Raw genomic sequence first — 90,600 nt, 5'->3', positions numbered from 1 at the left:
AGTAGATGCGGCCTGGAGGGCGCGCCAGGTCGCAACAACTCGCCCCTCGCGGCGGTGCGCGCAGCGCAGCGCCGCCGGGCGCTACTCGGCGACGGGGGACTGGCGCGAGAGCTCGACGTCTTCGACGCGCGCCCGCGGCATGGCGAAGCCGGCCGCGATGGTGAGGATCGCGACGACCGCCACGGCCAGGAACACGGTGCTGGATGCCGCCTGCACGGTCGCGGGATCGTGCTCGCCCGCCGCCGACCCGGCGATGATCGCGTTGGCGATCGCACCGAACACGGCGACGCCGACGGAGCTGCCGATCGAGCGGGCGAACAGATTGGTTCCCGTCACGACGCCGCGCTCCGCCCACGCGACGCTCGACTGGGCCGCGATGAGCGTCGGGGTGGCGATGAGGCCCATCCCGAGGCCCACGATGAAGCAGCTGAGAGCCACGAACGCGACGCTCGGATGGGTCGACGTGAGCACGAGCACCACGGCGCCGACGATCGCGATCGTCGTGCCGAGCAGGGCCGTGTTGCGAAAACCGATGCGGAGGTAGAAGCGGCCCGAGAGGGATGCGGCGATCGGCCAGCCGATGGTCAGTGCCGCCACCGCGAGTCCCGACACGATCGGCGTCACATGGATGGTGCCTTCCAGATACGTCGGCACGTACGACGTCAGTCCGATGAGGATCGCACCGACGCCCAGCGAGATGAGGGTCGTCGTGACGAGGAGCCGCCGCGAGAAGACCCAGAGCGGCAGCACCGGCTCTGTCGCCCGGCGCTCCACCAGGATGAACGCGATGAGCAAGAGCGCTCCTAGCGCGAACGCCCCGATGCTCCAGACGGAGTTCCAGGCCCACGCCTGCCCGCCCTCCAGTACGGCGAGGATGAGCAGGCTCATTCCGAAGGTCAGCAGGATCGCGCCCGCGTAGTCGACCTTGTGCTTGCGCCGCTCGATCGACTCGTGGAACGTGCGGATGAGCATCCACCCGGCCAGGATGCACAGCGGCACGTTCACGAAGAAGATCCACCGCCACGAGGTTAACTGCGAGAAGACTCCGCCGAGGGTCGGCCCGACCACGGACGAGATCGCCCACACGCTGGCCAGGTAGCCCTGCACTTTCGCGCGCTCCGCGACGGTGTAGATGTCGCCGGCGATCGTGACCGCCATCGGCTGCACCGCGCCGGCCCCGAGCCCTTGCACCGCGCGGAACGCGATGAGTGCCGGCATGCTCCAGGCGAATCCGCAGAGCACGGAGCCGACCAGGAACAGGCCGATGCCGATGAGCACGATCGGTTTGCGCCCGATCATGTCGGACAGCTTCGCGTACACGGGAACGGACGCGGCCTGAGCGAGCAGGTACACCGAGAACAGCCAGGGGAACTGCGTGAACCCACCCAGGTCGTCGACGATCGACGGCACGGCTGTGGCGAGGATCGTCGAGTCGATGGCGACGAGTCCGGTGGTCAGCATCAGCGCGATCAGCACGGGCCCGCGCTCAGACCGGAATCCGACGCCTGCAGTGGTGGGGGAAGTCATGGTCTCCTGACGAAAGGGGTCGTTGACGTCTTGCAACTACACAGACGTTGTACATCAACGCGGCAGGGGAGGGTGCATTCCCTTGACTCCGACCGAAAGAGCGATCACAATGTGAAACATGTCTTTCACATCAGCGCAGCCGGAGAATCGGCGACAGGTCACGGATGCGCGGGCGCTGCGAGCCCTCGCGCATCCGCTGCGCCTCGCGCTGCTGAACCATCTGATGGCGTTCGGCGCCCAGACGGCCAGCCAGTGCGCGGCGGTCGTCGGCTCGACCGCGTCGAACTGCAGTTATCACCTCCGGTCGCTCGCTCGCTTCGGTCTCGTCGAGTCGGTCGACCCGGTCGACGGGCGCGAACGCCCCTGGCGCTCGACGGCGACCGGCCTGCAGTTCGGGCAGCCGGACGACCCCGCGCTCGCCATCGGGATCGACTCCGCCGAGCGGATGCTCGTCGAGAAGCAGATCGACGACGAGGCGCGGCTCACCCACCGTGCGATCGCTCAGCGCAACCAGCTGCCGGAACAGTGGCGGGATGCGTCCCTGCTCTCCGGATATTCGCTCCGGCTGACACCGGACGAGCTGCGGAAACTGGGGGAGCGGCTGGATGCGCTCATCCGCCCGTACATCGGCCTCACCCGCACCGACGCCCCCGACGGCAGCGACGTCGTCGCCCTGCACCTGAACGCTTATCTGCATCCCGACGCGGCACCCATGGATGCGGCGCCCACGGATGCGGTGCGCCCATGACCGAGACGACCGCAGCCCCAGCGCCGCACCGGCCGCGCTCGCCGCTTCTGCGCCGAGACTTCGCGCTCGTCTGGGCGAGCAGCCTGATCTCCGACACGGGGGACTGGCTGCTGATGATCGCCCTCCCGCTGTTCGCCTTCGCGGTCACCGGCTCGGCGCTCGGTGCGTCGACGGTGTTTCTCGCGGAGCTCATCCCGATGCTCGTGCTCGGCAGCTTTCTGGGCGTGCTGGTCGACCGCTGGGATCACCGGCGAACGATGATCGTCGCGAACCTGCTGCAGGGAGCCCTGCTGCTGCCGCTGCTCGCGGCCACGGCCGACCGCATGTGGATCGTCTATGCCGTGGCGGCGGTCGAGGCCTGTCTCGGCGCCATCGTCAACCCGGCGAAGCAGGCGCTCGTTCCCCGCCTGGTCGAGCCCGAGCAGTTGGGAACCGGCAACGCGCTGATGGCGGTCAGTGACAACCTGTCGCGCCTGATCGGCTCTCCGCTCGGCGGCCTCGCCTTCGCGACCGTCGGCCTGCCCGGAGTCGTGGCGATCGACGCGGCGAGCTATCTCGTGAGCGCGGCGCTGGTGGCGGCGAGTCGGCCGCGGCCGGGACAGACCCCGCAGGGCTCGGATGCGCATCCGGCAGCCGATCCGCTGCCCCGGCCGCACTTCCTCCGCCAGTGGCTCGACGGCCTGTCGACGATCCGGCGGGTGCGTCCGCTCGGCGCCGTCACGGGCATCACGACGCTTGCGCAGTTCTCACAGGGGATCTTCCTCGTGCTGTTCATCGTCTACGTCGTGCAGAACCTTGGCGCCGCCGACGCCGAGGTCGGTCTGCTGCGCGGCGTGCAGGCCATCGGCGGGGTCGTTGGGGGCCTGTTGACCGGTGTGCTGATCAAGAGGTTCAGCCCGCGCACGCTCGTCGGCTGGGGATACCTCTTATTCGGTGCCATCTCGCTGCTCACGTGGAACCTGTCGGGTGTGACCACCGTCGTCTGGGTCTACGTCGGTCTCTTCATCGCCGTCGGCATCCCCGCGGTCGCGACGATGAGCGGAATGATCACGATCGTGCAGCGGGTGACGCCGCCGGAGGCCCTCGGCCGGGTCTTCGCGAGCGTCACCACCTTCGGTGGCGCGGCCCAGGGTGCGGGGCTGCTCGTTGCGGGGCTGCTCGCCGAGCATCTCGACGTGGTCACCATCCTGAACGGCCAGGCCGGGGTCTACCTCCTGTGCGGTGTCCTCGGCCTGGCACTCCTTGGCGAGCGCGGAGCCTCGGCCAGACGCTGACCCCAGGCGGGGCAGGCCCGACCGTCACGGCCGGATCTTCCTTGCGGCGTCGGGGGCGCATCCCATTCAATGGGGGCATGAGCACCGTCGACCCAACCATCGCCCGCAAGCTCAGGGAGAGCAGACGGCCGTCGACCGCGAGAGTCGTCACGGTGCTGCTTCTGCTCTTGCTCGGCGGGCTCCTTGCCGGATACGGCTGGGGGAGCACCGGCCGTCTCATGGACGAAGCCGTCGTCGCTCCCGACGCGACCGCCATCATCGCCATCCCGATCGGCATGCTGGTGTCGATCGTCTCGTCGATCGCTTGGGCCGCGATCGTCATGAAACGCAGCGACCTCGGGATGATGTACGGCACCGCCGCGACACTCCTGGGTGCCGGTGCCGGCGTGCTGCTCGCCTCCCGGGGCTACGCCGACGCGACACCGGTCGTTGTGATCGGGTCGGGTATTCTCGCGCTCGCCGTCGTGTGCCTGGTGCTCGGCGTCGCGGCCGCCGCGGCCCGCGCCCGCAAGGCTCGCGCCGAAGACGCGGCGATGCGCACCGGCACGCTCGCGACAGGGACCGTCTCCGACAAGGGGTACACGGTGTTCCGCGAGAGCAGTCGCATCCTGACCACCGTCACGTTCACGTTCACCGATGTGCACGGGGTGCAGCGCTGGGTGCAGCGCACGATGACGATCAATGCCGCCGACCCGGTCGAGAACGGGCAGGAGACCCGCCTCTGGTACGACGCCGCGAACCCGGGGAACGACCGGGCTATCGTCGTCGAACTGGCGCACCGCTCGCCACTCCGGGCGCCCTGAGGCGCTGACCACACCCTTTCACGCGAAACTCGCCCCGGATTGCGCGGGATTGCGAGGATGTGCACGTAGGGTGGCCGTGTGTGGCGACTCGACAAGAAAACTGAGGATGACGACATGATGTCGGACATTCCGGACGACGACGCCCTGAACCCCCAGAACACGACGTCTCCGCACGCCCTGAGCCTGGGCGATCCGGGGCTGGTGGCAGGCAACATCGCCGAGCCCGTCTGGCAGCGCTGGCGCGACGAGATCGCGGCGCTCGGCGGTGCATCCCCTCTCCTTCACTTCGAAGACGGTCCGCGCACGCGAATCGAGCTGAGCTCGACTCACCCCGGCGGGCTGCCCCCGTTCATCACGGGCCAGAGCACGTTGCTGTCGAGCCTGATCCGGGATGAGCTCGCGCTGCGTTCCGCCCGGGCGGCGGCGAACGCCATCACCGCCAAGGGCATCGAGCTGCGGTCGGTGCGGGGCATCGAATCGGTGCATCTCGCGATCGGCCTCGCGCAGTGGCGTCACGGCGGCGATGAGTTCACCGCTCCCATCCTTCTCCGCCCGCTCGCCATCCGGCGGTACGGCCGCGACTTCGAGCTGAAGCTCAAGGGTCAGCCTTTCCTGAACCCGGAACTGGCCCGCGCGCTCGCCGAGCAGTTCCAGATCACGCTCGACGCCGACGCCTTCGTGGCGCTCGCGCTCACCAACGGCGTCTTCAAGCCGCAACCGGTGATCGACCGCCTGCGTGGCCTCACCTCCCACCTTCCTTGGTTCAATGTGCAGCCGCGGCTCGTCGTCTCCTCGTTCGCCGACGTCGCCACGGCCATGCGCGCCGAGGCAGAAGACCTCGACACCGTGGTGCTGGATGCGCTGGCCGGCAACCCGTCCGCCCGTCGCACCGTCGAGAGCGCGTTCAATCCGGTCACCTCCCTGCGTCAAGACGAGCGCCCGCCGGCCACGGATAACCTGCTGCTCGACGCCGACGAGGAGCAGGAGAACGTCGTCGCGCAGATCGCCGCGGGAAACTCCGTCGTCGTCAAGACCCTGCCCGGAACCGGCGGCACCCAGACGATCGTCAACGCGATCGGTGCGCTGGTCGGTCAGCACAAGCGGGTTCTCGTCGTGAGCCCGCGCCGGTCGAGTCTCGACGACATCAACCACAGGCTCGGGCAGGTCGGTCTCCCCGGTCTCGCCGTGACCCCGCGCACGCTGCGCCGTGACGTCATCCAGTCGATCGGACGCAACGAGAAGGCCACCCAGCCGCGCGTGACCGACGTCGACGACGCCCTCGTGCGTCTGCGCAAGGTGCTGCTCGACTACCGCGCCGCGCTGACCCGCCGCGATCCGGTGCTGCACGTGTCGGTGCTCGAGGCGCTCGGCGAACTCTCGCGGCTGTCGCTGCTGCCAACGCCACCGTCGACGACCGCGCGACTCGACCGCCAAGCGATCGAGCTGCTCGCCGACGACCGCGCGAACGCAGCGGATTCGCTCATCAAGGCCGCGCGCCTGGGTGAATTCCGTTACGGACCGAACGACTCGCCCTGGTACGGCGCCTCCTTCTCGACGACCGCGGAAGGCAACGCCGCGCACGAGCTCGCGAAGAAGCTCAACCGCGCCGAACTGCCGCGGCTCATCGAGCGCGCCAAGAGCCTCATCGGTCAGACCAGGATGCGTCCCTTCGAGACCATCGCGGAGCTCGGGGTGTACCTCCGCCTGCTGCTCGACGTGCGCGAGACGCTCGACAAGTTCCAGCCAGCCGTCTACGACCGCTCGCTCGCCGAACTCATCGCCGCGACGGCGACCCGGCGCGAGTCCGCCACCATGTCGGGCGCCAACCGTCGCCGGCTTCGCAAGCTCGCCCTCGAATACGTGCGCCCGGGCGTGCATGTCACCGACCTCAACGAGAGCCTGCGGCGCATCCAGCAGCAGCGCATCCTCTGGCAGCGGTTCGCGGCGGCTGGAGTCGTTCCCGAGCTTCCGGTGGGGCTCGCGGATGTGCAGGTCGCCTACCAGCGTGTAGCCGAAGACCTCGCGCGCCTCGACATCCCGCTGCGTCGCACCGGTTCGCAGAACTCGCTCTCGATGCTGCCGATCGACGAGCTGACCCGGCAGATCGCGGGACTGGCCGCCGAATCCGAGGTGCTGGCCAACCTGCAGGAGCGCACGGCTCTGCTCGGTGAACTGCGCGACAGGAAGCTCGACCCCCTGCTCGCCGACCTCTCGCGCCGCCACGTGCCCGAGAGCCAGGTCAGCGCCGAACTGGAACTCGCCTGGTGGCAGTCGGTGCTCGAGACACTTCTCGCCTCCGATCGCGCGCTGCTGAGCGCCAACACGGGCGTGCTCGACCGGCTCGAGGCCGACTTCCGGCTCGTCGACGAAGCCCACGCCTCCGCAACGGGTCAGCAGCTGGCCTGGATGCTCGCCGAGACCTGGAAGATCGGCATCGTCGACTGGCCCGACGAAGCGGCAGCGCTCAAGAAGCTGCTGAAGACCGACCAGCCGACCGCCGCGACGCTGAACGCAGCGGCTCCGCACCTCGCGCGTCCGCTCGCACCGGTCTGGCTCGTCTCCCCGTACGAGGTGCCGAGCATCAGCAGCGACGTCTCGTTCGACGCTGTGTTCCTCGTCGACGCCGGCGCCTCGAGCCTCGCCGAGAACGTGCCGGTCATCCGACGTTCACGGCAGATCGTCGCGTTCGGCGACCCGGTCACGCAGACGCCGTCGCGGTTCGACATCGGTGTACACGAGTACGGCAAGACGGTCGAAGACGTCGACGTCGACGCAGCCCACGCCGACTCGGCCCTCGCGCAGCTCTCGGAGCTCCTGCCGGTCTACACGCTCACCCGCAGCTACCGTGCCGGCGGAGAAGACCTCGCCGACCTCGTCAACCGCCGGTTCTACGGCGGCAAGATCGACTCCCTGCCCTGGGCGGGAACGTACCTGGGTCACGGCAGTCTCACCCTCAACTACGTCACCGGTGGCCAGGGGATGCCCGACACCGACACCGGAGCCGTCGAGAGCACCGACGCCGAGGTGTCGAAGGTGGTCGAGCTCGTGCTGGAGCACGCGTCGAACCGCCCCCGCGAATCCCTCATGGTGATCACGGCGAGCGAGCGTCACGCGGTGCGCGTGAACCAGGCCGTGCTCGCGGCGTTCGCGAAGCGCACCGAGCTGGCCGACTTCATCCTCAAAGACCGCGCCGAGCCGTTCACCGTCGTCACCCTGGAGCAGTCGGTGGCGCAGAGCCGCGACAGGGTCATCTTCTCGATCGGCTACGGACGCACGCCCCACGGCCGTCTGCTCTCCAACTTCGGTTCACTCGCCGAGCCGGGCGGTGAGCGACTTCTCGCCGTCGGCATGACGAGGGCTCGTCGCTCGATGGACATCGTCTCCTGCTTCAAGCCCGACGACATCGACGACACCAGGATGCGCCACGGCATCGCCGCCCTGGCCCAGGTTCTGGGTGAGGCCGACCAGATCACCGCATCCACGCCCCAGTATCTGAGCCACGACACCGAGCCGATGCTGCTCGACCTGGCGAAGCGTCTCGTGCGGCGGGGCCTCGACGTGCAGCTCGGGTATCGCGGAAAGCTCTCGCTCGTCGCGTCGAACGCGGGCCGTGCCGTCGTCGTGGAGACCGATGACGATGTGAACAGCGGCAGCCTCCGTGAGTCGCTCCGGCTGCGTCCGGATGTGCTGCGCCGCCTCGGCTGGCACTACCTGCGCGTGCACAGCTTCGAGCTCTTCGCCGACCCCGACGCCGTTGCGGGGCGCATCGCCACACTCATCGGCGTGACCGACGTCTCGACTGAGACGGCGCCCATCACCATCCCCGTCGTTCCCGCTGCATCCTGACAGCGTCTTCGCGCGGCGGCGGTTACGCTTGACGGGTGACTGAACCACCCGTTCGACGGCACCGGCGCGCGCAGCTGCCGGCGGCGGCAGGAACCGACCCGACGCCTCAGGCGACGGATGCGCCCGCCCGCGCCGCCGAAGACACCGACCGCGCCTGGGGGGACCGCGGCGCGGACACCAACGACGAGCGGCTCAAGCAGGACGTTCCGCCGCACTGGTGACGCGCATCCCGCGCTATCGCGCTGAGTGCCAGACGCGACCCACGGCTACTCGGCGTGCTTGCCGGTGCCGGGCGCGACGTCGGGGAGCTGCGTCGTTGGGGCACCGGATGCCGCAGCGGCGTCGGCCGGCACGCTCTGCTGCGCCTGCAGCAGGTCGCGGATCTCGGTGAGCAGGTCGATGTCGGTGACCGGTGCATCCGGCTGTACGACGCCCTTGTTGCGGAGCTTCTGCGCGTGGTTCTTGGCCAGGTTGATCGGGTAGACGAACACGAAGTAGACGATGACCGCCACGATCAGGAACTGGATGGCCGCTCCGACGACGACGCCGAATTTGATCGTCGCATCGCCGATCGGCACGTTGAGCGCGTTCTCCAGGTCATCCGCGTGGAACAGCGCGCCGATCAACGGGTTGAAGACACTGTTGACGATCGAGTTGACGACAGCGGTGAACGCGGCGCCGATGACGACCGCGACAGCGAGATCGATGACGTTACCGCGGAGGATGAACTCCTTGAAACCTTTGAGCATGGACGTTCCTTTCGATGAGGATCAGGACGAACTGGAGGCGGAGGACGACGACGAGGACGAGGTGGTTGACGGAGTCGATGGGGCAGAACCCGCCGAGCTGCCTGACGTCGAGCCGGAGTCGCCGGAGCCGGAGCCGGAGCCTGAGCCTGAGCCTGAGCCTGAGCCTGAGCTCTTGCCGCCGTCCGACGCGGCCGACTTCCCGCGGGAGTCGGTGCGGTAGAACCCCGAGCCGTTGAACGTCACGCCGACCGCACCGAAGACCTTGCGAAGGCTGCCGCCGCAGGTCGGGCAGACGGTCAGCGCGTCGTCGGTGAACGCCTGGTGGATGTCGAAGGCGGTTCCGCAGTCACGGCACGAATACGAGTATGTGGGCAAGGAGGGCTCCAGAAGGATGGGGGTGTCGGGTGGCGCAGGAGGTCAGGAGAACTGGACGATCCTGGTCGGCGTGACCGCGCCGTCGACGGGTTGATCGTGGCGTTCGCGCGGCACCTCGTCCAGCAGTTCGGAGTCGTAGAGCACGGCGTACACCGGGGGACATTTTTCCATGCTCCCCAGGGTCTTGTCGAAATAGCCGCGCCCCCAGCCCATCCGCATGCCATCGGCGCCGACCGCGGCGGCAGGGATGACGATGAGGTCGACGTCGTTGATCGCGATCGGGCCGAGCAGTTCGCCGACGGCCTCGGGCATCCCGAAGAGTCCCTCGGTCTCCGTCTCGCCATCGCCGGTCGTCCAGTCGAGCAACCCGTCTTCGCGGGAGATCGGGAGCAGAACGCGGAGCCCTTGCTCATGCGCCCAGTTGAGGAACGGCCGGGTGTCCGGCTCGATCGGCGTCGACAGGTAGCAGGCCACCGAGCGGGCGGAGAGATCGGTCGCGAGATCGACGAGGTTGCGGGTCAGCCCCGCCGTCGCCGCGGCGCGTTCCGGGCCGGTGAGGTTCTGCCGTCGCTCGCGGAGTTCGGCGCGGAGCGCACGCTTGCGATGGGCCGCAGTATCCGAATCCATGACGCAATCCTAGGAGATTGCGCGCCAGACCCCCGCTCAATGCCGATAACCTGAACATCATGGCAAAGCGAGTATCGAAGGCAGTCATTCCCGCGGCAGGGCTCGGAACCCGGTTCCTGCCTGCAACCAAGGCGATGCCGAAGGAGATGCTTCCCGTCGTCGACAAGCCCGCGATCCAGTATGTGGTCGAAGAGGCTGTGGATGCGGGGCTCCACGATGTGCTGATGATCACCGGGCGCAACAAGAACGCTCTCGAGAACCACTTCGACCGCGCCACCGAGCTCGAGGCGTCGCTGAAGAAGAAGGGCGACACCGACCGTCTGCAGAAGGTGAACTACTCCACCGACCTCGCCGACATGCACTACGTGCGTCAGGGCGACCCGAAGGGTCTCGGTCACGCCGTTCTGCGCGCGAAGATGCACGTCGGCGACGAGCCGTTCGCTGTGCTGCTCGGTGACGACATCATCGACAGCCGCGACCCCTTGCTCAGCCGGATGCTCGAGGTGCAGGAGGAGAAGAACGCGACGGTGGTCGCCCTCCTCGAGGTCGACCCCGACTCCATCCACCTCTACGGCGCCGCAGCCGTCGAGACCACCGACGAAGACGACGTCGTGCGCATCACCGGGCTCGTCGAGAAGCCCGACCGCGAGCACGCGCCCTCCAACCTCGCCATCATCGGCCGCTACGTTCTGCGCCCCGAGGTGTTCGGTGTGCTCGAGAAGACGGAGCCGGGCAAGGGCGGCGAGATCCAGCTCACCGACGCCCTCCAGACCCTGGCGGCAGACACCGAGATCGCCGGCGGCGTCTACGGCGTCGTCTTCCGCGGGCGCCGGTACGACACCGGCGACCGCCTCGACTACATCAAGGCCATCGTGCAGCTCGCCGTCGACCGCGCCGACCTCGGCCCCGAGCTGCGCCCGTGGTTGCGCGAGTTCGCCGCAGGCCTCGATGACGCTCCCGCCGACTACGACGTCGTCGAAGAGATGACCGCCGCGCCCTCCGACTCGCTCGCCGAGTCGGTCGACTAGCGCCGCCGCGACGAGAGGAAGGTCTGTGGCGATCGTCGTTCCGACTTTGAGCGAGGGCAAGATCGCGCTCCGACCCATCCGGCTCCGGGATGCCCGGGGCCTGGAACGCTCGCTACTCGACAACCGGAGCTGGTTGCGGCAGTGGGAGGCGACGAGCCCGTACGCGCCGATGTCGTTCGACACCCGGTCGAGCATCCGTTCGCTGCTCGCCAATGCCCGCGCCGGCCACGGCCTGCCGTTCATCGTCGAGTACGACGGGGAGCTCGCCGGGCAGTTGAACGTGTCGTCGATCACCTACGGCTCGCTGTCGTCGGCGACGATCGGCTACTGGATTTCCGAGAAGTTCGCGGGCCGCAACATCACGCCGACCGCCGTCGCCCTCGCCACCGACTACTGCTTCTACCAGCTCGGCCTGCACAGGATGGAGATCTGCATCCGTCCGGAGAACCAGCCGAGCCTGCGGGTCGTCGAGAAACTGGGCTTTCGTTACGAGGGCCTTCGCCGGCGGTACATCCACATCAACGGCGACTGGCGCGACCACTTCTGTTTCGGGCTGGTCTCCGAGGAGCTCACCCAGGGAGTGCTGCGGCGCTGGCTCGACGGGCAGGCGCCGACGGACGCGGCCACGGTCACGGCGGAGGATCGTGCCGCGGCCGCCACGGGCATCCCGATCGCCCGAGATCGCTAGAGCTTTCGGAACACACCCGACCGACTGACCGGCCGCCGGCGGTTGCACCCCCTACCGTGGAGACATGAATGGGGACGTGATGGGCGGCGGGGTGGTTGTCGCCATCGCGGCCGCACTCTGGCTGGCCTACCTGATTCCCGTGTGGTCGCGTCGGCGTGAATACATCGCCACCGAGCGCAACGCCGTGCGTCTGCAGCAGACTCTGCGCATCCTCGCCGAGACGAGCGAGATGCCCGAAGAGGTTCGCCTCGAGGCGAGCGCTCGCGCGGTGGCCGAGCAGCAGCGCATCCTGAAGCGCGCCGAGCAGCGCACCATGGCCGAAGCGCGAGCCGCGGCGGCAGCGCGCGCCCGTCGGGAGCACGCCGTCGCCGAAGCGGAACGTCTCGCCGCCGAAGAAGCGGAGCGCACCGCCCTGCAGGCCATCGCCGTGGAGCGGGCCGCCCGCGCGGCTGCGGCCCAGCGCGCGAGCGTTCTGGCCGCTGCGACCGTCGGCCCCGCACTCTCCCCGCAGCGTCGACGCCGCTTGCGTCGTGCTCGCGCTCTCAGCTCGGTCGTCCTCACAGTGGCATTGGTCGGCGTTTTCGGCGGCCTCGCCGCGGTCATCGTCTCCGGGGCGTGGCTGTTGCTTGCCGCGTCGACGGTGGTCGGTGCAGCAGCCATCGGGATGCTCGGCCGCCTCGCGCGCCCGCAGCAGGCCGAGACCGTCGGCCGCGCACAACGGATCGCCCCCGCGGCTCCTGCCCTCTACGACGATGCGCAGCACGAGGTGCGGGTCGAGGCGCGCGCTCCGCGTCAGACCTGGACGCCGCAGCCCCTGCCCAAGCCTCTGCACCTCTCCCGCGGTACGATCGCGGCCAGCGCGATGGCCTCCATCGATGCCGCGACCGAGCTGCGCCGCGCCGCCGCCCGCGCCGAGATCGACCGCAAGGCGGCCGAGTTCGCACCCGATGGCTCGCCCTCTGTGACGCTGGCGCCGCTCGCGCCCATCGCGCCGGTGGCACCCCTGCGGCCGGCCGCTGCCGTTGCTCCGCAGGTGCCGGTCGCACCGGTGGCGACCGCCTCGAACCGCTACGCCGCGATGGGTGTCGTCGACGGTCTGAGCGACGGAGCGATCGACCTGGATGCGGTTCTGCGCCGCCGACGCGCCGCCAGCTGACCCGATTCGGTATCCACCCCGCGCGGGTGATATCGTGGCTGAAGTTCAAGGGGCTATGGCGCAGTTGGTAGCGCGCTTCGTTCGCATCGAAGAGGTCAGGAGTTCGAATCTCCTTAGCTCCACCACTTGGCTGACAAGTCATCATCGAAGAAGGCCACCCCTCGGGGTGGCCTTCTTTGTTTGCGCCCGTGGCGTCGCTCGGTGGCTAAGGGAACGAGTCGATCGCATCTCGAAACTAAAATTACATGTTTTGGCATTAAGAATGTTTTCTTGCGGAAATCCGTTCTCGAAGTCGCGAGGGTAGCGCCGTGATACTCACACATGTCCGAATGCGAACCGAGCACTCGGATCGATGTCGAGTTGCCCGTAAGGGGATGCGCGAGCTGCTCCGGCCTCGAAAGCTGATTCGGCGCACGTCGAAGGGCCGCGACCGATATGGGGGGTTCCACGTCTTCGCGTGCGCCTTGCCCGCCGGCGCTGGACCTCGTACAATCGCATGAGCGATATCAGAACGCGCTGTTCTATTATCGAACATCCGCCTTGACGACAGTCGGGCTGCCGCACGATGAAGTGAGGAGCACACAGTGCAGTTCCACCACCACGGGTATGTGTCAGGGGATCCGCGCATCCAGCCTGCAGCCGGCGTCGGTATCGATCGCCCCGCCGAGCTGCCCGACCTGGTCGATGTGCTCATCGTCGGAAGCGGCCCCGCAGGGATGATCGCGGCCGCCCAGCTGTCCCAGTTTCCGGGCATCACGACCCGCATCGTGGAGCGGCGCGGTGGGCGACTGGCGATCGGCCAGGCCGACGGCATCCAGGCCCGCAGCGTGGAGACGTTCCAAGCTTTCGGGTTCGCCGAGCGCATCATCGCCGAGGCGTACCGCATCACCGAGATGGCCTTCTGGAAGCCGGACCCGAACGATCCCACGAAGATCGCGCGCGCGGCACGCGCGGTCGACGACCCGACGGGCATCAGCGAGTTTCCGCACCTCATCGTGAATCAGGCGCGCGTGCTCGATTACTTCGCCGAAGTCATGGCCGGCTCGCCCACGCGCATGGTTCCCGACTACGGCTACGAGTTCAGCCGCCTGCACGTGGACGAGGCGGGCGAGCATCCGGTGACCGTCACACTCGTGCACACCGCGGGCGAGCGCGCGGGGCAGGAGCGCACCGTGCGCGCGAAGTACGTGCTCGGTGCGGATGGGGCGCGCAGCAAAGTGCGGGACTCCATCGGATGCACGCTGGCCGGAGACCAGGCCAACCACGCCTGGGGTGTCATGGATGTGCTCGTGGTCACCGACTTTCCCGACATCCGCACCAAGTGCGCCATCCAGTCGGGGGCGGGCGGCAACATCCTGCTCATCCCGAGGGAGGGCGGGCACCTGTTCCGCATGTACGTCGACCTCGGCGAGGTCGCGGCCGACGACGCGGGCCGGGTGCGCGAGACCACGATCGAGCAGATCATCGACAAGGCCAACGAGATCATGCATCCGTATCACCTCGATGTTCGCAACGTCGCCTGGCACAGCGTCTACGAGGTGGGCCACAGGCTCACCGACCGGTTCGACGACGTGCCGCTGGATGAGGTGGGAAGCCGCACGCCGCGGGTCTTCATCGCGGGCGACGCCTGCCACACGCACAGCGCGAAGGCCGGCCAGGGGATGAACGTCTCCATGCAAGACGGATTCAACCTCGGCTGGAAGCTCGGGCACGTGCTCGAAGGTCGAAGCCCGGAGAGCCTGCTGAGCACGTACTCAGCCGAGCGGCAGGTGATCGCGAAGAACCTGATCGATTTCGACAAGGAGTGGTCGTCGCTGATGGCCGCGCGACCCGACGAGCTGGCCGACCCCACCGAGCTCGAAGACTTCTACGTGAGAACCGCCGAGTTCCCGGCCGGATTCATGACGCAGTATCCGCCGTCCCTGCTGATCGGGGAGGCCCACGATCAAGCGCTCGCCACAGGGTTCCCGATCGGCAAGCGGTTCAAGTCGGCCGTCGTGACGCGGGTGTGCGACGCCAACCCGATCCACCTCGGTCATCACGCCACGGCGGATGGGCGCTGGCGCATCTACGTGTTCGCCGACGAGGCGCGCGCAGGAGAGGATTCGCCGACGTCGAGGCTCGCCGAGTGGATTGCACGCTCGCCGGAATCGCCTGTCGTCGCCCACACGCCCGAGGGTGCGGATGCGGGCGCCTGGTTCGATGTGAAGGTCATCTACCAGCAGGATCACACCGGGGTGGACATGGGCTCGGTGCACGAGGCGTTCAAACCCCGGGTCGGCCCGTTCGAACTGATCGACTACGAGAAGGTCTACGCCGCCGACCCCGCGGCGGACATCTTCGAGCTGCGGGGAATCGATCGCGCCGGCGCCATCGTCATCGTGCGCCCGGACCAGTACGTCGCGAACGTGCTGCCGCTGACGGCGACGTCGGAGCTGGCGGAGTTCTTCCGCCCGATCATGGGCGCCGTCAGCCCTCAGACAACGAGCAGCACAGCGAGCACCAGCATCAGCACGGCGATGCCACCGTCGAGGATGCGCCAGGCGACCGGTCTCGCGAACACGGGCGCAAGGTAGCGGGCGCCGAAGCCGAGCAGACCGAACCAGAGCGCGCTCGCGATCACCGCACCGGCGCCGAAGACCCAGCGCCCAGGATCCCCATGCGAGGCGGAGAGTGAGCCGAGTAGCAGAACGGTGTCCAGATACACGTGCGGGTTCAGCCAGGTGAGCGCCAGGCAGGTGCCGACGGCGGCAAGCAGGCTGGTCGCCGCCGAGCCCGACGCCGCCCGGAGCTCTTCGGGACGCAGCGCGCGGCGTGCGGCGAACAGCGCATAAAGAACGAGGAACGCGAAGCCGGCCCATCGAACGATCTCGAGGGCTAGCGGCGCGGCCTTGATGACGAGCCCGATGCCGGCGACGCCCGCGGCGATCAGAATCGCGTCGCTCACGATGCAGATCAGCACGATCGGGAGCACGTGCTCGCGGCGCAGACCCTGACGCAGCACGTAGGCGTTCTGGGCGCCGATCGCCACGATGAGGGAGAGGCCTGCGCCCAGCCCGGTGAGCAGGGTGGCGAAAACGGCGGCGGGAGTCACAGCGTCGACTCTAAGGAGAATGGCGTCGACAGTGAAGCTCAATTTTCTGATGGGACATTAGTATCGCTAATGATGGACGCCAGCACGGATCAGCTTCGCACCCTCGCCGCGGTGGTCGACCTGGGGACCTTCGACCGCGCCGCCGACGCGCTCCGCATCACCCCGTCGGCGGTCAGTCAGCGGATGAAGGGGCTCGAACAGCAGGTGGGCCGGGTGCTCGTGCTTCGAACCAAGCCGATCGAGCCGACGGATGCCGGGCGCATCCTGCTGCGGCTCGCCCGCCAGGTCGCCCTGCTCGAGACCGAAGCGCTGGATGCCCTTGGCGCAGGCGAAGGAACAGCACGGCCCGCCATCCCGCTCGTGATCAACGCGGACTCGCTGGCGACCTGGGTGCTTCCCGCTCTCGCCGGCATCCCCGATGTGAGCTTCGAGATCACGCTGGACGACCAGGACCACACGCTCGACCGGCTTCGAGACGGAACCGCGATGGGGGCGATCACCTCCGACCCAGAGCCGGTCGCGGGGTGCGTGGTCAGCCGCCTCGGTTCTATGCGCTACCGGCCCGCAGCGAGCCCGGACTTCGTCGAGCGGTACTTGAACGCCGGCAGCGATCCCGCCCGCCTCGGCCGTGCGCCGATGCTCGTGTTCGATCGCAAAGATGTTCTGCAAGACCGCTACTTGGCGTCGACGGCGGACGGCGCGCATCCGCCGCGCCACTTCGTGCCCGCCTCGACCGAATTCGTGCGCGCCGCCGAACTCGGACTCGGTTGGGGGATGCTGCCCGATCTGCAGGCAGCGCCGCTCATCGCCGACGGGCGGCTCGTCGTTCTCGACGACGAGGGTGCGATCGACGTTCCGTTGTACTGGCAGCAATGGTCGGTGGAGTCAGCGACGCTCGCCCGGGTGGCGGCCGCGCTGGCCGAGGCCGCGCGGACTACCCTGCGCTGACACCGCCGCCCGGGCCGCCGCCGCCGCCCGCGCTCCCGCCGCCGCCGCGAAGCGTGCCGAAGAACGCGTGCATATCGGCCGCGACGAGGTCGGGTGTCTGCTTGGCGGTGAAGTGTCCGCCCGTCGGCAGGTCGTTCCAGAACCGGATGTCGTCATAGGTGCGTTCGGCGTAGTGCCGAGGGAAGCCCCGCTCTCCCCACTGGATGGAGACGCCGACCGGCACGCCGATGCGGGGCATCGAGGGCTCGTCCTTGTCGTCGTAGTAGGCGCGGAACGAGGTGCCGATGGTGCCCGTGAACCAGTAGAGCGAGATGGTGGTGAGCAGGTCATCCGTGCTCCAGTAGTCGGAGATTCTCGACCCGCCGCTCCACTCCCGGAACTTCTCGACCAGCCAGGCCGCGAGCCCGGCGGGCGAGTCGGTCAAGCCGACGGCCAAGGTGTCGGGGCGGGTCGACTGCTGGCTCGAGTATGCGCTGGCGCGCTTCCACTTGCGGTCGAGCCAGGCGACGAACTCCTCTTCCTCCGCCGTCAGGTCGGCCCCGCGCTCGGCGGGAGGGAACGCCGCGTGCGTCGCGAACAGAGCGACCACCGATTCGGGATGCGTTGCCGCGAGGCGATCGCTCACCCAGGTTCCGACATCCTCGCCGTAGGTGGCGTACTTCGCGTAGCCGAGCACCTGGGTCATCAGCGTGTGCCAGCGCTCTGCCACGGCGGGTGAGGTGAACGGATCGGCCATCGGCTCGGAGAATCCGTAGCCGGGCAGCGACGGGATCACGACGTCGAGAGCGTCGTCGGAGGAGCCGCCGAACGCCGCGGGATCGGCCAGGCGCTCGGCCAGCGGCAGCAGCTCGATGAACGAGTACGGCCAGCCGTGGCTCAGGATGATCGCCTCCGGTTCGCCGGAGCCTCGCTCGCCGGAACCCTGCCGGCGCTGCGCCTCGAGCCGCACGAAGTGGACGCGCTCGCCCTTCACCATCGCCGTGAACTGGGGATACCGGTTGAGTCTCTCTTCCGCTGCCCGCCAGTCGAACGTGTCGTGCCACTGTGTCATCAGAGTGCGCAGGTAGGGGATGTCGACCCCGGCATCCCACGGCTCGGCGGGTGTCTGCACCGGATACCGCGTTCGCGCGAGCCGCTGCTTCAGATCGTCGATCTCCGCGTCGGGGATGGCGATGCGGAACGGCGCTGGTTGAGCTTCCATGGCTCGACAGTAGCGCTAGCCGCCGACACGCTCGCTCGCCATCGAGGAACGGCTCTCAGGCGCGGAAGCCGGCGCTGACCAGCGAACGAGACGCCCTGCGCCTCCTTCACCAGCAGCCGGAACGCTCCGTTCGTGCACACGAAACTGACCGTCAGCGTCTGCCTGTCCGCTGGGGTGATCGCGATGGCGATGGTGCCCGAACCGGCGCCGTCCGCGTGCATCACCTCGTGGTAGCCGCGGGGCGACGCGCGGCCGGCGACCCACGACGAGCGCGGTCGAGACGCCTATCGCAGCGGCCGAGAAGACCGCCGAACGCCACTATCGGGCCCGCATGGATCGAGGCTACCGCTGCCAGCGAATGCACGGGAGAGCGCGCGTAGCATCGGACTCGTGAAAAGCTGGAGGACCGCGCTGGTGGCGTTCATCGTCGATGTGGCGTTGGTGCTGGTCTTCGTGCTGATCGGCCGTCGCAGTCACGCTGAGGCGGAGACGTTCGCGGGCGTGCTCGACACCCTCTGGCCGTTCCTTCTCGGGCTGGTGCTCGGGTGGCTGGTGACCCTCGCCTGGCGTCGCCCGCTCGCTGTGGCGTGGCCGGGCATCCCGCTGTGGCTGATGACGGTGGCCGTGGGTATGCTGCTGCGAGAGGCCACGGGTCAGGGCGTTCAGCCGAGCTTCATCATCGTGGCGACGATCGTTCTCGGGGTCTTCCTCGTCGGCTGGCGCCTGCTCGCACTCCCGTTCGCGCGCCGACGCGCGCTGCGCCGAGCGGCGTAGCCGCCCGCGCGCCCGCTCCCGCCCGCGCGCCCGCTCCCGCGCCGCGAGGGGCGAGTCGTTGCGGCCTGAGGCGGGCGCTAGCCCGCAACAACTCGCCCCTCGACGCCCGCCGGCGGGATCAGAGCGAGGGCACGAGCAGGGTTGCGATGGTGAAGATCGCGAGGCCGGCGATCGCGCCGACGACCGTGCCGTTGATGCGGATGAACTGGAGGTCGCGGCCGACCTGCAACTCGATCTTCTCGGTGGTCTCGCGGGCGTCCCAGCCGGTGACCGTGTCGCTGATGACGCTGGCGATGTCGTGCCGGTACGTCGTCACCAGGTGGGCTGCCGCATCCCGGAGCCACGTGTTGACCCTGGCGCCGAGGGCGGGATCGGCCGCGAGGCGTTCGCCCGCGTCGGCGATGGCGGCTTCGGCCCGGCGGCGCAGTTCGCTGTTCGGGTCGCTGAGGGCATCGATCGCGGCCGTCCGCGCCGCCACCCACACGGTGCCGGCGAGCTCTCGCACGCGCGGGTCGTCGAACGCCCGGCCCTTGGCGGTCTCGAGTTTCGCGATGGTGGCCTCGTCGTGCTGGAGGCGGTCGGCGAGCTCGGCGAGGTAGCCGTCGAGCGCCGCACGCAGGCGGTGGTCGGGATTCGCGCGCACGTCGGCCACGAACTTGCGCACCTCGGTAGCGGCGCGGTCGTCGACGATGCGGTCGACGAACGACGGCACCCAGGAGGGCAGTCGGCCGGAGACGAGGGCGCCGAACGCATCCGGATTGGCCTCCAGCCACTCGCCGAGACGGTCGAGGGCGAGGTCGACGGCCTCGTGATGTCCACCGGATTCGAGCACCCGGGCGGCGAGGCGACCGAGCGGGGGCGCCCACTCCGGCTCGATGAGGTGGCGGCGGGCGATGGCCTCGATCGCGTCGCGCATCTCGTCGTCGTCGAGAAGGGAGGCGAGCCCGCGCACCGCGGTCGAGGCTTCGGCCACCACGCGACGCGCGTTCTGCGGCTGGGCGACCCAGCCGCCGACCGCCCGGGCGACGTCGATCGACCCGAGTTTGGTCGACACGACCTCGTCGGAGAGGAAGTTGGTCTCCACGAACTCGCCGAGGCTCTGACCGATCTCGTCTTTGCGGTTCGGGATGATCGCGGTGTGCGGGATGCGCAGCCCCAGCGGGTACCGGAACAACGCCGTCACGGCGAACCAGTCGGCGAGGGCACCGACCATTCCGCCCTCGCTGGCCGCTCGAACGTAGCCGAGCCACGGGTAGGCGCCCTGCAGGGCGAACGACACGCTGAACACCGCCGCCATGAACACGAGCAGACACACTGCGAGCGTTTTCATGCGGCGCAGCCCGCTGCGACGTTCCTGGTCGGCGGGGGAGAGGATGCGGCCGGGCGCGGTCACTGGACGATGTGCAGTTCGCGACTGGTGTTGTTGAGACGGTGGGCGCCGTCGTCGGCCGCGACCACGATGTCTTCGATCCGCACCCCGAACCGGCCGGGAAGGTAGATTCCCGGCTCGATCGAGAAGCACATCCCGGCCTCGATGGGCCTCTGCTCGCCCTCGACCATGTAGGGCGGTTCGTGCGTGGTCATGCCGATGCCGTGGCCGACCCGGTGGATGAAGAACTCGCCGTAGCCGGCATCCTCGATGACAGCTCTGGCGGCCCGGTCGATCTCCTGACAGGCGACGCCGACAGCCACGGCCTCGAACGCGGCCTGCTGTGCGCGCTTGACGACCTCGAACACCTCGTGCTCCTCGTCGGTCGGTTCTCCGACGTGCACGGTTCTGGTGGTGTCGGAGCCGTAGCCGTCCACGATGCCGCCGAAGTCGAGCACCACCATGTCGCCCTGCTCGATGGTGCGCCCGCCCGCCTCGTGGTGCGGGTCGGCGCCGTTCGGCCCGCTGCCGACGATGGTGAAATCGACCTGCGAGTGGCCGTGCTCCCTGAGCAGCCGGGCGAGGTCTGCGGCGACCTCGTTCTCGGTGCGACCGGCGAACCGGACCCCGAGGATGTCTTCGAACGTCGCGTCGGCGGCCGCACCCGCCGCAGACAGACGGTCGATCTCGTCGTCGCTCTTGACCGCCCGCAGCAGGGGGAGGGCGTGGGAGATCGACTCGAACCGGGCATCCGGCAGTTTCGCCTGCAGTGCTAGAAGGTGCATGGCCCAGGTGGCGTCCGAGACGGCGTAGCGCCCGTGCGGCTTCAGCAGCGCGGCGGTCGGCACGTACTCGTCGGTGCCGTCTGACCAGTCGACGAACCGGATGGCGCCGGCGGCACGGGTGTCCACGGCACTGTCATGCTCGAGGGCCGGCACGATCATCGCCGGCTCGCCGTCTGCCGGAACGACGAGCAGGGTGATCCGTTCGGTCGTGGCCACCGGCAGATAGTCGGCGAAGTACGCGAGGTCGGCGCCGGGTGCGATCAGCAGTCCGTCGAACCCCGCTGCGCGAGCGTCCTCGGCGCCGCGCCTCAGCCGCTCGGCGAAATGCTCGGAAGTGATCGGTCGCATCCCTGCTCCTCTAGTCTTCTGGCGCGCCGAGCCAGGCGTTCGCCACGGTGGAGTGCGCCGACTCGTCGTCGGACGGGTGGAAGATGCCCGCGAGCACGTCGCGATAGAGCCGGCCGAGCTCGCTGCCGGAGAAATATGTCGAGCCGCCGGAGACGCGGATGGCCTGGTCGACGACCTGACGCGCCGTCTCGGTGGCCCGCACCTTCAGCCCGACCAGTTTCGGAAACCACTGCGCCCCGTGATCGGCGAGCGAGTCGACGTCGTGCGCGAGCGAGTCGAGCTGAGGCAGCAAGGCGTCTTGCGCGATCGCGGCGTCGGCGACCCGCCAGCGGATGTCGGGGTCGCTGGCATAGCTGCGACCGTCGTTCTTGAGGCTCTTACGCCGGTGGGCGGCAGCCACAGCGAGGTCGAGTGCGCGCGCGCCGATGCCTGTGTAGACCGCGGCGAGCAGGATCTCGAAGGTGGCGAAGATCGCGAAAACGAGCGGATCGGCGTTGGGGCCGGGGTCGAGGCGGCGCACGACTCGGTCGGCGGGAGCGAGGGCGCCGTCGAGCACCGTCGTGTTGCTCTGGCTGGCGCGCATCCCGATGGTGTCCCAGTCTTCGCGGATCTCGAAACCGCAGCCCTCGCGGGAGACGAACCCGTAGACGATCTTCGGGGCGTCGGCGCTCGCGGTGTCGAGCCCCATCGTTCCGAGCCTCGTCCAGCCCGGCGAGAGCGAGGTGAAGATCTTGGTGCCGACGTAGCGGTACGAACCGTCGGGTTCGGGATGCGCCTCGGTCGTCGAGCCGAACAGCACGAGGTCGTTTCCGGGCTCGCTCAGACCGAACGCGAAGACCTCTCCCGCTCCGGCCTCCCGCAGCAGGAAGTCGAGGCTGTCGTCGCCGCGGTCGCGCAGAACCTTGGCGACACCCGTCCATACCAGGTGCATGTTCACCGCCAGAGCGGTCGCGGGGGCGGCGCCGGCGAGGCGCACTTGCTCGCGCGCGACCTGTTTCAGGGTGAGGCCGCGACCGCCATACTCCGTCGGCACGAGGGCCTTCAGATAGCCGACCTGCGTCAGCTCCTCGAAATCCTCGAGGAAGAAGGAGTTGGCGGCGTCGTAACCGGCGGCCCGGGAACGGATGCGTTCCAGCAGGCCGTCGGTCAGGAGCGGAAGGTGCTCGGTCACGCGTCTCAGCCTAGGGGAGGCGCATGCCGAGCGGCAGGGTCACTGCGCGGTGTATCCGCCGTCGACGAGGTGGTAGCTGCCCGTGATGAAGGAGGCCGCGTCGGAGGCCAGGAACGCGACCAGCGCGGCGACCTCTTCCGGCTCGCCCAAACGGCCGAGCGCGTGCTTGCCTTCGAGGAAGGCGAGCGCATCCGATGTCATGTTCGCCTCGACCAGCGGGGTGCGGATGAAGCCGGGGCCGACCGCGGTCACGCGCACGTTCCGGTCGGCGTATTCGAGGGCCGCGTTCTGGGTGAGGCCGAGAAGGCCGTGCTTCGCGGTGACGTACGCCGACGAGTTGGCGAAACCGACGCTGCCGAGGATCGACGCCATGTTGACGATCGAACCGCCGCCGTTGGCCGCCATCGCGGCGAGCTGCGGCTGCAGCGAATAGAACACGGCGTTGAGGTTGACCTCGATCACCTTGCGCCAGCTGTCGAGCGAGTAGTCGCCCACCTTGGCCGCTTCGCCGCCGATCCCCGCGTTGTTCACGGCGATCTTGAGCGGGGCCAGCTTGTTCGCAGCCTCGACGCTCGCCACCGCGAACGCCGGATCGGTCACGTCGCCCGCCAGGCTCGCGGCCGTTCCGCCGGCCGCCTGGATCTCCTTCGCGACGCTCTCCGCGTGCTCGGCGTTCAGGTCGGTCACGAGCACGGAGGCTCCGCTCGCTGCGAGCGTCAGTGCCACGGCGCGCCCGATCCCTGAGCCGCCTCCTGTCACGATCGCTGAGCGGTCGGCCACATCGTACTGAGCCATGTTCTTCTCCTTCATCTCGTGTTCGTCATCTTGTCGTCATTTATCCGACACATGTCGGATAACTCATTGTACGATCGTTTCATGGATGCCCGCCAGCAGAAGACGAAAGCTCGACTGAGTGAGACGATCCTCGCGCTCGCGACCGCCGGTCCCGTCGCCGAGGTGACGGTCTCCCGGCTCGCCGCCGAGGCCGGCGTCCACCGTTCCACCGTCTACGCGCACGCGGAGTCGCCGGCCGACCTGCTGGGTCAGGTGCTGCGCGGGGAGCTCGACGTGCTTCGCGCCGAGTACCTGCTGGATGTGCCGGCCGAGGATGCGGGAGCCGCCATCTCCGGCGTCACCCGTGCCGTGCTCCACCACGTCGACGCCCACGACGCGATCTACCGCCGGGGCCTCGGCGAGCAGAGCGGGTCGGCCAGTCTTCACGCCATGCTGAGCCGGCACTTCGAGGGCTCCATCGATCTCCTCCTCGACCAGCACAGTGTGGCCGTGCCGGCGACGAGCGAGGCGGAGCGACGAACGATCGCGCGTTACCTCGCCGACGGGATCATCGGCGCGATCGAGGTGTGGCTGGCGGGGGACCGCCCCCGGGATGTGGATGCGCTGCTCGCCCTGCTGGCGCGCGTCGCCCCCTCGTGGTGGCCCTCCACATCCCGCTGACGCGCTGCCGCGCTGCCTGCCGAGGGGCGACTCGTTGCGACCGGATTCGCCGTCCAGGTCGCAGGATCTCACCCCTCGGCGGGCGGCGGGAGCTTCCCCGGCGCGTTCTTGCGCCGATTGGCCCAGCGGACGATCAGCCAGGCCACGCCGCCCAGCACCGCGAGCACGACCAACCACGGCAGCAGCACGCCGATCACGACGAGGAATCCGCTGCCGGCCGCGACCAGCGCATCCCATCCCGTTCCCAGACCGCTCAGAAAGCTCGCCGGCGCCGGCGCCGCGACCGTCCCCTTCGCGTGGAGTTCGAGCGTGATCGTCGACAGGCTCACCTGATCGTCGAGGGCCGCCTTCTGCGCCTTCAGGCTGTCGAGCTGCGCCTGCCGGTCGGAGAGCGTCGACTCGATCGAGATCAGATCGGCGGTGGTCGTGGCACGGCTCATCAGGTCGAGCAGCCGGTCGACGGAGGTCTGGAGCGCGGTGATGCGCGCGTCCACATCCTTGACCTGACTGGTCACATCGTCGGCCTTGAGCGAGAGGGAGTTGAGACCGCCGAGCTTCTTGAGTGACGCAAGAGTCTGAGTCAGTGCGGCCGAAGGGATGCGGAGAATCAGCGTCGCGCCGGGCTTCTCCGTTTCTGTGCCCGGCTGTTCGGTGCTGCTGTCGACCCTGCCGCCGGCCGTGGTGACGGTTCGGGTCGCCGACTCGGCCGCGGCGATCGGATCGGCGACGGACAGGGAAAGGGTACCGGTGGTCACCACATCCCTCGACCCCGACAGCAGCTCGTTCGCGGCCGCGTCGGCCGGCTTGGCGGCGCCGCCGTTCGCGTCCTGCGCGGTGCCCTTGTCCGGTGCGGGCACACCGACGGAACCGCTCGAGCTCCCTCCGCTGCTCGTGCATCCTGCCAGCAGAATCATTGTTGCGAGAACGACGACGGCCCCGCCCAGCGTGCGCTTCATGGCAACACCATAGGGTTCGCATCAGGCTCGGCGGGTCACGGTCGGGCGACGATCGGGTCACGATCCGATCTCACGACAAGGTCAGGGGGCCACGCCATAATGGGCGCATGGCCGGGCTGACGGATGTGCTTCGAAGGCTCTTCCGCCCGCGCGCGCCCCTGCTCCACATCGCGGGTGACGTGGGAGAAGGGCCGGTCGTGGTGCTGGTGCACGGCATCGCGTCGTCGTCCCTGACGTTCAAGAACCTCGTGCCCATGCTCGAAGGCGAGCATCGGGTGATCTCCATCGACATCCTCGGGTTCGGTCGATCGCCTGCGCCGGAGGGCGCCGAATACACGATGGAGGAGCACGTCGCCGCGCTGCGGGCAACGCTCCGCTCACTGCGCTTGCGCGGCCCGTTCACCCTGGTCGGGCATTCGCTCGGCAGCCTCATCGTCGCGCGCTTCGCCGCCGACAATCCGAGCGCCCTGCGCAAACTGGTTCTGGTGGGGCCGCCGATCTACGGAATGCCCGACGAGATCGGCGATCGGCGGGTGCGCAGCCGGGTCAGCGCCTACCTGCGCGCCTACGAGTTTCTGCGCAACAACAAGGACTTCACGATCCGCAACGCTGCTGTGCTGGCCCGGCTGCTCCCGATCAAAGGCGTGTTCGAGATCACCGAGAAGAACTGGGACCCGTTCGTGAAGTCGCTGGAGAACTGTATCGAGCGGCAGACGGCGGTCAGCGACCTGGCGCGCGTCAGGGTCCCCGTCGAGATCGTCTACGGATCGCTCGACGCCTTCATCGCGCCCGGCAGTTTCGCGGTGGTGGGTGCGATGCGCCACGTGACGATGCACCGTGTGGAGGCGAACGACCACATCATCCGCAAACGGCTGGGACGGGTGGTCGCGGCGGCCATCGGGTAGGGTGCTCGAACACTTGATCCAGCGTTTGAGCGGGTGCCAGTCGGTCTGACGTCGAGAGGCGAACGCGCGGCTACGCTGAAGATCATGCAGACTCGCACCCTTGGAAGGACCGGCCGCGAGGTGTCGGTCATCGGTCTCGGAACCTGGCAGCTCGGAGCGGACTGGGGTGACGTCAGCGAAGCGGATGCGCTGTCCGTGCTGCACGCTGCGGCGTCGGCCGGCGTGACGTTCTTCGACACGGCCGACGTCTATGGCGACGGTCGCAGCGAGCAGCTCATCGGGCGGTACCTGGCCGAGCATCCGGATGCCGGCATCACCGTCGCCACGAAGATGGGACGTCGCGAGGCGCAGGATCCGTCGAACTTCACGCTCGCCAAGTTTCGCGAGTGGACCGACAGGTCGCGTCGCAACCTCGGCGTCGACCGGCTCGACCTCGTGCAGCTCCACTGCCCGCCGACACCGGTGTTCTCGACGGACGCGGTGTATGACGCTCTCGACACCCTCGTCGCCGACGGTGCCATCGCCGCCTACGGCGTGAGCGTGGAGACGACGGCCGAGGCGCTCGCCGCGATCGCGCGGCCGGGAACGGCGACCGTGCAGATCATCCTCAACGCGTTCCGGCTTAAGCCTCTCGATGAGGTGCTGCCCGCGGCGCGCGAGGCGGGGGTGGGGATCATCGCCCGCGTGCCCCTCGCATCCGGCCTGCTCAGCGGAAAGTACACGGCCGACACCACGTTCGCGGCCGACGATCACCGCAACTACAATCGCCACGGCGAAGCCTTCGACGTCGGAGAGACGTTCTCCGGTGTCGACTTCGCCGAAGGCGTTGCGGCCGCCCGCGAGTTCGCCGAGCTGGTTCCTCAGCGCGAAGACGAACTCACTCCGGCGCAGGCGGCCATCGCGTGGGTGGCGCAGCTCGACGGCGTGAGCACCGTCATCCCCGGCGCCCGCTCAGTCGAGCAGGCACGCTCGAACGCGGCCGCCGGTTCGGTCGATACGCTCGGCCCTGCCTTCCTCGCCGGCGTGCAAGCCATCTACGACCGCCACTTCCGCGCCGCCATCCACGACCGCTGGTAGCCGTCCGGCCGCCAACCGCGCGCCAACCGGGCGCCGAAGGGCGAGTCGTTGCGGGCTACGGATGCTCCGGGGTCGCAACCACTCGCCCCTCGCGGCCGTGGCCGTGAGCGCGAGCGCGAGTGGCGTCACGGGAAGCGGACCGGGCTGGTGATGGCGCGTCTGACGCGGGCGACGAGACGGCCCTCCGAGTCGGGATGGAGGTCGTCGGCGGTGACCCTGAGCATTCGCCAGCCGAGATCTTCGACCCGTTCGCGCCGGGCTATGTCGCGGCGGAAGACGTTGAGGTCGACCCGATGCACATCCCCCTCGTACTCGATCGCAAGGCGCCTGCCCGGGTAGGCGAGGTCGACGCGCGCGAGGAACGCGCCGGCGGGGGAGCGGATCTCGTGGTTGAGCTCCGGTTCGGGGAGGCCGCGCGCGACCAGCAGCAGACGAAGCCGCGTCTCCTGAGGCGACTCAGACCCGACCCGCACGTGACGGATGGCGTCGGCAGCGCGAGCGGCCCCTCTCCGGCCCGCCCTCATCGCCGTCTCCAGGATCAGCTCGTCGAGGGTGCACAGCGGCGAACCCCCGCCGACCAGATAGTCTCCGGCCGCGACGAGATCGCCGGGCGGAATCATCGCTGCGAGGTCTCCCCACGTCTGAGCGGGCGGGGTGATCGGGATGCCGTCGGCCAGCACCGGGCGCCAGTCCGAGGTCTTGTGGCCGACGAATCCACGAGCGGAGGGAGCCCTGGTCGGCGACGGAACCGTCACATGCAGATGGCCCAGGTCTTCGAAGGGCTGCGGGCGGGACCCCGAGCAGCGTCGCCGCCGTCGTGTGGCTGAAGGCATGCGGGCCACGCCGGTGCAGCGCGAATGCGCGGCAGCGGGAGGCCAGATCGGTGCGTGCCTCGGGCAGGCGGACGCCGCGGACCGGGCGCGCCAGGTCGCGACCGCGCAGGCGGCTCGCCGACATCCCGAGCGCTTTCGCCTCGGCGACGCTGAACGGGCGCTCTCCCAGCTCGTCCGGAACGTTGCTCAGTTGGGATCGCATCCCGCCACCCTGCCAAATTCTCGGGATGGCCGCAGAAGTTGTCCACAGGCCGACCGCGCGAGGGGCGAGATCTTGCGGGCTGGAGGGCGCTCGAGGTCGCCCCAAGGCGCCCCTCGCGCCCAAGACGGGGGCGCGCGGAGGCGCGCGCGGGCGCGCGGTCAGGAGGGTTGGACGGGGACCGGCTCGGTGTCGGGGATGGGGCTGGCGTCGCGACCGCGGAGGTCGGGGTGGATGCGCCAGGCGAGGGCGGGCACGATGAAGCCGACGAGGGCGAAAACGCCGGCGGCGTAGAACGCGCCGACCGGCCCGGAGCCGTCGATCAGGAAGCCGGCGAGGGCGGAGCCGAGCGCCGCGCCGATGAGCTGACCGGTGCCGACCCAGCCATAGGCCTCTGCCGTGTCGCTGAACTTGACGCTCGCCGAGACGATTGCGAACAGCACGGCGAGGGCGGGCGCGATGCCGAGCCCGGCGATGATGAGCGTGAGCGAGAGCCCCCACCACGACGACAGCATGAACGTGGAGATGGCGACGCCGACGAAGACGATGAGCATGCGTCGGGCGGTGGCCCAAGGTCCGATCGGCACGTGCCCGAACGCGAGACCGCCGACCAGCGAACCGAGCGACCAGATGGCCAGCACGATGCCCGCGAACGGCGAACCTTCGCCGAAGTTCGCGACCACGCCGGCCTCGATCGCCGCGCACGAGCCGATGAGGAGAAAGCCGACGACCGTCGCGAGCAGCACGGGAGGCCTCGCGAGCACCACGCCGAAGCGACGCTTGCTGCGGGGGATGCGCACCCGGCCGACCTCGGGCGAGGCGATGAACCAGAACCCCCCGAGCAGCATGATGGCCACCGACATGAGGATGCCCTCGACGGTTCCGATCTGGGTGGAGACGAAGGTGATCGCGACCGGTCCGGCGATCCAGATGATCTCCTGGGCCGACGCGTCGAGGGAGAAGAGCGGGGTGAGCTGCCGGGAGTTGACCATCTTGGGATAGATGGTGCGCACCGCCGGCTGGATGGGCGGCATGCTCAGCCCGGCGAAGAACGCGACGCCCATGGTGAGCGGGATGGGCATGACGAACACGCCGATCGCGGCAACCGCGACCGAGCAGAGTGCGAGCGTCGTCCACAGCACGAGGCGCATCCCGAGCACGCCCATCAGACGGCTTGTCATCGGGCCGGCGATGGCCTGGCCGATGCTCATGGCGCCGAGCACGAGCCCCGCGGCGCCGTAGGAGTGGTGGATGTGCTCGATGTGCAGCAGGAACGCGAGCGAGAGCATCCCGAACGGGAAGCGGGCTGTGAGCTGGGCGGCGATGATCCTCGCCACGCCTGGCGTCTTGAGAAGACTCGAATATGTGCTCACAGGAAGTGAAGTCTATCGGGTGCGGGTCGACCCGAAAGGGGCTCGAGAGCCTGTGGAAAAGTGGACAACTTATGCACACCTGTGGATGACACGCCCACAAGATATGGGGTTCGGAAAATGTCGGCACCCCGCTATATAGTGGTCACACGCCGAAAAGCAGCGAGGGCCATAACCCCCACTTTTCGGCCGTGACATGGGGTTTAAGCGCGGGCCGGGTAGTTGTCGGCACACAGGCATCGCCGCTCACGGGAGCGGCACATTGAGAGGGAGAGAAAGTGGCAATCACTGTTGTCAAGCGGAACGGCGAGCGGGAGCCGTACGACGCCAACAAGATCAACCTGGCGATCGAGCACGCGGCCGAAGGCCTCGACGAGAACATCACCTGGGTCACCCAGATCGCGAGCGAGCTCGAGCTGACGCTGTTCGACGGCATCACCACGCAGCAGCTCGACGAGGCGGTCATCCAGGTCGCCCTCCAGAACGTCAAAGACGACCCGGCGTTCGACACCGTCGCCGCACGCCTGCTCCTCAAGACGATCTACAAGCGCGTGCTCGGCGATTACGCCACGGCCGACGAGCTCGCCTCGCTGCACACCAGCCACTTCCGCGCCTACGTCGAGCGCGGTGTCGGCGAGACCCTGCTCGACTCCCGCTTCACCCAGGTCTTCGACCTCGACCGCCTTGCCGCGCACCTCGACCCGACCCGGGATGAGCTGCTCAAGTACATCGGCGTCGTCACGCTGAACAACCGCTACGGCATCAAGGCCCGCAACGGCGAGACGCTCGAGGTTCCCCAGTACTTCTGGATGCGCATCGCGATGGGCCTGTCGCTCAACGAGGCAGACCCCACCAGCCACGCGCTCGCTTTCTACGACAAGATGTCGAAGCTCGAGTACCTCGCCGCCGGGTCGACGCTGGTCAACGCCGGCACCGCATACCCGCAGCTCTCCAACTGCTTCGTCATGGAGATGCAAGACGACATCGAGCACATCGCGAAGAGCGTGCGCGACGTCATGTGGCTGACGAAGGGCACCGGCGGCATCGGCCTCGCCGTCACGAAGCTCCGCGCCCAGGGCTCGCCCATCCGTTCGAACAACACCACCTCGACCGGTCCGATCCCGTTCATGCACACGATCGACTCCGTTCTTCGTGCGGTGAGCCGCGGAGGCAAGAAGTTCGGCGCGCTCTGCTTCTACATGGAGAACTGGCACATGGACTTCCCGGAGTTCCTCGACCTTCGCCAGAACTCCGGCGACCCCTACCGCCGCACCCGCACCGCGAACACCGCCGTCTGGATCAGCGACGAGTTCATGAAGCGCGTGCAGAACGATCAGGACTGGTACCTCTTCGACCCGCTGGAGGTCGCGGACCTCAACGAGCTCTACGGCAAGGCGTTCTCCGAGCGCTACGCGTTCTACGTCGCCGAGGCCGAGGCCGGCCGCATCAAGATGTTCAAGAAGATCGCGGCGCGCTCGCAGTTCAAGGACATCCTGATGAGCCTCCAGACCACCAGCCACCCGTGGTTGACCTGGAAGGACACCATCAACAACCGTGCCCTGAACAACAACACCGGCACGATCCACCTGTCGAACCTCTGCACCGAGATCACTCTCCCGCAAGACCGCGAGAACGTCTCGGTCTGCAACCTGGCCTCGATCAACCTGTCGCGTCACATCGTCGACGGCAAGATGGACTGGGCCCGCATCGAGCAGAGCGCCCGTCTCGCGGTGCGCCAGCTCGACAACCTCATCGACATCACGGTGTCGAGCGTCGACGAGGCAGACTTCTCCAACCAGCAGAACCGCGCGATCGGCCTGGGCGTCATGGGCTTCACCGACATCGTCGAGAAGCTCGGCATCAGCTACGAGAGCGAAGCGGCGTACGACCTGATCGACGAGATCATGGAGCACGTCTCGTACGCGGCCATCGACGAGAGCGCCGACCTGGCGCAGGAGCGCGGCGCATACAAGAACTTCGAGGGCTCGCGCTGGTCGCAGGGTCTCGTACCGTTCGACTCGATCGCCCTCACCGAGCAAGACAGGGGGGTCGAGATCAAGGTCAACCGCACCACCCGTCTCGACTGGGATGCGCTTCGGGCCAAGGTCAAGGGCGGCATGCGCAACGCCACCCTCATGGCCATCGCGCCGACCGCATCCATCGGCCTGGTCGCCGGCACCACCCCCGGATTCGACCCGCAGTTCTCGCAGATCTTCAGCCGGTCGACCTCCTCGGGCAAGTTCCTCGAGGTCAACCGCAACCTGGTCTCGGCTCTGCAGGAGCGCGGCATCTGGGAGTCGACCCGCGAGTCGATCCTGCGTTCGCAGGGCGACATCCAGAACATCGCCGAGATCCCCGACGAGATCAAGGCGACGTACAAGACCAGCTTCCAGCTGTCGCCCTACGCCTTCCTCGAGGTGGCGGCTCGCGCCCAGAAGTGGATCGACCAGGCCATCAGCCGCAACATGTACCTCGAGACTCGGGACATCGGCGACATGATGGACATCTACTTCGCAGCTTGGGAGCGTGGCGTCAAGACCACCTACTACCTGCACATGAAGCCGCGTCACCAGGCCGAGCAGTCGACGGTCAAGGTCAACAAGGCAGAAGAGATCGGGTCGGCTCGCAAGGGCTTCGCGACGGTCGGCGCAGGAACCCCGGCCCCGGCTGCGTCCGCAGCCTCCGGCGATAACGAGGCCCCGGCGGCCCCCGCCCCGGCTCGCCGTGGCTTCGGCTTCGGAGGAGTTTCGAACGGTGGTGAGAAGTAATGAACACAAAGATCGAGGAGTACTACGTGCCCGTCGACCCGATGGACGACCTGCAGTGCGAGTCGTGCCAGTAAGCAATCCGAGGAGAAAGTAACACCATGGGAATCCTGGGAACGGGAATCGAAGAAGGCCTGCTGCTGAAGCCGGTCAAGTACCAGTGGGCGATGGACCTGTACGACCAGGCCGTAGCGAACACCTGGTTCCCCAACGAGATCCAGCTGGGCGAAGACATCGCCGACTTCAAGCGGATGACGGATGAGGAACGCCACGCCATCACCTTCCTGATGAGCTACTTCAACCCGAACGAGCTTCTGGTGAACAAGGCGCTCGCGTTCGGCGTGTACCCCTACCTGCAGGCTGCGGAGGCACACCTCTACCTCGCCAAGCAGATGTGGGAGGAGGCCAACCACTGCATGTCGTTCGAGTACGTGCTCGAGACGTTCCCGATCGACAGGGAGCAGGCGTATGCCTCGCACGTCGAGGTTCCGTCGATGGCCCGCAAGGAGGAGTTCGAGGTCAACTTCATCAAGCGGATGACGGAGCAGACCCTCGACATCACCACCACCGAGGGCAAGCAGGACTTCATCCGCAACCTGGTCGCCTACAACGTGATCCTCGAAGGCATCTGGTTCTACTCGGGCTTCATGGTCGCCCTGTCGTTCCGTCAGCGAAACCTGTTGCGCAACTTCGGATCGCTGATCGACTGGGTCGTGCGCGACGAGTCGCTGCACCTCAAGTTCGGCATCAACCTGATCTTGACGGTGCTCGAAGAGAACCCCGACCTGCAGACGGAGGAGTTCGCGAACGAGATTCGCCAGATGATCCTGGATGCCGTGGAGATGGAGGAGCAGTACAACCGCGACCTGCTCCCTGGTGGCATCCTGGGCCTCAACGCCAACTACATCAACCAGTACGTCAAGTACCTGGCCGACCGCCGGCTCGAGGAGCTCGGGTTCGAGGCCGAATACAAGGTCGCCAACCCGGCCAAGTGGATGGCGACGGCGAACGACACACTCGAGCTCGTGAACTTCTTCGAGTCCACGAACACCTCGTACGAGTCGAACGCGAAGGCGTCCACGGGTCACTGACCTGCGGCGGTGCGCGGCGTTTGGGTTCCGCTGGATCGGTCTGTGAGGATGGTCGGATGATCGTGCATCCTCTGATCGACTCCGGTGAACTCAGCGCCGCGCTCTCCTCCGCCCGGCCGCCGCGTGTGCTGGATGTGCGCTGGAAACTGGGCGGACCGCCCGGGTGGGGCGAATACGAGCGCGGGCACATTCCTTCGGCCGTATATGTCGATCTCGACACCGAGCTCGCCGGTCACGGCCAGCCCATCGACGGGCGTCATCCGCTCCCGGCGATCGACGACTTTCGCGCCGCCGCGCGACGGTGGGGCATCAACGACAGCGACGCGGTTGTGGTGTATGACGATGTGTCGGGGATGTCCGCCGCCCGCGCCTGGTGGCTGTTGCGTCACGCCGGCGTTGCCGACGTCCGTGTGCTCGACGGTGGGCTGACCAGCTGGGTGAAGAGCCGCGGCTCCCTCGAATCGGGCGCGAACATCCCCGAGCCCGGAAACGTCGAGGTTGCGTTCGGCGCGCTGCCGACGCTGGACGCCGACGAGGCCGCCGAGCTCGCGCACACCGGAGTCCTGTTGGATGCGCGCGCCGGCGAACGTTTTCGCGGCGAGGTCGAGCCTGTGGACCCGCGGGCGGGCCACATCCCGGGAGCCGTCAGCGTACCGACCGCCGACAATCTTGACGCCGAGGGCAGGATGCTGCCGGCGTCAGCGCTTGCCGAACGTTTCGCCGCCCTCGGCGTGAGCAGCGACACCGCGGTCGGCGTGTACTGCGGCTCGGGGGTGACCGCAGCCCACGAGGCGCTCGCCCTCGAGGTCGCGGGGCTGCGGGCGGCCCTGTACCCCGGCTCCTGGTCGGCGTGGAGCAACGATCCGGCGAGACCCGCGGCGACGGGCGCCTGACCGCCCCGCGTAACAGTCGGCAACAGCGGGGCGAAGCCCAGGTGGGGCGATTATCGTCTTCGCATGACCACTGTTCTGCGCGAGGCTTCCGGGGAGGCGCGACCGACCGACGAGGTGCGTCCGGCGGAAGCGTTGCGGCCGGCCGAGGCGCTGACCGCGTCGGCGGGCGACGTCGTGGACTCCGTCGCGGGACTCATCGGGAACACTCCGGTCGTCGAACTCCATTCACTCACACGCGGCCTCGAATCGCGGGTGCTGGTGAAGCTCGAAGGGCGCAACCCGGGCGGTTCGTCGAAGGACCGCATCGCGCTGAACATGATCCGCACGGCGGAGGCGTCAGGCGCGTTGGCCCCCGGTGGCACGATCGTGGAGGCCACGAGCGGCAACACGGGAATCGGGCTGGCGTTGATCGGCCGGCTCACGGGGCATCCGGTGGTGATCGTGCACAGCTCCGACATCTCGGTCGAGAAGCGCACGGTGCTCGCCGCCTACGGAGCGCGGCTGGTCGTCGCCGACTGGGAGGCCGGCCCCGACGATGCCGCCAACCCGCGGGCCGTCGCCGATCGCATCGCGGCCGAGACGGCCGGGTCGTGGCGATCGTCGCAGTTCGCCAACGCGGCCAACCCTGCCGCTCATTACCAGGGCACGGGCCCGGAGATCTGGCGGCAGACGGCGGGCCAGGTCACGCACTTCGTCGCCTCGATCGGCACCGGCGGCACGGTCAGCGGAACAGGCCGCTTTCTGAAAGACGTGAGCGACGGCCGCGTGCGTGTCATCGGCGCCAACCCCGTCGGGTCGACCTACGACGGGGGACCGGCAGGAAGCATCCTGGTCGACGGCGTCGGTTCCGCTTGGCCGCGTGAGTACTGGCCCGAGACGTTCGACAGCGCCGTCGTCGACGAGGTGCGGACGGTCGCCGACCAGGTGGTCTACGACACCGTGCGCAGGCTCGCCGCCGAGGAGGCGCTGCTGCTCGGGCCGTCCTCCGGGCTGGCGATCGCCGTCGCCCTGCGTACCGCGAAACAGGCCCCGGCCGGCTCGGTCGTGGTCGTCGTGGCCCCGGACGGCGGCATCAACTATCTCACCAAGGCGTTCGATCCGGCTTGGCTGGCTGCTGCGGGCGTCACGGCTGCCGAGTAGCGTCAGCAGCACAGGCACCTACAGGCACAGCAGCAGAAAGCACACATGACTCTTCTCCACTTCGGCTGGTTTCTCGGCGCAGGTTTCGGCGTGCAGGGCTGGGGCGACTCCAGCTACGGCATCGGCTACGACTGGAAGCAGCCGCAGGTGTATCAGGATGCGGCCCGCCTGTTCGAGGCGAGTGGTCTCGACCTCTTCATCATCGAAGACGGGGTCGCCGTTCCCGACACGTACGGCGGCTCAGCCGAGGTGAACCTCGCCGCCGCCCGGTTCGTTCCGAAGCACGACCCGCTGCCGCTCGTTCCTTACCTGCTGGGCGCCACGAGCAACCTCGGCATCGTGCCGACCCTGAGCGCGAGCTTCTACGAGCCGTTCACCGCCGCACGGTTGCTGACGACGCTGCAGCATTTCGCTCACGGGCGGCTCGGCTTCAACGTGGTCACCAGTGGGTCCGATCTGGCCGCACAGAATTACGGCCTCGACAAGCAGGTCGACCACGACCTCCGCTACGACCGCGCCGACGAGTGGGTCGACGTCGTTCGCAAGCTCTGGCGCAGCTGGGATCAGGATGCGGTGCTCGAAGACACCGAGCGCGGCGTGTACGCCGATTTCACCAAGGTGCGCACGATCGATCACGATGGCCGCTTCTTCAAGGTGCGCGGACCGTTGAACACGGTTCCCGCCGCCGACGAGCCCGTGATGGTGCAGGCCGGCGCCTCGGGCCGGGGCCGCGACTTCGCGGGCAAGAACTCCGATGTGATCCTCGCCCTCGCTTCCACCCCCGAGCGGATGCGCGAGTACCGCGACTCGATCCGCGAGGTCGCCGCATCCCACGGCCGCAACCCCGACGACATCAAGGTGCTGTTCGTGGTCAACCCGGTCGTCACCGCGAACGCCGAGGAGACCGCGAGCGTGAAGGCCGCGCGCGCCGAACTCACCCAGGCCGCCATCGACGAGCAGTTGCAGTCGATCTCGTACCTGTCGGGCGTCGACTTCAAGACGTTCGACCTCGACGCGCCGCTTCCCGAGCTCACCACCAACAGCAACCAGGGAACGCTCGACAATTTCGTGAAGTCCGCGCCCGCAGGGTCGACGCTTCGCGAGATCCTCCAGGTGCGCGCACGCAAAGACGGTCTGGCCGTCGTCGGCACGCCCGACGAGATCGCCGACCATCTCGGCGAACTCGGTGCGGCCGTCGGAGGCGACGGCTTTCTGTTCACCGGTCAGGTGCACCCCGCCCACGTGCACCGCACGCTCGACGCGCTGGTGCCCGCGCTGCGCCGTCGCGGTCTCATCCGCACCGGCTTCGGTGGCGCGGGGCTACGGCAGAACCTCCTGGAATTCTGATGCCGAGCGACGGCCCCGAGGCCGCGACCGCTGCCGAGGTCGTGCTGTCGGCCGCGGCGCCGACCGTCGCCGACCTCGTCGCGATCGCCGACGGCGCTCAGGTCAGCGTCGGCGCTGACGCCGCACAGGCGGTCGCCGCATCCCGGGCTGTGATCGAGGCGGCCATCGCCGACGGGCGACCCGTCTACGGGTTGAACCGGCGTCTCGGGGCGGCGCGGGATGCGGCCGTCGAGCCGCACGACATCATCGGGTTCCAGCGGCGCACCATCGCCAATCATCGCGGCGGAATCGGCGAAGCCCTGCCCGTGCGGCAGGCGCGCGCGGTGATCGCCGCCCGGCTCATCGGGTTCACCCGCGGCGGCTCCGGCGTGCGCCTCGCACTGGTCGCCGCCTATGCCGACCTGCTGAACGCCGCCGTGCACCCGGTGATCCCGGCGCGCGGGTCCGTCGGCGCTGCAGACCTGACGCACCTGGCCGAGGTCGCCGCTGTCGTGACCGGGGGAGGGCGCGCGTTCGACGCATCCGGAACCCTCGTCGACGGCGCGAGCGCGCTGTCCGCGGCCGGACTGGAGCCCGTGGCGCTCGCTCCGCACGAGGGCCTCGCCGTGCTCAGTTCCAATGCGTACAGCGTCGGCATCGGCGCGCTCGCGGTCGCAGGTGCGCGCGCTGTGGCGGAGGCGGCCGACCGGGCCGTCGCGCTGTCGCTGGAGGCGATCGCCGCCTCCGGGCCGGCGGGCAATCTCGGCGCCTTCACCCGAACGGTGGCGGATGCGCGGGGCGGGGCCGGCCAGCGGGAATCGGCCGCGACCATCCGGGACGCTCTCCGGGGAAGCGCCCTCGAGCACGCCGACCGCGTGGTGACCGTTCAAGACCCACTCGCCTTTCGCACCGCACCCCAGCTGAACGGCGCGCTCCGCGAATCCGTGGACCGGGCCGTCGCCGAGTTGAACCTCGAGCTCGCCGGGCGCGCCGACAACCCCGTCGTCGATGCGGAGTCGGGTGAGATCGTCTCGGGCGGCAACTTCCAGGCGCTCCCGCTCGCGCTCGCGTTCGAAGGTTTGCGTCTCGTGCTCGCTCACGTGGCCTCTGCGTCGGAGCGGCGGACAGCGACCCACTCGGCGACCCTCGCTGCCGCGCGGGCGGCGGGCGAGACGCGCGTGCCCGGGCTCCTGCTCTACTCCGCGGCAGACGCCGTCGCCGAGCTGCGGCAGCTGGCGGCCCCCGCGACGCTCGGCATCACCACCCTGTCGGGCGTGGAAGACCACGCGAGCCTCGCGCCGGTGGCGCTCCGGCTGCTCGAGCGATCGCTAGCTCTCACCGAGGAGGTTCTCGCGATCGAGGCGCTGCACGCGTCGGACGCGCTCCGTGTCGCGGGAACCGTTCCCACCGGCGCGGGAACCGGCCCGCTCGCGCTGGCGCTGGACGTCCTCATCGCGCGCGGCTCCGCCGCTGCCGACCTCGTGCCCGCCGCCGCATCCCTGCTCACCACACCCTGACCCCATCCCCAGCCCCACTCCCACCCCACCCAGACAGCCCCCACCCCCACAGACAGCGCGAGTATTCGTGCCAAAAGTCGGGCTGGAGGCGCCCGAACTGCGCTTTTGGCACGAACAGTCGGCCGGTTCTGGGGCAGAGGGGGACGGGGGGAGGGGGCAGGGAGGGGCTAGAGGGATTTGCGGAAGGCCAGGTAGCCGACGGCCTCCCAGTCGCCGTCGAGATCGAACTCGGGCGTGTAGCCGAGGGAACGGTACAGGGCGACGGCCTCGGGCTGGCGCGCACCCGTCGTGAGCACCACCGTCGTGATCCCGCGGCGTCGCGCCTCGTCCTCCAGTTCGGCCATCACTCGGCGTGCGAGGCCGCGGCGGCGGAAGGCGGAGTGCGTCCACACCCGTTTGACCTCGACGGTGCCCGGTCCCTCCTGCTTGAACGCCCCGCCGGCGACGGGTGCGCCGTCGGCGAGCAGCAGGATGAACGTGCCGCCCCGCTCGGCGCTGAACACTTCGGCGGGGTAGCGGGAGAGTTCGGCCGACGACGGGATGCCGTCGTTCAGTCCGTAGCGCTCGTCGTACTCCCGCGAGAGCTCCTCGACGAGGGGAGCCGCGAGAGGGTCGGTCGGGCTGGTCACGATTACCACAGTGGAGGCCGCGAAGTCGGCGGACGAATCGGTCACGAATCGACGATAACAACGTGCGGCCGTCGTCGGTGCCATCGCTTTCACACTTGGTCATGAACGACGGATTTCGTGCAACGAATCGCGAAATCTGCCGGAAATCTCTGCGAAAAGTGGCGTTGCGCGCGGGAATTAGTGTCAATGTACCGCGTAGTGCCTGAGGTATGCTCCATTCACTGCGTTCCTGCATCCCCTGCACCCGGAAGAAGGACAACCAAGAATATGCGCATCCGAAAACTGGCCCCCGCGGCCGCCTTCGTCGCCATCGCAGCGCTCGCGCTGACCGGCTGCGTCGACAACTCCACGCCCTCCAGTGGTGGCTCAGCGTCGAGCTCCAGCGATGTGAAGAAGGACGACAGCCTCGCCTCGCAGCTGCCGGAGAAACTGAAGTCGTCGGGCACGCTCACCGTCGGCATGGACAACACCTACCCGCCGAACGAGTACAAGGACGACAACGGAAAGCCCGTCGGCTGGGAGGTCGACCTGACCAACGCGATCGGCGCGAAGCTCGGCCTCAAGGTCAACTACGCCATCGCGAAGTTCGACAACATCATCCCGAGCGTCGTCGGCGGCAAAGACGACATCGGCATGTCTTCGTTCACCGACACGACCGAGCGCGAGCAGCAGGTCGACTTCGTGAACTACTACACGGCCGGCATCTCGTGGGCCTCGGCCAAAGGCAAGACCGTCGATCCCGACAGCGCTTGCGGTCTGAAGGTGGCCGTGCAGTCGACGACGTACGAGGACACGGAAGAGGTGCCCGCCAAGTCGAAGGCTTGCACCGACGCGGGCAAGCCTGCCATCCAGGTGCTGCGCTACGACGCCCAGGATGACGCGACCAACGCCGTCATCCTCGGCAAGGCGGATGCGCTCAGCGCCGACTCGCCCGTCACCCTGTACGCGATCTCGAAGTCCGAGGGCAAGCTGCAGGCGGCCGGCAAGGCGTTCGAGGTCGCCCCGTACGGCATCCCGATCGCGAAGGACTCGAAGCTCGTTCCCGTCATCCAGAAGACGGTTCAGGCTCTGATCGACGACGGCACCTACGGCAAGATCCTCGACAAGTGGGGTGTCGCCGACGGCGCCGTCAAGACGGCAGACGTCAACGCCGCTTCGAAGGGCTGAGTTCGATGACCCTGGGCAACCAGGACCGGCCGGCGACGGGCTCCCCGTCGCCGGCCGGCACTCCGACGTCTGAGCCCATCAAGGCGATCAAGCTGCGGCACCCGTGGCGCATCGCGATCGCCGTGGTGCTCGTACTGCTGCTCATCTGGTTCTTGATCGACGCGTCGCAGCGCGACGCTTACGGCTGGCCCAATGTCGGCAAGTACATCTTCGACCGACGCATCAGTGCTGCTGCGCTCGTCACCCTGCAACTGACGATCTACTCGATGATCATCGGCGTGGTGCTCGGGCTCGTCCTGGCCGTGATGCGCCTGTCGCCGAACCCCGTCGTCAAGTCGGTCGCGTGGCTCTACCTCTGGATCTTCCGGGGCACTCCTGTGTATGTGCAGCTGGTGTTCTGGGGCCTCTTCTCGCTGATCTACCCCAAGATCTTCCTCGGCGTGCCGTGGACCGACTGGGGTGTGAACTTCGATCTCGGCTTCATGCAGAACGCGTTCATCATCGCGATCATCGGTCTGGCGCTCAACGAGGCCGCGTACATGGCTGAGATCGTGCGTGCCGGTCTGCTGTCGGTGGATGCGGGCCAGGAGGAGGCCGCGACGGCCCTCGGCATGTCGTGGGGCCAGACCATGGTGCGCATCGTGATCCCGCAGTCGATGCGCGTCATCATCCCGCCGACCGGTAACGAAGTCATCTCGATGCTGAAGACGACGTCGCTGGTCGCGGCTATCCCGCTGACGACCGACCTCTACGGCGTCGCGCGTGACATCTCGGCGTCGACGTTCACGCCCATCCCGCTGCTCATCGTGGCGTCGATCTGGTACCTGCTGTTCACCTCGATCCTGATGGTGGGGCAGTACTTCTTGGAGAAGCGGTTCTCGCGCGGCGTCTCGGCCAGACGGCCCGACCGCGGCGAACCCGCTCTCGCGACGGGCGCGCTGCCCGCTGCGGGAGCGCCGGATGGAAACGACCTGGGAGGCAAGGGATGAGCGACACGACCTTGAACGGCCGCGGAGCCGCCGCATCCACCGCGACCCCGATGGTGCTCGCCGACGGCGTCTCGAAGAGTTTCGGCTCCAACGAGGTGCTGAAGAGCATCTCCCTGTCGGTGAAGTCCGGCGAGGTGCTGTGCATCGTCGGCCCGAGCGGTTCGGGCAAGTCCACCTTCCTGCGGTGCATCAACCACCTGGAGCGAGTGGATGCCGGCCGGCTCTCCGTCGACGGCCAGCTGGTGGGCTACCGGCAGCACGGCGACAAGCTGTACGAGCTGAAGCCCAAGGAGGCGTCGAAGCAGCGTCGTGAGATCGGCATGGTCTTCCAGCGGTTCAACCTGTTTCCGCACATGACCGCGCTCGAGAACGTGATGGAGGCGCCGATCCGGGTGAAGGGCATCCCGAAGTCGCAGGCTGTTGCTCGGGCGCAGGAGCTTCTCGCCCGCGTCGGACTGGGCACGAAGGGCGACCACTACCCGGCGCACCTTTCGGGTGGTCAGCAGCAGCGCGTCGCGATCGCGCGTGCGCTCGCGATGGATCCGAAGCTCATGCTGTTCGATGAGCCGACGTCGGCCCTCGACCCCGAGCTGGTCGGCGAGGTGCTCGACGTCATGAAGGAGCTGGCCGCATCCGGCATGACCATGATCGTGGTCACCCACGAGATGGGTTTCGCGCGCGAGGTCGCCGACGAGTTGGTGTTCATGGACGGCGGTGTGGTCGTGGAGTCCGGCGACCCGCGTGAAGTGCTCGCCAACCCGCAGCATCAGCGCACGCAGGCGTTCCTCTCCAAGGTGCTCTAACCCGCATCGAAGGGTCCCGACACGCCGTCGACCGAGTGCGTCAGACGGCGAGTCGGGACCCTTCGACGCGTCAGCCGGAGATCACCTTGCGGATGCGCTGAAGCGACACCGTCTCGGCCGTGCCGAGCCCCTGGGCGAACAGGCTCACGCGGAACTCTTCGAGCATCCACCGGGCGTGCACGATGTTCTCCGGAGCGCCGGGCGCCACGGGGATGCGGCCGCCCGCGTCGGTGTACAGGGCGACGGCCGTCTCCACCTGGGTCTGCCAGGCGCGGTCGCGCCCCGGGTTCACCGGCAGGGCCGCGATGCGCTGTGTGATGCCGTTCAGGTAGCGCGGCAGGTGTCCCAGACGATCGAGACCGGTCGCCGAGACGAAACCCGGATAGACGATCCCCGCCAGCTGCGACTTCGCGTCGTTGAGTGCGGCGAGGAACACCAGGCTCGTCGCTCCGCCGATCGCCTTCTCGGCCGCTCGGGCGGCTGTGAGGATGCGCGTGACGAGCGCGATGGTCTCGAACATGGAGTCCATCACGATGCCGGAGACGCGGTCGCGCACGGCCTCGAACTCAGCCCGCATGAACACCAGGCCGTCGGGCTTCATCCGGTAGAGAACGTTGTCGATCACCGCGAGCAGGGCGTCATCGAACAGCGCCTTGGTGTTCGGGTATGGGCTCGCGGCGAGCGTGAGCTTCTCGTTCGAGGTGAGGTGCTGCTGCACGTACGCGACCGGCGACGGTATCGACGCGAGCAGCAGCCGGCGCACGCCACCGGGCAGTGCCGCAGCCTGGTCGGCCGGGGTGCTCATGAGCCGGATGCTGACGCTCGCCCCATCATCGACGAGCGCCGGGTAGGCCCTGATGACGTTCTTCGACCCGTTCGGTCCCTTCTGCTCCGTGTCGACGAAGCGGGGCAGCTCGTCGAAGTCCCAGGTGGCGATGCCGGAGCGCTCGAGGGCGTTCGGAGTTCTCGCCTCGGCGACGCGGGCCACCGAATCGCGCGCCCGCGTGCGCAGGCGGTCCTGCAGTTCGCCGAGGTCTTTGCCCGACGCCACCGGGCGCCCGCGCTCGCCGATGACCTGGAACGTCGGGCGCAGGTGCGACGGGATGCGGTCGACGCCGAAGTCCTCGGCCGTCACCCGCGAGCCGGTGAGGCGGCTGATGGTGGCGGCGAGCGTTTCGGCGAGGGATGCGGCGGGCCGCTCGCCCAGGTGCGACCGCATCCCCGCGGTGTCGCTCAATTCGCCGAGAAGCCGTCGTGCCCAGTCGCCCGCCGGCACCACGAGACGGCGGATCGCCTTGGGCAGCGATTTGATCATCGCCGTCACGAGCTCCTGCCGGAGCCCCGGCACCTGCCAGTCGAATCCGTCGGCCACCAAACCCGCGAGCAGGGGCAACGGCACCTGAACGGTGACGCCGTCGTCGTCTTCTCCCGGCTCGAACCGGTAGCGCAACGTCAGCTGCTGATCGCCCTGGCGCCAGACCGCCGGAAAGGCATCGTCGTCGACCGGTGTCGAGTCGTCGGCGAGCAGCGCCTCCTGAGTCATCGTGAGCAGGTCGGGCGTCTCGGTCTTCGCTTTGCGCCACCAGCCCTCGAACGAGCGGGTCGAGACGACGTCGGCCGGGATGCGGCGGTCGTAGAAGTCGAAGACGGCCTCGTCGTCGTTCAGGATGTCGCGGCGGCGCGTGCGTTCCTCGAGCTCTTGCAGTTGCGCGCGCAGTCGCTTGTTGGCGCGATCGAACGCCTGCTGCGACTCCCATTCGCCCTCGACCAGCGCGTGGCGGATGAACAGCTCACGGGCCAGCTCGGGGTCGATCCGCGAATACTGCACGCGGCGGCGGGGGATGATCGGCACGCCGTAGAGGGTGGCGCGCTCGTACGCGACGACGGCGCCCTGACTCTTCTCCCAGTGCGGTTCGCTGTAGCTGCGCTTCACCAGGTCGCCGGCGATCGGCTCGGCCCACGCCGGATCGATGGACGCGTTCATCCTGGCGAACAGGCGACTGGTCTCGACCAGCTCCGCGCTCATCAGGGCGTTGGGCTGCTTCTTGGCGAGGGTCGACCCCGGGAAGATCACGAAGCGCGTCTGACGGGCACCCAGGTATTCGGCGTTGCGGCCCGCGCGTGCGGAGGCGCTTCCCGCTCCGCGGCCCGACCCGGCCTTGTTGCCTGAGGCGGTCGCATCCTTCAGCCCGATGTGGGAGAGCAGGCCGGCGAGCAGCGACTTGTGGATGCCGTCCGGGTTGACCGACGGTTCCCCGATCGTCAGCCCGAGGGGTTTCGCGAGTTGCCGCAGCTGACGGTAGACGTCCTGCCACTCCCGCACCCGCAGAAAGTTCAGGAACTCGGCTTTGCACAGGCGGCGGAACGCGCTGGAGGAGAGCTCCCTCTGCTTCTCCTCCAGATGGTTCCACAGGTTCAGGAGGGTGAGGAAGTCGCTGGTCGGGTCGGCGAACCGGGCGTGCATCTCGTCGGCCGTGCCGCGCCGCTCGACGGGTCGCTCACGAGGGTCTTGGATGGTGAGGCCTGCGACGATCGCCATCACCTCGCGGGAGACGCCGTGGCGCTTCGACTCCACGACCATCCGTGCGAACCGGGGATCGATGGGCAGCTGGGCGAGGTTGCGACCGACTTTGGTCAGCGCCGACTCCCCGTCTTTCGTGCGCACGACCGCGTTCAACTCCGAGAGCAGATCAAGGCCGTCTTTGATACCGCGGGAGTCGGGCGGCGTGAGGAACGGGAACGCCGCGATGTCGCCGAGCCCGAGCGAGATCATCTGCAGGATCACCGCGGCCAGGTTCGTGCGCAGGATCTCCGGCTCGGTGAACTCGGGGCGTCGCTCGAAATCCTCCTGCGAGTAGAGCCGGATGGCGATGCCGTCACTCGTGCGCCCCGAGCGGCCGGAGCGTTGGTTGGCGCTCGCCTGCGAGATCGCCTCGATCGGCAGCCGCTGCACCTTGGCACGAACGCTGTACCGGGAGATGCGCGCGGTGCCCGCGTCGACGACGTACTTGATGCCGGGCACGGTGAGGCTCGTCTCGGCCACGTTCGTGGCGAGCACGATGCGGCGGCGAACACCCGGCATCGTCGAGGGTTGGAACACGCGGTGCTGCTCGGCGCTCGACAGCCGGCCGTAAAGCGGGAGCACCTCGGTGTGCGGAAGGTTGCGGCCCCGCAGCGCATCGGCCGCATCCCTGATCTCGTTCTCGCCCGAGAGAAAGACGAGCAAGTCGCCCGGCGCCTCCCGGCCGAGCTCATCGATGGCGTCGTTGATGCCCTGCAGGTAGTCGCGATCGGCCGAGGGGATGGGGTCGGCGTCTTCGTCGTCGTCGTCCAGCGCCTCGGCGACGAGCGGACGGTAGCGCACCTCGACGGGGAACGTGCGGCCCGAGACCTCGACGATCGGTGCCGGCTTGCCGTCCGCATCCGCGAAATGCTCGGCGAAACTCTGCGGGTCGATGGTGGCCGAGGTGATGATGAGCTTCAGATCGGGCCGCTGGGGGAGCAGCTGTCTGAGGTAGCCGAGCAGGAAGTCGATGTTGAGGCTGCGCTCGTGCGCCTCGTCGATGATGATCGTGTCGTACTTGCGGAGCATCCTGTCGCGGTGCATCTCGTTCAGCAGGATGCCGTCGGTCATGAGCTTGATGCGCGTGCCCGCTCCGACCCGGTCGGTGAATCGCACCTGGTAACCGACCAGGCCGCCGACCTCCTCGCCCAGCTCCTCGGCGATGCGTTCGGCGATCGTCCGCGCGGCGAGGCGTCGCGGCTGGGTGTGCCCGATGCTCTCGCGGCCCACCTCCAGAGCGATCTTCGGCAGCTGCGTGGTCTTGCCCGACCCCGTCTCGCCGGCCACGATCACGACCTGGTTCTCGCGGATCGCGCGACCGATCTCTTCCCGCTTCTGGCTGACGGGCAGCTCGGGCGGGAAGTGGAGGCGGGCGGGGGAGACCGTGGAAGACATGAGCCCTCCAGTCTACGACGACGGCCGACGATCGGAGAGGATCGGCGCCCCACCCACCCGCACGGGGTGATTGCCCGGGGAACCGCCGTGCCGTAGGTTGCAGTCAACCCGAACGGGTTCTTTTGTCGATGGAGACAGGGAGAACGCCCATGAGTCATGGTTTCGCCACGATGTCGGTCGCGAGCATCCTCGCCGAGACAGCGCACCGGGAGCCGCAGAACGTCGCTCTCGTGTTCGGAGATCAGGAGATCTCCTATGGGCAACTCTGGGAGGAGACCCGCCACTACGCGGGAGCGCTGCGATCGAGGGGCATAGGCGAAGGGGATGCGGTCGCCCTGCTCATCCCGAACGTTCCCGACTTTCCGCGGGCTTACTACGCGGTGCTGTCGCTCGGCGCGATCGTCGTTCCGGTGCATGCGCTGCTGAAGGCGGAGGAGATCGACTACGTGCTGAGGGACAGCGGCGCGAAACTGCTGATCTGCGCCGCGCCGCTGCTCGGGGAGGGCGCGAAGGGCGCTGCGATGGCCGGCATCGAGACCCTGTCGGTGCTGGTTCCCGACGAGATGCGCGGAGCCCTGCCCTTCGCGCGCCTCGAGGACGAGGCGGCCGGAGCGCATCCGATCGACACCTATCTGCCGCGCGACCCGTTCGACACCGCGACCATCCTCTACACGAGCGGGACGACGGGCAGGCCGAAAGGGGCGGAGGGCTGTCACTTCTCCCTGGTCGAGCAGGTGAACACGCTCGCGGCCGGGGCGCTGGATGTGACAGCCGACGACCGCATCCTCGGCTGCCTTCCCCTCTTCCACACCTTCGGCCAGACGTGTGTCATGAACCTCGGCTTCCGGGTCGGCGCCGCGATCGTGCTGGTGCCGAAATTCGACGGCGCGACCGCGCTGTCCTTGCTGAACAGCAAGCGGTGCACCGTGATGACGGGTGTTCCGACCATGTACATCGCCCTGCTGGAGGCGGCCAAGTCGAATCCCGAGCGACCGCCGCTGCGGTACGGGATGTCGGGCGGCGCGGCCATCCCGGTCGCCGTCATCGAGCGCATGAAAGAGGTGTACGGCATCGACGTGCACGAGGGATACGGGCTCACCGAGACCTCACCGGTCGCCTCGTTCAACCACCGCGGCAAGCCGACCAGGGTCGGCACCGTCGGAACGCCGATCTGGGGGGTGGATGTCGAGATCGCCGACGCCGAGATCGACGACCGCATCGAACTGCTCGCCCGCGGCGAGCTCGGTGAGATCGTGGTGCGCGGACACAACCTGATGAAGGGTTACCTGCACCTGCCGGAGGCGAACGCCGAGGCCGTGGTCGACGGCTGGTTCCGCACCGGGGACCTGGGCACGAAGAGCGACGACGACTACATCACGATCGTCGATCGCAAGAAGGACATGATCGTGCGCAACGGCTACAACGTGTACCCGCGCGAGGTCGAGGAGGTGCTCTCGACGCATGCTGCGGTCGCGATGTGTGCCGTGTTCGGGATCAGCGACGACAAGCACGGCCAGGAGATCATGGCCGCGGTCACGCTCATGCCCGACGCCGACGTGAACGCGGACGATCTCGTGGCCTTCGTGCGCGAGCACGTCGCCGCCTACAAGTTTCCGCGCCGCGTCGTGGTTCTCGACGCGCTGCCGCTCGGGCCGAGCGGAAAGGTTCTGAAGCGCGAACTGGTGGCGCGGTTCGAGGTCGCCTGACTCAGTCGATGGTTGAGATCGTCGCCACGAGGGAGTCGCCGAGCACCTCGGGGATGCCGGGCTGGAAGTCGCTCGACAGGTAGAGCCGCACGCCGCGGGATGCCCGTGCCGGGTCGGCGACCTCGTGGCGGTCGCGCAGCGACTGGGCGAACCAGCTCTCGCCGAGCAGGGCGCGCGAGAAGGCGAGCGCCTCGGCATCCGTCGGCGACACGTCCTCCTCTTCCCGGTCGACGGCGCTCACCCGCGTCGCGATGAGGGTGATGGGCTGCCCTTCCGAGGCCGCGACGCAGACCGCCGACACGATGCACAGCACATCGTCGCGGTCGGGAGAGGCGACGGCGATCGGCTCGGTCGGCCGCGGGTTCGCTTCGGCGGAACTGGCGTCGATGAGACGGAACATCGCGTCGCGCAGTTTGGCGAGCTCGTCGCCGTGCTCGATCAGCAGTGCCTGTGCCAGGTTCTCGATGTGCTCGCGCGATGCCATGCGGCTCCCGTCTCTCGTCGGTGCCGACGTTACCGGATTCATCGCCGCGACCACTGAATCCAGAGCCGATGCCGATTGGATGCGCGGCGAGACAGGGATTACCGTAGAACAATGGTTGCAAACGCAAATATCCCCACTCTGACTCTGAACACCACTCTGACTCTGAACAACGGTACGACCATCCCGCAGCTCGGGTTCGGCGTCTTCAAGGTCGACCCGGCCGAGACCACGCGCATTGTCACCGACGCGCTCGAGGTCGGCTACCGTCACATCGACACCGCCGCGATCTACGGCAACGAGGAGGGCGTCGGTCAGGCGCTCGCCGGCGCCGGCATCCCTCGCGAAGAGCTCTTCGTCACCACGAAGCTCTGGAACGACCGCCAGACCGACGCGCAGGCCGCCTTCGACGAGTCGCTCGCCAAGCTGGGCCTCGACTACGTCGACCTGTACCTCATCCACTGGCCCACCCCGGAGAAGAACACGTTCGTGGAGGCGTGGAAGTCGCTCGAGAAGATCGCCGCCTCCGGCCGCGCCAAGGCCATCGGTGTCTCGAACTTCCTCGTGCCGCACCTGGAGCAGCTGCTCGCGAACACCGACGTGGTGCCCGCCGTCAACCAGATCGAGCTGCACCCGGCGCACCAGCAGCCCGAGGTGACGGCGTTCGCGCGCGAGCACGGCATCCACATCGAGGCCTGGGGTCCGCTCGGGCAGGGCAAGTACCCGCTGTTCGAGGCGCCCGAGGTCGCAGGGGCCGCCGAGGTCCACGGCAAGACCCCGGCGCAGGTCGTCATCCGCTGGCACCTGCAGACCGGCAACATCGTCTTCCCGAAGTCGAACCGCCGCGAGCGCATGGCCGAGAACTTCGACGTCTTCGACTTCGAGCTGACCGCCGACGAGGTCGCGGCCATCACGTCGATGGAGCGCGAGGGACGCGTGAGCGCCCACCCCAACGAGGTGAATTAGCAAGTTAGGCTCGCGCTGTGCGCATTGTGACGATCACCGGCAAGATCAGCTACGTCATCGGCGGATACGCGCTGCTGCTCGTGCTGAACGTCTTCGTGTTCCAGCAGCTCGTGAATCCGACGTTCGACGTGATGATCGTCGCAGTGCTCAACATCGCCTTCGTGGTCATCGGGGTGCGCACGTTCCGTGGTATCGAAGAGAACCGCGAAGACCCCCGTGCGTGGTGGCGTGCCACCGCCAAGCCCGCAGCCGGTTTCTGGATCGGCGCCGGGCTGGCGGTGGCGGCCGCCATCTCCCTCCTCGGAGCGCTCGCCTCCGATCCCGAGGACTCATTCGTGCCCGCGGTCGCCTGCCTCGTGTACGCGGCCGCCGCGATCTACTATCTGCACTCGTCATACCGGCTGCGTACGCTCGACCTCGCGCCCTAGCCCGCCCACGTTTACGCCGTGTGACACGCACGCTCGCTTGTGCCGGGATGCGGGCATAGCGTCGAGCCATGTCTCAGCTGCTTCCCGTGCCATCGGCCGACTCCGGTCGCGCTCTGCGTGTCGTCGCCGTCTCCGGCAGCCTCCACGCGCCGTCGAAGACCACGGCGCTCGTCAAAGAGATCCTGGCCGCCTACGGCCGGGAGATCGGCGTCGACGCCCACCTCATCGCCGTCAGTGAGATCGGCCCGGATTTCGCCGGTGCCCTGCGGCGCGACCAGCTGCCCGCCTCGGTGGAGGAGGAACTGCAGCGCATCGAGTCTTCCGACCTGCTGATCGTGGCAAGCCCCGTCTACCGCGCGTCGTTCACCGGGCTGTTCAAGCACCTGTTCGATTTCGTGGGGCAGTACGCGCTCGTCGACAAGCCGGTGCTGCTCGCCGCCACCGGTGGCTCCGACCGGCACGCGCTCATCATCGAGCACCAGTTCCGGCCGCTGTTCGGCTTCTTCCAGGCTCTCACCCTGCCGATCGGCGTCTACGCCAGCGACTCCGACTTCACCGACGGCGCGGTCTCCAGCCTCGACCTCCACGAGCGCATCGACCTCGCCGTCGCCCGGTCGCTGCCCCTGATCCGCAGTAACGTCGCCGAGGCCGACTCGATCGCGAAGTATCTCGGACGATGACCTCCGGCGGCGGTCGCGGATGATTCTGGGCGCGGTCTTCCGGGGGCTCGGCGCGCATCCCGCGGGCTGGCGTCATCCCGGCGCGCACAGGGACCCGCTGAGGGATGCGGCCGTGCTGAAGCGCACGGCACGCACTGCCGAGGCGGCCAAGCTCGACTACCTCTTCTTCGGGGAGTGGCTGGCGACCGGGCCGGACCTCGAGTTCCGTGACCCCGATCTGCTCGCGCGCATCGACCCGGTGAGCTCGATCGCGTTTCTGGCGGGTCTGACGAAGCGCATCGGTCTCATCGCCACGGTGAACACGGCCTTCGCCGACCTGTACACACTGGCCCGGCAGACGGCGTCCATCGACCGGCTGAGCGAAGGTCGCGCCGGGCTGAACGTCGTGACCGGCGCGGATCCTCGAGCGGCAGGCAACCACGGCCGGGACGGGCGCGACGGCACCGAGCCGAACTACGACCAGGCGAGCGAGATCGTGCGCGCCCTGAGGTTGCTCTGGGACAGCTGGGAGGACGACGCGTTCGTGCACGACGCGCGGTCGGGGAGGCTCATCGACCCGGGCAAGCTGCACCGCACGGATGCGGTCGGCGAGCACGTGCGGGTGACGGGACCCCTCAACGTCGCGCGGCCGGTGCAGGGTCACCTTCCGATCGTGCACGCGGGAACGTCGTCGCGCTCCCGGCTGCTCGCCGCCGAGCTCGCCGATCTCTCGCTCGTGGCACTGCCGACCGTGGAGCAGGCCGTGCTCTTCCGGGCCGAGCTGCAGCAGCAGGCGCTGGCCTTCGGGCGCGAGCGCGGACATCCCCTGGTCGTCACTCCCGTGCTGCCCGTGGTGGCCGCCACCACAGCGGAGGCCCGCGCCGTCTACGACGAGCTGCTGCGGCTCGTACCACTCGACGACGGCTCGCCGCTGGCCCAGTCGCCGGATTTCCCGGCCAATCGGTCGATCCGCGCCCTCTCCACCGTGGTCGGGGTGCCGCTCGGCACGCCCGACCTCGACGACGCTGTGCCGCTGAGGGTCACGCGTCGCTTCTCCGACGGCGGTCAGCGACTGCTTGAATCGGTTGCGACGCGCACCGGGCGGCGGGTGGAGGGCGAACGTGCGATCACCTACCGCCACCTCCTCGCGTCCCACGCCGTGCCGGCGACGGCGGTCGTCGGCAGCGCACGCGAGGTGGCCGATCACCTCGACGGGTGGTTCACCGACGGCGCGGTCGACGGCTTCAACGTGCTGAGCCCGTTTCTCGGGGCGCAGTTCGAGGCGTTCACGGGACTCGTCGTGCCCGAACTGCAACGCCGCGGGCTGTTCCGAACCGAGTACGAGGGTCGCACCCTCCGCGATCACCTCGGGCTGGAGCGCCCGCAGAACGTGCACGTCGTCGAGGCGCGCGAGGTCGGCAGGAGCGCCTGACCCATCCCCGGTCCTGTCGTTGGACCGCGGCTACAGCCGAAGGGGGGAGGGCGGCCCACCGGCTCGCGTGCGGGTGGGACTCTGCCACGACGCGCGGGCCGATGTCGGGATCGGCGCCCTCCCTGCTCGGTTCGGTGCGACGTCACGCGTGTTCAGTGCCAGGTCGACTCCCAACAGCGCTCGTCGCGCCGGGGTCTGGGGCACGGGTCACAGCTTACGCTCGTCCGAAGGTTCAGGCCAGCGATTTCTGCCGGCGCGCTCAGCCCACGGGAGTCGTAGGCTGGCGGCATGGCGAACCGGCTCGCTGAGGCGATCAGCCCCTATCTGAGGTCGCACGCGGACAACCCCGTCGACTGGTTCCCGTGGGGCGCGGAGGCGTTCGCCGAGGCCGAGCGACGGGATGTGCCCGTGCTGATCTCGATCGGCTACGCCACCTGTCACTGGTGCCATGTCATGGCAAGGGAGAGCTTCAGCGACCCTGTGCTCGCTGCCGAGCTCAACGAGCGGTTCGTGGCGATCAAGGTCGACCGGGAGGAGCATCCCGAGGTCGACGCCGGCTACCTCTCGGCGGCCAGCGCGTTCACCGGAAATCTCGGCTGGCCGCTGACCGTCTTCGCCACCCCTCGTGGGCAGGCGTTCTTCGCGGGAACCTACTTTCCTCCGCTGCCCGTCGCCGGCCACGCCTCGTTCCGGCAGGCACTGGATGCTGTGACCGACGCCTGGGTGAACCGCCGCGCCGAGGTCGAAGACAACGCGGCGAAGGTGGTCGACGCGCTCGCCGCAGCATCCGCAGCCGCCGTCGAGGTCACCGAACTGCCGAACGGCCGCGTGCTGGATGCGATCGTCTCCGCCATCGCACAGGCGGAGGACCCCGAGTTCGGCGGGTTCGGGATGCAGCCGAAGTTTCCCGTGGCGCCTTTGCTCGGGTTCCTGCTGGCGCGCGAGTCGGGGGTGGAGCTCGCCGTCCGCACTCTCGACCGGATGGCGGCGTCCCCGCTGCGCGATCCGGTCGACGGCGGCTTCTTCCGCTACGCGACGAAGCGTGACTGGAGCGACCCCCATTACGAGCGGATGCTCTACGACAACGCCCTGCTCCTCCGCGCGTACGCGGCCGCGTGGCAGCGGACCGGTGGCGACCGCGCCCAGGAGGCCGCCGACGGCGCGGCGCGGTTCCTGCTCGACGTGCTGCGGCGTGCGAGCGGGGGCTTCGCCTCCGCACAGGACTCGGAGAGTGTGATCGACGGCGTTCGGGTGGAGGGCGCCTACTACCGCGCCTCCGCCGCCGAACGGGCGCAGCTCGAGGCCCCACCCATCGACGAGAAGGTGCTGACCGGGTGGAACGGGTTCGCCATCGGGGCGCTGGCCCGCGCCGGATTCGCGCTCGACCGGCCCGGCTGGCTCGTCGCCGCCGCTCAGGCGGCCGACCTGCTGCTCGAACGGCACGTGCTTCCGACGGGCATCCTCGTTCGGGCCTCCCTCGGTGACAGGGTCTCCGACGCAGGCGCCACGCTCGAAGACTACGGCGGCCTCGCCCACGGGTTGCTCGACCTCGCGCTGGCTGCAGGAGACGTGCGATACGCGGTGGCCGCCCGCGACCTCGTCGACCTCTGCATCGACGCCGCGGTGGAGGAGCACTGCCCGTTCGGTGTTCCCGGTGGCGGAGACCCCGTGCTGCAGAGCAATGGGATGGGCATCAGGATCGACCCCTCGGAGGGCGCGTATCCCTCAGGACTGTCCGCCACGGCATCCGCCGCTCACGTGCTCTACCTGCTCACGGCGGAACGACGCTACGAGCGCGCCGCTCGGGAGGCGATGCGGCTCGTCGCCGCCCAGGCCGAGCAGACCCCCAGCGCGTTCGGTGCGGCGCTCGAACTGATGTCGGCGCTCGACGCTGAACCGGTGCAACTCGTGCTGGTGCTGCCGGACGACCGGCACGCGGATGCGGCCGACGGTCTCCTCGCCGTCGCCCGCCATCGCCACGGCGACCTCGTCGCGGTCGTGTCGGAGAGCGCTGCCGCCGCGTTCGCCGCCGCCGGATTCGAGCTCTTCGCCGGGCGCGCGACACGCGACGGGGCGCCGACGGCCTATCTCTGCCGCGACTTCGTCTGCCACCTTCCGGTCACGGACGCCGCCGCCCTGCGCTGAATCGGCCTCGCCACACGCCTCCGTCGCGCGCGGTAGAGGATACCGATATACAGGATATTGCGCGCTCGGCACTGCGGATGTTTATTGAGACGTGTTAGCGTTGGAACTGATATTCCGTGTCCCAGACTTGACTGCACGCTACCTGCGAGTGATCACTGCGAAGTGAGGAGTTCCCGTGAAACGTCTCACGCTCGGCGGCATCGGCCTCGCCGCGGTGGCCGTCGGCCTCGCCTCCTCCACCTCAGCCGCAGCCGGTTTCCACGACATCGGCTACGCGTCGCTGCAGGCCGCCACCGAGGTGACGTCGGGCGTGCCGCCGGTCGGCAACGACCAGTCGGGCGGCTCGGCCCTCTTCATCAGCCGCTTCGGTGACCTGTTCGTCTCGGGCATCCGTTCCAGCGGCGACGGCGCCGGAAGCGCGTCGACCCCCGCTTCGGCCGACCCGACGAAGGCGATCTTTCCGGAGGGAACAGTGATCGTGGAGGCGGCTGGAAGCTCCGACAACTTCACCGCGTCCAACAGCACGAGCTTCGCGGCGCGCGACTCGGAGGGCGGCGTCTGGACCTGGGGGAGTCCATATCCAGCGGGAGCCGCGGGAGCCGGCCTCATCGGTCGCGGCCCGATCACGCTGCAGCAGTCGTACACGCCGGGCCAGGTCACCACGACGTTCGATGGCACCCCGCTGCCACCGGTCGTCGACCTGCAGCGATCAGAGAACCAGTTCCTCGCGCTCGACGCCGACGGCAACATGTACGCCTGGGGCTACGGCGGCGAGAACATGCCGACCGACAACGCCAGCTCCCAGGGCAACCCTCTGCCTCGCCTCGCGAACGACACCGCGAACAACCTGTCGAGCAGTGGATGCGCGTCCGGGGCGAACGCCGCCGGCACGGTGAAGTGGCACTCGATCTGGGGAGGCAACAACTCCTCGGGCGCGGTGTCGCAGAGCGGCCTCATCTATACCTGGGGCTATGACCACTCCGACGGCACCGGAACGAGCCAGAACAGCCAGCGCTGCCCATACCTGAACCGCGGGGCGAATCAGGCGCTCTTCGCCGCGTATCCCGAGCTCTACACCGACGCAGGCGGCGCTTCCTACGACGGCACGACGGCCAGCTTCACCGCGATCTTCGCCAACATGTCGGCGGGCACCTTGCAGCAGTGCGCCGGAGTGGCCGACAAAGACATGGTCGACCAGGGCGCGTGCCCGGTGCGTCAGCTGGGGTTCAGCGCGCGCGCCCCGCGGATGGTGCTGCAGAACGGCGACCTCTACACGTGGATGATCTCCACCGATCAGACCTACGGCTACAACTTCCTCGGCCGCACGAGCAGCACCAGCTCCTCGGCCCCCGACTACCGTAACCGCCCGGCCGTCGCCCTGCAGAACATCGATTACGCCTCGCCCGGAGTCGGCTCGGTGCAAGCACTCACCCGGTCGGGGGATGTGCTCGGCTGGGGCCGCAACAACTTCTGCCAGGCGATCGGCGTGCACTCCACCGCCGCGACGTCGTGCTCGACGAACGTGAGCGGCGACATCGTCACCATGCCGACGCCGGTCGCCGGGGTGCCGGCGGGAGCCATCTCGAAGGTGGCCACGACGCAGTGCGCGGCCTGGGCGATCACGCCCGCCGGAGACATGTACGCCTGGGGCGGCGGCACGATCGTCGGTTCGAGCTACGTGATGTGCGTCGCCGGCAGCGGCTACAAGATCTACGACCAGACGGCCGTCACCGTCGAGCACATCTTCGGTCAACCCGTCACGGCGAACTCGACCGGAACAATCCGCGTGAAATAACGATCAACCTCCACTGGAAAGGAACGCAGACATGCGAAACAACACCACCGATCGGCCCTCCGCCAAAACGGGTCGCAAGCGCGTCGTCATCGCCGCCGGCGCGTTGCTCGGCGTAGCCGCGCTCGCCACCGCTGCGGCGTTCACCGATCAGGCCTTCCTGAACCTGGGCGGCTCCGGCGGCTTCGGCGGCTCCGAGAACACGTACAACATCCAGGTCTCCAACCGCCAGGAGGCCACCGTCGCCTCCGTGGCGAGCTGGATCGAGGCGAACCCGGATGCGGCGGACATCACGCCGATCGTCGGCGCCGACTCGCTGGTTCCCGGCGGCGACCCGCTGCTGGTGAACATCCCCGTGCGCAACGAATCGGCCTCGTTCGGCTCGACCCTCGACATCGCGTTCGAGAACATCCGGGCCGCCGACCCCGACCCCGACCAGGCAGCCAGGGATGCCGCGTATGCGTCGCTGCTACGGGTCGACATCGCGCAGGTCGACGACGCCACCTCGGTGCCCACCCAGTGGGCGGCCACCGGGCTGACCCTCGCCGATGGAAGCATCGCTGCGACCGACCTCGCTGCGCTCGACGCCGGCGCCGGTTCGGTCCTCGTCGTGCGGGTCTACCTGGTCGACGGCGCCGATCAGGTGAGCACGAACGCCGCGAACGGCGGCGGCGTGCAGCTGCAGGCCACCGTCAGCGGCTCCTCCGTCAGCAGCTGACCGACCGAGCCGCCGCATCGCCGAGTCGAGAGAGGACGAGTGTGGCTGAGCGCAAGCGAACCGGTCGCCGCCGAGCGTTCCTCGCTGCCGGCATCCTGCTCGCGCTGGGTTGGCTGGCCACCGGAGCGGCGATCGTCGACACGATCGACGGCCGCGCGGTGATCACCCAGCCGACGGGCTTCGAGCTGCAGGTCGCCGGGACAGAGGGCGCGTCGCTCGATCCCGACGTGCCGTGGGTCGACGGCGACCCGGTGCCCGGTGAGGTGGAACTCGTCGGCGGCGCCGGGTTCGGTCCCGGCTCGCAGCGCACCTTCACGCTGGGGGTGAAGAACGCCAGCGATCAGCTCACCGGCTCCGTGCGGATGACGGTCTTCAACCCGGAACCTCAGCCGGGACTCACCCTCTTCGATGCGATGGAGTTCACGGTCACCCATGACGGCGCCGTCCTCGCGGACAGCGTTCCCGGGGCCGAGCTCGAGCGCCTCGCCGACCTGCCGCTCGGAGACATCGCGGCGGGCGGGTCGACCACGGTGCTTGTCGACATCTCCCTGCCGGGCAGCCTGGGCAATGAGTACCAGGGGCTCGCCAGCAGGGTCATGATCTCGATGAAAGGCATGAACCGATGAGCGCGACGCGTCACTCCGGGCGGCCTCCGCACTTCCGGCGGGGCCGCGGCGCCGGTGCGGCGACGCTTCTCGCGATCGGTGTGCTCGGGCTGGTCTCCGTGCTGGGAGCGACGGCGGCCTCGTTCGTGCAGACAGCAACGCTCAGCGCGCAGACCTCGGGCCGCATCGAGCTGGGGCAGGGCGCGGAGGTCGCCGTGCGCTATCCGGACCCCGCGTCGCCGAACGTCATTCACCGTGCCGACGATGTCACCAGGGCGCCGATCACCACCCTGCTGGTCGACCCGGTGGGCGACCCGGAGCAGAGAACGGCCCGCGCCGACGTGACCCTGCGCACGCTCGACGGCTCGGCGGCATCCGCGGTCTCCCTGCTGCTGAACGATCGCGGGGACGGAGACGCGCCGGCGGTCTTCGCAGCGCTCCGGTTCGGCGTCTACGCAGACGGCGTGCCTCTGCTCCCTGACGGGATCCCGCTCTCGGCCGCGCAGATCGCGGAGTTGAACGGCGGCACGGGCATCCGATTACCGGTGCTCGGCGCCGACGGAGGGACCGCCCCGGTCGTGTCGGTCACGGTGTGGCTCGACCGCACCGCGCCTCGCGAGGCGTATGCGACCACCGTCGACATCGGCCTGACGTTCACCGGCGAGACAGTCGCCGGCGACACCATCGACGTGGAGGCGACCTTCTGATGAACCGCACGACCCGCTTCGCGGCGAGCGCCGTCGCGGCCGCCCTGCTCATCCCGGCCGCCGCTCTGGGTGTGACACCGACAGCGTCCGCCCTGGGCGGCCCGCTCGACTCTGCGCTCGACGCCGCACAGACCCACATCGAGCTCGCGCTCCCTGCGCCAGGCCATCAGGACACCTGGAACATGACGGTGCGCAACACCGGTCCCATCGCGCGGCAGGTGAGCTTCACCGTGCTCACCGCCGAGGGTGCCGCGTTCGAGGGAGCGAATCCGGCCCAGCTCGCGCTCGTCTCCTCCGGCCGCACGCTGGCCGAAGCGTCCGCTGTGGCCCAGCTCACCGGCCGCAGCTTCGATCTCGGATCGTTGGCCGCGGGGGAGACCCGCGTCGTGACGGCCACGATCGGTCTGCCCATCGAGGCCGGTGACGAGTACCGCACCGCCCAGGCTGTCGTCGACTGGCGCTTCTCATCGCTGCGGGAGTCGGACGACGCGGGCGACTCGCCGATCGCCTCGACCGGTTCGGACGTGGTCCCCTGGCTGGTCGCCGCCGCGCTCGCGATTCTCGGCGGGGCGTACCTCGTGCTCATCTTGCGGCGTCGGCGGGAGGACGGCTCATGACCACCCGAGCGCTCGCAGCCCTGGGCCGCACCCGTACGCGCACCGTCGCGATCGCGGTCGGCGTCATCGCCGCGCTGTCGGTGGTGCTCGGTTTCAGCGTGACGCCCACCTCGGCCGGGTTCGCCGACCAGGGGAGACTCACACTCCAGAGCATGGGCGCCGACTTCGGGTTCGGCGCCATCCGCGCCGACGGAACGGTGGTGCTGCCCGACGAGAACGGAACGATCGAGGGCTCGTTCACCGCGGTCGACCACCTCGTACCCGGAACAACCGCCCGGCTGAAGGTCGGCGTGTTCGGCAACAGCGAGTCGGTGCGAACCGCGATCTCTCTGGCGCTGCCCGCGGGCTCGGTCACGGGAGACACGGCCTCGGCCCTGCGGTTCTCGGCCGTAGCAGAGGTGGACGGCGCGCAGACGGTGCTCTTCGGCGATCCGGACGATCCCGCCGGAGGGTCGACCGCCGCCGAGCTGGGCGAGCAGGCGGCGAACAACGCCGGCGTCACCGTGCTGCTCGCCGCTCGGGAGCTGCCGCCGCTCGGCGACGGCGCGACCTGGAGCGGCCCGGCCGGCTCCCGCGCCACGATCACGCTCGTCGTCCACCTGCTCGACACCCCGGAACTCTCCGCGACGAACGCGGGCGCCGCGGCGATCGGATTCCGGATCACCGGCGCATCGGACTAGCGTGGTCGACTCGACGGAAAGCGTGAGCAGCGGGTGGGCGGCGGTGGCCGTGCTGCGCTCGATCGTGCTCTGGGTGGCTGCCATCGTCGGGGCGGCCTGCATCGTCCTGTTCCTGGCGGCCATCCTCTTCGGCATCCGGCCCCAATCCGTCATCTCCGGATCGATGACGCCCTTCATGCCGACCGGGTCGCTCGTGCTCGTCCGCGACGCCCCGGCCTCCGACCTCAAGGTGGGTGAGGTGATCACCGTCCCGCGGCCGAACGGCGAGGGCCTCATCACGCACCGCATCGTCGCCATCACTCCGGCCGAGCGCGGCTACAGCGTCGTCCTCCGCGGGGACGCGAACGCCGCCGACGATCCGCAGCCGTACACGATCGCGCACGCGGGCCGGGTCCTCGTCGTGATCCCCGGGGTGGGCTTCATCGCGGAGCTGCTCAGAACGCCGTTCGGGATCGGCGGTGTGGTGCTCGTCGCGCTCGCGCTGATCGCTGCGTACGCGGTGCCGCAACGCCGCGGTGGTTAGGCGCGCTCGACACGGTCGAGCATCCCCCAGACAGCTTCGCTCAACTCGGGATGCTCCAGCGCGATGCGCCGAAGCACGCTGTACTCGAAGCGCGCGAACGTCTCGCGGCCGGCCGCAGGATGGTGGGCGCGAGACTGCTCATCCGCGAGATCGAAGGCGTCGATCGCGCTCAGCCGCAGGGTGATGACGACCTGCTCGTCCACGCTCGGCAGGTCGGGGATGAACTGCCACGGGTCTTCGCCGGCCCGGCACCGATGCTCGATGATGGCGGACAGTTCGTCGCGCGCCAGCTGGCGGAGCACTTCGATGCTCGTCGGTACCCCGTCCACCACGATCGTCCCTCTCGCCTTGCCTCGCGCAGCTTTGCCTCGTCCCGTTTGGTTCGTACAGCCTACGACGCTCCGAGGACACCGGCGACGGCCGGCGACGGCACGTGACCGGGGCGGCCTCAGCTCGTGCGGGAGAGCAGGAACTCGTTGAGTGCGGCCGTGAGGCCCGCGTCGACGCCGAGCGGTTCGCCGTCGAGCTGGGTGACCGGAGCCGCTTGGCGCACGCTCGACACCAGCCAGATCGCGTCGGCGGCCACGAGCTCGTCAGCGGTGATCCGCTCGTACGAGGTGCTGAGTCCGCGCTGTGCGAAGAACTCGAAGACGCTGGCCTGCGTGGTGCCCGCGAGGATGCCCTGGTCGGTCTGCGGCGTGCGCACGGTGTCGCCGCCCAGCACGATCACGTTGGAGGTCGGGCCCTCGAGGACGAACCCGTCCGAGCTGATGAAGATCACGTCGTCCGCTCCTCGGCGGGACGCCTCTCGCAGCGCCGCCCGGTTGGTGGCGTAGGAGAGCGTCTTGGCCCCGGCCAGCAGCCACGGCGATGTCTCGGCGACGTCGTGCGCGTAGCCGCGGTCGAGGGTGACGACACGGATGCCCTCGCGCGCGGCCGCGAAATCCTCGGCCGGAGCGACGTACACCCACCCGCTCGGGCTGCCGGAGCCCTCGACGCCGCGGGTCAGGATCAGCTTCGCGAACAGCTCGCGCGTGCCGGGGTTCAGCGGCCGGTTCTCCGCGATTCCGGCGAGCACCGCATCCCGCCAGAGCGTCAGGTCGGGCTCGGCGATGTCGAGCAGCTCGGCCGAGTGCGCCAAACGCTCGAGGTGCGGCTCCAGCGCCTGCGGGTGACCGTCGACGACGCTGATCGTCTCGAACACCCCGTCTCCGCGGGTGAGGCCCAGGTCCATCAGGTTCACCTGGGGCGCATCGGCGTCGACGGATGCGAATCCGGCGGAGTGCGCGGAGCCCGCCGAAGCGGTGGTCGGCGCGGTGAGGGTCAGCAGCGTTGCACGGGTCATGGCTCCATTGTCTCTCTCACCCGGAACGCGTCGTCGCCGAGCGGGGTGCTGTCGCTCACGGTCACGTCGGCCACCTCGGCGCCGGGCGGCCCGGAGCGCAGCCAGTCGAGCATCCTGTCGACCCTGTCGGGCTCGCCCTCGATCTCGACCTCGACAGTGCCGTTCGACCGGTTGCGCGCGAATCCCGCGACGCCGAAGGTGTGCGCGGCCTGACGCGCGCTCCAACGGAAACCGACGCCCTGCACCGTTCCGGTGACGATCGCGTGTTTGCGGATCATCGCCCCATTCTGCACCCGCCGGTGCGTTTGAATGGGTGGGTGAACCCTTCGCGCGCGTCCGACCCTGAACAGCAAGACATCGAGCACCACCACATCCAGCACGACCCCGCGCTCGTCTCGTTGCTCCGCGACGATCTGCGCGCGGCGGGCTACGGAGTCGCGGCGGTCTCCGCACTCTGGGGGAGCGTGGGCGCCGAGGCATTGCACCGGGGCCAGCGTATTCCGGCCCTGCGCGCTCTCGACGCCGAGCGGCGGCAGCGCGGGGAGACGCCCGTTGCCACCCTGTCCGAGTTGTTCGTGCTCGGCAGGTCCGTCGCCGTGCCGGCGCTCGCCGCGGCGCTTCCCGCGCTGGGCGTCAACGGCGCCGTCGCCCTCGGCCTGGTGCGTGTCGCCGGCACGACGGCCGAACCGGCGGTGGACCTGCGGCCGTACAGCTTCGTCGACGCGATCGGCGCCGGCGAATGGTGGATCGTCTCCGACCTGGGGGAGCTCGCGCTGGGCCACGCCCTTCCGGTCGACCACGTGCTCGGCGTGGGTGGCGCATCCCTCACCCTGAGCGGCCTGATGCTTCAGACGCCGGTCGACCGTGCCCTCGATCTGGGCACCGGATGCGGTATCCAGGCGATGCACGCGTCGCGCCACGCCCGCCACGTGGTCGCCACCGACATCTCCGAGCGCGCGCTCCAGCTCGCCGCGCTCAACGCCGAGCTCAACGGCATCGGGAACATCGAGCTGCGGCTGGGCAGCCTGTTCGAGCCGGTCGCGGGGGAGAGATTCGACCACATCGTCTCCAACCCGCCGTTCGTCATCACCCCGCGCGGCGACGGCGTGCCCGAATACGAGTACCGCGACGGGGGACTGGTCGGCGACGCCTTGGTCGAGGCGGTGGTGCGGTCGGCGGGCGAGCACCTCGCACCGGGCGGCGTCGCGCAGTTGCTCGCCAACTGGGAGTACACCGCCACTCGCGACGGGCTCGCCCGAGTCGGCGACTGGCTGGACGCATCCGAGCTTCCGCTGGACGCCTGGGTGATCGAGCGCGACCAGCAGGACGCCGCCGAGTACGCCGAGACCTGGATCCGCGACGGCGGAACGCGACCCGGAACACCCGAATTCGACGCCCTGTACGACGCCTGGCTCAGCGACTTCGCCGCGCGCGGCGTGACCGCGGTCGGGTTCGGCTACGTGCTGCTGCGTCGTCCAGCGACGGGCGACCTGACGCTGCGCAGACTGGAGCGACTGCACGGTGCGCTCGGGGCCGTCGAGGCGGGCCTGGGCGTGCATCTCGGCGCGGCCCTGCAGGCGCACGACTGGCAGGCCGGCCTGGACGACGAGGCCATCGCCGCGACCCGGTTCGCGGTCGCCGGAGACGTCACCGAGGAGCGCCACTTCTGGCCGGGCGACGAGTCGCCGACCGCCCTTCTCCTACGGCAGGGCGGCGGGTTCGGCCGCAGCGTTCAGGGCGACACCGCGCTGAACGCGCTCGTCGGCGCGAGCGACGGCGAACTCACCGCGGGATCGATCGTCGCGGCTCTCGCACAGCTCCTCGAGGTGGATGAGGGTGCGCTCGGGGCCGAGCTCATCCCCGTGGTGCGCGCGCTCGTCGTCGACGGGTTCCTCGTTCCTGTGGCCTGAGCTCCCGCCGTTCGCCGCGACGCGTCAGGCCGCCGGGCGCTCGACCGGCACGAACGTGACGTCGGTGAGCCGCCCATCCCGCACCACCGCGGTCAGGAACGTGCCGACGGGCTGACGCCGCCTGTCCGTCGGCGAGCCGGGGTTCAGCAGGCGCAGCCCGCCCGGCGCCGTGCTGTCCCACGGGATGTGGCTGTGCCCGAACACCAGCACATCCGTGTCGGGGAAATCGCGCTCGCACCGCAGCTCGCGCCCGGTGGCCGGGCCTGTCTCGTGCACGACCGCGAAGCGGAGGCCGCCGAGGTCGGCGCAGGCGATCTCGGGGAGCCGCTCGCGCAGGGCCTCGCCGTCGTTGTTGCCGTACACGCCGATCAGACGGGATGCGCGGCTCTGCAGCGCATCCAGGGTCGCCGTGTCCACCCAGTCGCCCGCGTGGATCACGACGTCCGCCGCGTCGACAGCGCGCCAGACCTGCTCGGGCAGTGCCCGCGCGCGTTTCGGCAGGTGCGTGTCGGAGAGGATGACGAGACGGAGCGGTTCGGCCATGCTTTCAGCGTGCCACGGCGGAGGGGGCCGGTGGCAAACGGTTCGCAAACCCGCCGCCGGGGATTAGCGTCGAGGTATGGACCTTCGAACCCTCGGAAACAGCGGAACCATCGTCTCCTCTCTCGCGCTCGGCACAATGACGTTCGGTGCCGAAGCCGACGAGGAGACCTCCCACACCCTCATCGACACCTATCTCGACGCCGGCGGCACGTTCATCGACACCGCCGACGTCTACAGCTCCGGCACGTCGGAGACCATCATCGGCCGCTGGCTCTCCACGCATCCGGACCGCCGCGACGGCATCGTCATCGCCACCAAGGGGCGTTTCCCGATGGGCGAGGGTCCGAACGACATCGGGCTCTCCCGCACCCACCTGCGCCGTGCCCTCGACGCCTCGCTGTCGAGGCTCGGCGTCGACCACATCGACCTCTACCAGATGCACGCCTGGGATGCCGTGACGCCGATCGAGGAGACGCTGCGGTTTCTCGACGACGCGGTGACCGCGGGCAAGATCTCCTACTACGGCTTCTCCAACTACCTCGGCTGGCAGCTGACCAAGGCCGTGCAGGTCGCCAAGGCCGCCGGCTGGGCGCCGCCGGTCACCCTGCAGCCGCAGTACAACCTGCTGGTGCGCGACATCGAGCACGAGGTGGTGCCCGCAGCCCAGGATGCGAACATCGGCCTCCTGCCCTGGTCGCCGCTCGCCGGCGGCTGGCTGAGCGGCAAGTACACCCGCGATCAGGCGCCGACCGGGGCCACGCGGCTCGGCGAGAACCCGAAGCGCGGCATGGAAGCCTGGGACAAGCGCAACGCCGACCCGCGCACGTGGGAGGTCATCGACGCCGTGTCCGCCGTCGCCGACGAGACGGGGGCATCCGCTTCGCAGGTGGCCCTGGCCTGGCTTCTCGCGCGGCCCGCCGTCACCTCGGTGATCCTCGGCGCCCGCACCGTCGAGCAGCTCACCGACAACCTCGGCGCCGCCGACCTCGAGCTCTCCGGCGAGCAGCTGACCCGTCTCACCGACGCCAGCGCTCCGCGCATCGACGACTACCCGTACGGCACCGCAGGTCGGCAGCAGCGGCACCGCAAGCTCGAAGGCGGGCGATGACACCGCATCCCACGCCGTCGGCCGCACGAGCGCGAGGGTGAACGAGCGCAGGCAGCTCGCACTCACCCTGCTCGTCGCGGGCACGTTCTTCATGGAGAACCTCGACGGCACCATCCTGGCCACCGCGGCTCCGACCATCGGGCGCGCCTACGGCGTCGACTCGGCGGCGGTGGGACTCGCGATCACGGCCTATCTCGTGACGCTCGCGGTGCTCATCCCCATTTCCGGCTGGCTCACCGAGCGGCTCGGAGCGCGCACGGTGTTCGCCGGCGCGATCGCGGTGTTCACGATCGCGTCGGCGCTGTGCGCCGCCAGCGGAGACCTCGCCCAGCTGACCGTCATGCGGGTGCTGCAAGGAGCGGGCGGCGCGATGATGGTGCCGGTCGGCAGGCTCGCGGTGCTGCGCGTCACCGAGAAACGCGATCTCGTGCGGGCGATCGCCTGGCTCACCTGGCCGGCGCTCGCCGCGCCCATCTTCGCGCCGCTCGTCGGCGGCCTTCTGGTCACGTACGCCGGCTGGCAGTGGATCTTTCTGCTCAACATCCCGCTCGGGATCGTCGCCTTCGTCGCGGCGATCCGCCTCACGCCGATCGACGTCGCACGCACCCGCAAACCGCTCGACTGGATCGGGTTCGTGCTGACCTTCACCGGCGTCGGCGGTGTCGTCGTGTTCGGAGCGCTGCTCGCCGATCCGTCCGCGCCGCTCCTGGCGGTCGTCGCATCCGGTGCAGCCGGCGCTGTGCTCACGGCCGCGGCGATCTGGCATCTCGGACGCGCCGAGCATCCGTTGCTCGACCTCCGGGCCTTCCGCATCGAGACGTTCCGCGTGACGCACGCCGGAGGCTCCCTGTTTCGCCTCACGATCTCGGCCGTGCCCTTTCTGCTGCCCCTGTTCTTCCAGGATGCGCTCGGCTGGTCTCCCGTTCAGGCCGGCGCCGTCGTGCTCGCGCTGTTCGTCGGCAACCTCGTGATCAAACCCGCCACGACGCCGATGCTCACCCGCTGGGGTTTCCGCACCGTGCTGATCTGGTCGACGACCGGCGCCGTCGCGACCATGCTGCTGTCGGCGCTCATCGCACCGCTCACCCCCATCGCGCTCGTCGTCGCCCTGCTGCTCGTCAGCGGGATGACCCGGTCGACGGGTTTCACCGCGTACAACACGATCGCGTTCGCCGACGTGCCCGCCGATGAGATGACCGGCGCGAACACGCTCGCCTCGACCGTGCAGCAGATCGCGGCGGGGCTCGGTGTCGCCGTCGGCGCGGTGGCCCTGCGATTCGGGGCGCCGCTGGCGTCGGCCGTCGGCCTCGACTCCGTCTCGGGCGCGTACCGCGTGGCGTTCGTGCTCGTCGGGATCGTCGCGCTCGGTTCCGTCATCGAGTCCGCCCGGCTCTCGCGCACCGCCGGCGAGAACATCCGCCCCCCGCGCCGTCCGCGCCGCCCCCGGGCCACGCATCCCGCCACCTGACGCCCCCTCCCCGCCCCGGACGATCGAGGGGTCCCAACGCGCCGTTACATGTACCCATGTAACGGCGCGTTGGGACCCCTCGATGGGGTGAGAAGGGTGCCCTGCAGCGTCAGCGTGCCTTGGGCACGACGGTCAAGACGCGTTCGATGTACTCGAAGAACGCCTCAAGGTAGCCGCGGAGGAAGGTCTCCGTGCCCGCATCCGTCACCTCGCCATCCGGGGTGATCAGGCCGGGCCGCACCGTGATGTACGCCTCGGGGGTGTTCATCTGCGGGGCATTCAGAAAGCTGAGCACGCTGCGCAGGTGCTGCTGCCCCACGGCGGTGCCGATCGCACCGGTCGACGCGCCGATCACCGCGGTGGCCTTGCGCGCGATCACGTTCTCGCCGTAGGGCCGGCTCGCCCAGTCGATCGCGTTCTTCAGGGCGCCCGGGATGGAGCGGTTGTACTCCGGCGTGATGAACAGCAGGGCGTCCTGGCGGGCGATCTCGGCCTTGAAATCGCGGGCGACCTGTGGATAGTCGCCGTCGAGATCCCGGTTGTACAGCGGCAGCTCGCGGATGGAGATCTCAGTGAAACGGAGCTCCTCCGGTGCCAGACGGATGAGCGCCTTGGAGAGGAGCCGATTGATCGAGTCAGCCGACAGGCTTCCGACGAAGTATCCGACGTCGTAGGGCGGTGTGAGTTCGTTGATCGTTGCCATGCGCACAGCATCCTCCCCTCGGTCGCCGGTGTCTACGCGCGTCTGAGGCTGCCCGCTTTCGGAAATAGGGCATCCTCCCGATGTGACGGCACCCCCTTAGAGAACAGTCTGAGACCACTGGAAAAGAGTGGGATGGGGAAGCGAAAATGTTGTTGTCGGAAGAGTTTCAGATGGGCCGGATCAATGCGCGGGAAGCCGCGGAACAGAGCCGGGAGATCGAACTGGCGCGAGTCGTTCGGGCCGAGTCCGCGTGGCACCGGTCGTCGCCGCGCGTTACAGCCTCGACGGTGCCGGATGCGGGCGTGACGACCGCGCGGAACGCGCCGGAATCCGGCTCAGGAACGCCGACCGTCGCCGCCGAACGAGAACTGCAGTCGGCCGGTCGGTGAGGCCTCTTGTTCCGTCCATGAAGACGGCTGATTCGAGACCCGGGATGTCGGTGGTTCGTGGCACGATGAGGCCATGCGATCACCGGCTTCCAGCCTCTCGATGATCGGGCGCGAGTCCGATCTGGTCGCTCTGCGCGAAGAGCTGGCGCTTGCGTCGAGCGGTGGTGCGTTTGCGCCACGCCAACCGGTCGCAGCACAGTCGGTCGCAGCACAGCCGGCCGCGACCCAGCCGGCGGTCGGGCAGCCGCGAGTCGCGGTGATCGGCGGCGAAGCGGGCATCGGCAAGACGCGGCTGCTCGACGAGTTCCGGGCCGAGGCGGCCGCGTCCGCGGTCGTGGTCACCGGCAGAAGCATCGACCTCGGCAGCGACGCCACACCGTACGCGCCGTTCACCGGCGTGCTGCGCGAGCTCGTCGGCGCGATCGGCGTCGATGCCGTCATCGAGGCGGCGGGCCCCGGCGCCGGCGTGCTTTCCGTGCTCCTTCCCGAGCTCGACGGGATGTCGGGCACCCCGGCACGCACGGGCGCCGAGAGACTGTTCGAGCTCGTGACCGTGCTGTTCGAGAACGTCTCGGCGGCACGGCCCGTCGTCGTGATCCTCGAAGACATCCACTGGGCCGACACCGCCACGCTCGAACTGGTGCGCTTCGTCGTCAAGATGATGGCGCGGGGCCGATTCCTGCTCGTGCTCAGCTACCGCAGCGACGAGGTGCTGCGCGGGCATCCGCTGCGCTCGTATCTGCCCGAGCTCGACAGAACCCGGCGCGTCACCCGCTGGGAGCTCTCGCGGCTGGACCGAGCGCAGGTAGCGGCGCAGGTCGAGCAGATTCTGGGCAGCCTGCCCGACGCCGAAACCGTCGGGCGCATCTACTCCCTCAGCGAGGGCGTGCCGTTCTTCGTCGAAGAGCTCGCCGCCATCGACCATCTCGGCACCGGCGAAGAGCTGCCGGAGACCCTGCGCGAACTGCTGCTCGCCCGCTACGAACGGCTCAGCGAGACGGCGCAGAGCCTCTTGCGGCTCATCTCCGCGGGCGGCGTCTGCGTCGAGCACCGGCTGCTCGAAGTCGTGTTCGAGGGCACGGCAGACGAGCTCGACGCAGCCGCTCGTGAGGCCGTCGTCGCTAACGTGCTGAGCGCCGACAGCACCGAGTACTCGTTCCGGCACGCTCTGGTGCGCGAGGCCGTGCATTCCGACCTCCTGCCCGGCGAACGAACCCGCTTCCACACACGCTACGCACTCGCCCTGGAGTCGATCGCCGCGGCCGCAGCGTCGGGCAGCAACGCGGATCCGGGGACCAGCACCAGCAGCAACGCCGGCTCTGCGAGCCAGCTGTCGTATCACTGGATGGCCGCCCACGATCCGCGGCGCGCCTTCGTCGCGACGCTCGAGGCCATGGAGGAGGCACGACGCTCCTACGCCTACCGGGCCGCCGCAGCGATGGGCGACAGGGCTCTCGAACTCTGGGACCAGGTCGACGACGCCGAGGCGATCGCCGGCCGGAGCCGCGCCGAACTCCTCTCGCGAACCGCGTCGGATCTCCGCAACGCCGGCGACAACGAACGAGCGCTGGCACTCGCCAACCTCGCACTGGTCGACGCCTCGCAGCTGGAGCCCGCCCAGCATGCGCGACTCCTGCGCGACAAGGCGCTGTATCTGAAGAATCTCAATCGCACCGGCTCGGTGGAGCTGCTGCAGGAGGCGCTCGCGATCGCACCGCACGATCCCGCCGACGATCTGCGCGCCCAGCTGCTCGCCGAACTCGCTGGCCGCCTCATGCTCGAGGCCCGTTACGACGAGGCGATCGAGATGTCGTCGCTCGCGATCGGCGAATCGCACGAGGCCGGCGGCCCGCGCGGTTCCTCTGTGGCCCACACCGTGCGCGGAATCGCCCACATCGACCGCGGCGACATCGAGCTGGGGCTCGCCGACCTCGAGACCGCACGGGCGCTCGCGGGCACCGACGCCAATCCGCTGATGCGTCATGCCGTCAACGCGTCCGACGCTATGAACGTCATCGGCCGCTACCAAGACGCGGTCGATATCGCGGAGGCGGGCGTCGCACTCGTGCGCACCCACGGCGTCGAGCGCACGAGCGGCGTCATGCTCTCCTCGAACACGGTCGAGCCGCTGATGGCGCTCGGCGAGCTCGACCGCGCCGAGGAGTTGCTCGATCCGGCCATCGCCCTCGACCCACCGCCGGGCTTCCGGGTGCATCTGCAGCGCATGAAGCTGTGGCTCACGCTGTGGCGCGGCGACACCCAGCGGGCCGACGATCTGCTTCGCAAGTGGCGGCCCGGGATGCTCGTGCAGAGCGGCATCGAGATGCAGTCGCGGCTCGGATTCGCTCGAGTCGCCGCCGAGGTCGCCATCGCGCAGGGTGACGCGCGTCGTGCCTGGTCGGACGCGAGCGTCATCACATCGCCGTTCTGGCGGTCGATTCCCGCCTACGATCTTCCGCTGCTCGCCGTCGCGGCCCGCTCGCTCGCGATGGTGTGCTCGGATGTGCCCGCCTACGTCGAAAGCGTGGCCGCCGACCAAGATGCTGGGGTCGGCACGCACCAGCAGCCGACCACGCAGCAGCTGGCCGCCGGCATCCCGGTCGAGGTCGCGGCCGCCCGCTTGCGTGATATCCTCAGCACGCTGACCGCCTGGCCCACCTACCCGGTGTGGGCGCCGATCGTCGAAGCCGAGCTTCTGGGCCTTCCGGCGGCAGACCTCGACGGGCTCGCAGACCTCGACGGGCTCGCAGACCTCGACGAGCTCGGCATGCCCCGCTCCGAGCGGACCATCGAAGCGTGGCGTCGCGCGGTCGATGCCGCGGACGCGCCGCTCGCGCCCGCCCACCTGCGCCCCTACTCGCTGCTTCGCCTCGCGCAGGCGCACGCCGAAGCCGGCGACCGGGCTGCGGCGGAGTCCGCCGCCCAAGAAAGCAGGCAGCGAGCCGGCGCGCTCGGGTTCGGCCTGATCGTGCGGGAGGTCGACGCGCTCACCGATCGAGCCCTCGCTCGTCGGCATCCGTCGGCTCGGAACACGGAGTCCCCGCTCACCGAGCGCGAGGCCCAGGTGCTCGCGCTGATCGAGCAGGGCCTCAGCAACAAGCAGATCGGCGAGACGCTCTACATCAGCGCCAAGACCGCGAGCGTGCACGTGTCGAGCATCCTCAAGAAGGTCGGCGCGGCCTCTCGCACAGAAGCGGTCTACCGCGCATCGCGCTTCGCCGACTGAGGGCTGCTCAGCCGTCCACGGTGAGCGCGCAGGCGATGCACAACTCGGCCGTCGGGCGCGCACGGAGCCGCTCGACGCCGATCGGGCGGCCGCAGCGCATGCACACGCCGAACGTACCGTCGTCGACCCGGGCGATCGCCGCATCCACCGCCTTGATGTCCTGAGCCGTGTCGCCGCGCAGGCTCTGCAGCCTGGTCCACTCGAACGACATGGTCGGGCCCTCGGGGTCGTGTTCGTCGTCCGCCGTGCCGTCGGCGCGGGAGGCCAGCACCTCGCCCAGCGACTCGGCGAGGCGTTGGGCCTCGGCGATGTCTTCGGAGCGCCGCCCGCGCAGCAGTTCGGCGAGCTCGGTGAGCTCGTCCTCCGTCAGTTCGCTATCTGTCACCATGCCGCGCTCCGCGCCGCAGTCCGAATCCTCATCGACCGATCCCCATCGTGCTCCGGGCGACCTTCCCCGATGGTGCACCACCGGTGGCAACCCTGCCGCCGGCCGCACCGCTACGGTCGCCGATGCACAGAGAGTACGCCTGTCGACACGAAAAGCGTGTCAGCGCGCTCGCGCGCCCGCCTTAGCGGACGGGAAGGGTCTGCTCGATGAGGTCGACGATCTGGGGGTCGTCGGGCTCGACCGTCGGACGGAAACGGTGCACCGAACCGTCAGGGGTGATGACGAACTTCTCGAAGTTCCACTTGACCTTGCCCGCCTTGCCCGACGCATCCGGGGTCTTGGTGAGCTCGGCGTACAGCGGGTGCTGCGACTTGCCGTTGACCTTCACCTTGTCCATCATCGGAAAAGTCACACCCCATGTCGTCGAGCAGTACTCCTTGATGGCGTCAGTCGAGCTCAGCTCCTGCAAGAACTGGTTGCTCGGAAAACCGATGACGGTGAAGCCCCGGTCGCCGTAGGTCTTCTGCAGTTCTTCGAGCTTCTCGTACTGCGGCGCCAGGCCGCAGCGGGAGGCGACGTTGACCACGAGGATGACCTTGCCGTCGAACTCCTTGAGGGAGGTCGGTGCGCCGTCGATCGTGGTGAGGGGGATGTCAGTAAGCGTCATGATGTGAGCTTAGGCACGCCGACCCGGCCGTCGCTCCATCCTTTGCAAGTACCCAGGCAAGGTTCAGAATCGGCCCACCACGCCGAGGCTTCCCGGGCGCTCAGGGGAGCCGTGTCGCCAGCGGGGCCTCGGCATCCGCCGCCCATTCGTTGAGCGAGCCGTCGTAGATGGCGACGTCCGTGCGGCCGAGCAGCGCCAGGGCCAGCGCGTCGGAGGCCGCCGCGATACCGGCGTTGCAGTACGCGACGATCGTGTCGTCGGAGGCGAGTGCGCCGGCCAGTGCTTCGCGCAGTTGCGCCGGCGGCAGGAACTCGTTCGTCGCGCGGGAGACGAGTCTTCCGGCCGGCGCGCTCAGGCTGCCCGGGATGTGTCCGAGTCGCGCGCGGTGGCCGGACTCGCCGGTGAACTCCTTCGGAGGGACGCCGCAGACCAGCGTCGCCCGCTCCGACCCGTCGACGACACCGGAAACGAACTCCTTCTCCACCCAAGCGCCCGGGCGCTCCGTCGCCACGAACGGTGCGCTCGACGACACGACACCGCGCGGTTCGACGTGCCCGAGATCCGTGGCGCGCTCTTCGTGTCTCCATTTGCTGAGGCCACCGTCGAGCACGGCGACCCGATCGAATCCGAACGCCCGGAACAGCCACCACACGCGCGAAGCCCATTGACCGACGGCCGCGTCGTAGACCACGACGGTGGTGTCCGCATCCACACCCACCGCCCCGGCCGCCGCCTCGAAGGCGCGCGCATCGGGCCGGGTGAACGGATGACTTCCGCGCGGGTCGCTGAACACGTCGACCAGGTCGGCGAAGACGGAACCCGGGATGTGACCGTCGACCAGGAACCGGTCGAGGCCGCTGATGAACGTCGGCGCTCCGTCGGCACGCGTCGACGGAACGACGGTCGCGTCGAGCACCACGAGTCCGTCGGAACCCAGGTGGTCGGCGAGCCACTGCGTGGAGACGAGCGGCCTGTCGATCGCGGCGGCGAGATGGGAGGCGCCCGCGGCCGTGCTCGGGCGCGTGCTGGTCGGGGTGTGGGATGCGGTGCTCACGACGACCACGCTAACCAGCGCATCCCCTGGCGCCTACGACCCCCGCAATGCGACGTAACCCGAGAGCCGGCTCAGCACCCGGCGCCCGGTGCCCGGCTCAGCACTCGATGACGTTGACCGCGAGGCCGCCCTCGCTGGTCTCCTTGTACTTCGTCGACATGTCGAGCCCTGTCTGGCGCATCGTCTCGATCACGGCGTCGAGCGACACGAGATGCGAGCCGTCGCCGTGCAGCGCCAGGCGCGCGGCGGAGACCGCGGTGGACGATGCGATGGCGTTGCGTTCGATGCACGGGATCTGAACCAGTCCGCCGACCGGGTCGCAGGTGAGGCCGAGATGATGCTCCATCGCGATCTCCGCCGCGTTCTCCACCTGGCGCGGGGTTCCACCCAGCACGGCGCAGAGCGCGCCCGCGGCCATCGCGCAGGCCGAGCCGACCTCCGCCTGGCAGCCGCCTTCCGCGCCGGAGATCGACGCGTTGGCCTTGAACAGCGAGCCGATCGCGGTGGCCGTCAACAGGTACTGACGGATGCCCTCCGCCGTCGCCCCCGGAACGAAGCGCAGGTAGTAGTGGGCGACGGCGGGAACGATCCCGGCGGCGCCGTTCGTCGGAGCCGTCACGACGCGGCCGCCCGAGGCGTTCTCCTCGTTGACGGCCAGAGCGAACGCGTGCAGCCACTCGATGCTGGTGTCGCGCGACGGCACCTGGCTTTCGGCCGCTTCCAGGTGCGCGCGGAGGGCCGCCGCGCGGCGCCGCACGCCCAGACCGCCCGGGAGCGTGCCGTCGCCGGCGAGGCCGTTGGCCACGCATTCGGCCATCGCCTCCCAGATCAGGTCGAGACGCTCGCGGGTGGCATCGGCGCCGTGGATGGCCGCCTCGTTGCGGCGGGCGACCTCGCAGATCGGGATGCCGTGCTCGTCGCACAGCCGCAGCAGCTCTTCCGAGCTGTCGTAGGGGAGTGGATGTTCGGCGCGCGCCGACAGCGCGGCCTCCTCCCCGTCGCGACGGATGAAGCCGCCGCCGATCGAGTAGTACGTCTCTTCGACGAGGGGGAGGGCGCTCGACCCGTCGCCCCAGGCGCTGAGGGTGAGGGCGTTCGGATGGCCGGGGAGCCGGGTGCGCGGTTCGAACGCGATGTCGTCACGGGCCAGCGGGATCTCGTGGCGCCCCGCCAGCAGCAGGGTGCCGCCTTCGCCGAGGCCCGACCAGGCGCCGCGCACGTCTTCGGGCCGACAGGTCTCCGGTTCACGGCCGGAGAGGCCCGCGACGATCGCGTCCGGTGTTCCGTGCCCGATGCCTGTCGAGCCGAGGGAGCCGTAGAGGGTGCAGGTCACGCGCGTCACGCGGTCGAGAACGCCGTCGGCCACGAGCCTGTCGGCGAATGCCTTGGCCGCCCTCAGGGGTCCGACGGTGTGCGAACTCGAGGGACCGATGCCGATCGAGAAGAGGTCGAAGGCCGAGACGTACGCTGTCACATCCTCTAGCTTACGGCCGAGTGCACGCACATTTCGTGCGTATCGCGGGCCTAAGCAACCCGGGTTGACAAAATCTCGTTAGCAACCTAAGTTGCTTACATGAATCCTCGAACCCCACCGCCACCCGCCGTCGGAGGCGCAGCCGACGGCCTCGCCTCCGTCGTCGCTCTGCGCGAACTCGCCGACCGGCTGGAAGACGCCGAAGTGGAGCGCGCACTGCGCGACGGCTGGTCGTGGACGCAGATCGCCGACGCCCTGGGTGTGACGAGGCAGGCCGTGCACAAGAAGCACCTGCGCCGCGTCGCCGGCACCGGAATCGAACTGAGGAGAAGAAATGTCTGAAACGAACGACGCGAAGCAGCCGCTCTCCCGCGCCCTCCGTTCCGTCGTCATCGGCAGCGTCGCGGAGGCGCAGCGGCGCAACGCACCAACGGTCGAGGCCGAGCATCTGCTGCTGGCGCTCTCGCTCGAGACGGGCACACCCGCCGCCGCCGCGCTCGACGCGGCCGGCCTCGACCACGCGGGCGTCGAACGGATGCTCCGCGCCGAACGGGAGACGAGCCTCCGCACCGCCGGCGTCGAGCCCGTGCCCGAGGAGCGCCTCGCCGCAGCTCCCCGGCCGGCCCGCCCGCGGTGGGGAGCCTCGGCCCGGGACGTGCTCGTGCGGGCGCACCGGGCATCCGCGCGGTCGCATCGGAGCCGCACGGCCGAGACCGACCTGCTCGTCGCCCTTCTGCAGCTGGAACTCGGCACCGTCCCCCGGGCTTTCACGCTCGCGGGCGTCGATCGTGCGTCCATCGCCCAGCATGCCGGAGTCGCACCCTCCGCGCTGTAAGCGGCATGACAGTGCGGTGTAAGCGGCGCGTAAGCGCTGTGTAAGCGCGCGCCGAAACGATGAGATCACTCAAGCCTTTACAAGGAAGGACCATCATGACAACCAGCTCAGAGTGGGCTGTCGAAGCCCACGGGCTCGTCAAGGTCTTCGGCGACAACCGCGCGGTCGACGGTGTCGACCTCAACGTCCGCGCCGGAACCGTCTACGGCGTGCTCGGCCCGAACGGCGCCGGCAAGACCACCACGATCTCCATGCTCGCCACCCTGCTGAAGCCGGATGCGGGCGAAGCCACCATCTTCGGCCACGACATCCGCAAAGAGCAGCAGGTCGTACGCCAGCTCATCGGCGTGACCGCGCAGTTCGCGTCGGTCGACGAGACGCTCTCGGCCACCGAGAACCTCGTCATCTTCTCCCGGCTGCTCGGACTCGGCCGAACGGAGGCGAAGCGCAAGGCGGCCGAGCTGCTCGAAGAGTTCGGTTTGACCGAGGCCGCCAAGCGCCCGCTGAAGAAGTTCTCCGGCGGCATGCGCCGCCGGCTCGACCTCGCGGCCAGCCTCATCTCCCAGCCGCCGCTGCTGTTCCTCGACGAGCCGACCACCGGTCTCGACCCGCGCACGCGGGCTCAGATGTGGGACACCATCCGTCGCCTGGTCTCGACCGGATCGACCGTGCTGCTCACCACGCAGTACCTCGACGAGGCCGACCAGCTCGCCGACCGCATCGCCGTCATCGACACCGGCCGTGTGGTCGCCGAGGGCACCGCGGACGAGCTCAAGGCCTCTGTCGGCGAATCGTCGCTGCAGCTGCGCCTGGCCGACCCGGCGGACATGGAGGATGCGCGCCGCGCCATCGCCTCTGTGCTCGGCGTCGAGGCGGTCATCTCGCCCGAAGGCTCGCGCATCACCGCGCCCATGCGCAACCCGGACACGATCACCGACCTGTTCGTCACGTTCCGTGAGGCGGGCATCCACCTCACCGAGATGTCCGTGCAGAAGCCGACGCTCGACGAGGTCTTCCTGACCCTCACCGGCCACGGCGTCGAAGAAGAGAAGTCAGGCTCCGTCGAGGACGCCGAAGAAGCAGAAAGGGTCAGCGCATGAGCGCGATCACCATCACCCCGCCGTCAGAGCGGAGACTCAAGAACCACGTGAGCTTCACGCAGTCCGTCGCGAACTCGGTCACCATGGCCTACCGCGGTCTGCTGAAGATCAAGCGGACGCCCGAGCAGCTGTTCGACGTCACGCTGCAGCCGATCATCTTCACCGTCATGTTCGCCTACCTGTTCGGCGGGGCGATCTCCGGAGATGTCCAGAGCTATCTGCCCCAGCTGATTCCAGGGATCCTGGTTCAGACCGTCATCACCACCTCGGTCGTCACCGGCGTGCAGTTGCGGGAAGACATGGACAAGGGCGTGTTCGACCGCTTCAAGTCCCTGCCGATCGCACGCATCGCACCGCTCGCGGGGGCACTGCTGGCCGACACCCTGCGCTACGCCATCGCCACTACGATCACCTTCGTCGTCGGGTTCCTGATGGGCTACCGTCCCGCGGGCGGAATCGGCTTCGTCATCCTCGCCGGTCTGCTCGTGATCGTCAGTTCGTGGGCGATCAGCTGGATCTTCGCCTTCTTCGGAGTGATCGCTCGCACCGCCAGCTCGGTACAGGGCATCTCGTTCATGGTGCTGTTCCCGCTGACGTTCCTGTCGAACGCCTACGTGCCGGTCGACACGCTGCCCGGCTGGCTGCAGGCGTTCGTGAACATCAACCCGGTGTCGCACCTCGTCACCGCTGTGCGAGAACTCGCGAACAACAGCACGTTCGGGGCAGACGCTTGGATCGCCTTGCTCGGTGCCGCGGTGATCGTCGCGATCTTCGCCCCGCTGACCGTGCGCGCATACATGCGCAAGGCCTAGCAGCCCGCATCACACCCGGAAACGGCCACCGCCTCGACACAGGCGGTGGCCGTTTTCGTGCTTCCGGGTGTCAGCCGCGAGCGCCGCGAAGCACCTCGATGCCGCGCAGCACGGCGTCGTTGCGATCCAGACCACGCGACGCCGCGAGCGCCGCGTCGAGGTCAGCGTCGCCCCAGGTCTCGCGCACGGCCGCTTCCAGGGGCGCGCGGTGCAGGGTGACCATGTCTTGACGCGAGTTGGTGCGGTCCGCCATCGCGAACAGTTCCAGACCCGCGGCGACCCACTCGGGGCCGCGACCTGCGGCCGTGTGCGGGTCGAGCATCCACACCGCGTAGCCCAGCAGACCCGCGCCGACGACCGGCTTGTCGATGTAGGTCGGGCGCAGCCGGTAGGTGACGAGCACGCGGATGCGTTGCTTGCGCGCCACCGCATCCGTCTCCTCCCACACGAGGTCGGGGTCGACGGTGTGCGCGCGCAGGCGGGCGACCAGGCTGGCCGACGCGAGGATGGTCATCCACGGGTTCACGATCACCGCCTGCTTGCCGTAGACGCTGATCGACTGCTCGTAGAGCCGGAGCCCTTCCGCCTGATCGCCTTCCGCCAGGGCGATCTCGGCCAACCCGGCGTAACCGATGCCGTAGTAGTCCTCGTAGTCGAACCCCGACGGATCCTCCTCCTGCTGCAGGTAGGTCTCGAGCAGGCGCCGGCCGCGCTCGAGGTCGCCCGCCGAGATCGCGTTGATGGCGATGATCCACTCCAGCTGGCGCAGGTCGCCCGCCGCTTGAAGCTTGGTCAGGCCCTCGCGCGACCGCTCGGCCCAGTGCAGCGCCTCCTCGGGATGCGCGAGCTGACTGTGCAACTGCGCCAGCGCCTGCGCGGCCGAGGCCGTCGCCCAGGTGTCGTCGGCGAGCTTCGCCTTCTCGCTGGCGATCGTGGCCGTCACGAGCGCTTGGTCGATCTCGCCGGAGTTCTCGGCGAACTGCGCGAGCATGAGGTTGCCCATCGCGGCGAGCGCCGGATCGGACGAGCGAGCGAACTCGGCGAGCTTCGCCATGCCCTCCTCGGGCCGCCCCGCCAGCTGCATGAGCTCGGCGAGTGCGTTCAGGCGCGCGTCGGTGAGCGGCGCCTGACGCTTGATGCGACGGAGGCGGGAGATCGCGCGCGCCGACGTGCGCAGATCGAGGTAGAGCAACGTGCCGCCGAGCACCGCATACGCGCCCGCGGCATCGTCACGCTCCGCGCCTTCCGGCTCCCAGCCGGTGAGGGCGGCGACGACCACCGGGCCGAACGACACCACCTCGCTGTGCGCGCTCCGCAACGACCAGTAGTAAGCGAGGGCGGCGAAGACCGCCGCCACCACGGCCTGTCGTCTCACTTCGATGGCCAGGCGAAGGATGGAGACCAGATTGTCCTGCTCGGCCGTGATCAGGTTGAAGACCCTCACCTGTTGGGCGCCATGCATGGAGGAGAGCGTCGACCGGGAGAAGCGCCGGGCCCAGGCGAACATGCCCTCCTGCACGAGCTGCTCCTCGCCGGCCCTGACGAGTTCGATGTCGCCGAACTCGCGCACCGTCTCCAGCATCCGGTACCGCAGGATGCCCGTGGCCGGGTCTTCCGCGACCGAAACCAGGGACTGGTTCACGAGCGCTTCGAGGTCGTCGAGCACCGTGTCGGCGGCCTCGCCGGCCACGAACTCGGCGGCCTCCGCGCTGAAGCCGTCGGGAAAGCGAGCGAGACGGCGCAGGAGCACGCGTTCCGTGGTCGAGAGGAGGTTCCAGCTCCAGTCGATCACCGCGAGCAGTGTGCGATGGCGCTCCGGGGCGGTGCGCTCGCCCCCGGTGAGCAGCACGAACCGATTGCCCAGCCTGCGCTCGATCTCCTCCACCGACATCGACCGCACGCGCGCGGCCGCGAGTTCGATCGCCAGCGGCAGTCCGTCGAGGCGCTCGCACAGCCGGGCGACCACATCGGGTTGCAGCACGACGCCCGGGCGGGCGGCCCGCGCGCGCTCCATGAACAGCGCGACGGCCGGCGCCGCCTCGTGCTGTCCGTCGACACTGGCCAGCGAGTCGAGCGGATAGACGCGCTCGGCGCCGATGGCGAGCGGCGACCGGCTCGTCGCCAGAACGCGCACCGTCGTGGTGGTCTCCAGGATGTCGGCTATCCAGGCCGCTGCCGCATCCACGATGTGCTCGCAGTTGTCGACGATGAGCAGGGTCTCACGCTCGGCCAGCACGCCCAGGATGCGGGACCGCAGGTCGACACCCGCGCCGGGATCGCCGATGCGGGCACGGGCCTCGCGGATGCCGAGCGTCGACGCGAGGGCGAGCGTGATGTCGTCGGCCGAGCGCACGCTCGCGAGCTCGACGAACGCGACCGCCGGGGTGCGCACCGCGCGATGACCGATCTCCTGAGCGAGACGGGTCTTGCCCAGCCCTCCCGCGCCGAGGATGGTCGTGAGACGGGAGGTCGCGATGAGGTCTTCGAGTGCGTCCAGGTCGTATTCCCGCCCGATGAGCGCGTTCGGGGCGGACCTCAGACCGAACCGCACCGTCGCAGGCCCGGCGGGCTCCGCGCTGTTCGGCACAGACTCTGGCGCCACAGAGCCTGCGGATTCAGACCCTGCCGACGCGGACGGACCGGAGTCCACGGTGATGTCGTCCCCGATCAGCGGGTCGTCATCCTGGAGCAGCTCCGCGTTGAGCGCCACCAACTCCTGTCCCGGGCGGGATCCCAGATTGTCGAGCAGAGCCGTCTTCAGCTCGGCGAAGGCGCGGAGCGCGTCGTTGCGGCGGCCGGCGGCGGCGAAGGAGCGCATCCGCTCGGCATGGACGGCCTCGTCGAACGGCTCGGCCTGGGCCAGCGCATCGAGGGCGGCGACGGCGCTCGCCGGGTCTCCGGAGAGCCGGCTCGCTCGCGCGCCCAGCAGCAGGAGTTCCTTGCGCAGGGCGGCGGTGGTGCGGCCGAGTTCCTCCGCTAGCGGACCCGACGCGAGCTCCGTCCCCGGCTCTCCGCGCCAGAGCGCCAGGGCCTCGTCGACCTCGTGACAGGTGGTTCGGAGGTCGCCCGCGGCTTCGGCCTCGCGGGCTCGCTCCAGGTGCGCGCGAGCCAGCCCCAGATCCGTGTGCTGCGGCTCTATGGCCAGCGCGTATCCGCTCGCGGTCGATTCCAACAGCCCGTCCGCGCTGGCCGTGCGCACGCGGGACACGAGCGTCTGCAGGGCTGCACGCTCCTGGCGTGGCGGCGCGTCGTCCCACAGGTCGGCCACGAGTGAACGCACCGACAGGGATCCCCGGGCGAGCACCAACGCCACGATGAGGCTCTTGCCCAGCACGCCCGCGGGCTCCGAGAGCGCACCGGAGCGGTCTTCGACCAGAATCGGGCCGAGGACGGCGATCCTGGGTGCGCGGGGCGGGGAGTCCACTCGTCGCATTTTAGCGATGCGCGGCGACAGTGCGGGGCACCCGCGCGTAGGCTCAGGGCGAACAGGCACGCGACGGGGAGGTTCGATGGCATTCGACTGGTCCGAGTTCTACACGGCGCAGGGCGGGCGCGGCGTGCGGCCCACCTTCACCGCCGGCCTGAACGCGTGGCGAGGGGATGCCCCCGGCGACGCGATCGACCTCGGCTGTGGCGACGGAGTGGAGACGCGGCACCTCGCCGAGCGGGGCTGGTCGGTGCTGGCCATCGACTCGGATGGCGACGTCGAGTCCCGAGTGCTGGCCGAGGTGGGTGAGGAGGGCGCGGAGCGGGCCACCGTTCGGCGCGCGACGTTCGAGACCGTCGGTGCTCTTCCGGCCAGCGATTTCATCTACGCCGGTTTCGCGCTTCCCTTCTGCGACCCCGGGCACTTCCCCTATCTCTGGGCGGACATCCGGGATGCGTTGCGCCCGGGAGCCGTGTTCGCCGGCGAGCTCTTCGGCCCGAACGACGAATGGTTCGGCCGGGCCGGGATGAACTTCCACGACCGTGCCGGGGTCGAGTCGATGCTCACCGGGCTGGAGGTGCTGCAACTCGTCGAAGACGACCACCGCGGCATGTCGTTCGAAGGGCCGAGGCACTGGCACGTCTTCCACATCGTCGCGCGCGCCTGACCCGGCCGTCAGCGCAGCGTCTTGCGCGACGTGATCTGGCCGGTGTCGAAGCCGAGCAGGTGCAGCCCACCGTGGAACCGGGCGTGCTCGACCTTGATGCAGCGGTCCATGACCACCGTGAGGCCTTTCGACTCGCCGTACTCGGCGGCTTCCTGGTTCCAGATCCCGAGCTGAACCCAGATCGTGGGAGCGCCGACGGCGACGACGTCGTCGATCACCGCGGGGATGTCGCTCGCCCGCCGGAAGACGTCGACGATATCCGGAACCTCGGGCAGCGACGCCAGGTCGGGGTAGGCCTTCTCGCCCAGGATCGTGTCCGCGTTCGGGTTGACGAAATACAGCCGGTAGTCGCTCGACTGCTGGAGGTAGGTTCCCACGAAGTAGCTCGACCTGGTCGGGTTGGGGGAGGCGCCGACGATGGCGACCGACTTCGCGGCTCGCAGGATGCGCAGGCGCTCCTTGGCATCCGGGCCTACCCAGGTGCGCTGCGACCTGAGCAGCTTCGCGAGGGGTGAACCGGCCGGCACCGAGCAGCTCAGACCGTTGGCGAACTGCACCTCTGTGGTCGTCATGCGCTTGTCTCCTTCACGGCGTTGCTGAGGGCCTGGTCGAGATCGTAGATGATGTCGTCCACGTCTTCGATGCCGACGCTGATCCTGACGACGCCGGGGAGCACGCCGGCGTCGAGCAGCTGCTGCTCGGTGAGCTGGGCGTGGGTCGTGGAGGCCGGATGGATGACCAGCGTCTTCGCGTCGCCGATGTTGGCGAGGTGGCTGGCCAGATCCACCGATTCGATGAACGACTGACCGACCTCGCGGCCGCCCTTCACGACGAAGCTGAAGACGCTTCCGGCGCCCTTCGGCAGATACTTCTGTGCGCGATCGTAGTGCGGATGCGCGGGCAGTCCCGCCCAGAACACCGACTCGATGCGCGGGTCGGCGTCGAGCCACTCGGCGACCTTGCGCGCGTTGTCCACGTGAGCCTGGATGCGGTACGGCAGCGTCTCGACGCCTTGTGCCAGCAGGAAGGCGGAGTGCGGCGCGAGCGACGGTCCGATGTCGCGCAGCTGCTCCGCGCGCAACCGGGTCAGGAAGGCGTACTCCCCGAAGTTGCCCGACCATTCCAGGCCGCCGTACGACGGCACCGGCTGGCCGAACAGCGGGAACTTGTCGCTGTGCCAGTCGAAGCGACCGCTTTCGACGACGACGCCGCCGAGCGTGGTGCCGTGGCCGCCGAGAAACTTGGTCGCCGAGTGGATCACGATGTCGGCGCCCCACTCGATCGGACGGTTGAGGTACGGCGTCGCGATCGTCGAATCGATGATCAACGGGATGCCCGCGGCGTGCGCCACCTCGGCCAGACCTTCGATGTCGGCGATCTCGCCGGACGGGTTGGCGATGGTCTCCGCGAAGATGAGCTTCGTCTTGTCCGTGATCGCGGCGGCGTAGTCCGCCGGGTCGGCGCTCTGGATGAACGTGGTCTCCACTCCGAAGCGCCGGAGGGTCACGTCGAGCTGCGTGATCGAGCCGCCGTAGAGGTTGGCGGACGCCACGATGTGGTCGCCCGCGCCGGCCAGCGACGCGAACGTGATGTACTGCGCGCTCAGGCCGCTCGCCGTGGCGACCGCGCCGAGGCCGCCTTCCAGGCTCGCAACGCGCTCTTCGAAGGAGGCGACCGTCGGGTTCGCGAGCCGGGAGTAGATGTTGCCGTACTTCTGCAGGGCGAAGCGGGCCGCCGCATCCGCCGTGTCATCGAAGACGAACGCACTCGTCTGGTAGATCGGAAGGGCGCGCGCGCCGGTCACCGGATCGGGGATGTTGCCCGCGTGAATCGCACGCGTGCGGAAGCCATATTCGCGATCAGCCATGCGCTCACGCTACCGGAGGGGCGGTGACCCGATGCCGCGCGTGTGTAACATGCCGAAACCGGCCTTGCGGTCGCGGCTCAGACGAGTTCGCGGGTCGGCGCGACCCGCGCGAACCCGCCGCCCGTGAGGTTCACGACGGTCGCCGTGGTGAGCTGTTCCGCCGTGAGCGACAGGCCGCCGGCTCCGCTGAGGTCGAACGTGTGGCAGGCGTCGATCGCGACGATCACGTCGTAGCCGAGGTTGCCGCCCATCCGGGCCGTCGTCTCGACACACATGTTGGTCTGGATGCCGCAGAGCACGAGCTGCGCGATGCCTCGTTCGCGCAGCCAGCCGTCCAGGTCCGGCTCGCCGAGAAACGCGGAGTTCACGTGCTTCGTCACCAGGAGGTCGTGCGGTGCCCCGGCGACGACGTCTTTCAGCGTGTTGCCGACGGCGCCGACGCCGAGGGGTGAACCGGGCGTCACGGAGTCGTGCCGAACCAGCACGATCGGACGTCCCGACGCGCTCCACGCCGTGACGAGCAGCCCGATGTTCGTCTCGGCGTCGGGGTTGTCGCGGCGGCCCCAGAACTGCGAGTCGTCGAAGCCGCGCTGCACGTCGATGACGACGAGCGCCGCATCGGGGGAGAGGTCGGTGGTCATACCGTCAGTATGCCGGACCGGCCGACGTCGATCCTCCGTTGTGGTACACTCGTACTAGATCGTTACAGCGATCCCGGACGACGGTTCAGTACCCGGTGCGCGACAAGACTGGCCAAGGGAGTGAACCATGTCTTGGATCGTGCTCATCGCATCCGGGGTGCTCGAAGCCGTCTGGGCCACCGCGCTCGGCAAGTCGGAGGGCTTCACCAAACTCTGGCCAACGGTCACGTTCGGTGTCGCGCTGCTCGCCTCCATGGCCGGCCTCGCCTTCGCCATGCGCGACATCTCCACCGGCACCGCCTACGCCGTGTGGGTCGGGATCGGTGCGTCGCTCACCGTCGCCTACGCCATGATCTTCGGCGGCGAATCGTTCTCGCTCGTCAAGGTGCTGCTGATCGTCGGGCTCGTGGGCTGCGTCGTCGGCCTCAAGCTCGTCGACTCGCACTGACGTTCCCGCTGCGCTCCGTCAGCTCGAGATCCACACCGCCCCGAGCGCCAGCGCGGCGATCAGCACCCACGACAGCAGCCCCACCGCGAGCGCCCGCCAGCCCGTGCCCAGCAGTGTGCGCAACCGCACCGCGGTTCCCAGGCCGAACAACGCCATCGCGAGCAGGGCTGTCTGGGCCGCGTCCGCGCCGTCGAGCACCGCCGGCGGCAGCGGAACGAACGAGCGCAGCAGCATCGCCACGATGAATCCGGCCACGAACAGCGGAACGATCGGCGGGCGCTTCGCCGACGGGTCCCGGTCGACGTTGCGACGGCGTTCGACCACCGAGGCGATCGCGACCATCGGCGCCAGCATCAGCACGCGGGTGAGCTTGACGACGATGGCGACCGCCAGTGCGGCCGACCCGGCGATCTGGGCCGTCGCGACCACCTGCCCGACGTCGTGCACGCCCGCCCCGACCCAGTGCCCGAACTGCAGCGACGTCAGACCCAGCGGATGCCAGAGCACGGGCAGCACGAAGATGGCGAGGGTTCCGCACAGGGTCACCAGGGCGACCGGCGTCGCGGTCTCCTCGTCTTTCGACTTGACGACGCCGCTCATCGCGCCGATCGCCGAAGCTCCGCAGATCGAGAAACCCGTTGCCACCAGCAGCGGCTGATGCCCCGGCAGCCGGAACAGCCGGCCGAGGCCCAGGGTGCCGACGAACGTGACGATGACGATCAGCACGGTGGTCAGGATGCTCACCCAGCCGAGACCCGCGATGTCGCCGAGGCTGAGCTTCAGGCCGAGCAGCACCACGCCGATCCGCATCAGGCGTTTGGATGCGGTCGACAGCCCTGGTTTCAGGCTGCCGGTGACCGCCGCACGCGCGAACGGGAGTTGCCCGACGACGATCCCGAGCACCACCGCCGCGGTCAGGAGCGGCACCGCCGGCACCAGCCAGTGGATCGCCCACGCGACGAGCGCCGCCACCCCTCCGGCGGCGATTCCGGGAAGCCAGGGAAGGGTCGTTCGCGTCGTGCCGGGCGTCGTGTTCATCACGTCCATTCTTGCGAACGCGAAACGTCCCTGCTGTCCGATGCGGACAACAGGGACGATCGTGATGCCGTGGTTCGAGCGGCCGTGCCTACTTGCGCGTCGCGTGTACCGCCCCCAGGTCGCTCCCGGAGTGCGTGTCGCCGATGATGGCTTCGCCAACGGACTCGCGGGAAGGAAGGCTGCGGTCGGTGAGCGGCGCCGACGAGGCCGAGAGCGGCGGGTTGCAGTAGGTGAGGTTCTCCACATCCGTGCTCAGGGCGGCGGTACCACCGACCGTCCAGTAGGTCGACACGCCCATGTCGGCCGATTGGACCTCCTCGTCGTAAGGCATGCACGCGTAAGTGGAGAGCAAAAGCGGAGCGCCGTTCACACCGGCGACAGCCGAGACCGCGAGAGCATCCGCGAACCCCAACCCATTCGCCATGTACGCCGTGTCGGCGAACGGGAACACTTCGCCGTTGACGGCCTGAGCCGTGTGGTAGCGGTCGATCCCGCCAAGACGGAGAACCGTCGTCGCGCCGGGAAGCTGCTCGACGGAGTTTTGGACGCCCGCCGACACCGAGCCCGTGCCGCCCACGATGTAGTTGCGAAGCGGCGTCAGCCGCTCGATCTCGGTCTTCGTGGCGTCATCGAGCGTGGCGGCCGTGCCCTTGACGAGGATGAGCGGCGAGCCCTGGTATCCCGCGGCCGAACCGGCCACGAGCGCGTCGGGGTAGTTGGCGCCCGTGGCCAGGAACACCGAGTTCCGCGACGGCGGGAACGCGTACTTCGAGATCGCGAGCGACGTCGCGTAGCGGTCGATGCCGCTGACCCTGTCCACCTCGCCGGCGAACTGCTTGAGGCTGTTCAACACGGTGTCGCTCACCGCGCCGGTGCCGCCGACGACCACGATTCGGGAGGGCTGCATCCGCTGGAGCTCGGAAACGACAGAGGTCGGCACGCTTGTCGGGGTCACGAGAAGGAGTGGTCCCCCCTCCCACGCGGCTGCCGCGCTCGCGCTCAAGGCGTCGGGGTAGGAGAGGCCGTTCGCGATGTAGACGACGTCGGGATGCGTCTGACCGAAGAACGCCTGCGAGATCGCCGCTGCGGTGCCGAATCGGTCGACGCCGGACAGGCGCCCCGAATACCAGGACCATTCGCCGAGCGAGCCGTTGATCCCGGTGGTGTTCTGGGCCGCCGTCACGGTGACGAGGGTCGAGTTCCACAGCTCGGGCTTTCCATCGAAGTACTGCGTGGCGACACTCGGCGACCAGGAGTCGCTGTCGGCGAAGCGCACGACGTAGCGCCCCGGGGTCAGTCCCGAGATCGTGTAGTTGCCGGTTGACGTCACATTGGCGCCCGAAACGCCCTTGGCCGACTCGAACAGTCCCGTGGTGGGGTTGTACAGGTAGGCCTGGAAAGCGCTCGGATCGAAGGCCGCCCCCGATGGCACGTTCACGGTGCCGCTGATCGAGCCGGCGATCGTCTGATCGATATCCAGTCCGCTCACGTCAGCCGTGACGGGAACGACGGTCGCCTCGTCTTCGTACGGGGTGTCCCCGTACCAGGTGGCGCCATTGGCAGCGTGGTCGTAGTCAGACGGATCGACTTGCACTCGGTAGCGGCCCGACGGAACACCGGCGATGGACCAGGCGCCGCTCACGCCGTCCGAGATCGTTCTCGAGACCTGGCGGCCTTCGCCGCCGTTGCCGGTCAGCGAGTACACGCTCACCGTTGCGGCGTGGCTCGCGCTGCTGTCCGACACTCCGTAGTGCACGGTGCCGCTGAGCGTGTGGAGGGGAGCGGCGGTCGCCGCTTGCGGGATGAGTGCGCCTCCGAGCACGATCACCGCAGAAGCGGCCAGGCCGGAGAGCGCTTTCTTCGTAGCCGACCGAGGTCGCTGAGGTTTATTCACGGCGTGAGCTTACAAGCCGGTCGGATTGTTTGGTGGACTCCAGTTCGGGGGTGATTTTGCGTGCCGCGAGTCAGAGGGCGGCGAGCAGGGCCGTGCCATCCGGCACGCCGAGACCCGTGCACGGATCCCATCCCGGCCCAGCCTGGAAAGCGCCGTTGTCGCCCGTCGTGATATCGCGAAAACCTGTCGCGACCTGACCCGCCGAGATGGAGTCGTACAGCGCCGGTTGCAGAAGACCCAGCGGCTTACCCGTGGACTGCACGATGCGGGCCACGAGGGCCGCCCACAACGGCGAGACCGCGCTCGTTCCGCCGATGACGACGTCTTTGCCGTCGACCCGCACGCGGTAGCCGGTCTGCGGGTCGGCGACGCCCGCAACGTCGGGCACGCCACGGCCGCTCGGGCCGTTGGCGCTTCCGCCCGCATCCGTGCCGTCGGCACCGGCCGGAACGCCGACCCGGGATTGCCACGACGGCTGCGGGAAGGTCGCGCTCACCCCGCCTCCCGTCGCTCCGCCGCCGCTGCCGTTGTTCCAGACCGTCTCCGACTGCACGGTGCCCGTCGACGCATCGGCGGCCAGGCGGGTTCCGCCGCAGGCCAGGGCGTGGGGCGAGGATGCGGGAAAGTCGACGTGCGGCTTGCCGTCGGCCGCGCGATCGGTGCTGCCGTCGTCGCCGGCCGCCACCGTTGTGGTGGCCCCGAGCGCCGCCGCGTCGGCGAGCGCCTCGTCGAACGCGGTGCGCGCTTGCGCCGTCCAGGCGTCTTCGCTCTGGCCCCAGCTGATGCTGATCGCGGCCGGCGTCGGTGTCGCGTGGGCGGCCGCGGACACCGCATCCACGAAGCCCGCGTCGGTGTTGGGGGCGAAATAGACGACGATCTCGGCGCCCGGCGCCAGCGCCCCCGCCACCTCGATGTCGAGCATCACCTCGCCGTCTGCTCCGTTCGGATCGGAGCCCGGAGCGTTGGCGCCGCCGTCGACGCCCACCGCCGTGACCTTCGGGCCCGTGATGCCCAGCCCCGAGAAGTAGGTGTCGAGGTCTTGCTGCACGAACCCGCCGCCGAGTTCGATGATGGCGATGGTCTGACCGGACCCGTCTGTCTCCGGCGGAAAACGGTAGATCGCGCCCAGCTCGAGCGGTGTGTAGCTCGTGGTGACGGCCCGCGGCAGCGCGACCCGGAACAGTGCGCGTGCCTGAGGACGGTCGTCGAGGCCGAGCACCGCCGTGACCACGCCGTCGAGCGCCGCCGGAATGCTCAGGCCGCCCGTGCGATGACGGTGCTCGTACGTGCCGCGGGTGCGGCTTTCCGCCGTCGCCTGGTCGAGGTCGGTGCCGAAGATGCGGCTCATTGCGCTCGCCGCGCCCCGGACACGCACGCGCCGTTCGGCCGCATCCGCCGCGAGAACGGTGAGCCCCAGCGACTCCATCGTCGTCGTCACGAGGTTCAGATCGTCGTCGGAGGCGCCGTACGTTTTGGCGAACTGCGCGCGATTCATCGGCGAGGAGAGCGCTTCGTCGGGCAGCGGCTCTCGTCGTCGCAGCACCAGCGTCGCCTCGACCGGGGTCGCCGGGTCGATGGCCGCACGCGCCTTGAGCCCTGGTGATTCCGGGCGCTCACTGCCGGCCAGGGGGACGAGGTCGATGGGCTTCTCTGCATCCGTCATACCCTCGGTCTACCACCGGCCGCCGACGTCGGCGAGCGGCTCGTTCTCGAACTCGGCCGCGTCTCGGCTTAGTCCCGGCGCTAGACCCAGCTCGGGAGCCACATGTGGATCTGCCAGAACCAGAACGGCACCTGCACGCCTGTCCAGATCGGGTAGAAGAAGGCGCTCACCAGCAGCACGAAGGCGAGGTATATGGCCACTGTCCACAGCCCGCGCGCTCGGCGCCAGTGGGGGTCGGTGCGTTTGCCGAGGATGATGCCGATCACGCCAGCCAGGCCCAGGATCAGGTACGGCTCGAACGCGATCGAATAGAACTGGAAGATCGTGCGGTTGATGTAGAGGAGCCAGGGCAGGTAGCCCGCCGCCAGGCCCATCAGGATGAGCCCCACCTGCCATTCGCGGTAGCGCGCCAACCGGTACACCAGGTAGAAGATCGCCGCCGCGCCCGCCCACCAGATGAGCGGGTTGCCGAGCGAGGTGATCGCCGCCGAGCACGCGTTCGCCGTGCACCCGTTCTGACCCTGGCCGGCGCCCTCGTAGTACATGCTCGTCGGCCGGATCATGAACAGCCAGGTCAACGGATTCGACTGGTACGGATGCGAGACGTGCAGGTTGATGCTGTAGCTGTACATCTCGGTTTGGTAGTGCCACAGGTTCTGCGCCCAGAGCGGCACCCAGCTGAGCGCGCCCTTCCATTGCAGGTGGGTGGCTTCGGCCCAGTGCCGGTAGTAGCCGCCGCTCGTGACGATCCAGCCCGTCCAGGTCGCCACGTAGCTGACCACCGCGAGCGGCACGGTGAGGAGAAAAGTGGCCGGCGCCTGCTTGAGCAGTGCTCCGCTGAGATAGAACGGCAGGCCGGCACGACGGCGTGCCACCGCGTCGACGACGACCGTGTAGACGGCGAAGAAGGCCAGGAAGTAGAAGCCGCTCCACTTCACGCCGGCGCAGAGCCCCGTCAGGATGCCCGCCGCGATCAGCCACGGCCGCCACCACAGCACCGGGCCCCACGCCGGGTCTGAGCCCCGATCCCGCAGTTCTGCGACTTTCGTGGCGAGCCGGGTCGCGTGCCAGTCGCGGTCGAGGAGCACGCAGCCGAACGCCAGGAGCGCCAGGAACATCACCGAGTTGTCGAGCAGCGCCACCCGGCTCATCACGATCGCGTGTCCGTCGACCGCCATCAGCAGTCCCGCGATCGAGGCGATGAGTGTCGACCGGAACAGCTTGCGGGCGATCAGGAAGACGATCAACACCGCCAGGATGCCGACGATCGCCGTCGAAATGCGCCAGCCGAACGAATCGCCCGCGCCGAAGGCCGCAAGGCCCAGCGAGATCAGCCATTTTCCGAGTGGCGGATGGGCCACGAACGACGGATCGGTCGTGAAGATGTCGGTGGTGCCCGCGTTGAACGGCTGGTCGGCTTTGTCGGGCCAGCTGCCCTCGTAGCCCAGGTGCATGAGCGTGTACGCGTCTTTGACGTAGAAGGTCTCGTCGAAGACGAGCGCGTGCGGGTTCCCCAGGTTCCACAGTCGCAGCACGGCCGCGAGCAGGGTGACGCCGATGGGCGCACCCCAGTACCAGAGCTTCATCCGCGTCGGCGTGCGCAGCCGTCGCATCCACCAGTCGTCCAAGCGGCTGCCGGTCGGCTCGTCGGCGGGCGGCGCGATCGGGTTGCCGAGCGCGGGAGTCGTGGTCACCTGAACATGCTAGGGGGCGAAACCTTTGCGGCGCCTCCTGAGAGACTTGACTCATGATCATCCTGGCGGCCACCCCGATCGGCAACCTCAAAGACGCCTCCCTTCGGCTCATCGAGGTGCTCGGGTCTGCCGCCGTGGTCGCGGCCGAGGACACCAGAGTCACGCAGCGCCTCCTCGCCGGTCTCGGAATCGAGAACCGGCCGCGGTTGATCGCCCTGCACGACCACAACGAGCGCGATCGGGCCGCCGACCTCGTCGACCTCGCGCGCGACCAGGATGTGGTTCTTCTCAGCGACGCCGGCATGCCCACGGTCTCCGACCCTGGTTTCCACCTCGTCGAGGCCGCCGCAGCCGCCGGTGTGACGGTCACCGCGCTGCCCGGCCCTTCCGCCGTGATCACCGCGCTCGCCGTGTCGGGTCTCCCGACCGACAGGTTCACGTTCGAAGGCTTCCTCCCGCGCAAGCCGGGTGAGCGGATGAGTGCCCTCCGTGCGCTGGCCGCCGAACGCCGCACCATGGTGTTCTTCGAGTCGCCGAACCGGCTCGCCGTCTCCCTGGGCGACATGGCCGTGGCCTGGGGCGCCGAACGCCGGGTCGTCGTCTGCCGGGAACTGACGAAGATGTTCGAAGAGGTCAAGCGCGGCACCGCGGCCGAACTGGCCGCTTGGGCATCGGAGGGCGTGCGCGGCGAGATCGCTGTCGTCGTGGAGGGGGCCGCTGAACGTGTCGTCGACATCGACGCCGGTGTCGCGCAGGTGCTAGCACTCGTCGCCGACGGCACGCGGCTCAAGGACGCCGCCGGCGAGGTCGCCGAGGCGACCGGGCTCGGCAAGCGAGACCTGTACCAGGCCGCGCTCGACGCGCGGCCGGCCAAGCGCGCCCAATAGCGCTCGCCGCTGCTGTCGCGGGCGTCGGTGACGCGTCGGCGCGCGCGGTCGGCCGTCATGCTGCGTCCTGTGTGTCGGACAGCCGGATGCGTCCGCCGCGTCGGGGTCGTCGGTGGTGGTCGATGTGGCTGGGTGGGATGAACCACGGCACGTGATCACGCACCTGGATGTCCCATCCGTCGTCGTGGACCCGGTGGTGATGATTCGAGCAGAGCAGGATCCCGTTGTTGAGGTCGGTGGTTCCGTGGTGTTTGTCCCACCATCTGATGTGGTGCGCTTCCGTGTAGGAGGGTGGGTGGGGGCACCCGG

General features: G+C 69.0%; 82 protein-coding genes, 1 tRNA gene and 1 riboswitch. Of the genes, 49 read left to right on the top strand and 34 right to left on the bottom strand.

The features are described 5' to 3' along the window. Window positions 1-81 precede the first annotated feature (81 nt). Window positions 82-1,527, bottom strand: coding sequence for an MDR family MFS transporter (locus ACFVWR_RS09655; RefSeq protein ID WP_387210502.1), 1,446 nt, complete (start codon window positions 1,525-1,527; stop codon window positions 82-84). Window positions 1,528-1,645: 118 nt separating this feature from the next. On the opposite strand from ACFVWR_RS09655, the gene ACFVWR_RS09650 reads away from it, so the two are divergent. The 5 genes from ACFVWR_RS09650 (at window position 1,646) to ACFVWR_RS09630 (ending at window position 8,419) form a co-directional block, all read left to right on the top strand. After that, entirely contained in the window at window positions 1,646-2,275 is a 630-nt protein-coding gene (locus ACFVWR_RS09650; protein ID WP_387210499.1) for an ArsR/SmtB family transcription factor, read from the top strand. Next, complete coding sequence (locus tag ACFVWR_RS09645) at window positions 2,272-3,549, top strand: MFS transporter (RefSeq protein WP_387210496.1); 1,278 nt, start codon at window positions 2,272-2,274, stop codon at window positions 3,547-3,549. Before ACFVWR_RS09650 ends, ACFVWR_RS09645 begins: the two co-directional genes overlap by 4 nt. Before the next feature lie 77 nt (window positions 3,550-3,626). Next, the gene (locus ACFVWR_RS09640) at window positions 3,627-4,352 is read left to right on the top strand and encodes a hypothetical protein (RefSeq protein ID WP_387210493.1); all 726 of its coding nucleotides are present in this window, start codon (window positions 3,627-3,629) and stop codon (window positions 4,350-4,352) included. Window positions 4,353-4,466: 114 nt separating this feature from the next. Next, the gene (locus ACFVWR_RS09635; protein ID WP_387210490.1) at window positions 4,467-8,198 is read left to right on the top strand and encodes an AAA family ATPase; all 3,732 of its coding nucleotides are present in this window, start codon (window positions 4,467-4,469) and stop codon (window positions 8,196-8,198) included. 35 nt (window positions 8,199-8,233) lie between these two features. Beyond that, on the top strand, window positions 8,234-8,419 hold the full coding sequence (locus ACFVWR_RS09630; RefSeq protein ID WP_387210487.1) for a hypothetical protein: 186 nt from the start codon (window positions 8,234-8,236) through the stop codon (window positions 8,417-8,419). Window positions 8,420-8,464: 45 nt separating this feature from the next. Here ACFVWR_RS09630 and mscL read toward each other — a convergent pair whose 3' ends face one another. The 3 genes from mscL to ACFVWR_RS09615 are packed head-to-tail and all read right to left on the bottom strand — an operon-like array spanning window position 8,465 to window position 9,949. After that, window positions 8,465-8,947, bottom strand: a complete 483-nt coding sequence (mscL, locus tag ACFVWR_RS09625; protein ID WP_387210484.1) for a large conductance mechanosensitive channel protein MscL — start codon at window positions 8,945-8,947, stop codon at window positions 8,465-8,467. Window positions 8,948-8,968: 21 nt separating this feature from the next. Beyond that, window positions 8,969-9,322 carry an FmdB family zinc ribbon protein gene (locus tag ACFVWR_RS09620; RefSeq protein ID WP_387210481.1) on the bottom strand — a complete coding sequence of 118 codons (354 nt, stop codon included), beginning with the start codon at window positions 9,320-9,322 and terminating at the stop codon, window positions 8,969-8,971. A 42-nt stretch (window positions 9,323-9,364) separates the two neighbouring features. After that, window positions 9,365-9,949: a 5-formyltetrahydrofolate cyclo-ligase gene (locus ACFVWR_RS09615; RefSeq protein WP_387210478.1), complete on the bottom strand. Its 585-nt coding sequence runs from the start codon at window positions 9,947-9,949 to the stop codon at window positions 9,365-9,367. Window positions 9,950-10,008: 59 nt separating this feature from the next. Here ACFVWR_RS09615 and galU point away from each other — a divergent pair, with 59 nt between their 5' ends. From galU to ACFVWR_RS09590, 5 genes are all read left to right on the top strand, one after another. Beyond that, window positions 10,009-10,977 (top strand): UTP--glucose-1-phosphate uridylyltransferase GalU, encoded by a 969-nt coding sequence (gene galU / locus ACFVWR_RS09610; RefSeq protein ID WP_387210475.1) that lies wholly within the window; start codon window positions 10,009-10,011, stop codon window positions 10,975-10,977. A 25-nt stretch (window positions 10,978-11,002) separates the two neighbouring features. Beyond that, window positions 11,003-11,665 (top strand): GNAT family N-acetyltransferase, encoded by a 663-nt coding sequence (locus tag ACFVWR_RS09605; RefSeq protein WP_387210472.1) that lies wholly within the window; start codon window positions 11,003-11,005, stop codon window positions 11,663-11,665. A 64-nt stretch (window positions 11,666-11,729) separates the two neighbouring features. Beyond that, window positions 11,730-12,821 carry a hypothetical protein gene (locus tag ACFVWR_RS09600; protein WP_387210469.1) on the top strand — a complete coding sequence of 364 codons (1,092 nt, stop codon included), beginning with the start codon at window positions 11,730-11,732 and terminating at the stop codon, window positions 12,819-12,821. 49 nt (window positions 12,822-12,870) lie between these two features. Next, a tRNA-Ala gene (locus ACFVWR_RS09595) sits at window positions 12,871-12,946 on the top strand. Window positions 12,947-13,405: 459 nt separating this feature from the next. Next, entirely contained in the window at window positions 13,406-15,397 is a 1,992-nt protein-coding gene (locus tag ACFVWR_RS09590) for an FAD-binding monooxygenase (protein WP_387210466.1), read from the top strand. Here ACFVWR_RS09590 and ACFVWR_RS09585 read toward each other — a convergent pair. Continuing rightward, complete coding sequence (locus ACFVWR_RS09585) at window positions 15,298-15,915, bottom strand: LysE/ArgO family amino acid transporter (RefSeq protein WP_387210463.1); 618 nt, start codon at window positions 15,913-15,915, stop codon at window positions 15,298-15,300. The two genes, ACFVWR_RS09590 and ACFVWR_RS09585, sit on opposite strands and share 100 nt — an antisense overlap. A 69-nt stretch (window positions 15,916-15,984) precedes the next feature. On the opposite strand from ACFVWR_RS09585, the gene ACFVWR_RS09580 reads away from it, so the two are divergent. After that, on the top strand, window positions 15,985-16,863 hold the full coding sequence (locus ACFVWR_RS09580) for a LysR family transcriptional regulator ArgP (protein WP_387210460.1): 879 nt from the start codon (window positions 15,985-15,987) through the stop codon (window positions 16,861-16,863). Here the strand turns inward: ACFVWR_RS09580 and ACFVWR_RS09575 are convergent. Further along, complete coding sequence (locus ACFVWR_RS09575; protein WP_387210457.1) at window positions 16,850-18,064, bottom strand: epoxide hydrolase family protein; 1,215 nt, start codon at window positions 18,062-18,064, stop codon at window positions 16,850-16,852. The two genes, ACFVWR_RS09580 and ACFVWR_RS09575, sit on opposite strands and share 14 nt — an antisense overlap. A gap of 390 nt (window positions 18,065-18,454) precedes the next feature. Here ACFVWR_RS09575 and ACFVWR_RS09570 point away from each other — a divergent pair, with 390 nt between their 5' ends. Continuing rightward, complete coding sequence (locus ACFVWR_RS09570; protein ID WP_387210454.1) at window positions 18,455-18,838, top strand: DUF3054 domain-containing protein; 384 nt, start codon at window positions 18,455-18,457, stop codon at window positions 18,836-18,838. Window positions 18,839-18,956: 118 nt separating this feature from the next. Here ACFVWR_RS09570 and ACFVWR_RS09565 read toward each other — a convergent pair whose 3' ends face one another. The 4 genes from ACFVWR_RS09565 to ACFVWR_RS09550 are packed head-to-tail and all read right to left on the bottom strand — an operon-like array spanning window position 18,957 to window position 23,306. Next, window positions 18,957-20,231 carry a DUF445 domain-containing protein gene (locus ACFVWR_RS09565; protein ID WP_387210451.1) on the bottom strand — a complete coding sequence of 425 codons (1,275 nt, stop codon included), beginning with the start codon at window positions 20,229-20,231 and terminating at the stop codon, window positions 18,957-18,959. Then, on the bottom strand, window positions 20,228-21,340 hold the full coding sequence (locus ACFVWR_RS09560) for an aminopeptidase P family protein (RefSeq protein WP_387210448.1): 1,113 nt from the start codon (window positions 21,338-21,340) through the stop codon (window positions 20,228-20,230). Before ACFVWR_RS09560 ends, ACFVWR_RS09565 begins: the two co-directional genes overlap by 4 nt. A gap of 10 nt (window positions 21,341-21,350) precedes the next feature. Then, the gene (locus ACFVWR_RS09555) at window positions 21,351-22,511 is read right to left on the bottom strand and encodes an acyl-CoA dehydrogenase family protein (RefSeq protein ID WP_387210445.1); all 1,161 of its coding nucleotides are present in this window, start codon (window positions 22,509-22,511) and stop codon (window positions 21,351-21,353) included. Between the two features lie 39 nt (window positions 22,512-22,550). Further along, on the bottom strand, window positions 22,551-23,306 hold the full coding sequence (locus tag ACFVWR_RS09550) for an SDR family NAD(P)-dependent oxidoreductase (protein WP_387210442.1): 756 nt from the start codon (window positions 23,304-23,306) through the stop codon (window positions 22,551-22,553). Between the two features lie 81 nt (window positions 23,307-23,387). On the opposite strand from ACFVWR_RS09550, the gene ACFVWR_RS09545 reads away from it, so the two are divergent. Beyond that, complete coding sequence (locus ACFVWR_RS09545) at window positions 23,388-23,966, top strand: TetR/AcrR family transcriptional regulator (RefSeq protein ID WP_387210439.1); 579 nt, start codon at window positions 23,388-23,390, stop codon at window positions 23,964-23,966. 68 nt (window positions 23,967-24,034) lie between these two features. Here the strand turns inward: ACFVWR_RS09545 and ACFVWR_RS09540 are convergent, their stop codons facing one another. Continuing rightward, the gene (locus tag ACFVWR_RS09540) at window positions 24,035-24,922 is read right to left on the bottom strand and encodes a DUF4349 domain-containing protein (RefSeq protein ID WP_387210436.1); all 888 of its coding nucleotides are present in this window, start codon (window positions 24,920-24,922) and stop codon (window positions 24,035-24,037) included. 107 nt (window positions 24,923-25,029) lie between these two features. Between ACFVWR_RS09540 and ACFVWR_RS09535 the strand changes: the two genes are divergently transcribed. Both ACFVWR_RS09535 and ACFVWR_RS09530 read left to right on the top strand, forming a co-directional pair. Beyond that, on the top strand, window positions 25,030-25,827 hold the full coding sequence (locus tag ACFVWR_RS09535; RefSeq protein WP_387210433.1) for an alpha/beta fold hydrolase: 798 nt from the start codon (window positions 25,030-25,032) through the stop codon (window positions 25,825-25,827). Between the two features lie 84 nt (window positions 25,828-25,911). Continuing rightward, window positions 25,912-26,904 carry an aldo/keto reductase gene (locus ACFVWR_RS09530; protein ID WP_387210429.1) on the top strand — a complete coding sequence of 331 codons (993 nt, stop codon included), beginning with the start codon at window positions 25,912-25,914 and terminating at the stop codon, window positions 26,902-26,904. 125 nt (window positions 26,905-27,029) lie between these two features. Here the strand turns inward: ACFVWR_RS09530 and ACFVWR_RS09525 are convergent, their stop codons facing one another. Both ACFVWR_RS09525 and ACFVWR_RS09520 read right to left on the bottom strand, forming a co-directional pair. After that, window positions 27,030-27,659 (bottom strand): endonuclease domain-containing protein, encoded by a 630-nt coding sequence (locus tag ACFVWR_RS09525; protein ID WP_387210426.1) that lies wholly within the window; start codon window positions 27,657-27,659, stop codon window positions 27,030-27,032. 438 nt (window positions 27,660-28,097) lie between these two features. Further along, window positions 28,098-29,309: an MFS transporter gene (locus ACFVWR_RS09520; protein ID WP_387210424.1), complete on the bottom strand. Its 1,212-nt coding sequence runs from the start codon at window positions 29,307-29,309 to the stop codon at window positions 28,098-28,100. A 275-nt stretch (window positions 29,310-29,584) separates the two neighbouring features. Here ACFVWR_RS09520 and ACFVWR_RS09515 point away from each other — a divergent pair, with 275 nt between their 5' ends. The 6 genes from ACFVWR_RS09515 (at window position 29,585) to ACFVWR_RS09490 (ending at window position 38,038) form a co-directional block, all read left to right on the top strand. Next, window positions 29,585-32,074 carry a ribonucleoside-diphosphate reductase subunit alpha gene (locus ACFVWR_RS09515; RefSeq protein WP_387210422.1) on the top strand — a complete coding sequence of 830 codons (2,490 nt, stop codon included), beginning with the start codon at window positions 29,585-29,587 and terminating at the stop codon, window positions 32,072-32,074. A 98-nt stretch (window positions 32,075-32,172) separates the two neighbouring features. Beyond that, window positions 32,173-33,162: a ribonucleotide-diphosphate reductase subunit beta gene (locus tag ACFVWR_RS09510; RefSeq protein WP_387210420.1), complete on the top strand. Its 990-nt coding sequence runs from the start codon at window positions 32,173-32,175 to the stop codon at window positions 33,160-33,162. A 56-nt stretch (window positions 33,163-33,218) separates the two neighbouring features. Beyond that, window positions 33,219-34,055, top strand: a complete 837-nt coding sequence (locus ACFVWR_RS09505) for a sulfurtransferase (protein ID WP_387210418.1) — start codon at window positions 33,219-33,221, stop codon at window positions 34,053-34,055. Between the two features lie 63 nt (window positions 34,056-34,118). Further along, a complete protein-coding gene (locus ACFVWR_RS09500) occupies window positions 34,119-35,195 on the top strand; it encodes a PLP-dependent cysteine synthase family protein (RefSeq protein ID WP_387210416.1) in 1,077 nt (358 codons plus the stop codon). Between the two features lie 45 nt (window positions 35,196-35,240). Then, entirely contained in the window at window positions 35,241-36,542 is a 1,302-nt protein-coding gene (locus tag ACFVWR_RS09495; RefSeq protein ID WP_387210414.1) for an NtaA/DmoA family FMN-dependent monooxygenase, read from the top strand. Continuing rightward, the gene (locus ACFVWR_RS09490; protein ID WP_387210412.1) at window positions 36,542-38,038 is read left to right on the top strand and encodes an aromatic amino acid ammonia-lyase; all 1,497 of its coding nucleotides are present in this window, start codon (window positions 36,542-36,544) and stop codon (window positions 38,036-38,038) included. The genes ACFVWR_RS09495 and ACFVWR_RS09490 overlap by 1 nt, the downstream gene beginning before the upstream one ends. Window positions 38,039-38,205: 167 nt before the next feature. On the opposite strand, the gene ACFVWR_RS09485 is transcribed toward ACFVWR_RS09490, so the two are convergent. Then, on the bottom strand, window positions 38,206-38,712 hold the full coding sequence (locus tag ACFVWR_RS09485) for a GNAT family N-acetyltransferase (protein WP_387210410.1): 507 nt from the start codon (window positions 38,710-38,712) through the stop codon (window positions 38,206-38,208). Window positions 38,713-38,934: 222 nt separating this feature from the next. On the opposite strand from ACFVWR_RS09485, the gene ACFVWR_RS09480 reads away from it, so the two are divergent. The 3 genes from ACFVWR_RS09480 to ACFVWR_RS09470 are packed head-to-tail and all read left to right on the top strand — an operon-like array spanning window position 38,935 to window position 41,626. Then, a complete protein-coding gene (locus ACFVWR_RS09480; RefSeq protein WP_387210408.1) occupies window positions 38,935-39,834 on the top strand; it encodes an ABC transporter substrate-binding protein in 900 nt (299 codons plus the stop codon). A 5-nt stretch (window positions 39,835-39,839) separates the two neighbouring features. Further along, a complete protein-coding gene (locus tag ACFVWR_RS09475) occupies window positions 39,840-40,823 on the top strand; it encodes an amino acid ABC transporter permease (RefSeq protein ID WP_387210406.1) in 984 nt (327 codons plus the stop codon). Window positions 40,824-40,873: 50 nt separating this feature from the next. Further along, window positions 40,874-41,626 (top strand): amino acid ABC transporter ATP-binding protein, encoded by a 753-nt coding sequence (locus tag ACFVWR_RS09470; protein ID WP_387210508.1) that lies wholly within the window; start codon window positions 40,874-40,876, stop codon window positions 41,624-41,626. 70 nt (window positions 41,627-41,696) lie between these two features. Here the strand turns inward: ACFVWR_RS09470 and hrpA are convergent, their stop codons facing one another. Further along, window positions 41,697-45,584: an ATP-dependent RNA helicase HrpA gene (gene hrpA / locus ACFVWR_RS09465; RefSeq protein ID WP_387210404.1), complete on the bottom strand. Its 3,888-nt coding sequence runs from the start codon at window positions 45,582-45,584 to the stop codon at window positions 41,697-41,699. 149 nt (window positions 45,585-45,733) lie between these two features. Between hrpA and ACFVWR_RS09460 the strand changes: the two genes are divergently transcribed. After that, entirely contained in the window at window positions 45,734-47,290 is a 1,557-nt protein-coding gene (locus ACFVWR_RS09460) for a long-chain fatty acid--CoA ligase (protein ID WP_387210402.1), read from the top strand. Window position 47,291: 1 nt separating this feature from the next. Here ACFVWR_RS09460 and ACFVWR_RS09455 read toward each other — a convergent pair whose 3' ends face one another. Then, window positions 47,292-47,774 (bottom strand): hypothetical protein, encoded by a 483-nt coding sequence (locus tag ACFVWR_RS09455; protein WP_387210400.1) that lies wholly within the window; start codon window positions 47,772-47,774, stop codon window positions 47,292-47,294. 111 nt (window positions 47,775-47,885) lie between these two features. Between ACFVWR_RS09455 and ACFVWR_RS09450 the strand changes: the two genes are divergently transcribed. The 12 genes from ACFVWR_RS09450 to ACFVWR_RS09395 all read left to right on the top strand — a co-directional run bounded on the left by ACFVWR_RS09450 (window position 47,886) and on the right by ACFVWR_RS09395 (window position 59,043). After that, on the top strand, window positions 47,886-48,737 hold the full coding sequence (locus ACFVWR_RS09450) for an aldo/keto reductase (RefSeq protein WP_387210398.1): 852 nt from the start codon (window positions 47,886-47,888) through the stop codon (window positions 48,735-48,737). A 17-nt stretch (window positions 48,738-48,754) separates the two neighbouring features. After that, window positions 48,755-49,165, top strand: coding sequence for a hypothetical protein (locus tag ACFVWR_RS09445; protein WP_387210396.1), 411 nt, complete (start codon window positions 48,755-48,757; stop codon window positions 49,163-49,165). Window positions 49,166-49,233: 68 nt separating this feature from the next. Further along, window positions 49,234-49,845 carry an FMN reductase gene (msuE, locus tag ACFVWR_RS09440; protein ID WP_387210394.1) on the top strand — a complete coding sequence of 204 codons (612 nt, stop codon included), beginning with the start codon at window positions 49,234-49,236 and terminating at the stop codon, window positions 49,843-49,845. A 19-nt stretch (window positions 49,846-49,864) separates the two neighbouring features. Beyond that, complete coding sequence (locus tag ACFVWR_RS09435) at window positions 49,865-51,256, top strand: NtaA/DmoA family FMN-dependent monooxygenase (RefSeq protein ID WP_387210392.1); 1,392 nt, start codon at window positions 49,865-49,867, stop codon at window positions 51,254-51,256. A 288-nt stretch (window positions 51,257-51,544) separates the two neighbouring features. Then, the gene (locus ACFVWR_RS09430) at window positions 51,545-53,401 is read left to right on the top strand and encodes a thioredoxin domain-containing protein (RefSeq protein ID WP_387210390.1); all 1,857 of its coding nucleotides are present in this window, start codon (window positions 51,545-51,547) and stop codon (window positions 53,399-53,401) included. Between the two features lie 175 nt (window positions 53,402-53,576). Then, entirely contained in the window at window positions 53,577-55,196 is a 1,620-nt protein-coding gene (locus ACFVWR_RS09425) for a hypothetical protein (protein WP_387210388.1), read from the top strand. Between the two features lie 31 nt (window positions 55,197-55,227). Next, the gene (locus ACFVWR_RS09420; RefSeq protein ID WP_387210386.1) at window positions 55,228-55,911 is read left to right on the top strand and encodes a hypothetical protein; all 684 of its coding nucleotides are present in this window, start codon (window positions 55,228-55,230) and stop codon (window positions 55,909-55,911) included. A 41-nt stretch (window positions 55,912-55,952) separates the two neighbouring features. Beyond that, a complete protein-coding gene (locus ACFVWR_RS09415; RefSeq protein ID WP_387210384.1) occupies window positions 55,953-56,537 on the top strand; it encodes a hypothetical protein in 585 nt (194 codons plus the stop codon). Next, window positions 56,534-57,223 carry a hypothetical protein gene (locus ACFVWR_RS09410; protein ID WP_387210382.1) on the top strand — a complete coding sequence of 230 codons (690 nt, stop codon included), beginning with the start codon at window positions 56,534-56,536 and terminating at the stop codon, window positions 57,221-57,223. The genes ACFVWR_RS09415 and ACFVWR_RS09410 overlap by 4 nt, the downstream gene beginning before the upstream one ends. After that, complete coding sequence (locus ACFVWR_RS09405; protein ID WP_387210380.1) at window positions 57,223-57,840, top strand: LPXTG cell wall anchor domain-containing protein; 618 nt, start codon at window positions 57,223-57,225, stop codon at window positions 57,838-57,840. Before ACFVWR_RS09410 ends, ACFVWR_RS09405 begins: the two co-directional genes overlap by 1 nt. Further along, window positions 57,837-58,520: a hypothetical protein gene (locus ACFVWR_RS09400; RefSeq protein WP_387210378.1), complete on the top strand. Its 684-nt coding sequence runs from the start codon at window positions 57,837-57,839 to the stop codon at window positions 58,518-58,520. Before ACFVWR_RS09405 ends, ACFVWR_RS09400 begins: the two co-directional genes overlap by 4 nt. A 22-nt stretch (window positions 58,521-58,542) precedes the next feature. Further along, window positions 58,543-59,043 carry a signal peptidase I gene (locus tag ACFVWR_RS09395; RefSeq protein WP_387210376.1) on the top strand — a complete coding sequence of 167 codons (501 nt, stop codon included), beginning with the start codon at window positions 58,543-58,545 and terminating at the stop codon, window positions 59,041-59,043. On the opposite strand, the gene ACFVWR_RS09390 is transcribed toward ACFVWR_RS09395, so the two are convergent. The 3 genes from ACFVWR_RS09390 to ACFVWR_RS09380 all read right to left on the bottom strand — a co-directional run bounded on the left by ACFVWR_RS09390 (window position 59,040) and on the right by ACFVWR_RS09380 (window position 60,666). Continuing rightward, on the bottom strand, window positions 59,040-59,375 hold the full coding sequence (locus ACFVWR_RS09390) for a hypothetical protein (protein ID WP_387210374.1): 336 nt from the start codon (window positions 59,373-59,375) through the stop codon (window positions 59,040-59,042). The two genes, ACFVWR_RS09395 and ACFVWR_RS09390, sit on opposite strands and share 4 nt — an antisense overlap. Before the next feature lie 116 nt (window positions 59,376-59,491). Then, a complete protein-coding gene (locus ACFVWR_RS09385; RefSeq protein WP_387210372.1) occupies window positions 59,492-60,388 on the bottom strand; it encodes an aminodeoxychorismate lyase in 897 nt (298 codons plus the stop codon). Then, the gene (locus tag ACFVWR_RS09380) at window positions 60,385-60,666 is read right to left on the bottom strand and encodes an acylphosphatase (RefSeq protein ID WP_387210370.1); all 282 of its coding nucleotides are present in this window, start codon (window positions 60,664-60,666) and stop codon (window positions 60,385-60,387) included. Before ACFVWR_RS09380 ends, ACFVWR_RS09385 begins: the two co-directional genes overlap by 4 nt. 93 nt (window positions 60,667-60,759) lie before the next feature. Here ACFVWR_RS09380 and ACFVWR_RS09375 point away from each other — a divergent pair, with 93 nt between their 5' ends. Then, complete coding sequence (locus ACFVWR_RS09375) at window positions 60,760-62,298, top strand: methyltransferase (RefSeq protein ID WP_387210505.1); 1,539 nt, start codon at window positions 60,760-60,762, stop codon at window positions 62,296-62,298. 24 nt (window positions 62,299-62,322) lie between these two features. On the opposite strand, the gene ACFVWR_RS09370 is transcribed toward ACFVWR_RS09375, so the two are convergent. Then, complete coding sequence (locus ACFVWR_RS09370; protein ID WP_387210368.1) at window positions 62,323-62,841, bottom strand: metallophosphoesterase family protein; 519 nt, start codon at window positions 62,839-62,841, stop codon at window positions 62,323-62,325. Window positions 62,842-62,917: 76 nt separating this feature from the next. Here ACFVWR_RS09370 and ACFVWR_RS09365 point away from each other — a divergent pair, with 76 nt between their 5' ends. Together ACFVWR_RS09365 and ACFVWR_RS09360 are read left to right on the top strand one after the other, a co-directional pair. Beyond that, a complete protein-coding gene (locus ACFVWR_RS09365; RefSeq protein ID WP_387210366.1) occupies window positions 62,918-63,949 on the top strand; it encodes an aldo/keto reductase in 1,032 nt (343 codons plus the stop codon). A 37-nt stretch (window positions 63,950-63,986) separates the two neighbouring features. Then, the gene (locus tag ACFVWR_RS09360) at window positions 63,987-65,417 is read left to right on the top strand and encodes an MFS transporter (protein WP_387210364.1); all 1,431 of its coding nucleotides are present in this window, start codon (window positions 63,987-63,989) and stop codon (window positions 65,415-65,417) included. A gap of 109 nt (window positions 65,418-65,526) precedes the next feature. Here the strand turns inward: ACFVWR_RS09360 and ACFVWR_RS09355 are convergent, their stop codons facing one another. After that, window positions 65,527-66,120, bottom strand: coding sequence for an NADPH-dependent FMN reductase (locus ACFVWR_RS09355; protein WP_387210362.1), 594 nt, complete (start codon window positions 66,118-66,120; stop codon window positions 65,527-65,529). Window positions 66,121-66,290: 170 nt separating this feature from the next. On the opposite strand from ACFVWR_RS09355, the gene ACFVWR_RS09350 reads away from it, so the two are divergent. Further along, window positions 66,291-66,509: a hypothetical protein gene (locus ACFVWR_RS09350; RefSeq protein ID WP_387210360.1), complete on the top strand. Its 219-nt coding sequence runs from the start codon at window positions 66,291-66,293 to the stop codon at window positions 66,507-66,509. Between the two features lie 73 nt (window positions 66,510-66,582). Next, a complete protein-coding gene (locus ACFVWR_RS09345) occupies window positions 66,583-69,735 on the top strand; it encodes an AAA family ATPase (protein WP_387210358.1) in 3,153 nt (1,050 codons plus the stop codon). Window positions 69,736-69,742: 7 nt separating this feature from the next. Here the strand turns inward: ACFVWR_RS09345 and ACFVWR_RS09340 are convergent, their stop codons facing one another. The 4 genes from ACFVWR_RS09340 to ACFVWR_RS09325 form a co-directional block, all read right to left on the bottom strand. Then, window positions 69,743-70,123: a TraR/DksA family transcriptional regulator gene (locus ACFVWR_RS09340; RefSeq protein ID WP_387210356.1), complete on the bottom strand. Its 381-nt coding sequence runs from the start codon at window positions 70,121-70,123 to the stop codon at window positions 69,743-69,745. A gap of 181 nt (window positions 70,124-70,304) precedes the next feature. Continuing rightward, window positions 70,305-70,790, bottom strand: coding sequence for a glutathione peroxidase (locus ACFVWR_RS09335; protein WP_387210354.1), 486 nt, complete (start codon window positions 70,788-70,790; stop codon window positions 70,305-70,307). 100 nt (window positions 70,791-70,890) lie between these two features. After that, window positions 70,891-71,844, bottom strand: a complete 954-nt coding sequence (locus ACFVWR_RS09330; RefSeq protein WP_387210352.1) for a sulfurtransferase — start codon at window positions 71,842-71,844, stop codon at window positions 70,891-70,893. A gap of 97 nt (window positions 71,845-71,941) precedes the next feature. Next, window positions 71,942-73,318 carry an L-serine ammonia-lyase gene (locus tag ACFVWR_RS09325; protein ID WP_387210350.1) on the bottom strand — a complete coding sequence of 459 codons (1,377 nt, stop codon included), beginning with the start codon at window positions 73,316-73,318 and terminating at the stop codon, window positions 71,942-71,944. A 99-nt stretch (window positions 73,319-73,417) separates the two neighbouring features. On the opposite strand from ACFVWR_RS09325, the gene ACFVWR_RS09320 reads away from it, so the two are divergent. The 4 genes from ACFVWR_RS09320 (at window position 73,418) to ACFVWR_RS09305 (ending at window position 76,065) form a co-directional block, all read left to right on the top strand. After that, complete coding sequence (locus ACFVWR_RS09320; RefSeq protein ID WP_387210348.1) at window positions 73,418-73,660, top strand: helix-turn-helix domain-containing protein; 243 nt, start codon at window positions 73,418-73,420, stop codon at window positions 73,658-73,660. Next, window positions 73,653-74,153, top strand: a complete 501-nt coding sequence (locus tag ACFVWR_RS09315) for a Clp protease N-terminal domain-containing protein (protein ID WP_387210346.1) — start codon at window positions 73,653-73,655, stop codon at window positions 74,151-74,153. Before ACFVWR_RS09320 ends, ACFVWR_RS09315 begins: the two co-directional genes overlap by 8 nt. Window positions 74,154-74,248: 95 nt before the next feature. Then, a complete protein-coding gene (locus ACFVWR_RS09310; protein WP_387210344.1) occupies window positions 74,249-75,253 on the top strand; it encodes an ATP-binding cassette domain-containing protein in 1,005 nt (334 codons plus the stop codon). Then, window positions 75,250-76,065, top strand: a complete 816-nt coding sequence (locus ACFVWR_RS09305) for an ABC transporter permease (protein WP_387210342.1) — start codon at window positions 75,250-75,252, stop codon at window positions 76,063-76,065. Before ACFVWR_RS09310 ends, ACFVWR_RS09305 begins: the two co-directional genes overlap by 4 nt. Before the next feature lie 70 nt (window positions 76,066-76,135). Here the strand turns inward: ACFVWR_RS09305 and ACFVWR_RS09300 are convergent, their stop codons facing one another. Continuing rightward, complete coding sequence (locus tag ACFVWR_RS09300; protein ID WP_387210340.1) at window positions 76,136-79,498, bottom strand: BTAD domain-containing putative transcriptional regulator; 3,363 nt, start codon at window positions 79,496-79,498, stop codon at window positions 76,136-76,138. 76 nt (window positions 79,499-79,574) lie between these two features. Here ACFVWR_RS09300 and ACFVWR_RS09295 point away from each other — a divergent pair, with 76 nt between their 5' ends. Continuing rightward, the gene (locus tag ACFVWR_RS09295; protein ID WP_387210338.1) at window positions 79,575-80,159 is read left to right on the top strand and encodes a class I SAM-dependent methyltransferase; all 585 of its coding nucleotides are present in this window, start codon (window positions 79,575-79,577) and stop codon (window positions 80,157-80,159) included. 8 nt (window positions 80,160-80,167) lie between these two features. Here ACFVWR_RS09295 and ACFVWR_RS09290 read toward each other — a convergent pair whose 3' ends face one another. The 3 genes from ACFVWR_RS09290 to ACFVWR_RS09280 form a co-directional block, all read right to left on the bottom strand. After that, complete coding sequence (locus ACFVWR_RS09290) at window positions 80,168-80,731, bottom strand: CoA-binding protein (RefSeq protein WP_387210336.1); 564 nt, start codon at window positions 80,729-80,731, stop codon at window positions 80,168-80,170. Continuing rightward, window positions 80,728-82,026: an O-acetylhomoserine aminocarboxypropyltransferase/cysteine synthase family protein gene (locus ACFVWR_RS09285; protein WP_387210334.1), complete on the bottom strand. Its 1,299-nt coding sequence runs from the start codon at window positions 82,024-82,026 to the stop codon at window positions 80,728-80,730. Before ACFVWR_RS09285 ends, ACFVWR_RS09290 begins: the two co-directional genes overlap by 4 nt. 77 nt (window positions 82,027-82,103) lie before the next feature. Beyond that, complete coding sequence (locus tag ACFVWR_RS09280) at window positions 82,104-82,667, bottom strand: cysteine hydrolase family protein (protein ID WP_387210332.1); 564 nt, start codon at window positions 82,665-82,667, stop codon at window positions 82,104-82,106. Between the two features lie 54 nt (window positions 82,668-82,721). Next, a riboswitch (guanidine-III (ykkC-III) riboswitch) is annotated at window positions 82,722-82,784 on the top strand. A 10-nt stretch (window positions 82,785-82,794) separates the two neighbouring features. On the opposite strand from ACFVWR_RS09280, the gene ACFVWR_RS09275 reads away from it, so the two are divergent. After that, window positions 82,795-83,115 carry a DMT family transporter gene (locus tag ACFVWR_RS09275; protein WP_387210331.1) on the top strand — a complete coding sequence of 107 codons (321 nt, stop codon included), beginning with the start codon at window positions 82,795-82,797 and terminating at the stop codon, window positions 83,113-83,115. 18 nt (window positions 83,116-83,133) lie between these two features. On the opposite strand, the gene ACFVWR_RS09270 is transcribed toward ACFVWR_RS09275, so the two are convergent. The 4 genes from ACFVWR_RS09270 to ACFVWR_RS09255 all read right to left on the bottom strand — a co-directional run bounded on the left by ACFVWR_RS09270 (window position 83,134) and on the right by ACFVWR_RS09255 (window position 89,404). Beyond that, a complete protein-coding gene (locus ACFVWR_RS09270; RefSeq protein WP_387210328.1) occupies window positions 83,134-84,153 on the bottom strand; it encodes a YeiH family protein in 1,020 nt (339 codons plus the stop codon). Between the two features lie 88 nt (window positions 84,154-84,241). Next, window positions 84,242-86,047: a cell wall-binding repeat-containing protein gene (locus ACFVWR_RS09265; RefSeq protein WP_387210326.1), complete on the bottom strand. Its 1,806-nt coding sequence runs from the start codon at window positions 86,045-86,047 to the stop codon at window positions 84,242-84,244. 70 nt (window positions 86,048-86,117) lie between these two features. Continuing rightward, a complete protein-coding gene (locus ACFVWR_RS09260; RefSeq protein ID WP_387210324.1) occupies window positions 86,118-87,710 on the bottom strand; it encodes a protease pro-enzyme activation domain-containing protein in 1,593 nt (530 codons plus the stop codon). 80 nt (window positions 87,711-87,790) lie between these two features. After that, window positions 87,791-89,404 carry a dolichyl-phosphate-mannose--protein mannosyltransferase gene (locus tag ACFVWR_RS09255; protein ID WP_387210322.1) on the bottom strand — a complete coding sequence of 538 codons (1,614 nt, stop codon included), beginning with the start codon at window positions 89,402-89,404 and terminating at the stop codon, window positions 87,791-87,793. Between the two features lie 53 nt (window positions 89,405-89,457). Between ACFVWR_RS09255 and rsmI the strand changes: the two genes are divergently transcribed. Beyond that, on the top strand, window positions 89,458-90,291 hold the full coding sequence (gene rsmI, locus ACFVWR_RS09250) for a 16S rRNA (cytidine(1402)-2'-O)-methyltransferase (RefSeq protein ID WP_387210320.1): 834 nt from the start codon (window positions 89,458-89,460) through the stop codon (window positions 90,289-90,291). 55 nt (window positions 90,292-90,346) lie between these two features. Here rsmI and ACFVWR_RS09245 read toward each other — a convergent pair. Then, window positions 90,347-90,600, bottom strand: a 254-nt coding sequence (locus ACFVWR_RS09245; RefSeq protein ID WP_387210318.1) for an HNH endonuclease, incomplete at its 5' end; no start/stop codon positions are given.

It is taken from the genome of Leifsonia sp. NPDC058292 (genome assembly GCF_042880955.1).
In the GTDB taxonomy this organism is placed as follows: Bacteria; Actinomycetota; Actinomycetes; order Actinomycetales; family Microbacteriaceae; genus Leifsonia.
This window is presented reverse-complemented; position numbering and strand designations above follow the sequence as displayed.

Excerpts from the sequence above, each read along its gene's own strand:
- ACFVWR_RS09365 (WP_387210366.1), top strand. The coding sequence starts at position 62,918 with ATGGACCTTCGAACCCTCGGAAACAGCGGAACCATCGTCTCCTCTCTC.
- ACFVWR_RS09480 (WP_387210408.1), top strand. The coding sequence starts at position 38,935 with ATGCGCATCCGAAAACTGGCCCCCGCGGCCGCCTTCGTCGCCATCGCA.
- ACFVWR_RS09535 (WP_387210433.1), top strand. The coding sequence starts at position 25,030 with ATGGCCGGGCTGACGGATGTGCTTCGAAGGCTCTTCCGCCCGCGCGCG.
- ACFVWR_RS09405 (WP_387210380.1), top strand. The coding sequence starts at position 57,223 with ATGAACCGCACGACCCGCTTCGCGGCGAGCGCCGTCGCGGCCGCCCTG.
- ACFVWR_RS09640 (WP_387210493.1), top strand. The coding sequence starts at position 3,627 with ATGAGCACCGTCGACCCAACCATCGCCCGCAAGCTCAGGGAGAGCAGA.
- ACFVWR_RS09560 (WP_387210448.1), bottom strand. The coding sequence starts at position 21,340 with ATGCGACCGATCACTTCCGAGCATTTCGCCGAGCGGCTGAGGCGCGGC.
- ACFVWR_RS09495 (WP_387210414.1), top strand. The coding sequence starts at position 35,241 with ATGACTCTTCTCCACTTCGGCTGGTTTCTCGGCGCAGGTTTCGGCGTG.
- ACFVWR_RS09645 (WP_387210496.1), top strand. The coding sequence starts at position 2,272 with ATGACCGAGACGACCGCAGCCCCAGCGCCGCACCGGCCGCGCTCGCCG.
- ACFVWR_RS09450 (WP_387210398.1), top strand. The coding sequence starts at position 47,886 with ATGGTTGCAAACGCAAATATCCCCACTCTGACTCTGAACACCACTCTG.
- ACFVWR_RS09270 (WP_387210328.1), bottom strand. The coding sequence starts at position 84,153 with ATGAACACGACGCCCGGCACGACGCGAACGACCCTTCCCTGGCTTCCC.
- ACFVWR_RS09400 (WP_387210378.1), top strand. The coding sequence starts at position 57,837 with ATGACCACCCGAGCGCTCGCAGCCCTGGGCCGCACCCGTACGCGCACC.
- galU (WP_387210475.1), top strand. The coding sequence starts at position 10,009 with ATGGCAAAGCGAGTATCGAAGGCAGTCATTCCCGCGGCAGGGCTCGGA.
- rsmI (WP_387210320.1), top strand. The coding sequence starts at position 89,458 with ATGATCATCCTGGCGGCCACCCCGATCGGCAACCTCAAAGACGCCTCC.
- ACFVWR_RS09575 (WP_387210457.1), bottom strand. The coding sequence starts at position 18,064 with ATGGAAGCTCAACCAGCGCCGTTCCGCATCGCCATCCCCGACGCGGAG.
- ACFVWR_RS09635 (WP_387210490.1), top strand. The coding sequence starts at position 4,467 with ATGATGTCGGACATTCCGGACGACGACGCCCTGAACCCCCAGAACACG.
- ACFVWR_RS09545 (WP_387210439.1), top strand. The coding sequence starts at position 23,388 with ATGGATGCCCGCCAGCAGAAGACGAAAGCTCGACTGAGTGAGACGATC.
- ACFVWR_RS09335 (WP_387210354.1), bottom strand. The coding sequence starts at position 70,790 with ATGACGCTTACTGACATCCCCCTCACCACGATCGACGGCGCACCGACC.
- ACFVWR_RS09315 (WP_387210346.1), top strand. The coding sequence starts at position 73,653 with ATGTCTGAAACGAACGACGCGAAGCAGCCGCTCTCCCGCGCCCTCCGT.
- ACFVWR_RS09420 (WP_387210386.1), top strand. The coding sequence starts at position 55,228 with ATGCGAAACAACACCACCGATCGGCCCTCCGCCAAAACGGGTCGCAAG.
- ACFVWR_RS09615 (WP_387210478.1), bottom strand. The coding sequence starts at position 9,949 with ATGGATTCGGATACTGCGGCCCATCGCAAGCGTGCGCTCCGCGCCGAA.
- ACFVWR_RS09285 (WP_387210334.1), bottom strand. The coding sequence starts at position 82,026 with ATGGCTGATCGCGAATATGGCTTCCGCACGCGTGCGATTCACGCGGGC.
- ACFVWR_RS09435 (WP_387210392.1), top strand. The coding sequence starts at position 49,865 with ATGATTCTGGGCGCGGTCTTCCGGGGGCTCGGCGCGCATCCCGCGGGC.
- ACFVWR_RS09600 (WP_387210469.1), top strand. The coding sequence starts at position 11,730 with ATGAATGGGGACGTGATGGGCGGCGGGGTGGTTGTCGCCATCGCGGCC.
- ACFVWR_RS09340 (WP_387210356.1), bottom strand. The coding sequence starts at position 70,123 with ATGGTGACAGATAGCGAACTGACGGAGGACGAGCTCACCGAGCTCGCC.
- ACFVWR_RS09505 (WP_387210418.1), top strand. The coding sequence starts at position 33,219 with ATGATCGTGCATCCTCTGATCGACTCCGGTGAACTCAGCGCCGCGCTC.
- ACFVWR_RS09475 (WP_387210406.1), top strand. The coding sequence starts at position 39,840 with ATGACCCTGGGCAACCAGGACCGGCCGGCGACGGGCTCCCCGTCGCCG.
- ACFVWR_RS09345 (WP_387210358.1), top strand. The coding sequence starts at position 66,583 with ATGCGATCACCGGCTTCCAGCCTCTCGATGATCGGGCGCGAGTCCGAT.
- ACFVWR_RS09295 (WP_387210338.1), top strand. The coding sequence starts at position 79,575 with ATGGCATTCGACTGGTCCGAGTTCTACACGGCGCAGGGCGGGCGCGGC.
- ACFVWR_RS09260 (WP_387210324.1), bottom strand. The coding sequence starts at position 87,710 with ATGACGGATGCAGAGAAGCCCATCGACCTCGTCCCCCTGGCCGGCAGT.
- ACFVWR_RS09275 (WP_387210331.1), top strand. The coding sequence starts at position 82,795 with ATGTCTTGGATCGTGCTCATCGCATCCGGGGTGCTCGAAGCCGTCTGG.
- ACFVWR_RS09355 (WP_387210362.1), bottom strand. The coding sequence starts at position 66,120 with ATGGCAACGATCAACGAACTCACACCGCCCTACGACGTCGGATACTTC.
- ACFVWR_RS09430 (WP_387210390.1), top strand. The coding sequence starts at position 51,545 with ATGGCGAACCGGCTCGCTGAGGCGATCAGCCCCTATCTGAGGTCGCAC.
- ACFVWR_RS09305 (WP_387210342.1), top strand. The coding sequence starts at position 75,250 with ATGAGCGCGATCACCATCACCCCGCCGTCAGAGCGGAGACTCAAGAAC.
- ACFVWR_RS09580 (WP_387210460.1), top strand. The coding sequence starts at position 15,985 with ATGATGGACGCCAGCACGGATCAGCTTCGCACCCTCGCCGCGGTGGTC.
- ACFVWR_RS09310 (WP_387210344.1), top strand. The coding sequence starts at position 74,249 with ATGACAACCAGCTCAGAGTGGGCTGTCGAAGCCCACGGGCTCGTCAAG.
- mscL (WP_387210484.1), bottom strand. The coding sequence starts at position 8,947 with ATGCTCAAAGGTTTCAAGGAGTTCATCCTCCGCGGTAACGTCATCGAT.
- ACFVWR_RS09385 (WP_387210372.1), bottom strand. The coding sequence starts at position 60,388 with ATGACCCGTGCAACGCTGCTGACCCTCACCGCGCCGACCACCGCTTCG.
- msuE (WP_387210394.1), top strand. The coding sequence starts at position 49,234 with ATGTCTCAGCTGCTTCCCGTGCCATCGGCCGACTCCGGTCGCGCTCTG.
- ACFVWR_RS09350 (WP_387210360.1), top strand. The coding sequence starts at position 66,291 with ATGGGCCGGATCAATGCGCGGGAAGCCGCGGAACAGAGCCGGGAGATC.
- ACFVWR_RS09460 (WP_387210402.1), top strand. The coding sequence starts at position 45,734 with ATGAGTCATGGTTTCGCCACGATGTCGGTCGCGAGCATCCTCGCCGAG.
- ACFVWR_RS09650 (WP_387210499.1), top strand. The coding sequence starts at position 1,646 with ATGTCTTTCACATCAGCGCAGCCGGAGAATCGGCGACAGGTCACGGAT.
- ACFVWR_RS09550 (WP_387210442.1), bottom strand. The coding sequence starts at position 23,306 with ATGGCTCAGTACGATGTGGCCGACCGCTCAGCGATCGTGACAGGAGGC.
- ACFVWR_RS09300 (WP_387210340.1), bottom strand. The coding sequence starts at position 79,498 with ATGCGACGAGTGGACTCCCCGCCCCGCGCACCCAGGATCGCCGTCCTC.
- hrpA (WP_387210404.1), bottom strand. The coding sequence starts at position 45,584 with ATGTCTTCCACGGTCTCCCCCGCCCGCCTCCACTTCCCGCCCGAGCTG.
- ACFVWR_RS09370 (WP_387210368.1), bottom strand. The coding sequence starts at position 62,841 with ATGGCCGAACCGCTCCGTCTCGTCATCCTCTCCGACACGCACCTGCCG.
- ACFVWR_RS09290 (WP_387210336.1), bottom strand. The coding sequence starts at position 80,731 with ATGACGACCACAGAGGTGCAGTTCGCCAACGGTCTGAGCTGCTCGGTG.
- ACFVWR_RS09510 (WP_387210420.1), top strand. The coding sequence starts at position 32,173 with ATGGGAATCCTGGGAACGGGAATCGAAGAAGGCCTGCTGCTGAAGCCG.
- ACFVWR_RS09280 (WP_387210332.1), bottom strand. The coding sequence starts at position 82,667 with ATGACCACCGACCTCTCCCCCGATGCGGCGCTCGTCGTCATCGACGTG.
- ACFVWR_RS09320 (WP_387210348.1), top strand. The coding sequence starts at position 73,418 with ATGAATCCTCGAACCCCACCGCCACCCGCCGTCGGAGGCGCAGCCGAC.
- ACFVWR_RS09655 (WP_387210502.1), bottom strand. The coding sequence starts at position 1,527 with ATGACTTCCCCCACCACTGCAGGCGTCGGATTCCGGTCTGAGCGCGGG.
- ACFVWR_RS09455 (WP_387210400.1), bottom strand. The coding sequence starts at position 47,774 with ATGGCATCGCGCGAGCACATCGAGAACCTGGCACAGGCACTGCTGATC.
- ACFVWR_RS09530 (WP_387210429.1), top strand. The coding sequence starts at position 25,912 with ATGCAGACTCGCACCCTTGGAAGGACCGGCCGCGAGGTGTCGGTCATC.
- ACFVWR_RS09380 (WP_387210370.1), bottom strand. The coding sequence starts at position 60,666 with ATGATCCGCAAACACGCGATCGTCACCGGAACGGTGCAGGGCGTCGGT.
- ACFVWR_RS09490 (WP_387210412.1), top strand. The coding sequence starts at position 36,542 with ATGCCGAGCGACGGCCCCGAGGCCGCGACCGCTGCCGAGGTCGTGCTG.
- ACFVWR_RS09540 (WP_387210436.1), bottom strand. The coding sequence starts at position 24,922 with ATGAAGCGCACGCTGGGCGGGGCCGTCGTCGTTCTCGCAACAATGATT.
- ACFVWR_RS09410 (WP_387210382.1), top strand. The coding sequence starts at position 56,534 with ATGAGCGCGACGCGTCACTCCGGGCGGCCTCCGCACTTCCGGCGGGGC.
- ACFVWR_RS09470 (WP_387210508.1), top strand. The coding sequence starts at position 40,874 with ATGGTGCTCGCCGACGGCGTCTCGAAGAGTTTCGGCTCCAACGAGGTG.
- ACFVWR_RS09500 (WP_387210416.1), top strand. The coding sequence starts at position 34,119 with ATGACCACTGTTCTGCGCGAGGCTTCCGGGGAGGCGCGACCGACCGAC.